We start from the raw sequence: 113413 nt of genomic DNA on the forward strand, positions 1-113413 counted from the left end.
GTCCCGGAGCCGGAGTTTCCTGGGGTTTCCGAGGTCGTGGTCCCGGAGCCGGAGTTTCCTGGGGTTTCCGAGGTCGTGGTCCCGGAGCCGGAGTTTCCTGGGGTTTCCGAGGTCGTGGTCCCGGAGCCGGAGTTTTCTGAGGTTTCCGAGGTCGTGGTCCCGGAGCCCGAGCCTGTTCCGGAACCCGAGCCGGCTCCTGAGGCCTCCGCCGACGAACCCGCTCCCGCCGCCGAGCCCCCCGCCCCGCAGGACGGGGCCGAGTCCGGTGACGGCGGTGGCGACGACGGCGTCTTCAAGGTCCGTCTCGCCAACTTCGAGGGCCCCTTCGACCTGCTCCTCCAGCTCATCTCCAAGCACAAGCTGGACGTCACCGAGGTCGCGCTGTCCAAGGTGACCGACGAGTTCATGGCGCACATCCGGGCCATGGGACCGGACTGGGACCTCGACGAGACGACCGAGTTCCTCGTGGTCGCCGCGACCCTGCTCGACCTCAAGGCGGCCCGGCTGCTGCCCTCCGCCGAGGTCGAGGACGAGGCCGACCTCGCGCTGCTGGAGGCCCGCGACCTGCTGTTCGCGCGGCTGCTCCAGTACCGGGCGTACAAGCAGATCGCCGACATCTTCAGCCGGCGGCTCGACGACGAGGCGCGGCGCTATCCGCGGACCGTCGGGCTCGAACCGCACCATGCCGAGCTGCTGCCCGAGGTCGTCATCAGCATCGGGGCGGAAGGATTCGCCAAGCTCGCCATCAAGGCGATGCAGCCCAAGCCCAAGCCGCAGGTCTACGTCGATCACATCCACGCGCCGCTGGTGAGCGTGCAGGAACAGGCCGGGATCGTCGTCGCCCGGCTGAAGGAGCTCGGCGAGGCCAGCTTCCAGGCCCTGATCGCGGACACCGACGACACACTCACCGTCGTCGCGCGCTTCCTGGCCCTGCTGGAGCTGTACCGCGAGAAGGCCGTCGCCCTCGACCAGGAGACCGCGCTCGGCGAGCTCGTCGTGCGCTGGACCGGCGGGGAAGGCGACGAGACACCGACGGTGACCGACGAGTTCGACCGGCCGCCCGAGCAGCCCAAGGAGGAGAAGAAGGCGTGAGTGAGGAGACCACCGAGCTTCCGGCCGGGCTGCGTACCGTCGCGGGCCTCGACCTCAAGCCCGCCCTGGAGGCGATGCTCATGGTCGTGGACGAGCCCGCGACCGAGGAGCACCTCGCGAAGCTCCTGGAGCGGCCCAGGCGCCAGGTCGCCGACGCCCTGCGGGAGCTCGCCGACGAGTACGCCGTGCAGGGCCGCGGCTTCGAGCTGCGGTTCGTCGCGGGCGGCTGGCGCTACTACACGCGTGCCGAGTACGCCGCGGCCGTGGAGCGCCTGGTCCTGGACGGGCAGACGGCCCGGCTCACCCAGGCCGCCCTGGAGACCCTCGCGGTCGTCGCCTACCGTCAGCCGGTCAGCCGCAGCAGGGTCTCGGCCGTACGCGGAGTCAACTGCGACGGTGTGATGCGCACCCTCCTGCAGCGCGGGCTGGTGGAGGAGGCGGGCGCGGAACCCGAAACAGGTGCGATCCTGTACAGGACGACGAACTACTTCCTGGAGCGGATGGGCCTGCGCGGCCTGGACGAGCTCCCGGAGCTCGCGCCCTTCCTCCCGGAGGCGGAGGCGATCGAGGCCGAGACGCTGGAAGCAGTCCCGTCGTTCGATCCGGACGCTCCGGATTCCGAGGACGCAGACGACAAGACGGAACTTTGATGCGAAGCAGCAGCGGCAGGAACAGCAGCGGAAACAACGGCGGGAGCCGTGGTGGCAACAGCGGCGGCCGCGGCGGGAGCAGCGGTGGCCGCGGTAATTTCCGCGGCGCCGGTAACAACCGCGACGACAAGCAGGGCGGCCGGCCGAAGAAGCCGCGCCCGGAGGAGCGGCGCTACGACGTAGGCCCCGGCGCCACCCAGGAGGGCCCGAAGTCGGGGCGCGGCGCTTCGGCGCGCGGCGGCGCCAAGGGCGGGCCCAGGCAGGGCCAGGGCACCGGGCGCGGCCGTTCGGCTCCGGCGACCTCCCGTGAGTACGACGCGCGGGCCGAGGAGCGCAACCGCGAGCGCTACGCCGGCAAGAAGGACGTCAAGCTGCCCAAGACCTTCCCGGGCGCCGAGCAGGAGGGCGAGCGGCTGCAGAAGGTGCTCGCGCGCGCGGGCTACGGCTCCCGGCGGGCCTGCGAGGAGCTGATCGAGCAGGCGCGCGTCGAGGTCAACGGCGAGATCGTGCTCGAGCAGGGCAAGCGGGTCGACCCGGAGAAGGACGAGGTCAAGGTCGACGGCCTGACGGTCGCGACGCAGTCGTACCAGTTCTTCTCGCTGAACAAGCCCGCCGGTGTCGTCTCGACCATGGAGGACAACGAGGGCCGTCAGTGTCTCGGTGACTACGTCACCAACCGGGAGACGCGGCTCTTCCACGTCGGGCGGCTCGACACCGAGACCGAGGGCGTCATCCTGCTCACCAACCACGGCGAGCTGGCGCACCGGCTGACCCACCCCAAGTACGGCGTGAAGAAGGTCTACCTCGCGCACATCGTGGGCCCGATCCCGCGCGACCTGGGCAAGCAGCTCAAGGACGGCATCCAGCTCGAGGACGGCTACGCGCGCGCGGACCACTTCCGGGTCGTCGAGCAGACCGGCAAGAACTACCTGGTCGAGGTGACCCTCCACGAGGGCCGCAAGCACATCGTGCGACGCATGCTGGCCGAGGCCGGCTTCCCGGTCGACAAGCTGGTGCGGGTCGCCTTCGGGCCGATCACCCTGGGCGACCAGAAGTCGGGCTGGCTGCGACGCCTTTCGAACACCGAGGTCGGGATGCTGATGCAGGAAGTCGACCTCTAGGAACCCCGATGTGTCGGCCGGTCCCGGAACAGCTCCGGGGCCGGCCGATGCGTTTTCGCCTCCGCGCCGGTCTGTACTCATGACGGAGGGAGCGGGGATGAGTGCGACCACTGAGGACCGTGACGAGTTCGTCCGGCTGACCGACCCGTACCGGCGGGAGCTGCTCGCGCACTGCTACCGGATGCTGGGGTCGGTCGACGAGGCCGAGGATCTCGTGCAGGAGACGTATCTGCGGGCCTGGCGGTCCTACGACGGCTACGAGGGCCGGGCCACTTTGCGGACCTGGCTGCACCGGATCGCCACCAACACGTGTCTGACGGCCCTGGAGAGCCGCGCGCGACGTCCGCTGCCCTCGGGGCTCGGCGGGCCCGCAGAGGCGCCTGAGGAGCCGCTGAAGGCCCTTGCGGCGGACGTCCCGTGGCTCCAGCCGCTGCCCGACGCCCTCGTCGACCCGGCGAACGTCGTGGCCGCGCGGGGGAGCCTGCGCCTCGCGCTGGTCGCGGCGCTCCAGAATCTGCCGGCGCGGCAGCGGGCCGTGCTGATCCTGCGGGACGTGCTGGCGTGGCGGGCGCCCGAGGTGGCCTCGCTGCTCGGCACGTCCACGGCGGCGGTGAAGAGCAGCCTCCAACGCGCGCGTGCCCGCCTCGATGAGATCGCGCCGGACGAGGACCTCGTCGAGGAGCCGGAGGGCGCCGCCGACCGCGAGGTGCTCGACCGGTACGTGGCCGCCTTCGAGAACGCCGACCTGGAGTCGCTGATCGGCCTCCTCCAGGACGGCGTCGAGCTGGAGATGCCGCCCTACCCGCAGTGGTACAGCGGCAAGGAGGACGTGCTGCGGTTCCTGCGGGCACGTGTGCACGACAAGGGCACCCTGCGGATGCTGCGCACCCGGGCGAACGGGCAGCCGGCCGTGGCGATGTACGTACGCGGCGCGGACGGCGTGTTCCGGGGACACTCCGTGCAGGTCCTGACCGTGCGGAAGGGCGAGCTGGCCCGCATCACCGCCTTCCTCGATCCGCGCGAGCTGGAGCGGTTCGGGCTGCCCAGGGAGCTGTCGTGAACTCCGGGGAGCTGCTGGAGCGTTCGCTCGCCTACATGCTGGGCAGCGTCGCCGGGATCGGGTCCGTGAACCTCGGGGCGGGGACGCCCTGCGCCGAGTGGGACCTCGGGGAACTGCTCGCGCACATCGAGGACTCGCTGGAGGCGCTGTACGAGGGTCTGACGGGCGGGCGGATCGGGCTGTTCCCGCGTGCCGACCGGGTCTGCGGTCTGCGTACGCGCGCGTGCGCGGTGCTGGGCGCCTGGGCCGCCGGGCCCGCCGACGAGCGCGTCCTGGTCGGTGAACGGCCGCTGGACGTGCGGGTGATGGGCGCCGTGGGCGCCGTCGAGATCGCCGTGCACGGATGGGACGTCGCCCAGGCCTGCGGCAGGCCCCGGCCCATCCCGGCGTCCCTCGCGGCCGAACTGCTGAGCGTCGCCCGCTGTGTGGTCGTGGAGGAGGACCGGGGCGTGCGCTTCGGCGCGCCGGTCGAGGTGGCGCCACGCGCGCGTGCCGATGTGCGACTGCTGGCCTTCCTGGGACGCCGCGATTCCTTTCCGGGATGAGCCGGGTCTGCCTTCCGTGAGTGACCGAAGCGACTCACGGAAGGCACGGCCATGACCGACATCCTCAAAGCCCCGCCACTGCGCACACCACCCGCCGACCGGGCGCCGACGCGGCGCGTGTGGACCGTCGCCCTCGCCGGCCTCGGCGCGCTGCTGTGCTCCCTCGACGTCGTGGTCGTCGCCACCGCGCTGCCCGCGCTGCGGGCGGACTTCGGGGCGAGCCTGTCCGAGCTGGAGTGGACGATCAACGCCTACAACCTCGTTTTCGCCTGCCTCACGCTGACCGGCGCCGCGCTCGGCGACCGGTTCGGGCGGCGGCGGATGTACGTCGTGGGCCTCGCCGTCTTCACGCTCGCCTCGGCCGCGGCGGCCCTCGCCCAGGGCCCGGGTCAGCTCATCGGCGCGCGCGTGGTGCAGGGCGCCGGGGCCGCCGTCCTGCTGCCGCTCACCCTGACCCTGATCAGCGAGGCGTTCCCGGCCGAGAAGCGGGGCGTCGCCATCGGGATGTGGGGCGGGGTGACCGGACTCGGCGTGGCCGCCGGGCCGGTGCTGGGCGGGGCTGTCACCGAGGGCCTGTCGTGGCAGTGGATCTTCTGGCTGAACGTGCCCATCGGGCTCGCCATGCTGCCGCTGGCGGCCACCAAGTTGCGCGAGAGCTACGGCACCCGCCCCCAACTCGACCTGGTCGGGCTGGCGTTGGCGGCCGTGGGCCTGACGGGCCTCGCCTGGGCGCCGGTGCGCGCCCCCGAGGCCGGCTGGGGGAGTGCCGAGGTGCTGGGCGCGCTGGCGGCCGGGGCGGTGTTCGTGGCTGCCTTCCTGGTCTGGGAGCGCCGTGGGGCCCGCCATCCGATGCTGCCCCTGTCGTACTTCCGGCGGCGCGGCTTCTCGACCGCCAACGCCTCCGCTTTCCTGCTCTTCGCCTCGTTGCTCGGCGCCCTGTTCATGATCACGCAGCTCTTCCAGCTCGGCCTCGGCTACTCCCCGCTGGAGGCGGGCGTGCGGATCCTGGTCTGGAACGCCACGCCCCTGCTGGTCGCGCCGATCGCCGGAGCGCTCGCCGACCGGTACGGGACCCGGCCGTTCATGCTGGGCGGCCTGGTGCTCCAGGCGACGGGCCTCGCCCTGCTGGCCGGGCAGCTCGAACCAGGCGTCGGATACGGCAGCCTCGTCCTTCCGCTGATCATCGCGGGCGTCGGCATCTCGATGGTGTTCCCGAGCGTGGCCAACGCCGTGACCTCGTCCGTCCCGCTGGGCGACGCGGGCGTCGCGGCCGGCGTCAACAACGCGCTGCGCGAACTGGGCGGCGTCTTCGGGGTCGCCGTCGCCGCGGCCGTGTTCACGACGTACGGCGGCTACGGCTCGCCGGCGGCGTTCATCGACGGCGCCGGGGCCGCGCTCTGGGTGAGCGCGGGCGCGGCGGCCGTCGGGGCGGCGGTGGCGGCGTTCGCGCCCTCCCGAGGCCGCGCCTAGAGAGGGGTTGCCTTGGCTCTCCCACCCTCTTTATAGTCGTACTGACTATTAAGGGGGTGGGTTCGCATGGACCACACGGACCATGACGAGATGGCCCACGACCAAGTGGCCTACGACAAGTACGCCCATGAACCCTTCGCCGTCACCGCCGACCTCGCCGTCCTCACGATCCTGGACGGCGCCCTGCACGTCCTGCTCATCGAGCGCGGGCAGCAGCCGTACCAGGGGCACTGGGCGCTGCCCGGCGGTTTCGTGCAGCCCGACGAGTCGGCGGAGACGGCCGCCCGGCGTGAACTCGCCGAGGAAACCGGCCTGTCGGACGTCTCCGGGCTGCACCTGGAGCAGTTGCGGACCTACAGCGAACCCGACCGCGACCCCCGGATGCGGGTCGTGACCGTCGCCTTCACCGCGCTGCTGCCCCACCCGCCCGAACCGCACGGCGGCAGCGACGCCGCGCAGGCCCGCTGGGTGCCGTACGACAAGGCGGGACCGCTCGCCTTCGACCACGACCGGATCCTGGCCGACGCCCATGACCGCGTCGGTGCGAAGCTGGAGTACTCCAGTCTGGCCACCGCCTTCTGCCCGCCCGAGTTCACGCTCGGCGAGTTGCAGCACGTCTACGAGGTGGTGTGGGGCACGGGGCTCGACCGGCCCAACTTCCGGAGAAAGGTGCTCGCCACACCGGGATTCGTCGCACCCGTCCCCGGCGCCGCCCGGCTCACCGGCGGCCGCGGCAAACCGGCCGCGCTGTACCGCGCGGGCACCGCCACGACCCTTCATCCGCCCCTGCTGCGGCCCACCTCGGAAGGACGCCCCGCATGACCTCGACCACCGTCCGCAAGCGCGCCGCCACCGGCTCCCTGCTCGGCCTCGCCCTCGGGGACGCGCTCGGCTTCCCGACCGAGTTCATCGACGTGCCGTCGATCCTCGCCAAGTGCGGCCCGTGGCGGGAGATGGAACTGCCGACGCCGGCCATCGTCACCGACGACACGCAGATGACGCTGGCGCTGGGGAAGGGGCTGCGGACGGCGATGGACCGGGGTGTGCTCGGGCCGAAGCGGCTGGAGCGGCCGGTGCGCGAGGAGTTCGTGGAGTGGTACCGGTCACCGGAGAACAACCGCGCACCGGGCCGGACCTGTCTGGTCGCCTGCAACCTGCTGAAGGACGAGGCCAGGCCCTGGCAGGACGCCAGTCAGATCGGCTCCAAGGGCTGCGGCGCCAACATGCGCGTCGCGCCGATCGGACTCGTCCCCGGGCTGAGCGACGAACAGCGGGCGGGCGCAGCCCAGTTGCAGTCGGCGCTCACCCACGGGCATCCGACGGCGCTCGCCGCGTCCGACCTGACCGCGCACGCCGTACGGCTCCTCGCGCAGGGCGCCGAGCCGACCGGGCTGGTCGGGATGCTGCGGTCGTACGCCTACGAGAACCGCACCCAGTACCACGAGCGCTGGCTCGGCGATCTGTGGACGCGCAGCCAGGACCCCACTGCCGAGCACTTCATCGCGCGCGGCTGGGACGAGTGCCTGGGCGTCCTGGACCGCCTCCAAGAGGCCTTGCGCACCGTCTCGCCCGAGACCGACCCGTGCCTGGCGACCGGCGAGGGCTGGATCGCCGAGGAGGCCATGGCCACCGGGCTGCTGTGCTTCCTGTGGTTCGTCGACGAGCCGCTGACCGCGCTGCGGCGGGCCGCCTGCACCGCCGGGGACTCGGACTCGATCGCCTGCCTCGCCGGGGCGTTCGCGGGCGCCTGGCTCGGCGCGGACGTCTGGCCGACACAGTGGGCGGACCGGATCGAGTACCGGGGGGACCTGATGACCCTCGGGGCGCTCTGGGACGCTTGACGGACGAGCGCCGCCCTGGATCAGGGAGCTCAAGCCGCTGCGCACCGGCGTGCGGCCGATGTGCAGGAGGCTTCAGCTCTGCCAGGTGCCCCCGGTGCCCCCGGTGCCTGCGACGCCCTGCACGCCTTCGTCGTACGGCCCCGGCTGGAGGGCTGAGGCGCGGCGGACCCGGATGAGGAAGTCCTCCACGCGGCGCCGGTCCGGCTCGGCCGGGAGCGGGCTCGCGTGGACGGCCTCCTCGGCCTCGCCCGCCAGGCGGGTCATCCGGGACTCCACCTCCGGCCAGGGCACCTCGCCGCGCTTGACCTCCAGCAGCTCCTCGCGCCGGTCGCCGACGTCGATCGTGAGATGCCCGGTGCGCAGCAGGTCGCGGGCGCTCGTCAGCAGGCGCAGCAGGTGCATCGCGTGCTTCCAGCGCGGGGCGCCGTGCAGACGGATGTCGGCCTCCAGCTTCTTGCGCTGGCCGAGCGCGTAGCGCGTGAACGTCTCGTACGCCTGGCGCGACAGGAACGCCTCGCGCAGGGCGAGCAGCTCGCGGCCCGTGTCGTCGAGGTACTCCACGAGCGGGGAGTGCAGACACTCCAGGATGTTCGGATTGGCGCGCAGTGCCAGCTCGCAGAAGCGCTCCAGCTCCCAGTTGAACTGCTCCTGAAGCGGGCCGTCGACATGCGTCGGCGGCTTGTCGAAGTGCCAGAAGAGCGGCGTGGGGGCGAGGAACACGCCCCGGCGGTCGGTGTCGCTGGCGTCCGTGGCAAGACCGAAGGCGCGCGAACCCATCACGCAGGCGTAGATCGTGTGGTCGCGTACCAGGGTCTCGGGGTGCATGTCCCGGAGCGTACGCGGCCGGTCACACGAGGCGGATCGAATTTCCCTCCACGACGATGTTCTTCGCCGGCAGCGGCCGTGTGGCCGGAGGATGGGCCACCGCACCGTCGGTGATCTTGTACTTGCTGCCGTGGCACGGGCAGTTGATCGTCCCGTCCGAGACGCTGCCGACCAGGCACTGCTGGTGGGTGCAGATGGCGGAGAAGGCCTTGAACTGCCCCTGCTCGGGCTGGGTCACCACGACCTTCTCGTCCTTGAAGATCGTGCCGCCGCCCACCGGGATGTCGGACGTGCTGGCCAGTTCGTCGCCGTCCTGGCCGTCCCCGCCGGGGGAGACGGTGGTGGAGGTCGGCGTCGAGTCGCCGCTGCCGCTGCCGTCGGAATCGCCGCAGGCCGCGACGAGCGCCGTCGCGCCTGTCGCGCCCGTGGCGATGAGGATCGTGCGCCGCGTCGGACCGTTGGTCATGTCGTGACTCCGAAAGTGCGGAAGAAACCAGATGGGCAGCAGCCGGCCCGGAAGCCACTCCGAGCGGATCAAAAGCATCCTTGCACTCAAAGCGGCGAAGAAGAAGCAAGCTGGGACAGAGTGCAGAAAATGCGTGAATCGCACATCTGGTGCGCGTCTCAGGGGGCGGGCGAGAGCCGTGAGCCCAACGCGGGCTGACTAGGCTGGACTCCCGAAGAGCCGATCCGTAACTCAGCAAGGAGCAGCGCCGTGGCGGTACGAGCGGTCCGGGGGGCCGTCCAACTGGAGCGGGACGACGCCGGCCACATGGACGAGCAGGTCGGGGCCCTGCTCACCGCGATCCTGGAGCGGAACGACCTCACCGCGGACGACCTGATCAGCATCTGGTTCACGGCCACGCCCGATCTGCACAGCGACTTCCCGGCGGCCGCCGCCCGCAAGCTCGGCACCGGCTTCGCCGACGTACCGCTGATCTGCGCCCAGGAACTGGACATCGAGGGCGCCATGCCCCGGGTCGTACGCGTCCTCGCGCACATCGAGTCCGACCGGCCCCGCGCCGACATCGCGCACGTCTACCTCGGTGCCGCGGCCGCCCTGCGCAAGGACATCGCCCAGTGAGAACCGCACTCGTCATCGGTACCGGCCTCATCGGTACGTCCGCCGCGCTGGCGCTCGCCGGGCGCGGTGTCGTCGTCCACCTCGCCGACCACGACCACGAGCAGGCCCGCACCGCCGCCGCGCTCGGCGCCGGCACCGACGAGGCCCCCGACGGTCCCGTCGACCTCGCGATCGTCGCCGCCCCGCCCGCGCACGTGGCCGGGGTGCTCGCCGACGCCATGCGCCGGGGCGTGGCGCGCGGCTACCTGGACGTGGCCAGCGTCAAGGGCGGCCCGCGCCGTGAGCTGGAGGCGCTCGGGCTCGACCTGTCGTCGTACATCGGCACGCACCCCATGTCGGGCCGCGAGAAGTCCGGCCCGCTGGCCGCGACCGGCGACCTCTTCGAGGGCCGGCCCTGGGTGCTGACGCCGACCCGCGACACCGACACAGAGGTGCTGAACCTCGCCCTGGAGCTGGTCTCGCACTGCCGTGCGGTGCCCGTGGTGATGGACGCCGACGCCCACGACCGCGCGGTCGCCCTGGTGTCCCACATGCCCCATCTGATGTCCAGCATGGTCGCCGCGCGTCTGGAGAGCGCCGAGGAGGCGGCCGTACGGCTGTGCGGCCAGGGCATCCGGGACGTGACCCGGGTCGCGGCCTCCGACCCCCGGATGTGGATCGACATCCTCTCCGCGAACCCGGGGCCGGTCGCCGATCTGCTCACCGACGTCGCCGCGGACCTGGAGGAGACGGTGCGGGCGCTGCGCGCGCTCCAGTCGTCCGACGAGGACAAGCGGACCGAGGGCACGGCCGGGATCGAGGACGTGCTGCGCCGCGGGAACGCGGGCCAGGTGCGGGTGCCCGGCAAGCACGGCGCCGCGCCGCGGGTCTACGAGGTCGTCGCCGTGCTCATCGACGACCAGCCGGGACAGCTCGCGCGGATCTTCGCGGACGCCGGCCGGGCCGGGGTCAACATCGAGGACGTGCGGATCGAGCACGCGACCGGACAGCAGGCCGGCCTGGTCCAGCTCATGGTGGAGCCCAAGGCGGCTCCGGTGCTGAGCGCCGCGCTGCGGGAGCGGGGCTGGGCGATCCGGCAGTAGGGCGCCGAACAGCGCGCGGCCGGACGAGTGACGGGAACCCAGTAACCTTGTGCGGGGCGCCCTCGCGTCCCCACACTCCCGCCACACCGCACCAGGAAGGTGTCCCCCCGTGGAAAACGGTGCCGCCAAGCCCGTGATTGTCGCCATCGACGGCCCCTCCGGCACGGGCAAGTCGAGCACGTCGAAGGCCGTCGCCGCGCAGCTCGGGCTGAGCTACCTCGACACCGGCGCCCAGTACCGGGCGATCACCTGGTGGATGGTGAGCAACGGCATCGACATCGAGGACCCGACCGCGATCGCGGCCGTCGCCGGTAAGCCCGAGATCATCTCCGGCACCGACCCGGCCGACCCCACGATCAGCGTCGACGGCACCGACGTGGCCGGTCCGATCCGCACGCAGGAGGTCACCTCCAAGGTCAGCGCGGTCAGCGCGGTGCCCGAGGTCCGGGCCCGGATCACCGAGCTCCAGCGCTCCCTCGCGACCTCCGCCGAGTACGGCATCGTCGTCGAGGGCCGCGACATCGGTACGACCGTGCTGCCCGACGCCGACCTGAAGATCTTCCTCACCGCCTCCGCGGAGGCCCGTGCCGCCCGCCGCAGCGGTGAGCTCAAGGGCGCCGACGTCAACGCCACCCGTGAGGCCCTGATCAAGCGTGACGCGGCCGACTCCAGCCGCAAGACCTCGCCGCTCGCCAAGGCGGACGACGCGGTCGAGGTGGACACCACCGCGCTCACGCTGCCGCAGGTCATCGAGTGCGTCGTCACGCTCGTCGAGGAGAAGCGAGCCGAGAAGTGAGCCTTCCGTCCGAACGGGGCGCCGAGATCGGCCGGCGTATCGGCGTCCCCCTGATGTACGGGCTGTGGCGGCCGCGGGTCCTGGGTGCCTGGAAGGTCCCCGCGACCGGGCCGCTGATCTACGCGATCAACCACAGCCACAACGTCGACGGGCCGATGGTGATGGGCGTGTCGCCCCGGCCCGTGCACTTCCTGATCAAGAAGGAAGCGTTCGTCGGCCCGCTCGACCCCTTCCTGACCGGCATCGGCCAGGTCAAGGTGGACCGGCACGCCGCCGACCGGGAGGCGATCACGCAGGCGCTCGACGTCCTGTCGAACGGCGGCGTCCTCGGCATATTTCCCGAGGGCACCCGGGGTGAGGGCGACTTCGCCTCGCTGCGCGCCGGGCTCGCCTACTTCGCCGTCCGCGGCGGCGCTCCGATCGTCCCGGTCGCGGTACTGGGAAGTTCCGACAAGCGTGGACGGTTGGTCAAGGGGCTGCCCCCGCTGCGGCACCGGGTCGACGTCGTCTTCGGCGAGGCCTTCGACGCGGGGGACGGGAGCGGGCGGCGGACCCGCAGGGCGCTGGACGAGGCGACCGAACGCATCCAGAAGCAGCTCACCGAGCACCTGGAAAACGCCAGGCGGCTGACCGGCCGCTAGGCGACACTGAGTAGTGGATCAGCCCGGGAGAAACCGGGCGTTCCACCGATCACCACGATGAACGACGAGGTACGGACTTCATGAACGACCACATCCACTCCGAGGGCTCGGGCGAGGAGCACGACCACGGAGAGCTTGGCGACGCCGAGTACGCGGAGTTCATGGAGCTCGCCGCGGAAGAGGGCTTCGACCTCGAGGACGTCGAGGGCGCCATCGAGGCGGCCGGCCACGGCCCGCTGCCCGTCCTCGCCGTCGTCGGACGGCCGAACGTCGGCAAGTCGACTCTGGTCAACCGCATCATCGGGCGCCGCGAGGCCGTCGTCGAGGACAAGCCGGGCGTCACCCGCGACCGCGTGACCTACGAGGCCGAGTGGGCGGGCCGTCGCTTCAAGGTCGTCGACACCGGCGGCTGGGAGCAGGACGTCTTCGGCATCGACGCCTCCGTGGCCGCGCAGGCCGAGTTCGCGATCGAGGCCGCCGACGCCGTCGTGTTCGTCGTCGACGCCAAGGTGGGCGCCACCGACACCGACGAGGCGGTCGTACGACTGCTGCGCAAGGCCGGCAAGCCCGTGGTGCTGTGCGCCAACAAGGTGGACGGCCCCAGCGGCGAGGCGGACGCCTCGTATCTGTGGTCCCTCGGCCTCGGCGAGCCGCACCCGGTCTCGGCGCTGCACGGCCGTGGCACCGGCGACATGCTGGACGCCGTCCTGGAGGCGCTGCCGGATGCGCCCCAGCAGACCTTCGGTGGCGCCGGGATCGGCGGCCCCCGCCGAATCGCGCTCATCGGCCGCCCGAACGTCGGCAAGTCCTCCCTGCTGAACAAGGTGGCGGGCGAGGAGCGCGTAGTCGTCAACGAGCTGGCCGGCACCACCCGTGACCCGGTCGACGAGCTCATCGAACTGGGCGGGGTGACCTGGAAGTTCGTCGACACGGCGGGCATCCGCAAGCGCGTCCACCTCCAGCAGGGCGCCGACTACTACGCCTCGCTGCGCACCGCCGCCGCCGTCGAGAAGGCCGAGGTCGCGGTCATCCTGATCGACGGCTCCGAGTCCATCTCGGTGCAGGACCAGCGCATCGTCACCATGGCCGTCGAGGCGGGCCGGGCGATCGTCATCGCGTACAACAAGTGGGACACCCTCGACGAGGAGCGCCGCTACTACCTGGAGCGGGAGATCGAGACCGAGCTCGGCCAGGTCGTCTGGGCACCCCGGGTGAACGTCTCGGCGCGCACCGGGCGGCACATGGAGAAGCTGGTCCCGGCGATCGAGACGGCCCTCGCGGGCTGGGAGACCCGGGTCCCGACCGGCCGGCTGAACGCCTTCCTCGGCGAGCTGGTCGCAGCCCACCCCCACCCGATCCGCGGCGGCAAGCAGCCCCGCATCCTGTTCGGCACCCAGGCGGGCACCAAGCCCCCGCGCTTCGTGCTCTTCGCGTCCGGCTTCATCGAGGCGGGCTACCGCCGCTTCATCGAGCGCCGGCTGCGCGAGGAGTTCGGCTTCGACGGGACGCCGATCCACATCTCGGTGCGGGTACGCGAGAAGCGCGGCAAGAAGAAGTAACGGAAACGGCTGAAGGGCGGCCCGCGATGGGGCCGCCCTTCACATGTGTTCAGCCTCGGCGCGCCGGCGGCAGCGCGGCCGGCACGTGGTGCATCCCCGTGCCCTGCGGCCCGATGTGCCCGACCCGCTGCCACTGCGGCTGCTGACCGCTGCCGTGGCGGGCGCTGTGCGCACCCGCGCTGTAGGCGCTGTACGAGCTGCTGAACGACCCCGGGCGGTGGCCGCCGTACGGGGCCGTACCGCGCTGGATGTTCCCGAAGGCGACGAAGCCCAGGTCCTCCTCGCCACTGCGATCACCCGGCAGCGAACGGAAGGACTTGACGTACTCGGCGTAGAGCGCGTCGTAGATAGGCGTGGGCGATGGGCCGCCCTGATGGCGGGGAACGTCGTATGCATGCACGTATGTCCAAACGACCCGGCACCGGAAGAGATGCGGCTGGGCAGCGCCCTAAAGGGGCGCGGGGAACTGCGCGAACGGCCACCCGTGACCCGCAGCCGCCGAACTCCGTGCAGCCCCCGCTGAACAGGCGCTTCTCACGTCCCGGCAAGCGGCAGCGCCGCCGCGACCAACTTCCCGTTCGCCGCGGCCTTGTCCAGCGCGTCCCGCAGCAGGTCCTCGCGGGGCTGACGCCCGATGGACCCCACCGGCGCGGCGAACATCAGTACCTGCTGGTGCTTGTTCGCGGCGGCCCGCCAGCCGTCCGTCACCAGCAGCGGCTGATGTGCCTGCCACCACGCGACCGGCTGCCCGCCGTTCGTGCCCGGCTGGAGCACCGCGTGGAGCTGTCCCATGGCCAGCAGCACCGACCACCCGTGCAGCACCGGCGGCACTTCGGCCAGCTCGGTCGCCGGCATGAACCCCTGTTCGATGAGCAGGGGGAGGAAGTCGTCCCCGGCGCCGACCGCCCCGGGGCGCACGATGGGCCCGGTCGGCTCGACGACGAGCGCGGGGTGCAACTCCCCGGCGATCAGCACCAGTCCGCTGGTCACGCCGAGCACGGCCTGCTCCGGCACGATCGACTCGGGCTCCAGGTCGACCCGGTCGCCGGTGATGGACTTCACGGCGCCCTGCAACTGCTCCTCGGTGACCTGGACGACCTGTGACGGCAGGCAGGTGGCGTGGGCGAAGGCGAGGACGGCGGTCTCGTCCCCGATGAACAGGACGGTGCTGGTGCGCTCCTGCTCGGAGTCGCCCGGGGTGCGGCAGGACGTGCAGTCGTAACTGCCGGGGGCGTTCTCCCCGGCGAGCAGCCGGTCGGCTTCCTCGTCGCCGATCTCGGCACGTACCTCGTCGCTGACATCGAGCATGCGCGGCACGGGTGGCTCCTCGGGATGTGGTGCGTGGCGGGGCCGGGTGGCTCCCGGCCCGTGAACCGGGCGGGTCCCGGGCTCATGAAGAAGACAACGGGCGATCTGTGGCGGGAGTCACGCACGACAGCGAACGGAATCGAACCATCCGACGCGCAGAGTCACCTTGCGTACGGAATTGCCCACTCAGCGTCAAGTCCTGGGAAATGCAAGGAAGTTGGTTGCGTGGGGTGTGTCACAGATCGTCGGGGTTGCTGGTCGACAAATCCGGAAATCAGCGAATGAAGTGGGTGGCCGAAAATCGCCGATACCGGAGGTAACGGCGAACTGGCCTGGAGTGACGAGGAGTTGGTTGATCCCGGCCGGTCGATGTCCCTACATTCCTCCGCCGTGTGCAGCGAGCACCGCTCGGGTACGTCCGCCGACCGCACCAGCAGGCTTCACAGAACGACCTTCCGGCGGACGGGGCGAGCGCGACCCACACGCCCCATGGCGTGGTGAGTGGCGTTCCGCCTGGGGGAGCCCGGGTCCTTCGAGAGGGACCTACATGTCCGAATGTGCCGATAACACTCACGACAACGCTCGGAAGGCGCCGAAGGCTTCGAACGGAAGCCGGGCGCGTACGACGGCGGTCCTCGCCGGGGCGGCACTGCTCGCCCCGCTCGGACTGCTGGCCGCGACAGGCAACGCCGCAGCGGCGGACAGTGGAGTGTGGGACCGCATCGCACAGTGCGAGAGCGGCGGCAACTGGCACATCAGCACCGGCAACGGCTACTACGGCGGACTTCAGTTCTCCGCCTCCACCTGGCGCGCGTACGGCGGTACGGCCTACGCGCCGACGGCGGACCAGGCCACCAGGGCGCAGCAGATCGCTGTGGCCACCAAGGTCCAGCGTGCCCAGGGGTGGGGCGCGTGGCCGACCTGTTCGGCCCGGGCCGGAGCGTACGGAGGCGCACCCGCGGCTTCCGCGGGCGGCTCGGCGTCCTCCGCCGGCAAGGCGGCACCGTCGACCGCCAAGTCCGCCCCTGCCGCTCCGGCACGGACGCCGGAGCGCTCCTCGGGTCACCCGACCCGCGACTCCTCCCGTGGTGACTACACCGTTCGCGAGGGCGACACGCTGAGCGGCATCGCCGCCCGGCACGGGACCACCTGGCGGCAGCTCTACGCCGCCAACAAGTCCGTCATCGGCGGTGATCCCCACCTGATCATGCCCGGGCAGCGTCTCGAACTCTGAGCACCGCCCTCGGAGCCCCGCCCGGTCCGCCGACCGGGTGGGGCCCCTGCGGCCGTCGGACGCGCCGCACCGGTCGTCGGCAATAAGCTGCCTAGCGTGCTCATATGAAATACGCACCGCTCACGATCGCCCTGGCCACCGTCCTGTTGACCGCCGTCACCCCGGGCGCGTCGCACGCCACGTACGCGCCCCAGGTGGCGTCTCCACTACCGGCCTCCGGCCCCCCTCCCAAACCCGCGTCCCTGTCCTGTGCCAAGAGTCATTGGCCATGGGGCTGTGTCGCCAAGTGCGAGAGCGGCGGCGATTGGCACATCAACACCGGCAACGGCCACTACGGCGGGCTCCAGTTCTCGCAGCGGACCTGGGCGGGATTCGGCGGGCTGAAGTACGCCCCGCGCGCGGACCTCGCCAGCCGCAAGGAGCAGATCGACATCGCCCGCAAGGTGGTGGCGGTGCAGGGCTGGGGGGCCTGGCCGCACTGCTCCAGGCGGTACGGGCTCAAGGGCCGTATGAAGCTGGAGAAGCCCCGCGCCGACATCGCCAAGCAGCGGCTCGCCCCCGGTCTGCTCCTCATGCCGAGGGGGGCGAGGTTCGGCGCCACGCTGCCCGGCGCTCGTACTCGCCCGCCTCTCCGCTGAACACGACAGCGCCCCGCCGCAGTTCGTGAACGATTGCCGCCCGGCCCCGCAGGACGGGCGGCAGTCGTTGCCCGGCGACGACCACGCACGCGTCGAGGCCGCTCAGCAACTCGTACGTACGGGCGGCGACCGCGGGCGACATGCCCTGCGCCGGCTCGTCGACGAGGACGACACGCGCGCGTGCCAACAGGGCGCGGGAGAGCGCCAGCATGCGCTGCTCGCCGCCGGACAGCGTGCCGGCGCGGCGCGCGAGGAGAGGCTCCAGCGCCGGGTAGGCGTCCAGGGCGATGTCGTACGAAGAGGCCGCCAGTTCGAGGTTCTCGCGCACGGTGAGGGAGCCGAAGACCGCCTGCCGCTCGGGGACCAGGCACAGTCCGCGGCGGGCCCGCTCATGGGCGGGCATCCGGGTCACGTCGACGCCGTCCCACACCACCGCGCCGCCGGACAGCCGCACCGTTCCGGCCAGCGCGCGCAGGACCGTCGTACGGCCGGAACCGTTGCGTCCCAGCAGGACGGTGAGGCCGGGGCCCGCGGCGGCGACCGTGACGCCGTGGAGGGCCTCCAGGGGGCCGTAGCGCACGCGCGCGTGTCGCAGCGAGACGGTCGTCATGCGGGCGCCTCCCGGGTGCCCGCCGTGCCGAGTACGTCGAGTACGCGGCCGGGCGGGCCGGAGGCGACGATGCGGCCCGCTGCCATGACGTGCACGGTGTCGGCGAGGTCGGCGACCAGGTCGAGGTCGTGTTCGACGACCAGCAGGGCCATGCCGTCCGCGGCGAGGGCCTTCAGGATCCGGGTGAGCGCGGTGACCTCCGCCGTGTCCAGGCCGGCGGCCGGTTCGTCGAGCAGCAGGACGCGCGGGCCGCCCGCGAGGGCCCGGGCCAGCTCGACTCGCCGGAGGGTGCCGGTGGGGAGGCCGGCGGCGGGCAGGGAGCGTACGGGGCCGTCCAGGCCGAGGAGCCTGAGGGATCTCTCGACGGCTGACGGGTCCTTCAGCCGGCCCTGTTCGGCGCCCACACGGACGTTCTCGGCGACGGTCAGTGAGGGGAAGACGGCCAGTTGCTGGAAGGTGCGGGCGATGCCGAGGCGGGTACGGGCGTGGGCGGGCAGGTGGGTGATGTTCCGGCTGCCGAGCCGCACTTGGCCCTGTGCCGGGCGGTGGGTGCCGGCCAGGCAGTGGAACAGGGTGGTCTTTCCCGCGCCGTTGGGTCCGACGACGGCGGTGACGTGGGCGGGTGGGACGGTGAGGGTGATGTCCTGGAGGGCGGTGAATCCGTCGTAGCGGGCCTGGAGGTTGTGGGTGGTGAGGGCGGGTGCGAGTGCGGGTGCTGGGCGGTGGGTGGGCACGCGGCCTTCGGCCGCGTTCGGGTGCTCACCCGCACCGCCCGTGCTGCTTTCGTCGTCGGGTGCGGGTGGCCCCTGTGGGGGCTGAGCGCCGTCGGCGGCTGCGGCAGATCGGGTATGTGCAGAGCGGCCGCGAACCCATGGTCGTCGTGTTTCCCCGGCTGCCGACTGCTCCTCCGGACCCGTCGCTGCCCGTACGCCCGACGCCGTCAGGCCCGTCAGCGTCGGGCTCGGAGCGGGTTGCGGCCCGGTCGGGTGCAGTAGGTGCCGTACCTGTGCCCCCTGCGCCGTGAGCCGTGCTCCCCGGCGTGGGCGCAGGTGGGTCGTTGCGGACCGGAGGGCCTCGTAGGGGCCGCCGGGGAAGCGGCCCACCAGTACCGCCAGTACGCCGATCAGCGCCGCCGCCACCCCGCCCCGGGCGCCCGCGTCCAGGCCGACCAGGAGGGCCGCGGCGGCCAGGGCGCCCAGGGTGCTGTCGGCGCCGAGGACCACCACCGCGGCGAACCAGAGGAGGCCGCGGACGGGGTCGTAGGCGGCGGGGTCGAAGGCGCGCAGGCCCATGCCGAGCATGCCGCCGCCGAGCGCGGCCAGGGCGGCGCCCGAGACGAAGGCCAGGAGCTTGAGGGAGGGCACCCGCACGCCGGCCGCCGACGCCCCGGACTCGTGGTCCCGCATCGCCGCCAGGGCCCGGCCCGTACGGCCCCGGCGCAGCAGCCAGGTCGCCAGCAGGGCCGCCGCGAGGAGGGCGAGTTCCAGGACGTAGTACGCGCGGTCGCCCTCGAAGCCCGCGGGGCGGCCGAGTGACAGGCCCGCGATCGCGTACGGCTGGGCGAAGACGAAGCGGCTCACGCCGACGCCGACCGCGAAGGTGGCCAGGGCCAGAGCGAGGCCGCGGCGGCTGATCGCCGGCCAGCCCGTCAACAGGCCCAGCGGGGCCACCAGGACGACCGCCAGGGCCAGTGCGGCGAGCTCCGGCAGGCGGGGCAGGCCCGGGAAGCGGCCGGCCGCCAGCAGGGCCGTGAACAGGGCGCCCAGGCCCGCGTAGGCCGCCTGCCCGAGGGAGATCTGGCCGCCGCGGCCCGTGACGACCACCAGGGACAGCAGCACCACGCCCAGCGCCGGCACCTGCACCGACGTGTGCAGGTCCGAGCCCGCGAAGCCGAGAGGGAGCAGGAAGAGGACGATCGCCACGATCCAGGCGCCCGGAGGCGTCGGCACGCGCGCGGTGGCCGAGCGCGGGAGCGCGTCGCGCGTGCCCACGCTCGGCAGGGCCAGGGCCGCGATCAGCAGCGCCACCACGAAGAGGTTCGTGCTGACCGCCTGGAGCAGCGGCGCGACCCAGCCCGACGGATGCAGACGGGTCAGCTCGCTCTGCGTCACGCCGATCGCCAGCGCCGTCAGCACCGCGACCGGCAGGCTGCGCATCCGCGCGGCCACTGCGACCGCGACGACCTCCATCACCAGCAGCGGCATGCCGTACGGGTCCAGGCGCACGTACGGGGCTAGCAGGACGCCCGTCAGGCCCGCCGTGAACGAGCCGAACGCCCAGCCCGCCGCCGCGACCCGGTCGGCGTCGATGCCGCCGAGGACGGCCAGCCGCCGGTCGTCGACCACGGCCCGCAGCTCCCGCCCGAAACGGGTCCAGCGGATCACCGCGCCGACCCCGGCCGCCAGCAGCAGCACCACCGCGAGCTGGCCCCAGGGGTCCGCCGGCACCAGCTCCGGCGCGTCGTCCCGCGCGCCCTGCCCCCACAGCAGCGCCGCCCCGCCCACGAGCAGCACGAACACCCCGATGGACGCGACCAGGGTCTGCGCCGGGTCGCCGCCCAGGACGGACAGCGGCCGGAAGACGAACCGTTCCAGCAGCATCCCGATGCCGGGCGCCAGGACCAGCAGCGTCACCGTCGCGCCCGCCCACAGCGGCCAGCCCCACTCCACCACGCACTGGCGCAGCGCATACGCGCACACCATCGCGATCGCCCCGTGCGCGAAGTTCAGCACGCCGGTCGAGCGATACGTCACGACCAGGCCGATCCCGGTGAGCGCGGCGGCGCTGCCGACCGACAGACCGGCCAGTGTGAGGTCGTACGTCAGCGAGGACATCACTCGTCCGCTTCGGCGGGCTCACAGATCGGGCACGGGCCCAGCTCGCCGCCGCGCACCAGTTGCGTATCGACCGGGACGGCCTCCGCCTTCCCGGCGACCAGCGGGCAGTCCGCGCGGTGCCAGAGCGTGCCGCCGGGCACCATCAGCAGGTCCGCGCTGACCGCCAGCGGCGCCGCGGCGCCTGGCCCGGACCCCTCGGCATCGGCGGGCTGCGCGGCCACCAGAAGGCCGTACAGCTCCTCCACGCGCGCGGCGGCGAGGGCGCCCCGGCCATGGGTCAGCAGCACAGCCCCGGCGATGATCAGCGCGGCGCCGGGGACCGTGCAGGACGCCAGATACGGGAGCTGCCGCTCGGCGAACCGCTCGCCGGAGATGCCGTACCAGCCGATGACGCACAGCACCGCGCCGGCCGCGAGCGCGGCCCAGCCGGCCCACAGGACGGGGTGCACGGTCCGCAGTCGCGCTGTCCGCATCGCCGGCTCCCACACGTCGGGTTCGTGTGCACGCACACCGCGTTTGTGTGCATGCGCCTGTCCATGTCAGCCAATGGCTTGCACTATGCCTCCTGCAAGCTGACCCTGAAAGCACCGGGCGCACACGGCCCGGATCGACACCCGGCGGTGAGCCAGATGGTTCTCGGGAGCGACCTCAGGCGACACGAAGCGCACAGGCGGCGGGGGACGGTGCTGGCGGCCGCGCTGCTGCTCTTCCTCGCCCCGGCCCTCGCGGCGTGCAGCGACGACGAGGGCGGCGGCAGCGAGACACCGCCGACACCGACCGTCGAGCAGACCCGGCAGTCACCGGCCACGACGGCGCCGGCCGACGCGGGCGCGGCCGAGACCGAGATCAAGCAGAACTGGCAGAAGTTCTTCGACCCCAAGACCACGACGGAGGAGAAGCAGACCGTCCTGGAGAACGGCGAGCGGATGGCGCCGGTCCTCCAGGCGTTCAGCGGTGACGAGCGCGGCGGGCAGGTCCAGGCTCAGGTCTCCAAGATCGAGTTCACCTCGCCGACCGAGGCGGACGTGACCTACGACCTGACCCTCAAGGGTGCCACCGCCCTGCCGGACGCCTCCGGAACCGCGGTCGAACAGGACGGCACCTGGAAGGTGTCCGCCAAGACCCTGTGCGCGCTGGTCCAGTTGAGCGGCAATGGGTCGCCGATCCCGGGGTGCTGAGGCGGCGATCGCCGTGTTGCTGCTGACTCTGAGTACGGCGTGCGGCAGCCGGCTGCCGGAGAGCGACTTCGAGCAGCGGGACCGGGGCACGCCCTCGGGGCCGGCGCCGGACCGCACCCCGATCCGCGTCGGCGTCATCACCAGCGCCACCAGCCCGGTCGGCGGCAACGCCTTCACCGGCTCGCGCGACGGCGCCAAGGCCTACTTCGACCGCCTCAACGCGCGCGGCGGCATCGACGGCCGCCGCGTCGAGGTGCGCCTGTGCGACGACGGCGGCAGCGGGGTCGGCAACAACGAGTGCGTGCACGAACTGATCGACGAGGACAAGGTCGTCGCCCTGGTCGCCACCACCGCCCTGGACTACGCGGGCGCCTCGCGCGTCTCACACGCACGCGTGCCCGACATCGGCGGCCAGCCCATCGGGGCCGCCTACGACACCTGGCCGCACCTGTACGGCATCTACGGCAGCCTCGCGCCCCGCGACGGCACGACCGGCTGGGACGGCGAGCAGTACGGCGGAACGGAGGTCTACCGCTACTTCAAACGCGAGCACGGCGCCCGTACGGCCGCCGTCGTCTCCTACAACCAGCCCGCGTCCGCCGCCTACGCCCGGCTCGTCGAACGGGGCCTGAAGGCCGAGGGCTACAAGGTCGTCACCGAACAGGTCGACTTCGCGCTGCCCAACTTCCGCGCGGCGGCGGCCGACCTGAAGGAGCAGGGCGCCGACCTCGTCTTCGACGCCATCGACACCCACGGCAACGCCCGGCTGTGCCAGGCGATGGACGACGTCGGCGCCGAGGTGACCGCCAAGGTGACGAACGTGCAGAACTGGACGTCCACCGTCGCCGAGGACTACAAGGACTCCCCGCGCTGCCGCAACGCCCTGTGGGCGACCGGGTCGTCCCGCAACTTCGAGGACACGGACCAGGACGCCGTACGCGAGTTCCGGGACGCCACCAAGGACCTGGACAGCCACTCCCAGTGGCAGCTCGAGGGCTGGGCGGCGGCGAAGTGGTTCACGGACGCGGCGAAGGCGTGCGCCCCGCAGGGCGTCACGCGCGCGTGCGTCGACGACCACATGAACCGCAGCCAGGGATACACCGCCGGCGGCCTGCTGCTCCCCGTCACCTTCGAGCGGCTGCCCGAGCCGCCGAAGAGCCGCCGGACCTGTCTGTCGGTGGCCCGCTGGGCGGACGGCGAGGGATGGGTGTCCCAGGGCGACATGAACGACACGTGCTTCGAGGTCCCGCAACTGCCGTACCGGCCGTGACGGGCAACCAAAAGGCCGCATCGACGGTCCAACCGACAGAGCCCGGAGCCGAGGGAGGAACCGCAGCGCATGACGCCCCTGCCGCAGGCCGCACCACTGCGCGCCGACTGCATCGCGGACTCGGCCGGCGGACTGACCTTCGACGTCACCGCCGTCGGGCCCGCCATGGAGGCCCATCTCGTGCTGCGCCACCGCGAGGGCGACGAGGAGGTCACCCTGCCCCTGACGCCGGCCACGACCGGCCGCCTGCGCGCCGCCCTCCCTAGCAGCGTCCCCCTGCCGGAGGGCCACTGGGACGCCTACGCCAGCGTCCGGGACGAGAACCCCGACCGCCTCGTGCCGGGCGCCATGGACGTCCATCCCTCGGCCTCCCGGGTCCCGTACGAGACCCGCGGCGGCAACCTAAGCGTCGAATGCCGCTACGAGGAATCGCCCTTCAGTGCGACGCCCTTAGGGGCGCGGGGAACCGCGCGTTCGGCCCCGGCGGACCCGCACCCGCCCGCAATGCCCGCACACCCGAGCCGTTAGGCGGCTGGCAGACTCGGATCATGTTGGACACCTCCGCTCGGCTGCTGCGCCTGCTCTCCCTCCTCCAGGCCCACCGGGACTGGTCCGGCGCAGAACTCGCCGACCGCCTCGGCGTCACCCCGCGCACCGTCCGCCGCGACGTCGACCGCCTGCGCGAGCTGGGCTACCCCGTCAACGCCAGCCCCGGCACGGGAGGTGGCTACCAGCTCGGCGCCGGCGCCGAGCTGCCGCCCCTGCTGCTGGACGACGACGAGGCGGTCGCCGTCGCCGTCGGCCTGCGCACCGCCGCGGGCCAGGGCATCGAGGGCATCGGCGAGACCTCGGTGCGGGCCCTCGCCAAGCTGGAGCAGGTCCTGCCGAACCGGCTGCGCCGCCGCGTCGGCGCCCTGAACGCCTTCACCGTGCCGATGCTGCGCGGCCCCCAGCCCTCGGCCGTCGACCCGGCCGTGCTCACCGAGCTCGCCAACCTCTGCCGGGACGCCGAGCGCCTGCGCTTCGAGTACCGCGACCACGGGGGCGCCCCCACCCGCCGTACCGTCGAGCCGCACCGCCTGGTGTGCAGCGAGCGCCGCTGGTACCTCGTCGCCTGGGACCTCGACCGCGAGGACTGGCGTACGTTCCGCGTCGACCGCGTCACCCCGAAGCCGCCGCACGGCCCGCGCTTCGCTCCGCGCACGCCGCCCGCCGAGGACCTCGCCGCGTATGTCTCCCGAGGCGTCTCCACGCGCGCGTACGCCTCGCATGCCGTCATCCGGCTGCTGGTGCCCCTTCAGGAGGCGGCCGAGAGCATCTCGCCCACCGTCGGGCAGCTCGAGGCGGAGGGTCCCGACCGCTGCCTGCTGCGCACCGGCGCCGGGAGCCTGGAGGTGATGGTGATCCATGTGATGCTGCTGGGTTTCGAGTTCGAGGTCGTTCAGCCCACGGAGCTCGTCGAGGCGATCAGGACGGCTCACGGCCGGCTTGCTCGCTCTTTGGCTCGGGCTGCGGAGCCTCCAGAGCGTGCTCCGGGTGGTGCAGGTCGAACGCCGGGGACTCCGAGCGGACCTTCGGCAGCGTCGTGAAGTTGTGGCGCGGGGGCGGGCAGGAGGTCGCCCACTCCAGGGAGCGGCCGTAGCCCCAGGGGTCGTCGACCTCGACCTTCTTGCCGTACTTGGCGGTCCTCCACACGTTGTAGAGGAACGGCAGCGTGGACAGGCCGAGCAGGAACGCGCCGATCGTGGAGACGGTGTTCAGCGTGGTGAAGCCGTCGGCCGCCAGATAGTCGGCGTACCGGCGCGGCATGCCCTCCGCGCCCAGCCAGTGCTGCACCAGGAACGTGGTGTGGAAGCCGACGAACAGCGTCCAGAAGTGCATCTTGCCGAGCCGTTCGTCGAGCATCTTCCCGGTGAACTTGGGCCACCAGAAGTGGAACCCGGCGAAGATCGCGAAGACGACCGTGCCGAAGACGACGTAGTGGAAGTGCGCGACCACGAAGTACGAGTCGGAGACGTGGAAGTCCATCGGCGGCGACGCCAGGATCACCCCGGTCAGACCGCCGAAGAGGAACGTCACCAGGAAGCCCGTCGCCCACAGCATCGGTGTCTCGAAGGACAGCGAGCCCTTGATCATGGTCCCGGACCAGTTGAAGAACTTCACGCCGGTCGGGACCGCGATCAGGAAGCTCATGAAGGAGAAGTACGGCAGCAGCACCGCGCCGGTGACGAACATGTGGTGCGCCCACACCACGATCGACAGCCCGGTGATCGCCATCGTCGCCCCGATGAGCGTCAGATAGCCGAAGATCGGCTTGCGGCTGAAGACCGGGATGATCTCCGTGATGATGCCGAAGAACGGCAGCGCGATGATGTACACCTCGGGATGCCCGAAGAACCAGAACAGGTGCTGCCACAGCAGCGCCCCGCCGTTGGCCGCCTCGAACACCACCGAGCCGAACCGGCGGTCCGCCTCCAGCACCAGCAGAGAGGCCGCCAGCACCGGGAACGCCATCAGGATCAGGATCGACGTGAACAGCGTGTTCCACACGAAGATCGGCATCCGGAACATCGTCATGCCGGGGGCGCGCATCCCGATGATGGTGGTGATGAAGTTGACCGCGCCGAGGATCGTGCCGAAGCCGGCCAGCGCCAGGCCCATGATCCACAGGTCGGGGCCGATGCCGGGGGAGCGCTCCAGGCTGTTGAGCGGCGCGTAGGCGAACCAGCCGTAGGCGGCCGGGCCGTCCGGCACGATCAGCGAGCCCATCACGATCAGGCCGCCGAACAGGAACAGCCAGTACGAGAGCATGTTCAGCCGTGGGAAGGCGACGTCCGGGGAGCCGATCTGGAGCGGCATCAGCTCGTTGGCGAAGCCCGCGAAGGTCGGGGTCGCGAAGAGCAGCAGCATGATCGTGCCGTGCATGGTGAAGAGCTGGTTGAACTGCTCGTTGCTGACGATCTGCATCCCGGGCCGGGCCAGTTCGGCCCGCATCACCAGGGCCATGGCGCCGCCGGCCAGAAAGAACAGGAACGACGTGATCAGGTAGAGATGGCCGATCTTCTTGTGGTCGGTGGTGGTCAGCCAGTCGACGACCACGCGGCCGCCCGGCGGCCTGCTTCGCATGGGTCGTGCCGTCGCCTGTACGGTCTGCGTCCCCATCGCTCGCTCGCCCCTTCGCTCGTCGCGTCCCGGGCCCGCTGAAGCCCGCGTCGCACGCGCCGACGCGAGCTCACGCCATGATGCTCGCGTCGACGGTGCTCCGACAGAGGGCGTACGGAGGTCCTGTGGTGGAACCATGTACTTTCTGTGCGGTGCCGGCTCCTGCGGCCCGCGCGGAATCGAGGGGATAAGAGGTCCGCGGGCAGTTCTTCGGGAACTTTTCCGCCGCGCTATCGAACCTGTCGACGCGACACGCGGGAATTACGATCGAATGCCTGCGGAAGGCCCAGAGAATCCCTCGTCCGTGTGACGGTCCGTCGATGTCGAAGTGATCGAAACGCGTGTCGTGATTCTGTGACAAAAGCGTGACCCCAGAGGGACGTGTGACCTCGGATGGCCGCTACAAAGGTTCACCGTCCGCTCTGGCCCGATCCCTTGGCGAGGCCCTAGCGTTGACCGCATGGCACCCATTCCGAAACCCCCCGCAGATCCCCAGGACAACCCCGACGCGTATGTCGGACTCGACGCCGCCGGTGCCGAGCGGCGTGCCCGCGAACGCGGGTGGACGACGGTGCGTTCGCTGCCGCCGGGGGCGATCATCACGATGGAGTACCGCGTGGGACGGCTGAACTTCGAGGTGAAGGACGGCCAGGTGACGCGGGCCTGGAAGGGCTGACACACGGCGACGGCCCCGGTTCCTGAACAGGAACCGGGGCCGTCGCCATGCGGGCTGGTCGTGCGTACCGAACCCGCGCTTGACGGGGCGCTTCAGCCGCCCGCGAGGGGGCGGGCCGTCGAGGGCCCGCCGCGGGCGATGCGGTCCGTGTGCGGCGGGCGGCGGCTGCCGGCCGGGGTGACCGGCGTGCGCTCTCCACGGGCCGTGTGCGGGCCCGGAGTCAGGTACACGGGCGCCCGCGGGGACCGGGCCGGCGACGACGCCTCGCGCGCCGCGGCCTCGTCGTCGACGGCCGTGGGACGCGGCTTGAGCAGCACCGGAGCCTCGACCGGGACGGACGAGGGAAGGGCCCGGCGGGCGCGCCAGCGGTCGCGCAGGTCGAAGAGCCAGGTCTCGCCACGGGCGATCAGCGGCTCGAACCACGGCAGGGCGAGCAGGATCAGCAGACCGGCGGCCCAGCCGAGCAGCACATCGCTCAACCAGTGCGTACCGAGGTAGACGGTGGACAGACCCACGCCCAGCGAGGTCACCGCCGACAGGGCCGACAGCCAGCGGCGCGCTCTCGGGGTCGAGGCCAGATAGGCCAGGATTCCCCAGGTCACCACGGCGTTGGCGGTGTGGCCGCTGGGAAATATATCGCCGCCCAGGCCCATCTCGTTCGCGCCGATGGTGGTCGCGTAGTGCGGTCCGAGCCGGCCCATGCCGAGCTTGGCGGCACCGACGGTGATGTTCAGCAGCAGCAGCGAGACGCCGAGCGCGAGCAGCGGACGCAGCGTGTGCTGCCGCCAGGAACGCCAGCCCAGCCAGGCCGCGACCATCACGGCGGTCGGGCCGCGCTGGCCGAGCACCACGTAGTAGTCGACGAACGCGTGGATCTCCGCCCACTGCTGGTAGGGGCGGAAGAACATGACCTGCCAGTCGAGCCGGACGAGCCACGAGGTGATGACTACGGCCCACACGATGGCCCCGTAGAAGGCCAGGGTCGCGGAGAAGAGCACGATCCTGTGCCGGGTCATCCGCGGCACATCGATGTGGGCCGGACGTTCCGGTTCCCGGTCCAGCCTGGCGAAGACCCGGTCCAGACGGGTCAGCTTTCGTTCGGTACGCACCCAATCGACGTTACAGCGAGTGAGCGCAAGACAAGAGCGAATCCACGGCTTTGTGATGACGATGTGATGTGGGATTCCTCTCAGGAGGGGGTTTATTTCCAAGGAATCCGTAATCATCGCGAGCCGCGTCCTTCAATTCCTTTGATCATTCTGTTGGTTCGTTTTTCACCGCTTATGAATTCGTTCACCGAATCCTTGGGTGGAATTTTCCTGGAGCTCACCGGTTCGGGCGGCCTGGTGTGGCGTACGCCACACGCGCTCCGTGGGGAGTCTGAGAGGTCCGCCACTCGGCCCGGACCAGGACTCGCGTACCCTGACGAGTCACTCGCCCTAGTTGCGCGGGCCGGAGACCACCGCTCCTCTCCGGCCGAGTCGCGGGGAGTCCCCACCCCGCGTGCCCGCCGAGGGCGAGGGAACATCTGGGAGGTACGTACATGTCCGGGACGACCACGGCTGCCGCTGCGCTGCGCCGTCGGGCGGCCGGGGCCGGTGCCAACCGCTGGGTCGTCCTCATCGTCCTCTGCGTCAGCCTGCTGCTCGTCGCGGTCGACGCGACCGTGCTGCACGTGGCCGTGCCGGCCGTCACCGAGGACCTTCGCCCCGGCGCGATAGAACTGCTCTGGATCGTCGACATCTATCCGCTCGTCTGCGCCTCGCTGCTGATCCTCTTCGGCACGCTCGGTGACCGGGTGGGCCGCAGACGCGTGCTGCTGCTCGGATACGGCCTCTTCGGCGTCGCCTCCGGCCTCGCAGCCCTCGCGCACGACCCACAGGTGCTGATCCTGGCCCGCGCCCTGCTCGGGGTGGGCGGCGCGATGATCATGCCCGCGACCCTGTCGATCCTGCGCCAGGTCTTCCCCGACCGGCGCGAGCGGGCCCTCGCCATCGGCATCTGGAGTGCGGTGGCGGCGGTCGGCGCGGCCGTCGGGCCGCTGCTCGGCGGCTTCCTCCTCGAACACTTCTGGTGGGGCTCGGTCTTTCTCGTCAACATCCCGCTGATGCTGGTCAGCCTTCCGGTGGGCCGGCTGCTGCTGCCCGAGTCGAAGGGCGACGGCAAGGGCCCCTGGGACGTGGTCGGCGCGCTGCTCGCGGCGGCCGGTCTGTTCGGCGTCGTCCTCGGCGTGAAGCGGCTCGGCGGCGGGGAACCGGTGGCCAGCCTGTTCACCCTGGTGCCGCTGGTGGCCGGCGCGGTGATGCTGGTCCTCTTCGTACGACGGCAGAAGCGGCGGACGTATCCGCTGGTGGACCTCAAGATGTTCACGCGCCCCGCGTTCAGTACGTCCGTCGGGTGCATCGTGCTGGCGATGCTCGCGCTGGTCGGCCTGGAGCTGATCGCGGCGCAGTATCTGCAGCTCGTACTCGGGCTGTCACCGCTGGAGACGGGCCTGAGGCTGCTGCCGCTGACCTTCGCGGCGATGGCGTCCGGGCTCGCGGGCGCGCGGATGCTGCGGCGGTTCGGGCCGCGGCGGATGGTGTGCGCCGGGTTCTGTCTGACGGCACTCGCGGTGGTCGTGCTGACCGCCATGGGCGGCGAGGACAACCCCGGGCTGCTGCTGGCCGGGTTCGTGCTGCTGGGCTTCGGCCTTGAGACGACGCTCTTCGGGGCGTACGAGTCGATGCTGAGCGAGGCTCCGCAGGAGCAGGCCGGCGGGGCGGCGGCGATCGGGGAGACCTCGTACCAGCTCGGTGCCGGCATCGGCATCGCGCTGCTGGGCAGCGTGATGAACGCGGCGTACGCACCCGGGCTGTCGAACGTGTCGGGTGTGCCGGCGTCGGCCTCCACGGCTGCTTCGCACTCGTTGGGGGAGGCGTACGAGGTCGCCGGGCAGCTCGGTGGGTCGGCGGGGGCGGCCCTCCAGCATGCGGCGCGCAACGCGTTCGTGCACGGGCTGCATGTGACGTTGCTCGTGAGTGCGGGGTTGTTGCTGCTGGGGGCGGTGATGGCGTTGCGGTTGCCGCGGACGATGCAGTGCGAGGCGGAGAGCGTGGAGCTGCCCAAGCCGAGGGAAGTCGCGGAGTCCCGCGTCTCCGCTTGACAAGCCTTCTCCCACCCACGCACCACCCGTTTCCAGTTCGTTGACAGGTGGACCTCTCCCGTGGGGGTTCCCCTCCGTCGGCGGCCCGCCGTGCGTGGTCATCCGGTCGACGTGCGTGGTCGTCGGGCCGACGTGCGTGGTCGTCGGGCCGACGTGCGTGGTCATCCGGTCGACGTGCGTGGTCGTCGGGCCGTCGCGTGTGGAGTGGCACTGGACGTGCGGGACACTGCGTCGTAGCGTCTGGCTCTGTGCCGTAACTAGCGGCGCTAGTTTAAATTCGTTGCCGGAGGGTCTTCCATGTCCGCGTCCTCGAAGTTGCCCCCGTTCGACCCCGCCGACCCCCTCGGTATCGACGACCTCCTGGAGCCCGAGGATCTGGCCATTCGGGGCACCGTGCGGGAGTGGGCGGCGGATCGGGTCGTGCCGTATGTCGCCGAGTGGTACGAGAAGGGCGAGCTGCCGGGGATCCGTGAGCTCGCGCGGGAGCTCGGGGAGATCGGTGCCCTCGGGATGTCCCTGGAGGGGTACGGCTGCGCCGGGGCCTCCGCCGTGCAGTACGGGCTCGCCTGCCTGGAGCTGGAGGCCGCCGACTCCGGCATCCGCTCCCTCGTCTCCGTGCAGGGCTCCCTCGCCATGTACGCCATTCATCGCTTCGGCAGCGAGGAACAGAAGCAGGCGTGGCTGCCCCGTATGGCCTCCGGCGAGGTCATCGGGTGCTTCGGGCTGACCGAGCCCGACCACGGGTCCGACCCCGGCTCCATGCGGACCTACGCCAAGCGGGACGGCTCCGACTGGGTGCTGAACGGGCGGAAGATGTGGATCACCAACGGGTCCGTCTCCGGCGTCGCCGTCGTCTGGGCGCAGACCGACGAGGGGATCCGCGGGTTCGTCGTGCCGGCCGACAGCGCCGGGTTCTCCGCGCCGGAGATCAAGCACAAGCTGTCGCTGCGCGCCTCCGTCACCAGTGAGCTCGTGATGGACGACGTACGGCTGCCCGCCGATGCGGTACTGCCGGAGGTCGTCGGGCTCAAGGGGCCGCTGAGCTGTCTCTCGCACGCCCGGTACGGGATCGTGTGGGGCGCCATGGGCGCGGCGCGTTCCTGTTTCGAGGCCGCTGTGGACTACTCGAAGACGCGGGAGCAGTTCGGCCGGCCGATCGGGGGCTTTCAGCTCACCCAGGCCAAACTCGCCGACATGGCGCTCGAACTGCACAAGGGGATTCTGCTCGCCCACCATCTGGGGCGGCGGATGGACGCCGGTCGTCTGCGTCCGGAACAGGTCAGCTTCGGAAAGCTGAACAACGTCCGCGAGGCCATCGACATCTGCCGTACGGCGCGGACGATTCTCGGTGCCAACGGGATCTCGCTCGAATACCCCGTGATGCGGCACGCGACCAACCTCGAATCGGTGCTCACCTACGAAGGCACCGTCGAGATGCACCAGCTCGTGCTGGGCAAGGCGCTCACCGGGCTCGACGCCTTCCGCTGACCCACCAGGGGGCAGGGCCGGTGAGCGGCCCTGCCTCAGCTCTGGTTGTAGAAGCCGTCCTCGCGGTGAGCCGCACGCTCGCCGCTGATGATCTCCGTGTCGGCCGGGGTCAGCAGGAACACCCGGTTGGACACCCGGTCGATCGAGCCGCGCAGACCGAAGATGAGCCCTGCCGCGAAGTCGACGACGCGCTTGGCGTCGGCCGGCTCCATGGCCGTGAGGTTCATGATGACCGGGACCCCGTCCCGGAACAGCTCACCGATGGCGCGGGCGTCCCGGAAGCTGTCCGGAGTGACCGTGCCGATGCGGCGGCCCTTCTCCTCGGCGACGTCCGTGGCCACCTTGACGCGCGGGTCGGTGACCCAGGCCTCCCCGGGCTCGGTCCCCTCGGAGTAGTCGTCGTCGTAGTAACGCTCGTCATCGTTGTCGTCAACGAGGCCCAGCCAGGCACTCGCCTTGCGCACCGATCCCATGGACGCCTCCTCTCACAGCGGTCTCTATTGCTTTCCGCATCCCTATGGTCATCCATGATGCGGACGTCACGCCAAGTGGATAGACGCCGCGCGGGGGGTTTGTGACGGTACTGGTGCACAGCGAATACGTCGAGAGCCCGTGTCCCCCAAGGGGCATGCCACGTACGGCTGCTGACTGTGAGTGAAATATGATTCTTCACGGCGTATGGGTGATGCCGGGTGCGTACGGGTGAACGAGGCTGCCGTGGCGATCGAGACGGCGGCCGGTACGATGCGGCAGCTCAGCGTCGTAGAAGCGTCGTAAGAACCTCGGGGGAGAGTCGTGTTCGGAATCGTCAAGCCCTGTCGTCATCGGCTCGGAGAGAACCTCGCGGGACAATGGATGGCGCATTTGTGCGGGCTGTGCCTCTCGTTGCGCGGCGACCATGGTCAGTTCGCGCGGATCGTCACCAACTACGACGGGCTCCTCATCTCCGTTCTGACGGAAGCTCAGGCGGAGAAGGACAGCGGGCTGCGGCGTACGGCGGGACCGTGTCCGTTGCGCGGGATGCGCACCGCGTCCGTCGCGCAGGGTGAGGGCGCCCGGCTCGCCGCCGCCGTCTCACTCGTGCTCGCCTCTGCCAAGGTGCGTGACCATGTCGCCGACGGGGACGGGCTGCTGGCCCGCAGGCCGGTGGCGCTCGCCGCGCGCCGGGTGGCCGCGGGGTGGAGTGCGGCGGGTGCCCGCGGCGGCTCGGCCGTCGGGTTCGACACCGCCATACTCGTCGACGCCGTCGACCGGCAGGCCGGCATCGAGACGCTGGCCGGGATCGGCACCTCTGTGCTCGTCGTGACCGAACCGACCGAGACGGCGACCGCCGCCGCCTTCGCGCACACCGCGATCCTCGCCGGACGGCCGCACAACGCCGAACCGCTCGCCGAGGCCGGGCGCCTGTTCGGGCGGCTGGCCCACCTCCTGGACGCCGTGGAGGACCGGGTGGCCGACGCCGAGGCGGGTGCGTGGAACCCCCTCACCGCGACCGGGACCTCGCTCGCCGAGGCGCGCCGGCTCGCCGACGACGCCGTCCACGGAGTGCGGCTGGCGCTGCGCGAGGTGGAGTTCACGGATCCGGGGCTCGCCCACCTGCTGCTGGTGCACGAGTTGCGGCGCTCGGTGGACCGGGCGTTCGGCACGGTGCCGACCTGTGCGTCCCATGCCTCGCACGCTTCGCATCAGCCGGGGGAGCACGGCCGGCCCGGGCCTTATGGGCAGCCGCAGCAGCCTGGGCAGCCGGGGCCTTATGGGCAGCCGCCGCAGCAGCCGGGGCAGTCCGGCCCGTACGGGGCGCCGCAGAATCCGTATGCCGGTGGCGGGAACCCCTACGCTGGTGGCAACCCGTATGCCGGCGGTGGGGGAGTGCCCGGTGGTGGCGGCGGTGGGGGCGGTGGGGGCGACTTCGGTGGGTTCGGCGGTGGGCCGGCCCCGCAGCCGCCGAAGGGACGGCGTGGGTTCTGGGCCGGCTGCGGGATGTTCTGGCTGCTGTGCTGCACCTGCAAGCTGTGCTGCGCCAAGGAGTACGAGGGTCCGTGGTCCCGCAAGAAGCGCGAGGGCTGCTGCCGTGACTGTGACTGCGACGGGTGCGACTGCTGCTGCCCCTGCGACGGTTGCTGAGCGCTCCCGGAGGCAATAGCCGCGGAGTTCGTGAGTGCCGGTTACTTCCGGACATCCCGGAGCGAGGACCGCACCGCACGTGCTCAACCGCACCATGTTGCCGCTCCGCGCCCTGGCCGACCACTTCGGGTGTTTCTTTGCGCCACTTGGCAACACGCCTGACCTCGTTGTCGCCGCGGGGGGAGCGCAAGCTGCTCCGACCGGCTCTGACCCGCTCTGACCGGGGCAGGAGCGGCCAACTCATACAGGCGGTTCAAAAGTTGACGGCCGAAAGGCGCCCTTGTGTCGACCGGTCGTTCTACCGAATACTCCCCTCAGCGCTTGTCAGGGGCACGGCGTGTTCGGAATCCGGACACGGGCCCGACTGACTGCGCCTCACACCGGGCCCCGACCCCACGCGGGCCCCCGACTTCCCTTGGAGGGAACGAAAAGTGAGGATCAAGCGCACCACCCCCCGCAGCGGCATTACGAGACGGACCCGGCTGATCGCCGTTTCCTCCGGCCTCGTAGCCGCGGCCGCGATCGCGATCCCCAACGCGACCGCCGCGGAGACTCCCGCCACCTTCAGTGCCGCTCAGCTCAAGAGCGTCAGCGGCTCCGTGCTGAAGGCCGACGTCCCCGGCACCGCTTGGGCCGTCGACAGCAAGACCAACCGTGTCACCGTGACCGTCGACTCCACGGTCTCCCAGGCGGAGATAGCGAAGATCAAGGAGCAGGCGGGCGGCAATGCCGGCGCGCTCACGATCAAGCGGACCGCCGGCAAGTTCAGCAAGTTCATCCAGGGCGGCGACGCCATCTATGCGAGTAGCTGGCGCTGCTCGCTCGGCTTCAACGTCCAGGACAGCAGCGGCAACCAGTACTTCCTGACCGCCGGCCACTGCACCGACGGCGCGGGCACCTGGTACTCCAACTCCGGCCGCACCACGGTCATCGGCTCGACCGCCGGCTCCAGCTTCCCGGGCAACGACTACGGCATCGTGCGCTACTCCGGCTCCGTCAGCCGGCCCGGCACCGCGAACGGCGTGGACATCACCCGCGCGGCCACGCCCAGCGTGGGCACCACCGTCATCCGTGACGGCTCCACCACCGGCACGCACAGCGGCCGGGTCACCGCCCTGAACGCGACCGTCAACTACGGCGGCGGCGACGTCGTCGGCGGTCTGATCCAGACCACCGTCTGCGCCGAGCCAGGCGACTCCGGCGGTTCGCTCTACGGCAGCAACGGCACCGCGTACGGTCTGACCTCCGGCGGCAGTGGCAACTGCACCTCCGGTGGCACGACCTTCTTCCAGCCGGTCACCGAGGCCCTCAGCGCGTACGGCGTCAGCGTCTACTGACGTTCGGTCGGACGGCCGTATCGGTCCGGATAGGTATCGGTTCGGGTAGTGGTATCGGTTCGGGCGGTGGTATCGGTCCGGACGGCCGTATCGGTACGGCCTGAACAGCAGCCAGCAGCATGTGAGCCCCCGTACGCAACTGGCGTGCGGGGGCTCGCCCTTGCTCCGGTCACGGGGTTACCGTCGACGTACAGGCAGTACTCCGCTGTAATGCGCCCACGTCGGACCCTGGGGGTCGGTGATGGTCGAGGAGCTGGTGGCGGCGGGAGTGACGTTCGCGTCCGCCGGACTGGTCTATGTGGCGGCGGCCGCGCGGGTCGTCAAGCAGTACGAACGGGGAGTGGTCTTCCGTCTCGGGAAGCTGCGGCCCCAAGTGCGCGGGCCCGGGTTCACGATGATCGTGCCCGGCGTGGACAAAATGCGCAAAGTGAACATGCAGATCGTGACGATGCCCATTCCCGCGCAAGAGGGCATCACTCGGGACAATGTGACCGTGCGGGTCGACGCGGTCGTCTACTTCAAGGTGACTGCGCCGGCCGAGGCGGTCGTACGGGTTGAGGACTACCGGTTCGCGGTCTCGCAGATGGCGCAGACTTCGCTCAGGTCCATCATCGGCAAGAGCGAGCTGGACGATCTGCTCTCCAGTCGCGAAAAGCTCAACCAGGGGCTGGAGTTGATGATCGACAGCCCGGCCGTCGAATGGGGCGTGACGATCGACCGGGTGGAGATCAAGGACGTCTCCCTGCCCGAGACCATGAAGCGGTCGATGGCGCGGCAGGCGGAGGCCGACCGGGAGCGGCGGGCGCGGGTGATCAACGCCGATGCCGAACTCCAGGCCTCGAAGAAGCTCGCGGAGGCGGCGCATCAGATGTCGGACGCGCCCGCGGCCCTTCAGTTGCGGTTGCTGCAGACGGTGATGGCGGTGGCGGCCGAGAAGAACTCCACGCTGGTGCTGCCGATTCCGGTGGAGTTGCTGCGATTTCTGGAGAAAGGGGCGCAAGTTGCGCCCTCCGGGCAGGAGTCGGGCTCCGGCTCGCAGCGGCCGGTACCTGTTGAAGCGCGGACCGGGCAGGACGAACTTCCCGCTGGTGAACCTCGCTTGGAGTCGGACCCCGAAGGGGCGATTTCGAGACAGGAGTAGACCTCACGCGCTGCGTATGGTTCGCTCGCTTGCGGTATTTGCTGAGCGAAGAGAGCGTGTGTGACAGTGCACGGTCAAGACAGGAGGGGCGTGTAAACGTGTTCTACGCGCGTCCGGAAGTCGACCTTGTGTGCTCCCTTCGAACCTAGGAATAGTGAACCTTGTTCAACCGGCGCGGACGCGGCTTTTGTTGTGAGCCGTTCCCGTGGCCGTACGCCTTCCGGTCCGGCGAGGTCCCCACAACCTCTCGGGCCGACCCCCCACAGGAGGACGTGAGTTGAAGCACCGACGCATACCCAAGCGGCGTGCAGCCCTGGCAGGTGCGGGCATCGCCGCACTGGTCGCCGCGGGCGTGACCTTGCAGACTGCGAACGCCAGCGAGACGCCTGAGGCGTCCGCGCCGAAGACCCTGTCGGTCTCCGCGGCCGGAAAGCTCGCCTCGGCGCTGGCCAAGGACCTCGGCGGCGATGCCGCGGGCACGTACTACGACGCGCAGGCCAAGAGCCTTGTCGTGAACGTCCTCGACGAGGCCGCCGCGGACGCCGTCGAGGCTGCCGGCGCCAAGGCGCGAGTCGTTGAGAACTCGCTCGCCGAGCTGAAGAGCGCGCGTACGACGCTGAAGCAGGACGCGACCATTCCCGGCACCGCCTGGGTGACGGACCCGGCGACGAACAAGGTCGTCGTCACCGCCGACCGTACGGTGTCCGACGCCGAGTGGGCCAAGCTCGGCAAGGTCGTCGACGGGCTTGGCGCCAAGGCGGAACTGAAGCGGTCGAAGGGGGAGTTCAAGCCCTTCGTCGCGGGTGGTGACGCGATCACCGGTGGCAGCGGGCGCTGCTCGCTCGGCTTCAACGTGGTCAAGGGCGGCGAGCCGTACTTCCTGACCGCCGGGCACTGCACCGAGAGCATCAAGGACTGGTCCGACTCCAGCGGGACCCAGATCGGCACCAACGAGTCGTCCAGCTTCCCGGACAACGACTACGGGCTGGTCAAGTACACGGCCGAGGTCGACCACCCGAGTGAGGTGAACCTCTACAACGGCTCTGCGCAGGCAATCAGCGGGGCCGCGGAGGCCACCGTCGGTATGGAGGTCACCCGCAGCGGGTCGACCACGCAGGTGCACGACGGCAAGGTCACCGGGCTCGACGCCACCGTGAACTACGGCAACGGTGACATCGTCAACGGGCTGATCCAGACCGACGTGTGCGCCGAGCCCGGGGACAGTGGTGGTTCGCTGTTCTCCGGTGACAAGGCGATCGGTCTCACCTCCGGGGGCAGTGGTGACTGCACCTCCGGTGGGGAGACGTTCTTCCAGCCGGTGACTGAGGCGCTGTCTGCCACGGGTACTGAGATCGGCTGACGTACGTAGCTTTGCGGAGTCCCGTCCCGGGTTGGTTGTTGGGGCGGGACTTTCGCGTTGGGTGCGCGTTGATGCCTGCGGCGCCTGTGCGGGTTGGGTGGGGGTTCGCGTAGCGCCTGCGGTGGTGTGGTGGGTCGGGGCCGTGCCGGGGGGTGTCCGTCCTCGGTCGGGCGGTTGCTGTCGGGCAGGGAGGGGCTGTTCGTTGACGCCCGCCGCTGCGGGCGGACACCCCCCGGCACGTCCCCTTACGCCGTACGCGGGTGCTGCGCCAGCCCCGGCACGTCCCCTTACGCCGTACGCGGGTGCTGCGCCAGCCCCGGCACGTCCCCTTGCCGCCGTACGCGGGTGCTGCCCCATCGCCGGCACGGTTCCTTACGCCGTACGCGGGTGCTGCGCCTTCGCCGGCACGGTTCCTTACGCCGTGGGCGGCCGCGGGTGCGTTTCGGTGCAGGCCGCCTGCAACCCCGCTAGGGGCGCGGGGAACTGCGCGACCAGCCACTACGGACCCGCAGTCGCCGTCGGGCCCGGTGTGGCAGGTGCGTCCGGCGTTCGGTCCTTGCCACGCATCATCGCTGCCAGGAGGGTGATGGCTGCTCCTGCGACCGCCCAGGCCGAGAGGATCAGTAGGGAGCCGGTCGTGTCGTTGCCCTTGAAGTAGGCGACCGAGCGGGTTGCCCAGGTGCCCGCGCCGGGTGGCAGCGCCGGGCCGATGTCCCGCCAGAACGGGGGGAGCAGCGGGGGTGGCAGGGCGCCGCCCGCGCTGGGGTTGCCCAGGATCACCACGATGAGGATCGCCAAGCCGATTCCGGCCAGGCCGAAGACGGCCTGAAAGGCGAGGGTGGCTGCGCCCACCGCGAAGACGATCAGGGCGCCCACGCCCCAGAGGGCGGCGATGCTGCCGGGCAGTGCGCCCAGGATCGGGCCGACGATCAGGGCGCCCCCCAGGCCGGCGACCAGGGCGACCAGGGCCATGACGATGAGGCGGATCACCGAGCGTCTGAGGGTGGGGCGGCGGGCTCCCGAGCTGATCGTGATGATCGATGCGCAGAGGTAGCCGCCCACGCACCAGCCCACGGTCACGTAGAAGGAGGTGAGCCCGTTGGCGTCGTGGGGGTCGGCCGGAGCCACGTCGATGGTGCGGAGTGCGCGTGCCTCCGATCTTTCCAGGGTGGCGACGAGGGCCTCCAGGGTGGCGGCCAGCGCTCTTCCGCCTCCGGTGGCGACCAGGAGGGTGTCGGTGGTGCCGGCCGGGTCGATCACCAGTGCGCCGTCGATCTCGCGGTTCAGGATCTGGTCGCGGGCCGTCGCCGCGTCGGGCAGGGCGCGTGGGTCCAGCGGGTCGTCGGGCAGGTTCTCCAGTCGGGCCACCGTCTGCTGGGCGGCCACCTCGGGTGCCACCACTCCCAAGGGCACGTTCTTGGGCTTCGGGTCGTGGAGGGCGCCCACATAGGAGGCGATGAAGAGCAGAGCGAGGACGACCGTGCCGGTCACGAGAATCGTGGCCCGCGGGGTGACGGCGTCCTTCACTTCGTCGAGGAAGGAGCCATGGGGAGTGCCGGCCTCGGTGGTCTGCGTCATGCCTCCACCGTCTGGCGCCGCGGGCGTTTGCGCAGGTGGGGGGCGGCCGAACGGATGTCGTGCGAGTGTTCGATGGGTGCGGTCGCTGTTCGGCGTGGAGCCGGTCGTGGAGGAGATTGGGCTGGGAGGCCCTGAGGCGCCCGGCCGGGCGCCCCCTTGTTGGCTGGGGGCGCTCGGGCAAGAGGGCGTGGTGGCTGCCGAAGTGGCTGGACCGGGTGCTGCCGAACGTGGATGTCGAGGGGGAAGGGCTGCGGACACAGGGCGACCCGGCCCACTCGGCGGGCTCGTCCGGCTCGGGCGATCAGAAGGACGCGGATCCGGATGAGGAGCAGGGACTGGTGAAGGTCTGAGAGCTCAGACCTCGGCGGCCCCTGGTCTGATGGCGTGCGGTGAGCACCTCATCAGACCAGGGGCCGCTTTCGGTTGGCGGTCGGTTTGTTGGCTGGATCTTCGACCTCGCGCTGTCCAACGGGTCTCGCGCGCAGGAGTGTGCGTTTCGGTCCGTGGAACCACGCCGGGGTTGCCCAGCCAGCCCAACACTGCGGTGTCATCTGTTCCGAGAGGTCGCAGCGATCGCGCTCATCCAGAGCCTGAAGGGCAGAGGGGAACCGGGGCCGCTGGGCGTGATGTGGACGTCGGTCCATGGCGAGGCTGACGGTTCGCGCGGCGGAACGGTCAGGCGGCGCGGCCCAGCACCACTGGGCCGGCGGGTGCCGCGGCGCGGGCCGCGGTCGTGTGCACGGGACGGGCGGTGCGGACGGTGGCCGCGACCTGCGAGCGGCTCCGCGCGAAGACAACGAGGCGCAGCACCGCGAACCGCGCGACACCGGCGAGCGCGGAGGCGGACAGGTAGACGACCTGCTCGAGCACCACACCGGGCGCCGCCACCAGTTGCCGCAGGACGAGCATCGCCACGGAGGTCACCGCATACGCGGCCGCCGCGGACCCGGCCGACTGAGCATGCTGGCGCAAGGTCGCGCGCCCGCCTGCACCGAAGGTGAAGCGGGCATGCAGTTCGGTGGCGAGGAGCGTGGAAGCCGCGGTGATCAGAGCGTTGGCCAGGCCCCAGTAGATCCAGGAGGCGAGGGCCGCCACGGCGAAGCTGGAGGCGAGCCCCACTCCGCCGCCGAAGAGTACGAAGCGGGCGAAGGCGGTGAAGGTGCCGGGTGCCGCCTGCTGCTGACTCTGCGCCGTCTGCGCTGTCTCCATGATTCCGACCCCCTTGCTCGCTCGCTCTTGTGTGCCGTGACTGTTTGATGGGTATTCACCAGGGCATTCCGACAGGCGGTCCCTGATGCGGGAGTAGACGGTGCGTCAAATCGTCACGGGGTGAGCCGCACGCGGATGCCCAGCGTCCGGTTCGCTCCCCGCAGCCAGCTATCCAAGATCATGAGGCGGCCGACGATGCCGTACTTGCGGGCGATGAGTGAGCGGTAGCGGGCGCCGGTCGCCGCGTCGGTGACCTCGGCGGTGGCCGGGACCGGGTCGCCCGTCGGGTTGCCGCGCAGGTCGCAGGGGCCGACGAGGATGTCGCCGCGGGCACGGATCCGCTTGACCTTCCAGGAGTCGGCGGGGGTCCGCACGCCCAGCGTGTCTCCGTCGCGCACCACCCACACCGGGGTGGCGACCGGGGTGCCGTTCTTGCGGTAGCTCGTGAGCAGCATGTACTTGCCGGCGGCGAGCTGCTCCAGCAGCGTGTCGTCCATGATGCGTGCGTGTTCCTTCTTCTTGCGATCGAGGTCGTTGGCCGCGGGGGCGGCGTACTGCGATGCCGATGTGCGCATGGGGATGCCTTCTTCCGAGGAGGGGGCGGGCGGCGGCGCGTGTGAGGTCGCGGGGTGGGACTGCGTACCGCCGCCCGAAGCCGGGATGGTTCAGCTCAGCGGGACGTCGAGGACGGCCTTGCGGTGGCTGAACGTCTCGATGGAGTAGCGGCCGTGGTAGTTGCCCATGCCGCTCTCGCCGACACCGCCGAAGGGAAGCGTCGGCACGGCGAGGTGGTGCATCGGCAGGCCGAAGTTGAGGCCGCCCGAGGAGGTCTCGGCGGCGAGGCGGCGCTTGGTGGTGTTGCTCTCGGTGAAGGCGTACAGGGCGAGGGGCTTGTCGCGGTCGTTGATGAACGCGATGGCCTCGTCCAGGTCCGCCACGGGAAGGATCGGGAGGATGGGGCCGAAGATCTCCTCCCGCATCACCGGCTCGTCGGGCCGGACGTCGGCCAGCACGGTCGGGGCGATGTAGGTGTCCGCGCGGTCGGTCTGCCCGCCGGTGACGGTGCGGCCGGAGTCCAGCAGCGCGCTCAGCCGGTCGAAGTGCCGCTCGTTGATGATCCGCCCGTAGGCGTCGGAGGTCTGCGGGTCCTCACCGAACAGCCCCTTGATCGCGACGACCAGGGCGGCCTGCAGTTCGGTCGCGGTGTCCGGGTCGGTCAGGACGTAGTCGGGGGCGACGCAGGTCTGTCCGGCGTTGGCGAACTTCGTCTGCGCCAGGCGCTGCGCGACCGTGGCGATGTCGGCGTCTCGGTCCACGAACACCGGTGACTTGCCACCGAGTTCGAGGGCGACGGGGGTGAGGTTCTTCGCGGCGGCGGTCATCACGATGCGGCCGACGGTGCCGTTGCCGGTGTAGAAGATGTGGTCGAAGTGCTGCTCCAGCAGCACCGTGGTCTCCGCCGCGCCGCCCTCGACGACCGCGGTCGCGTCGGTGTCGAGATACGCGGGCAGCAGCTCGGCCAGCAGTGCCGAGGTGCGGGCGGCGTAGTCGGCGGGCTTGATGACGACCGCGTTCCCGGCGGCGAGCGCGCCCGCGACGGGCACCAGCAGCAGATTGATCGGGTAGTTCCACGCCGAGATGACCAGGGCGACACCCAGGGGGTCGAACTGGGTACGGGCGGTGCTGCCGGGGACGCCGGGCACCGTCACGGGGGCGGGCTGCGGGGTGGTCCACTCCTCCAGGTGCTCCAGGTAGTCGTCGATCTCGCCGATCGTGAGGTCGATCTCCATGGCGTCGGCTTCGGCGCGGTTCTTGCGCAGGTCGGCGTAGAGGGCGTCGGCTATCGCCGCGCGGTTGTCGGTGAGCATGTCGCGCAGGCGGGTGAGTTGTTGCCGGCGCCAGGCCAGGGGCTTGGTGTGGCCGGTACGGAAGGTGGCGCGCAGCCGGTCCACGAGCACGGTGGCTTCGGCGGCGGTGAAGGTGTCGCCGAGGGTGAAGGCTGCCTTGGTGTCGGTCACAGTCGTGTCCCGTTCGGTTGGGAGGGAAAGCCGGTCGGTATCCGGGAGAGGGAAAGCCGGTCGGTATCCGGGAGAGGGGAAGCCGGTCGGTATCCGGGGGAGGGAAAGCCGGTCGGTATCCGGGGGAGGGGAAGCCGGTCGGTATCCGGGGGAGGGAAGGAAAGTCGCGGCCGTGCAGGTGTGGTGCGGTCAGACCGTTGCGGCCGTGCGTGTGGTCGTGGCTTCGCCGTCACCCGACGGAGCGGGTGTGGCTTCGCTGTCGTCAGACAGGGCCGGTGTCGCTTCGCTGTCGCCCGACACGGCGGGCGTGGTCTCGCCGTCGCTCGACGCGGCGGGCGTGCCGGTGGCGGGGGAGCTGCGGCGGATCGCCAGGCCGACCATGGCCACGCCGATGACCAGCAGGAACGCCATGCCGGCGAGGGCGAAGCTCAGGGTGTACTGGCTCTCGGCGGGCAGCGCGGGGACCCCGGCGGGCAGGTTGTCGAGCGTGTTGGAGGCGAGCAGCGAGGTGATGACCGCGCTGCCGATCGCGCTGCCGGTGGAGCGGGAGATGGAGTTGATGCCGTTGGCGATGCCGGTCTGGTGGTGGGGAACGCCGGCCACGATCAGGGCGGGCATCGCGGCGTAGCCGAAGCTGATGGCGACGCCGACGACCATGCCGGCCAGGATCACCGACGCGGTGGTGTCGTGGGCGAGGGTCAGCCAGGCGAACCCGACGACGCCGAAGACGGCACCGACGGCGAGGGTGAAACGCGCACCGATGCGGCGTACCAGCACGCCTCCGAGCTGGGCCGCTGCGAGCGAGATGAGGGCGGAGGGCAGCAGGTAGACGACGGAGGCGCGCAGAACCGAGGCGCCGAAGCCGTAGCCGGCGATCTCAGAGGGCGTCTGGACGAGGTAGGAGACGCCGATGAACTGAGCGAACATGGCGAATCCGACGAGCAGTCCGGCGATGTTGGTGAACAGCACCGGCCGGTGGACGAACATCTTCATGTCGACCAGCGGGTCACGGACCCTGCGCTCGACGAAGACCCAGAGGACCGTCGTGACGACGGCACCGGCGAACAGGACGAGCGTCCGGGCCGAGGTCCAGCCCCAGGTGTGCCCCTGCGAGATGGGCAGCAGGAACAGCACGAGCAGCAGGGCGAGACCGGCGGCGCCGAGCCAGTCGGTACGCCCGCCCGTCCGGGTACGGGGCGCGGGGACGGCGACCGCAACCGCGATCAGGGCGGCGGTGGCGAGCGCGGCGGCCAGCCAGAAGACCTGGTGATAGTCGGGGTTGGCACCCTGGCTCAGGAGTCCGGCGCTCACCAGGGCGAGACCGCTGCCGAAGCCGAGCGTGCCGCTGACCAGGGCCATGGCGCCGGGCAGCCGCGCGGGTGCGACCTCCTGGCGCAGCACGGACAGCGCGAGCGGGAAGATCGCGGTGGCGGCGCCCTGCATCACCCGGGCCACGATGAGCCACAGCATCGAACTCGTGGTCGCGGCGAGCACGGATCCGGCGACCATCACCACGAGCACGCCGAGCAGGGTCGGCTTCGTGCCGTGCTGGTCGCCGAGGCGGCCCAGAAGCGGCGTGAAGACCGCGGCCGACAGCAGCGTGGCGGTGGTGACCCAGCTCACCTGGGCCGTGGTGGCGCCGAGGTCGTTCTGGATTATGCCGAGGATCGGGATGACCAAGGTCTGCATCATCGACACGACCATGGCGGCGAGGCCCAGTACCAGGACGAGGGTGAGGCTGCCGGTGCGGCGCTCCGGCGCGGCGGCAAGGGAGGACTTCACGGTCTTCTCTCCGGTGGAAGGTTGTGGGCGCCCGAAGGGCGGAAGCATCGACGGTCGAGGAGTCAAACCATTGAGGTACTCGATGCTTGAGGACATCAAACAATATGACGCCGGTAGATGTCAAAGGTTGAGGTACTCAAACTTTGAGCGGTACCCTCGAGGTATGCCACCCATCCCGTCCAAGGCGCAGCTCATGGAGCTGCTCGCCCATTCGGTCAGTACGCACTTCGCCGACTTCACGGCCGCCGCCGCCGACATGAGCCTCACGTCGAGTCAGGCGAAGACCCTCACGGTGCTGCGCCGCGCACCCGCCTCGATGCGCTCGCTCGCGCACACCCTCGCCTGTGACGCGTCGAACATGACCGGGATCATCGACCGACTCGAAAAGCGAGACCTGGTCCACCGCGAAGTCAGCGCCACCGACCGCCGCGTGAAGAACGTCGCCCTCACCGAGGCGGGCCAGCAGGCGATCGACACGATCCGCGAGCGGATGGAGCAGACGCAGACCGGCCTGGACAAGCTGTCCGACGAAGAGCGCGCCGAGCTCTTCCGCCTGCTGACGGTCGTGTTCCCGCGCTGATGTGAGCAGACGCCGTCCCGTCGAGCAGTCGGGCGGTGGCTGAACAGTGAGACCTGTGCGCCGGATGGCTCGCGTTGGTGGGGTGGCGGTGGTGGGGTGGCGCCGGCCGCGTCGGTGGACCGATGACGGTCACTCGCGGTTCCGGGCGTCTTTCGCCGGCAGACACGGTGAGCCGAAGCCGAAGAGAAGCCTGCTGCGGGTGCGCGATGGGGAAGACTGCACTACTTCCTAGCGCTCGCCTGACTACGCGGTGACGCCGGCCCGGCGCCGGTGATCATCTGTCGTCTTCGATGCTGCTGCCGGCTATCACTCGGAACAACTCGCGGGCCCACTCGCAGAACTGCTCGACATCCCTGATGTCCGGCTCGTCACCGTTCGCCGGCATCCGGGCCTGGAGTTGCTCGGAGCGCAGCCCGCCGTAGCGGGCCCGCACCTCCGCGGTCACCGGCTGGACCGCGATGTGCAGGTGCTTGCGCGCGTCGCGGCCGTGCGAGCCACATGCAGACGTAGGTCCGCTCAGGCCGGCACAACGTCTCCACGACACGAGCGGTGTCGCGCAGCAAGGGGCCGAGTTCCGCCGCTGCCGTGTCGTCGAGCTCCGCGACAGCCACGACGTGCTCCCGCGGACCGACGATCAAGGTGCCGAGATTCATCGGACCGACGACGTGGTTCACCACCCAGGCGGCGGTTTCGTGCACGACGCCTCCGGGCGACTCCCGGCGCCCGGCCAAGACACCCCGTCACATCCACGCGCGCCAGCCTATACAGAGCCCGCAGCGATGAAGTCGACTGCCAACCTGGTTGATGGGCCTGCCAGTTGGCCTGTGCACGCCACGAACCTTGCCGATCTTCGGGTTCTTGCGGCGCCAGGAGGGTCTTCCATGCCGGTGGTGCACGAGTGAGGGATGCCTCAATCGGGCCTTGTGCTGGCGCGAAGCCGCCCGGGCGAGCTATCGTCGAGCTAGGTAGAGTTACCGGTCGTTCCACCTGCTCTCCGGGTGGGTGCCCGGCCGCCAGCGGTACGGCCCCTCACGGGAGTAGGCGTCCTTCGTCACCGGATGGCCACGACCAAGTCCTCCTTGGATGCGAAGTGCCGGTAGAAGGTGCCGCGTCCTCCACTGCCGACGTCGCCCTTCCGGCCCTTCAGTCCTCAACGCAACCGGCCACTGCGCCACCGACGGGACCTCACCGCGCATTACCCCTTCACGCCGACACGATCGACCATTCGCACTCCCGGACAAGGGCATCGACATGACCACCAGCACCGCGCGCCGCACAGCCCGACCGTGCCGTCTCTGCACGCCCTCGCAGGAGCCGAACGACTACACCCTGTTCCTGCGGCAGTGGGTGCGCTCACCGGCGCGCATGGGGGCCATCGCGCCCAGCTCGCGGCACCTGGCCGAGGCGGTCTGCGCCCCGGTGCCCGAACGCGGTGATCCCGTCGTGGTGGAACTGGGTGCCGGCACCGGCCCGTTCACCGCCGAGATCCAGCGTCGGCTCGGCGGACGCGGCCGCCACCTGGCCGTCGAGATCGATCCACTCCTCGCCCAGCGCCTGCGCCACCGTCACCCGGGTGCGGAGGTGATCCAGCGCGACGCCGTGCATCTGCGCCATCTGCTGGATGAGCGTGGCATCGAGAGCGCCGACGTGGTGGTCAGCGGCCTGCCCTGGGCCCTCTTTCCCGCCCCCACCCGGCACCAGCTCATGGACGCGACAGCCGCGGTGCTCGCCCCGGCGGGTGCCTTCACCGCGTTCACCTACCTCCACGCCGTTCCCCTCACCCCCGCCCGCCGGTTCCGCGACCTGCTGGCCGACCGCTTCGAGGAAGTCGTCCCCAGCCGGACCATATGGCGCAACACACCCCCGGCCTTCGTCCTTCACGCACGTAGGCCCCGCCCGTGACCCCCTCGAACAAGGGCGGACGCGACGCCACTTGGGGTCGCTACGGTGATCTTCCAGTCAGCCTCGGTGAAGGTCCCGTGGGGCATCGCCGGCCCGCCGGCACCCAGTAGTCGGCGGGCCGGGTGGTGCTGTCGCCCGGCGTCCAGCGCGCTGATGCTGAGACCACAGATCGTGGAGCGGGTGTGTCACGGAGGACGGGGCCGCGTCGTCGCCCGGTTGAAGCGCATGCCAAGGCGGGCGGAGGCCGGCGTGGCCACGGACCACGCTGCTCCGGTCCGGATTCGTGCGTCAGGCCAGCTTCTTGAGCATTTCGGCCGCGGCGGGTCCGGCGGAGGCGGGGTTCTGACCGGTGACCAGGTTGCGGTCCACGACCACGTTCGGGGCCCAAGGCTCGCCCTCCTGGTAGTCGGCGCCGATCTCGACCAGGCGGTCCTGGAGCAGCCACTTGGCGCCCGCCGCGAGGCCGCCCTGGGTCTCCTCGACGTTGCTGAAGGCGGTGAGCCGGTAACCGGCGAAGGCGTTGGCGCCGTCGGCCTGGGTGGCGGCCAGCAGCGCGGCCGGAGCGTGGCAGACCACGCCGAGCGGTTTGCCGGAGGAGAGCGCGTCGATGAGGAGCTTGCCGGAGGTGGCATCGACGGCCAGGTCCTCCATCGGGCCGTGGCCGCCGGGGTAGAAGACGGCGGCGTAGTCGGCGAGGTCGACGTCCTCCAGCCTGATGGGGTGCTGGATCTCGCTGATCGAGGCGAGGGCGTCCGCCATCGTCTTCGCGCCCTCCTCGCCGCCGTTGAACTGCGGCGCCAGGCTGACCTGGTCCAGGGGCGGCACGACGGCGCCCGGCGTGGCGATGACGACCTCGTGGCCGGCGGCCGTGAATGCCTGGTACGGGGCGACGGCCTCCTCGGCCCAGAAGCCGGTCGGGTGCTTGGTGCCGTCCGCCAGCGTCCAGTGGGCGGCGCCGGTCATCACGAAAAGGATCTTCGACATGGTGCGGTTTCCTAGAGTTCGGTTTATCGGGCGACGTCCCGCAGAAGCGGGCGCCCCGGGTTTCTGAATCGGTTATCCGGCCTCGGCCAAGGCGGCGAGAATCAAGTCGCTCACGGCCTTGGTGGACACCGGGTTCTGGCCCGTGATCAGGCGGTTGTCACGCACGGCATGCGGCGTCATCGGGATGGTGGAGCGCACATATTTGGCTCCCTTCGCGCGCAGTTCGTCCTCCAGGAGGAACGGCACCCTGCCCTGCACGCCGGCCAGTCTTTCCTCGACGTCCGGTCTGCCGCCCCGGATCGCCGCCTCAGGCGGCGGCCGGCACCCGTCTGGACCTGAGTGCGGTGGAGTGCGCCCAGACGATGACGACCGGGAGGGTGAACTCCAGGAGGGCGGAGGCGACGAAGACTCCCGCCTGGCTCGGCATGCCGTCCCGGGCGAAGGAGACCAGCCGCCCGACGCCGCCGAGGAAGATCGGGACGGCCAGGAAGTAGACGAGTACTCCCTGCCAGCGGATCGTTGCCGCCACCCAGGCGAACAGGGGAGCCCAGCCTACGTAGACACCCGCCAGGAAGCGGTGCGTGTTGTCCGCCTCCGCGGTGCCCGCCGGGCCTCCCTGCGCCAGTTGCTGCAGGCCGTCTCCGAGCGCGATGGCCGCGGCCAGCAGCAGGCAGACACGGACGATGGTGTTGGCTGCCGTGACAGGGTTGCCGGCCGCCATCATGGCTCCTTGCTCATCTCGGAGTTGGCCCCGGTGTCGGTGTTCAGGCCTGCTCGGTGGGGCGTACGAGCAGTTCGGCGATGGCCACGTGCCGGGGGCGGGTGACGATGTAGCGGACGGTGTCGGCGATGTCCTCGCTCTGCAGCCGCTCGATGTCGCCGAGGCCGGCGTTGAGCATTTGCTGGACAACTTCCGAGTTGTGGCTGCGCAGTTCGGTGTCGACGCTGCCCGGCTCGACGGCGGACACGCGGACGTGCTGCTTGGTCAGTTCCTGGCGCAGCGCCTCGCTGAAGCCGGTGACGCCGAACTTGGTGGCGGTGTACACGGCCATCATGGCGTAGGCGTTGCGGCCGTTCAGCGAGCTGATGTTGACGATGTCGGCGACCTGGCGCGGCCCGTCGGCGGCGGCCTTGACCAGGTGGGGGACGGCCGCGTGGGTGGTGTGCAGCAGGCCCATGAGGTTGATGTCGACCATGCGCTGCCAGTCGTTCAGGTCGGCGCCGGGGGTGGGTCCGAGCAGCATGAGGCCGGCGTTGTTGACCAGGGTGTCCAGGCGGCCCAGGCCCTCGACGGTCCGCTCGACCGCTTCCGCGGCGGCCCGGGCGGTGGTGATGTCAGCGGGTATGACCAGGGCCTTGCCGCCGGCGTTGGAGATCTCCGTGGCGAGGCCGGTGAGCCGGTCCTCGCGGCGGCCGACCAGGGCGACGGAGGCCCCCTCGCGGGCAAGCTCCAGGGCGGTGGCGTGGCCGATGCCGCTGGATGCTCCGGTGACCAGGGCGACGGTTCCTTCAAGACGACGAGTCATGGTTCAAGCCTTTCGATACGCGGCACGGCCGCCTTCCTGCGAGCCGTGCGGGATAAGGGGGATACGGCCTCGCTGGTGGGGCCGTAGGGGGGTGCAGGCCGCTCAGGGCCGGGCCGAGGGCACAATGGGGAAGTGAGCATCACTGGGAAGAAGACCACCGACGCCGGCCATCAGGGGACCAAGACCGTGGCAGACCTCCCGCCTCGCGAACGCCTCGTGCGGGCCGCGTCGCGGCTGTTCTATTACGAGGGCGTACGCGCCGTCGGCGTGGAGCGGCTGATCTCCGAGGCCGGGGTGACGAAGGTGACCTTCTACCGGCACTTCGCCTCCAAGGACGACCTGGTCGTGGCCTATCTGCTGACCAAGGACGCCTACTACAAGCAGGTGGCCGAACCGCTGGCCGCCGGGCACCCGCCCGCGGAGGCGATCGACCTGATCTTCGAGGCGATCGCCGAGCACGCCCGCGAGCGCGGCTTCCGCGGATCGCCGTTCCTGAACGCGGCCGCCGAGTACCCGGCCGCCGACCATCCGGTCCGCGCCCTGGTGACGACCCACCGGAACTGGATCCGCAGCCTCTTCCAGGACCTGCTCACCCGGCTCGGCCACACCGACCCGGAGTCGGCCGCCGGCGCACTGCTGATGCTGTACGACGGCGCGATGGCCGCCGGCTACCTGGACGACTCCACGGCCGCCCACAAGACCCTGCTGGACGCGGTCCGGCTGATCCGGTCGGGAGGCTGACCCCACCGAGGCCGCGCGAAACACCGGCCCTCTGACGGACCCCGGGCAAGCCGGGGCGCGGATTGGCTTCATGGAGCTTTTCATCTCTGTTCGACGTGCACCGGGACCCACTGGCAGTTGCCTGCCTGGTTGACAGTCCCGCCCGGAAGGACGAGGCGCCACCCGAAGTAGGGTTACCGGTCATTCTACCTCTCGACGATAACCCCCCCTGGCGTCCGCACGCCAGCGGGGTGGCCCGTCTGTGGGATCCGCCACGGACCGCTGCCGCTCCGGAGGGCCCTCCTGGCTCGCGCGTCCGAACTCGCCTGCTCCCTCATCCTCCGGCGTCACCTGCGGGCCTGCCACGGCAACGAAGTGAAGACCCGGCCGCGCAATGGCGGAGTCCGGTCCGTTGGGGTTCATGTGGATTTTCTACACGCACTCCCAGCCGTGTGAGCGGGCAGAACGTCATGCGTTCCGGACCGAATCTGCCCGTATCGACCTACGCATTTCCGCAGGTAGAGGCGATTTACGCCCTAAATAGGGACAACGGCCATGCCCGGATCCGCTTCGGAGCATGCCCGTTCCCTTGCCCGCGTCCCGGCCGGGGAAGGCTGTCGCCCTCGGTCGTCGGCCGGGGAGCCGTCGAGAAGCCGGGGACGCTTCGGCGTTGCTGCTCGCCGATACCCGGCCGACTCGACCACTTGGACCTCACACAGCCGGCGCGCTGATCTCCCTCTTGAGGATCTTGCCGCTGGGGCCGGTCGGCAGTGTGTCCACGAGCCACACCTGACGCGGGTACTTGTACGCCGCAACCCGCTCCTTGACGAACAGTTGGAGCTCGTCGGGCGTGGCCGCGGCACCCGGGCGCAGCACCACCGCGGCCGCGATCTCCTCGCCCAGATGCGCGTCGGCCACGCCCAGCACGGCGGCCAGGGCGACGGCCGGGTGCTCGTGGAGCACCTCCTCGATCTCACGAGGGTAGACGTTGTAGCCGCCGCGGATGATCATGTCCTTCTTGCGGTCGACGATGTACAGGTAGCCGTCCTCGTCCTGGCGCGCGAGGTCGCCGCTGCGCAGCCAGCCGTCCGGGATGGTGGCCGCCGTCTCCTCCGGGCGCTTCCAGTAACCCTTCATCACGTTCGGCCCGCGCACGGCCAGTTCGCCGATCTCGCCGGGAGCCACGTCCTGGCCCTTGTCGTCGAGGAGCCGCACCTCCACGTCCTTGATCGGCGTGCCGATGGACCCGGCCTTGCGCGGCCGGTCGGGGTGGTTGAAGGTGACCACCGGACTCGTCTCGGACATGCCGAAGCCCTCCAGCACCACACAGCCGAAGCGACGCTCGAAGCCGTGCAGGATCTCCACCGGCAGCGAGGCTCCGCCGGAGACGCACATCCGCAGCGTGGACACGTCGGCCTGAGACGGGTGCTGGAGCAGCGCCGCGTACATGGTCGGCACGCCCTCGAAGATCGTCGCCCGGTCGCGGGCGATGGCGTCCAGCACGGTCTGCGGGTCGAAGCGGGGGATCAGGGTGAGCGAGGCACCGGCGCGGACCGTCACACTCATCGTGCAGATCTGGCCGAAGATGTGGAACAGCGGCAGACAGCCCACGACCACGTCGTCCGCCGTCATCCGCTGCACATGCACCGCGTTGACCTCGGTGTTGTGCCGCAGCCCGGTGTGGGTGAGGGTGGCGCCCTTGGGGCGGCCGGTGGTGCCCGAGGTGTACAGCAGCACGGCCACGTCCTCGACGTCCGGCTCGCTCACCTCCGGCAGCGGCTCGTGACCGGCGAGCAGGCCCGCGAAGGCGGCGGGTTCGACGGCCATGTGCCGCACTCCGGCGGCGGCCGCGCCCTTCATGCCCTCGCCCGGAGCCTGGTGCCACTCGAAGAGCATCTCGGCGCCCGAGTCGCGCAGGTGGTACTCGGTCTCCCGGGTCTTCAGCAGCGGGTTCATCGGTACGACGACCGCTCCGGCGCGCAGCACGCCGTAGTACAGGACGACGAACTCGGGAACGTTGGGCAGCATCAGAGCGACCCGGTCTCCCGGTCGTACGCCCTCGGCCCGCAGCAGCGCGGCGGCGCGGGCGCTGCGCTCGTCGAGCTCCGCGTAGCTGGTGACCTGACCCCCCAGCCGCAGCGCGGGGTGTTCCGGCTGCCGCCGAGCCGTCTCCACCAGGAACTGAGCCAGATTGGCCATGACCGCCTCCACGAATGTCACCGTCGAAATCCGCTGTTCACACTGACGACATCGTGCAGATGTCCGTGGCGACGGCCTATATGGGCCATGACAGCGTCTGCCCTCCCGGATTGTCCCCGGGGACAAAACAGGGGCGTTACGCTGCGGGAATGAACCTCTCAGGGGTGGTCTCGGCACTTCAGGCGAGGCTGCCGGAACTGGGCGAGCGGATGGCGCAGCGCATCCGCTCGGACGTCGATGCCTACAAGGACGAGTCGCTGATCCCCTTCGACTCGCTGCGCCGCTCGTGCACCGCCAACGCGGACCTGCTCCTGGACCAGCTCGGCCGCGCGGGCGCGCAGGACCCGAGCCCGGCTCGGGAGACCGGTCGCCTGCGCGCCGAGCAGGGCGTGCCGCTGGCGGACACCCTGCACGCGTACCGGATCGGCTTCGAGCTCCTGTGGACGGACATCCTCGCCGAGGCACGCAACCGTCCCGAGGTCACCGACGCCCAACTGGTGTCCCAGTCCGCGGAGATCTGGGCCCTGTTCGGCCGCTACGCGGAGGCGGTCGCGGCGGCCTACCGGGAGACCACCGCCGAGCTGACCTCGCGGCGTCAGGCACGCCGCTCCGCACTGGTGGAGGCGCTGTTCACCGGCGTCATCGCCGACCGCACGCTGTGGGAGGCCGCCCGCGAGCTGGGTCTGCCCGACCGCGGCCCCTACGTGGTCGCCGCCGCGGCGGCCGACGCCCCCGGCGAGGAACCGCTGGTGGGGACGGAAACGGCACTGCGTCAGGCCCAGGTCCACTTCGCCTGGCGGCTGCTGCCCGACCAGCAGATCGGTCTGGCCGCCCTGCCCACGGCGACGGCGGAGAGCACCTGTCTGCGCATCCTGCGCGACGCGGGCGCCCGGGTAGGCGTCAGCCCGTGCTTTCACTCCCTGCGGGACACCCCCCGGGCTCTGCGCTTCGCCCGGCTGGCTCTGGCCGGCCTGCAGGGCACCGGCCCCGGCGTCGCGCGCTTCGACGACAACCCGCTGGCCATGGTCGTCGCCGCCGCCCCGGCCGAGGCGGCGCACCTCGTGGAGGTGGTCCTCCAGCCCCTGCTCGATCTCCCGGCCCCGGAGCGTTCCCGTCTTCTGGAGACCCTGGAGCACTGGTACGCCGCCGCCGGCTCCGCCACGGACGCGGCGCAAAGTCTCTTCGTCCACCCCAACACCGTCCGCTACCGGCTGCGCCGCGTCGAGGAGCTGACGGGCCGCTCCCTGTCGGATCCCCGCGCGGCGGCGGACATCGGCGCGGCGCTCCTGGCGGTCCGCCGGGTGAGCTCGTCGGTCGGTGACGTCATTCAGTGACGGACGTACGGCTTGCGGCCCGAAGCGTCGGCGGACGCGGTCCGCGGCGACTTCGGCCGCGCGGGCCCGGGCGGCGCCGGGATCCAGGGAGAGCCGGCGGTAGGCGCTGTCGGCCGGCAGCAGGTCGTCGGCACGGATCACGAAGGCGCAGACTCACGCTCGCTGCAGCCCCAGGGAAGTCAGCATCCGCACGCCGATTCTCGCCGCAGTCCCTTCGGGCACAGCCGTGGCGAGCATCGACGCCGCCGCCTCGCGGCCGGCCCGGTCTACGAATGTCGCCCAGGCACGTGCGACGTCGAGCGGGCCGAGACCCTGTTCAGTGCAGTCCGCGCTGCTCCCCGGACACCGGCCGGCCGCAGCAGCCCGGTGTGCGCCACCGACACCGAGCGGGAAGGGCACCAGCAGGGGCGCCAACACAGGCGCGACAACCGCCGCGAGCCGTGCCCCCGATGCGGCAATGCCCTCCGGGCCTGCGAGTGTCGCGCGGCCGCATGTGCTCTCGGGGGACCGGCTCGTGGGTACCGCGGGCGATGGCCGCCGCCCTGGTTTCACCAGTGCCCGCTGCGGGGCCGCGCGGCTCGTCGCGCCGCCGAGCAGGCGGAGCGCCAGTCGAGGAGGGCGGTCACGTCCGCAACTGGCGCACACCGAGCGGGCCACGCCCGACGCACCGTAATCGGGCCCCGGGGTGCCATGGCGCCTGGGTAATTTGCTTGCTGAGAAGGGCGGGCGGGTACGGCGAGGCAGCTCAGCCGCCCCGCGGCACGGCCGCGTCCTGCTCGGTGGCGGGTGCGGTGGTCGGCGGCGGGGTCAGCCTGAGCGTGAGGACGTAGGAGGCCACGACCGCCACGATCACCAGCGGCATGACGGTCAGGCCCTCTTGGCCCAGAAGCAGGGTGGCCAGCAGCAAGGAGGTCATGGGCAACTTGAGCATCGCCGCCGACATGGCACCCACGCCCATCGCGAGCCCAGCGGTCACGCCGAGCCCGGGCAGGTGGGAGAGTGCGATGCCTCCGGCTGCGCCCACGAACATGGCGGGGAACACCGGGCCACCACGGAACGCTGCCATGGACACGCAGTACGCCACCGCCTTGCAGGCGACGAGCACCACAAGGGCGCCCGCCGAATACTGCGCGTTCGCAGTGAGAAGGGGACCGAGGCCGCTCTGTCCCGAGTACAGGACTCCCGATGCCGAGTGGCCGGTCCACTCCGCGTAGAGCAGGGCGATCACACCGACGACGACGCCCGCGAGTACGGTGGCCGTCAGCCGTCGCCGTTTGACCTGTTTCAGTAAGAAGAGGGCGAGCCACCGAATCCCGACGCCCAGCAGAGCCGCCGCTACGCCGATCAGGAGCGCCCAGCCGAACCCGGCGGCATCCGGTGTGGCGGCATGGGGGACGTTCGGCAGGGTCAGCGAGTAGGTGCCCAGGCCGGTCCACGAGCCCAGGCCGGTGAAGATGAGCGCGCCGATGCCGGAGGCGAGCAATCCGGGTACCAGGACGATGCCGAGCATCGGTCCACCGAAGCGGGCCATTTCCATGAGCAGAAATGCTCCGAGCAGCGGTGAGCCGAGCAGGGTGCTGATCGCGGCGAAGCTCCCGGAGGCTCCCACGACACCGGTTGCCTGCTCCGGGAACGACTTCCGCGTCAGTCGCAGCGCAGCCACGGCGAGGCCGCTGCCCAGGGCGATGAGCGGGGCCTCCGGCCCGATGACGGCCCCGAGGCCGAGTGAGGCCAGCGCGGCGAGCGCCACGCCAGGCAGATTGGCTGTCGGGGTCGGGCCCGAGGGTACGAATCCGTAGGCCGGCTCGTGTCCACCGTTACCGGGGAAGTATCGGACGATCGGGCCGACTAGGAGCCCGGCCACGGCCAGCAGCGGTACCGGCCACCAGTTGGGCGTGCCATGGAAGCCCAGGGCCTTGGGCAGGTCGGTGTAGGTGAGCGACTGGAGCTCGTTGACGAGTGCGAGAAAGCCGAAAGCCGCCGCCGAGATCGGGACACCGAGAACCGCCGCGATCAGGAGGAGAACCGCGTAACCGCGGCTGCGGGCGAGTGAGAGTGGGTCCGTGGTGGCTGCGGGGGGCTGTTCGTCAGGCTTGCTCGGACGGCTCGGAGAGGTCACGCCGAGACCTCCGGCATGCGCGTGTCACAGCAGGACTTGGCCATGATTCCGGAGCCGGGGCAGCCGGCCATGATCGCCGCGGCGCCTCGGTGGAACCGAAATGATGGAGACTCACTGGGCCGAAAGGGATCGGTACGAGGTCCGGGATCCGGTGGGCCGGCCGCTCCTCCGGAATCCGCAAGGGATCGCGGCACTTCTCCTACGGTTCGTACTCTGCGTGGCTGGGTCGAGAAAAACAGCGACGAGCGCCCCTGCCACCAGTGCGCCCGCTCCTCGACAGCGGTGCGCCCCTCTGGGCGTGGAGCAGTGGCTGTCCTCTGCGACATCACTACCCTCCGGGTCGATGGACGCCGATCCGTGATCGCCCTGGGGTGGTGACCACGACAGGGGACGATCCGGGCACACGACGCGGACTCCGCTCCCGCCCACGCGCTCACCCTCAAGACCGATCATGGTGGCCGTTGCCCGGTTCGGCATCACGGCATATCCGTGCGAGGACCGCGTGCTGAAGGCCAGGATCCCCCCACCCCGCACCGAAGTGCCGAATGTGACGACGAACCAGGCACACATCGGCGTGGGCGTGAGGCCCTGACCCGGCCGGCCACGCAGCCGGTCGGCAAAAGCACCCGCTCGTACTGTCGGGCGCCGTGACGGCGTCGTCACTCCCCCCAGGGGGTGATCCCCCAGCGGACGGTGTGCTGCTCGCCGGGGCCAAGACTGACGAGCCCGGTGCCGCTGCGGAAGGCGTCGGGCGGGCAGGTCATCGGCTCGATGGCGACCGCACGACGGCGCTCCCCGGGCGGGAGGGTGTCGCCGGTGTAGAGCTGCACGTAGTCGGCGCCTTCACCGAGCCACACGTCCGCGCCGAACGCACCCGACGGGTGGGCCAGGCGCACCACGGCCCGACCGTCCGCGTCCCGGTCGAGGTCGCCGAAAGGGGTGTCCAGCCGGAGCGCACCGACAGCACGGGGCGTTCGCAAGTCGTACTCGGTCCCGGCGACCGGCTCGGCGGCGACCGGCAGGCCGCGCTCATCGGTGCGCAGCCACGTGCGTGCGGGGACGGTCAGCACCGCCTGGTCGACGACGGCGGTGCCCGCGGTGACGTAGGGATGCTGGCCGAAGCCGTACGGTGCGGCGCTCGCGTCAAGGTTGCGCGCGGCGACGGCGACTTCGAGTCCTCTCTCACCCAGGGTGTACTCGGCGCGGACGTGGAGGTGGAACGGGTAGCCCGGCTGCGGCCACAGATGAACCTCCAGGACGGCGCGGCTGCCGCTCGCCTCCACCACCTGCCACGCGACCCACCGGAGCAGCCCGTGGATGGCGTTGCCGCCGGTCGGCTCAGTGAGCGGAAGCTGCAGATCCTGCCCTTCCCAGGGGTAGCGGCCGTCGCGGATCCGGTTGGGCCACGGCACCAGGATCTGGCCGCGTCCGCCGGTGATCCGGTCCTGTTCGGCGAACCCGTCGATCACGATGCGCTCACCGACCGAGTACGACCGAAGGGCCGCGCCCAGCTCGACGACAACGGCACGGTGCGTGCCGTGACGAAGGGTCAGTTGTCGTCCGGTGCGGCTCTCCTGCACGCGTGGCCTCCTGGGTCCGCCGGGTCGTCCTCGGACCCTGCGTAGTGATGGCCTGCACTACCGGCCTCCCGTCGGGAGCGTGCGGACCCTCATGGGCCCGGTCAAGCACGACACGTTCCTGTCGGCGCGATCGCCGGGCAGGTTCGCCCGCTGAGGCCACAAAAGGACTCAGTGCCTGATCGACTCTGCCGGGTCGCCGCCAGTCGACCCACCCGATATTTTGGCATTGGCGCTGAATATCCCGATGCGCGAATGTCCGTGCGGAGCCCCCGGACGGGCGCTTCGGTCGGGACTGCCGACGACTCCTAGAACGGGACCCTCTCATGGCCGACGATCAGCACTACGACGTCATCATCATCGGTACGGGAGCGGGCGGCGGCACACTCGCCCATCGGCTGGCTCCGACCGGCAAGCGGGTCCTGATCCTGGAACGCGGCGACTACCTGCCCCGGGAGCGGGACAACTGGGAGTCCACCGCCGTCTTCGTCAAGGGCAAGTACCGTGCCCCGGAGTTCTGGTACGACAAGCACGGCAAGGAGTTCCCGCCGGAGGTCAACTACTACGTCGGGGGCAACACCAAGTTCTACGGCGCCGCGCTCTTCCGGCTGCGGCCCGAGGACTTCGGGGAACTGCGCCACCACGACGGCATCTCACCGGCCTGGCCGATCCGCTACGAGGACCTGGAGCCGTACTACACCCAGGCCGAGCACCTCTACCTGGTGCACGGCCGGCACGGCGAGGACCCCACCGCAGGGCCGACCAGCGCGCAGTACGCCTACCCGCCGATCGAGCACGAGGCGCGCATCCAGCAGCTCAGCGACGACCTGGGCAAGGCCGGCCTGCACCCCTTCCACCTGCCCATCGGGGTGAACCTCACCCAGGACGACAACGGCCGGGCCACCCATGACAGCGTCTGCATCCGCTGCGACCGCGTCGACGGCTTCCCCTGCCTGGTGGGAGCGAAGTCCGACGCCCAGGTGATCTGCGTCGACCCGGCGCTGAAGTACGACAACGTCACGATGGTGACCAACGCCAACGTGCGGCGCCTGGAGACCGACCCGACCGGACGCACCGTCACCAAAGTCGTCGCCGAGCTCAGGAACGGAACGACGGAAGGGTTCAGCGCGGACATCGTGGTGGTCGCGGCCGGCGCGGTCAACTCCGCCGTTCTGCTGCTGCGTTCGGCCAACGACAAGCACCCAGGCGGCCTGGCCAACAGCTCCGACGTGGTGGGACGCCACTACATGAGGCACAACAACCTGGCCCTGATGGCGGTCTCGAAGGAACCCAACCCCACCAAGTTCCAGAAGACCTTGGCGCTGAACGACTGGTATCTGGGCGCCGACGACTGGGAGTATCCGCTCGGCGGCATCCAGATGCTCGGCAAGTCCGACGCCGACCAGATCCACGGCGAGGCGCCACGCTGGGCCGGTGCCGTGGCACCCGACATGCCCTTCGAGGTACTGGCGCACCACGCCGTCGACTTCTGGCTGTGCGGGGAGGACCTTCCGCTGCCCGAGAGCCGGGTCACCCTCGACAAGGACGACGCCATCCACCTGGTGCTCGACGAGAAGAACAACATCGCCGGGCTCAAGCGCCTCCAGCACAAGCTGCGGGGAATGCTCGGACACCTGGGCATGCACGAGCACCACCTGCTGGATCACAGCATCTACCTGCACAAGGGCATGCCGATCGGCGCCACCGCGCACCAGGCCGGCACCGTGCGGTTCGGTGACGACCCGCGGAGTTCGGCCCTCGACGTCAACTGCAAGGCCCACGACCTCGACAACCTCTACGTCGTGGACACCAGCTTCTTCCCCAGCATCGGCGCGGTGAACCCGTCCCTGACCGCCATCGCCAACGCCTTGCGGGTGGGCGACCACATCGCCGCCCGGCTGAGCTGACGGGGCCCGTCACTCTGTGAACCGGCCGAACTCAGCTACAGGTTGTCGCCGGGTGCTCTGCCGGCCCCGGTGTCGGCGTCGGTGAGCTCCTCCAACTCACCCATGGTGTCGAGCCGGTAGAGCACGACCAGCGCCGGGCCGACCAGCACGATCGCGATGCCCGTGACGATCACCAGCCAGCGCAGGGTGTGCGGAGCCCCGGCCGCCTCGGACACCGTCAGCGAGGTGGGCAGCAAGTAGGGCCGCTGCGCAAGGCCCCAGGCGCCGACGACCAGGGCGACGCTCGCCACCGAGGTGTAGCGGGACCAGCCGTGGGACCGGCGTAGCAGAAGCAGCACCGTGGCCAGACCGCAGACCGCGGCCAGAATGACCAGCACCAGTCCCCAGCCTCCGGTGAGGCCGTCCCAGACGTACCGGGCCTCGTCGTGGGTGACGGGCAGGGCGATGAGCGCGAGAACCACGACGGCGCCGAAGGCGATCAGCGCCCGCAGGCGGAAGTAGTCGACGAGATCGGGCGCGTCGAACCGCAGGGCATCGGAGCAGAGAAACACCGCCCCCAGAAATGCGGTGGCCGCGATGGCCAGCAGACCCGTGAGGACAGAGGTTCCGTTGGCCCAGGCGTCCGCGGAGGCGGTGGTGCCGACCTCGACCCGACCGGAGGCGATGCCGCCGAGCACCGTCCCGAGGAAGAACGGCGTCACCAGTGACGAGACGGCGAACATCGCGCCGTAGATCCGTTGTTGGGCCAGGCGGCGGGTCGGCTTGCGCAGGGCGAACCCCGCGCCGCGGAGCACCAGGCCGGCGGCGGCGAGCGCGAGCGGCAGCCACATCGCGTCGAACACGGCCTGGAACATCGTCGGGAAACCGGTCCACATGATGACCAGAACGAAGATCAACCAGACGTTGTTGGCCTCCCAGACCGGCGCCATCGCGTGGTCGATGAGCCAGCGGGGCCGCTTGCCGCGCTCCGCGCCGCCGGCCAGCAGGTCCCACAATCCCGCGCCGTAGTCGGTTCCTCCGGCGCAGGCGTAGGCGGCGATCGCGATCACCAGCACCCATGCGATGAATTCGGCCATTACGACGCACCGCCGGGGGTGTGATCGGACCCGCCGGGCGTGGCGCCGGCGGCTGCGCGCTCGGGCTCGCTTCTGGGCCCGTAGGGGGTGTCTGTCTCCGGGGGCTGTTCGGCACGCGCGGCGGCCGAGCCCTCGTCGGCGATGCGCCAGCGGGTGCGCATCTTCAGGACGACCGCGAGGAAGGCACCGAAAACGGCCACGTACACGACCACGACAATGCCGAGCACCGCCCACAGCGATCCGGCGCTCCTGCTGGTCACCGCCTCCGAGACCCTCATGTGGTGGTAGACGATCCAGGGCTGACGGCCGACCTCCGTGGTGATCCAGCCGCACTCCACGGTGACCAGACACGCGACCCCGGCGAGCGCGGCGCAGCGGTAGAACCAGCGACTGTGCGGGTTGTCCCGATGCCTCCACCAGGACCAGGCATACCAGAGCGCCAGCAGGATCAGCACACTGCCGATGGTGGCCATGATGTCGAAGGCCCAGTGCGCGATGGTGGCCTGGACAACGGTGGGGCGGTCGGCGGCCGATACCGACGTCAGCCCGGTCACCTGCGTGCTGGGCTTGAAGCCGGCGAGGATCGAGTCCAACTGGGGGATCTTGATTCCGCCGGAGACCGTGCCGTCGCTGTTCAGCCGTCCGAACACGTACTCCGGTACGTGGGTGTCGGTCTTCCAGACGAACTCCATGGCGGCGAACTTGATCGGCTGCTTGTGGAAGACGGAGCGAGCGGCGGAATCGCCGAGCATGAACTGGACCGGTGTGAGGATCGCGGCGACCGTGAAAGGCACGGTGAAGCCGAGCCGGTGGTAGCGGTCGCGGCGCCCGCGCAGCCAGCCGACCGCGTACACGCCGGCGACCACATACCCGGCGGTCAGCAGCATCGCGACCACGAAGTGCCAGTACTCCGGGCCGAACATCGGTGTGAAGATCGCCTGTTGCACGTCGACGTGGATCGGCTTGCCCTGGGCGTCGAGGCTGAATCCCTGGGGCGTGTTCATCCAGGAGTTGGCCGCGATGATGCCGAACGCCCCCATCAGGGCGGCCAGCGGCAGCGGTACGGCGAGCCAGAAGTGGGTCCAGGGCTTGAGCCGGCGCCAGCCGTACAGGTAGATCGCGATCAGCACGGCCTCGAGAAAGAACGCCCAGGCCTCGACGCCGAACCCGAGGCCGAAGACGTCGCCCCAGCGGCCCATCATTCCGGGCCACAGCAGGCCGAACTCGAAGGACAGCACTGTGCCGGTGATGATGCCGATGGCGAACTGGACGGCCATCACCGCCGACCAGCGCCGGGCGAGCAGGAGGGCGACGGGATCGTTGCGCCGCAGCCCCCGGTGGTGCATCAGCAGTGTGATGAACGGCAGTGCCACTCCGAACGGGACCAGCAGGATGTGCGAGCCCAGGGTGAAAGCCATCAGCTCTCGGGCCGGCAGGAGTTGGGCCGGGGTGCCGTTCGCCAGAAGGACGGCGGTGCTGAGCATGTGCGCCTCGATGGTCTGCCCCGCGCGGGGGCGGCGGGGCTGAGGAGGGACAGGATGTGGAGGGATTGCGGCCGTAGAGGGTCGGCCGGGGCCCTCCTCACGGAGACGGAGACGGAGGCGCCTCGGCCGCCGACGCGTCTGTGTAGGGCATGGTGAAGGCGCGCTCGCGGCGCGAACCGGTGGCGAAGGCCACTGACCAGCTCAGCACCGCTCCCAGCCTGCTGCGGAAGCCGGTGAGGAAGGCCAGGTGGATGAAGAGCCAGGCCAGCCAGCCGGTGAAGCCCGACAGATGCAGGGGGCCGGCCTTGACCACGGCCCGGCCGCGGGCGATATAGGCGGCGCTGCCGAGATCCACGTATTTGAAGGGCCTCGGCTCCTTCGTCCTGCCTTCGACGGCGTGGCGCACCCTCCGGCCCGCGTACGCACCCGACTGCATGGCGACCTCGGCCAGGCCCGGCAGCTTGTTCAGGCTCATCACGTCGCCCGTGACGCGGATCTCCGGGTGACCGGGGACCGTGAGGTCGGGTTCGACCAGGATGCGTCCGGCCCGGTCCTGCTTGGCGCCGGTCGCCCGGGCCAGCGCGGCCGCGATCGGCGGCGCCTCGACACCCGCGGTCCACAGCACGGTGCGTGCGTCGTACCGGGTCGTCCCACCGCCACGGTCTCGTACGGTCAGGCCGTGCGCGTCGATGTCGGTGACCATCGTGCCCAGGTGCAGCTCCACGCCGAGGCTCTGCAGGGTTCGGGCCGCACGGTGGGCGAGCGGCGGGCCGAACGCGCCCAGTACTGCGTCGGATCCCTCGAAGAGCAGCACCCGGGCCTTGGCGGAATCGATCCTCTGGAACTCACGGTCGAGCGTGTGGCCGGCGATCTGCCGGATCTGGCCCGCGAGTTCGACGCCGGTTGGCCCGCCACCGACGAGGGCGAAGGTGAGCCACTGCTGCCGTTCCCGGTCGTCTGCGGCCGTTTCGGCCATCTCGAACGCCCGGTAGATCCGTCGGCGGATATCGAGCGCGTCGTCCAGAGTCTTCATTCCGGGGGCGTGCGCGGCGAACTCGTCGTGCCCGAAGTAGGACTGCCGCATGCCCACCGCGACGATCAGATCGTCATATGGCAGCACGAGGGCTCCGCCCTCGGGTCGCCGGGCGTGGACCATCCGGGCGCCGGCATCCACGTCGGTGGCCTCGGCGAGCACGCAACTCACGTTGTGGTGGCGGCGTAGGACCCCGCGCAGCGGTTGGGCGATCTGCCCCTCGGACAAGATCCCGGAGGCGCACTGGTACAGCAGCGGTTGGAAGAGGTGGTGGGCGCGGCGGTCGACCACGGTCACCGCGACCGGCGACTTCCGCAGGGCGCGGGCGGCGAACAGCCCGGCGAAGCCCCCGCCGAGGATCACCACCCGGCGGGGCGTGATGTGATCCTGCATCGGAGATCAGCCTCCGGTTGCGAAGCCGGGGAAAAGCGTCATTCCGCCGTCGACGTAGAGGGTGGTGCCGACGACGTAGTCGAGCAGGTCGGACGCCATGGCCACGACGGCGTTGGCGATGTCCTCCGGGTCACCCACGCGGCGGTACGGGATCAGACGCAGCAGCTCGGTCTCGGCCTCGGGGGTGGACCAGGCATCGCGGTTGATCGGCGTGCGGATGGCGCCGGGCGCCACCGCGTTGACCCTGATCCGCTTCGGGGCCAGCTCCTGCGCGAGGGTCTGCATCATCATGCCCACACCGCCCTTGGAGGAGGCGTAGTTCACGTGCCCCGACCACGGAACGATCTGGTGGACCGAACTCATACAGATGATCTTTCCCGCCGCCCGGGAGACCTCCTCCACCACGCCGCGCCGGATGAACTCCTTGGCGGCTTCCCGCGCGCACAGAAACTGACCGGTCAGGTTGACGTCGATGACCTTCTGCCACTGGGCGAGCGTCATCTCCGTCAGGGCCGCATCCCGCTGGAGGCCCGCGTTGGCCACCAGGATGTCGATGGTGCCGAACTCCTCGACCATCCGCGCGATCATGGCGGTCACCTGGTCCTCGTCGGACACGTCGGCCTCGTGGGCGTAGGCCCGGACCCCGAAGCCCTCGATCTCCTTCACCACGTTGTCTGCCTCGTGCGCACCGACGACGTAGTTCACCACGACGTCCGCTCCGGCCCGGCCCAGGGCAACGGCGGTCGCCAGGCCGATGCCCGAGTTGGCACCGGTCACCAACGCCTTCTGGCCCTTGAGGAGTTGCGCGGACGTCGTCCCGCGGTTCTCGACCTTTGCTGCCACCACGATCTCTCCTTCGGCGTTTCAGACGGCACGCCCTCGGGGAGCTGGCGACGCGCGTGCGGAAGGCCGGGACTCGGCGGGCCCGCCAGGACGGACACGGGAGCCGCCGCACACCCGCCCCCCAGACGAAAGCACCCCTCTGCGCGGGTGAACCCGACCGGCACGCGGTGCCGCCGTTTTCGGCGGGACATGTCACACGATCAGGCTACGAGCCGCCCCGGACCCTTCCCCGGCCGCCGTCATGCGGGCCGCCGAAGGACATGGGATGAAACCATGAACGATGTCGACCCAATCACTTTCATGACGGCGTGAGTGCTCGTCGGGCGGTGCAACCCTTTCCCGCTCCATTTCATTATCGGCATCATCGGGAGCGGCAATTCTTCAAATGAATGACCGAGTGGCGGTCGATTTCAATAGTGCTACTCTCCAGCTCCGATATTCGTTGCGGTGACAGTGGTGGATGTGAAGGAGGCCGGGGATCGCTGTGCTTCGTCGGCGTGTGCTTCCCAGGGTAAAGCTCTGGAACTGATTGAATCGTAGGCATGCCCAAGAGAGACGTCGCGGACCTGTTCGGTAACCGTTTCCTGACCGCGCCTGCCCCGTCGGAGAAATTCCCTGAGGAGGGGATGACCGCGACGGATGCCATGAGGCTGCTGGATGAGGACCTCGTCATGGAAGGTGACCCGCAGCGCAATCTCGCCACGTTTGTCACCACCTGGATGGAGCCGGAGGCGCAACGCATCATCGCCGAGAACCTCCACCGCAACTTCATCGACCACGCGGAGTACCCCATCTCCGCCGAGATCGAGCAGCGCTGCGTGCGCATGCTCGCCGACCTCTTCCACGCACCGGGCAAGACCACCGGATGTCGGACCCAGGGCTCGTCCGAGGCGATCATGCTCGGTGCGCTGTCGCTGAAGTGGAAGTGGCGGGAACGCCGCCAGGCGGCCGGCCTGTCGGTCGACCGGCCCAATCTGGTTTTCGGCGGTGACGTCCACGTCGTGTGGGAGAAGTTCTGCCGCTACTTCGACGTCGAGCCGCGGATCGTGCCGCTTTCCGAGGACAAGTACACGATCGGCCCGGAGGACGTGCAACCCCACCTCGACGAGAACACGATCGGTGTGGTCGCCGTGGTCGGCACCACATTCACCGGTCACATGGATGATGTTGTCGGGATCGACAAACTCCTGCGGGAGATCCGTAAGGAGCGGGACCTCGACATCCCGATTCACGTCGACGGTGCCAGCGGCGGTTTCGTGTGGCCCTTCCTCTACCCGGATTCGAAATGGGACTTCCGGCTCGAGCAGGTTCGCTCCATCAATGTCTCGGGCCATAAGTACGGCCTGGTCTACCCCGGTGTCGGCTGGCTGGTCTTCCGTGAGGAGTCCGACCTGGCTGAGGACCTCGTGTTCTACGAGAACTATCTGGGAAAAACCGACGCGACGTTCACGCTGAACTTCTCGACCGGCTCGGCGATGGTGCTCGCGCAGTACTACAACTTCGTGAGGCTGGGTCGCCAGGGCTACACCTACGTCATGGAGACGATGCAGAAGAACGCCCGCGCGTTGGCGGACAACCTCCGTAACAGCGGTCGCTTCGAAGTGATTGGCAGCGACCTCGAGCAGTTGCCGCTGGTCGCCTTCCGCCTAGCCGGCAAGCACGCCTATGACGAGTCCGACATCGCCTGGCAGCTCTCGGCCGAGCGCGGCTGGATGGTGCCGGCATACACGCTCCCGCCCAATGCCGAGCGGGTGAAGATCCTGCGCGCCCTGGCCAAGGAGACCCTGAGTCGTGAACAGATCGAGCGTCTGACTCAGGACATCGCCGACGCGTGCAGCACCTTGGACCACAAGGGTGCGACCACCGAGGTCGAGCGGGCTCAGGTCCACCGCAGCACCGGCTTCTGACGCAGCAACCGGCACGTTCGCCGAGGAGCAGCCCGGCTGTCCGAGTCCCGTTCCTTGCCAGGAAAGGGACTCAGTGGCGTGGGGCGCTGCTGCTCCTGATGAGAGCTGATCCTCGGACTCGTCGTCGCCCGGGCGGTCAACGTGCTTGCCTGGCAACGGCGCGGGCGGCCCGGGTCACCCGGACGGCTTTGCGGCGGTGCGTGCCGTACGCAGGTGCAGTGGAGTGGACCTCGACGTAACCGCCCCATGCCCACTGTCGGTCTGGGTACGGGCGTGCTCGGCGGATGTCCTGAAGGCACCCTCATCGGCGTCGAGTCGGGCACAACTGGATTCCAAGATCCCCCTATAGGCGGGGCGCCGGGCTTGTAGACGCGCTTGAAATCCCACGTCACCGAGCGGTGGAAGGAGGACGACCGTCATGACCGACGAGGACATCCTCCTGGGCATCGCCCTGACCGTCGCCCTCGCCACGGGCTCGCAGATCCTGGCGAACAAGCTGCGCGTCCCCGCGCTGATCATCCTGTTGCCGGTCGGCTTCACGGCGGGTGCCCTGACCGACATCATTCACCCCGAGCGACTCATCGGCCCGGACTTCTCCGCGCTGGTCTCGCTGTCCGTCTCCGTGATCCTCTACGACGCGGGCCTCGGTCTGAACCTGCGCAACCTGACCGGCCGTACCCGCGGAACCGTCATGCGACTGCTCGTCATCGGCATCCTGGTCACCTTTTTCGCCGTGGGGGGTATCGGGCCGGCGCTGTTCGACATCCCGCTGCGGGGGGCCGCGATGATCGGCATGATCCTCGTCGTGTCCGGTCCCACAGTGGTCGGCCCTCTGCTCGAATATGTCCGGCCGACGGACAAACTGCGGCGCATCCTGATCTGGGAAGGAACGCTGACCGACCCGATCGGCGGCATCCTCGGAGCCGTCACCTTCCACGCCGTCGCGACCTCTCACCGGATCGACATCGGCCGGGGCTACCAGATCGGACAGTTCCTCATCAGCATGGGCGTCGGCCTCGCGGGCGGCGCGGTGGGCACCGCCGTCCTCTGGCTGATGCTGCACAAGTTGCGACTCGGCGAGACACTCGGCACCCTCGCCCAGTTGGCGACAGTGATCCTCGTTTCCGCGATCTGCGACATCGTCCGCGACGACACCGGTCTCATCGCCGCCATCGTCACCGGACTGGCCATCGCCAACCTCCCGGGGATGGACATTCCGGCTCGCCGGCCCTTCCTCGAAACACTCGTGCAGATGATCATCGGCCTGCTGTTCATCTCCATCTCCTCCGCGGTCACCCCTGCGTCCGTTGTTCCCGTCCTCGTTCCCTCGCTCATCCTGATCGCCGTGCTCGTCCTCCTGGTCCGGCCGCTGATCGCATTCGCCGCGTCCTGGGGTTCCGACCTGACGGTGGGCGAATGGGCCTTCATCGGGTGGATGGCGCCGCGCGGCATCGTCGCGGCCTCAACCGCGTCCGCCTTCTCCGCCACCCTCGTGGCGAAGGGACTGCCCGGCGCGTCCAAGATCCTTCCGATCACCTTTCTCGTGATCGTGGGGACGGTCCTGCTCTACGCGCTGACCGCCGCGCCCGTGGCCCGGAAGCTGGGCGTCGTCCGATCGGCACGGACGCGGCCTCTCCTGGTGGGCGGGGCCCCGTGGGTGATCGACCTGGGGAAGGCTCTGGAGGCTGCCGGGCTCGATGTCCTCATGTGGGCTGGGCTCGACGAGGAACGCGAGCGAATCACCACGGCCGGAATCGCACTCGCTCACGGAGAGATGCTGGCGACCGCGACCAACCCCCGAGCCCGTCTGGAGGGTGTGTCGGCGGTGTTCCTGCTCACCGACGACGACGATTTCAACGCACTCGCCTCCGTCGTCATCAAGGACAATGTGCAAGGGCCCGTCTACCGGGTGGGGCCACCGCGGGACAGCCACGGCGTGGTCGCCCCCTACACCGGCGGCGACATCCTCTTCGGCCGCGCGCTCGTCCGGCACCGCCTGGCGGCCCGCTACGAGCAGGGCGCCCGCTTCCACGTGCAGCCCGGGTCCAGGCCGATCCCTTCGGACTACGACATCTTGTTCGTGGTCCGGGCCGACGGCCAGTTGGTCCCGATCACCGGGTCGCAGACGATCACACCTCAGCCGGGCGACACCGCCGTACTGATGGGCTCCGTATGACCTCCTGGGCCGCACGCTTCCGACTACGGCAGTACGCCAAGGCGAGTCTGTGGATCGTCCCCCTGTTCGGGCTCGTGCTCGGCGTCGCCCTCGCCGAAGCGGCGTCCGCCGTGGACGGAGCCTCCTGGCTGCCGAAGACCTGGGACTACTCCTCGTCGACCGCGAGCAACGTCCTCAGCTCCGTGGTCGGCGCGATGATCGCGCTGCTCGGCTTCGTCGTCACCATCGGGGTCCTCGTCATCCAGCAGGCCACCGGCACCCTCTCACCGCGCTACATGCGGCTCTGGTACCGCGACCGGTTGCAGAAGGCCGTGCTGGCCACCTTCACCGGCACCTTCTCGTTCGCCTACACACTGCTGCGGAGCATCGAGACCAACTCAGTGCCCAACCTCGGTGTGACCCTGGCCGGTATCGCCGTGTCCGTGAGCCTCCTGCTCCTGCTGATCTACCTCAACCGCTTCACCCACAACCTGCGGCCCGTGGCCATCGCCGACATCGTGGGACGCCTGGGCGAACAGGTCCTCGACCACATGGCGGCACATGTACGGAGCACCACGGCGCCCGCCTGGGTGCCACCGGCGGCGGGCTCGGTGACCCGCATCCGGTCGGAACGCGGCGGTGTCATCCAGGCATTCGACGCACCCGGCATGGTCTCGCTCGCGGCGCGGCACGAATGCGTGCTCGTGCTGGCCGTCTCTGTCGGAGACTTCGTGCCGCCCAGCGGCACCGTCGTCGAGATCCACGGCGGTACGTCCACCCCTGCCCCGCGCCACGTGACCGAACTCCTCGCCCTCGGTCCGGAGCGGACGATCGAGCAGGACCCGGCCTTCGCCCTGCGCATCCTGGTCGACATCGCCATCCGCGCCCTCTCGCCCGCGGTCAACGACCCCACCACTGCCGTCCAGGTGCTGAACCACATCGAGGCGTTCCTGCACGCCATCGGACGTGCCGGAACCCGCAGTCAGTACGTGCTCGCCGACGACCGTGGCAGGCCACGCGTCGTGGTGCCCGGCCGGCCCTGGGAGAACTACCTGGAACTCGCCGTCACCGAGATCCGCGACTACGGTGCAACCTCCGTCCAGGTCTGCCGACGGCTCCGGGCCCTCCTCGAAGATCTCCTCTCAACCATGCCGGATGAGTGCGGGCCCGCGCTCCGTGCCGAACTCGGCCTCCTCGACGACGCGGTCGAAAGAGAGTTCGGCGACGCCCCTCGCCACGCCGACGCACGCACGGCCGACCCCCAGGGCATCGGGGGACGGCGCGGTCAGGATGCGCACCCCGACGCCTCACCGCCCGGCCCGTAGGACATCTACAGGGCATTCCCCACCGGCCGCCCACCGAGGGCCCGGAGACCCCGCCCTTACGTCCGTGCCCCTGCCGGTTCGGGTTCACCGCGCCAATGCTCGGGACGAAGATGGTGTCGGCGACGTAGAGCCCTGAGGGCGCCTCGGATCATGGGGCAAGAGCGCGGGCGGGCCGGGACCAGCCGGCTGTGCGGGTCAGAGGATGGCGATGGGGTTGACCGGGGAACCCGTAGCCGCGGGAAGCCGCAGGGGCGCGACGACACAGAGGAACGACCAGCGGCCCGCCTCTTCGCAGAGCGGCACCAGCTCCTCGAACTGCAGGTAGTCCATGAAGTGCAGCCCAAGGGCGTGAATGCCCAGGACGTGCACGGGGAAGTCCACGCCCTCGGTGAGGCTGGGAGCCGTGTCGTTGTTGCCGTCGCTGCCCAAGACGGCGACCCTCCGCTCGGCCAGGAACTCCATCGCAGCCGGGTGCAGGCCGGCGCGGCTGCGCGAGGCGTCCCACGGTCCCGCCTCCTCGCGCCTGCGGCGGTGCCCGACCCGCACAAGGAGGATGTCTCCGGTCTCGACCCGCACGCCCTGGGCAGCCTCGGCGGCTCTGAGGTCATCGGCGGTGACGTGGTCGCCGGGCTCGAGCCACGGCACGCCCCGCAGCCGCGGGATGTCGAGCAGGACGCCACGGCCGACAATTCCGTCGCGAACGAGCTCGACGGACAGAGCGGTGGCGCCCTCCGCCGTCACGGTGCTCGCCGGGACACCGCCGTGCAGCGTGCCGTTGAAGACGACGTGACACAGAGCGTCAAGGTGGCTGTCCGCGTCGCCGTGAACGTTCATGGTGAATCGGTCGGTGGCGAAGTGCAGCCCCCTGTCTGCGGTTTCGGCCTCGGGGCGGCTGGTGAGCCGGTGGCCGGCCGGGTGCGGATTGTCGGGAGCCATGCTGGTTTCGATCGGGGACGACAAGGAGACCGTCAGGCCCGACAGGACCTCGACCGCCGCGGCAACGACCCTCGCCGGTGTGATGGTGGCCAGCGCACCGCGGCCGCCGGCGGAGGGCGGGGATCCGGCGGTGTCCGCCTGCTGCCGCAGACGCGCGTACAGGGCATCGAAAGCGGCCCGGCTCTGTGCGTGGCCGGCAGGGTTCGGCGCGCCCGGACCCGGCTGCCCGTGCTCCGGCTCAGCCACGTTGCCACTGTCGGTCAATGGCCTCGTCCAGGGTCGATGCCGCCATGATGAGCGACAGGTGGGTGAACGCCTGCGGGAAGTTGCCGAGTTGCTCGCCGCTCGGGCCGATCTCCTCGGCGAACAGGCCGACATGGTTGGCGTAGGTGTGCATCTTCTCGAAGGTGTAGCGGGCCGGACGGAGCCGCCCGGCCCGGGCCAGGGCGTCGACGTAGAGGTACGTGCAGAGGCTGAAGGTGCCCTCCGAGCCGCGCAGTCCGTCCGGGGAGGCGGCCGGGTCGTACCGGTACACGAGGCTGTCCGAGACGAGCTTGCGCTCCATGGCATCCAGGGTGGACAGCCAGCCGGGGCTCTTCGCGGCGAGGAAGCCCACCCGGGGGATCAGCATGAGGGAGGCGTCCAGGACGTCTCCTCCGTAGTGCTGCACCAGGGCCTGCTCGGCCTGGCTCCAGCCCTTGTCCATCACCTGTTCGAGGATGCTGTCACGGGCGTTGCGCCAGCGCGGAATGTCGGCGGGTCGGCTCAGGTCGGTCGCCAGGCGGAGTCCCCGGTCGAAGGCGACCCAGCACATCACCCGGCTGAACGTGAAGTCGTTGCGGCCTCCGCGCGTCTCCCAGACCCCCTCGTCCGGACGATCCCAGTTGTCGGAAAGCCAGTCCAGCGTCCGGGCAAGCCCCTTCCAGCCGTTGTATCCCAGCTCCTCGCTGACATCCATGCCCTCGGCCATCGCGTAGAGGGCCTCCCCGTAGATGTCGAGCTGTAGCTGGTCGGCAGCGGCGTTCCCGGCACGAACCGGGTACGAGCCGCGGTAGCCCTCCCAGTGGTCGAGGATCTCCTCGCTCAGGTGCGGGTCCCCGTCGACCCGGTACATGATCTGTAGGCGCTCACCGGGCAGATCCGCCCGGTCGCGCATCCGCTCGCCCAGCCACTTGGTAAACGCCGATGCCTCCTCGGCGAACCCGAGGTCGAGCAGGGCCCTCACCGAGAGCGCCCCGTCCCTCACCCACGAATACCGGTAGTCCCAGTTGCGCTCACCGCCGACCTGCTCCGGCAGACCCATGGTGGCGGCGGCGACCGGCGCACCGGTCGGGTGGTAGGTCAGGAGTTTGAGCGTGATGGCAGAGCGGTTCACCATTTCGGCCCAGCGTCCCCGGTAGTGGGAGGTGTGCAGCCACTTCTGCCAGAAGTCCACCTCACGCCACAGACTCGAAGTCACGCCCTCGACCGTGAGCGGAGGCGGCGCCTCACCGTCCACGTCGCATGTGGTGAACACGGTGAAGGCCGACTCGCCGACTCCGAGAGTGACCGCCCCCTTTACGTCCTGGCCATCGCGTTCCACCGGAAAGCTGGCCTGCAGATGACCCGCGATAGCGGGACCCCGGAACGCTGCTCCCTGCGGCCGCAGGTCGAGCTCGTGCTCGGCCCGGCCGTAGTCGAACCGCGGCCTGCACTCCAGAACGAATCGCACGGTGCCGCGCACCACGCGAATCACCCGCATCAGGCTGTGGCGGTCGCTGGGGACGCGCCTGGTGTTCGCCGGCATCCAGTCGATGACCTCGCCGACGCCCTCCGGCGACATGAACCTCGTGACCAGCACGCCGGTGTCCGGGTAGTAGAGCTGTTTGCACGATACGTTCGAGTGCTCCGGCGCAAGCCGGAAATACCCGCCGCGGTCGTGATCGAGCAGCGAGGCGAAGACACTCGGCGAGTCGAACCGCGGCGAGCAGAACCAGTTCACCACGCCCTCGGAGGACACCAGGGCGGCGGTCTGCAGGTCGCCCACCAGACCGTGGTTGGCGATGGGTGGATAGCGGTCCATGAGTGTCCAATCCGGGAGGTGGCGGCGCGATCCACTATCTGACAGGTCATATGCGGCCGCCTCTCGGAACCTCGGACGGCCCAATCGGATCGAAAACCAGTGGTTCTTGGTACAGGCGGTCAGTCCGCCAGAGCAGCCGGGCGGACGGCCTGCGGCCCGAAGCGTCGGCGGGCGCGGTCCGCGGCGGCTTCGGCCGCGCGGGCGCGGGCGTCGCCGGGGTCCAGGGAGAGCTGGCGGTAGGCGCTGTCGGCCGGCAGCAGGTCGTCGGCACGGATCACGAAGGCGCGTACTCTCGCTCGCTGCAGCCCCAGGGATGTCAGCAGGCCGAGGGCGGCCGCGGCGAGGGCGGGTGAGTGGCTGGTGGATTCCGGCAGGGTGCGGGTACGTGTGGTGGAGCTGCGGTCGGCGTACCGCACCGTGAGGGTGAGCCGGCCGGCGACCTGGCTCTCCCCGCGCAGGCGCCCACCGATCTGGTCGGCGAGTCCCAGGACTGCCCGGTGATGCTGCGCGGGGTCGAGGCAGTCCCGCTCCAGCACGCGGTCGGCGATCAGGTGCGCTGCCGGTTCCGAGGGGATGACCGGGCGGGGATCATTGCCTCGGGCGCGCTCGGCCAGCAGTTGGGCCGAGCCGGCTCCGAGGAGCCGCTGCAGGGTCGCTGCGGGTATGTCGACGACCTGGCCGATGGTGTGCAGTCCATATCTGTTGAGGGTTTCCGCCGTGGCGCGGCCGATCCCCGGCAGCGCGGTGACCGGGCGGGGGTACAGCCAGTCGGCGGCCTGCCCGGCGCGGACCCAGGTGGTGTCTCCGGGCGCGGACGCGTCGGCCGCCATGGCCGCCAGCATGCGGTTGCCCGCGAGCCCGGCGCTGCAGTCGATGTCGTAGAGGAGCTTCAGCCGCATCATCGTCGTCTGGACCATGTCGTAGGGAGAGAGGTCGAAGTACCGGAGCGCCGAAGTCAGGTCGAGCTGGACGGCGCCCGGCGGGACGGCCTGGACGTGAGGCGTGATACCGGACATCAGTTCGATCACATCGTCGAACTGATCCTCGCTCAGCGCCGCGTGCAGATGGAGATGGGCGATGTGCCGCTGACGTGTGCTCATCCCACTCATCCCGCTCATCCCGCGCTCCCTGGACTTCGGTGGCCGAACTTCTTCAGGTCGGCGGAACGGGTGCCGGCGGGCTGGAGGTCGGCGTACGGATGCAGCTTTGCGCCCGCGGTGCCGTCGACCAGGGTGCGCTGCGGCTGGGCGGGAGTCGGATGCGGACGGCTCTCGCCGAGGAGGGCGAGCGCGGCCTCGGGGCCGTTGTCCCGGCGGGCGGCGGCGATCTCGTCCAGGTCCCAGGCCATGGAGCCCACGACGGTACGGCGGGTGCCGCGCACCTGGACCGTGCCGCGCACCAGCAGCAGCCCGCTGTGGAACACGGTGTGCGCGCAGGCCGGGTGGGAGTCCTCGAAGAAGGCAAGGTCGACCAGACCGGACCCGTCCTCCAGGGTGACGAAGATGATCCGCTTGCCGCTCGCGATCGGTGGGGTCTGAGTCGAGGCGCGCACCCCGGCCACCAGTACCTGCTGGCCGGCACGCATCCCGGCCAGATGCGCCGCGTCGGTCGCACCGATCTCCCGCAGCAGCCGGTGATGGTGCTCCATCAGATGCTTGGAGACATCGATGCCAAGGGTGCTCAACTCAGCACTGAGCGCCTCCCGTCCGGTCATCTCCGGCAGCCCGCTCGGCTCCGCCCCGCCGACCGCGCCCGCGACGATGGGCAGTTGGCCCTCGTGCGCGAACCGGTTCCGGGACTGGCGATGGAGTTCAGCGATCTGCAGCAGCAGGTCGCGTCGCGTGAGCCGGCCGTCGTGGAGGCAGTTCAGCGCGCCGATTTCCGCCAGACGTTCAGCGACCGGCCGGCTGGGACGGGCCCGCTGCCAGAAGTCCGACAGTGATCCGTACGGCTGGCTCTCCTCGATCCGCGCGCACTCGTCCTCGCTGATGCCGTGCACCGCGGAGAGGGCGAGCCGCACACCCCACTGCTCTCCCTCAGCCTTCTCCACGGTGTGTTTCACCTTGGATCGGTTGATGTCGACGGGCAGGACCTGTACGCCGCCTCGGCGGGCGTCGGCGACGAGCACACGCTTGGGCCACATCCCGGGGTCGTGTTCGAGCAGCCCCGCCAGCAGGAACGCCGGGTAGTGCGCCTTGAGCCAGGCGCTCTGGAGAGCCGGTACGGCGAAGGCGACCGCGTGGGCGCGGCAGAAGCCGTACGCCCCGAAGGCCTCGATGGTCTTCCACACCTCGTCCCGCACGGCCGCGCTGTAGCCACGCGCGCGTGCCCGCTCGTGGAACCAGTCCTTGACCCTGGGCAGTTGCTCCTTGTCGCCGAGGGCTCGCCGGGTGATCTCCGCGAAGGCCCGGTCGCAGCCGGTCAGCACATGCAGCGTCTCGATGATCTGCTCGTGCCAGATGGTCACGCCGTAGGTGTCGGCGAGCACCGGCTCCAGGTCGGGATGGGCGTACGACGGCCTGCCGCCGTGGCGGGCGGCGATGTACCGCTCGGGCATGCCGCCGGCGACTGGCCCGGGTCGGAAGAGACTGATGTCGGCGATGACGTCCTGCGGGTCGCGCGGCTGCAACCGGGAGAGCAGATCCTGCTGGCCGGGCGACTCCAACTGGAACAGCCCCAGGGTCCGGCTCTCCTGGATGAGCTTGAACGCGAAGACGTCGTCGAGCGGCACCTGCTCGGGGTTGTCGAGGTCGATGTGGTTGCCGGTGGTGCGTTCGATCTCGGTGACGGCGTGGGCCATCGCGGACTGCATCCGCACGCCCAGTACGTCGAGTTTGATGTTGCCGAGCGCCTCGATCTCCTCCTTCGCGGCCATGGCCATGGGGTAGTCGCCCTGCGGGGTGGGCTGCACCGGCAGACGGTCCAGGAGGGTGGCGTCGCTGATGACCACGCCGCAGGGGTGCATGGCCATGCCGTGGACCAGGGAGTCGAGGCCCTCGGCAAGCTCCCACAAGGGCCCGTACCGGCCGGCCTCGCCCGCCAGTTGCCGCAGTTCGGGCAGTTCGGCGAGCGCACCGGTGATGTCGGCGGCCCTCAGGTGCGGGAAGCTCTTGGCGATCCGGTCGACCTCCGCGGGCGCGATCCCCAGCGCGAGACCGGTGTCCCGCAGCGCCCGGCGCGCCCGGTAGGTCTCGGGCATGGCGGTGACCGCCACCCGCTCCTTGCCGAACCGTTCGAAGATCGTGTCGTAGCACTCCAGCCGCCGAGCGGACTCCACGTCGATGTCGATGTCGGGCAGCGAGGCCCGGCGCACGCTGAGGAAGCGTTCGAACAGCAGGCGATGGTCGAGCGGGTTGGCGGTGGCGATACCCAGCGCATGGCAGACCATCGAACCGGCACCCGAGCCCCGGGCCGCGACCCGGATGCCCTTGGCCCGGATGTCGGCGACGACCTGGCCGACGGCGAGGAAGTACGAGTCGTAGTTCAGCTCGGAGATCACCTTGAGCTCTTCGTCCAGCCGGTCGAGCGCCGCCCGGTCACGGTCCAGGCCGCGCCGGGCCAGCCCCTCCTCGCACTGCCGGCGCAGCAGTTGTGCGGCCCCGCGCGCTCCGGGGTCGGCGCCGAAGAGTGCCGGTTCCGGGAAGTGGCGGGCGCCGAGCCCGAGGTCCGCCGCGGGATCGACGGTGCACGCGGCCGCCGTGGCGACGGTGTCCGCCATCAGGCGCCGGGCCCGCCGGACGTCCGCTCCGGCGCACTCGGCGACCATCCGCGCGACGACCGCCATCCCCCGCTCGCCCTTGAGCCAGCGCTGCCCGCTGTCCAGGCGGCGCCGGTCGATGGGGCGCAGCAGCCGTGCGGCGTCCAGCACGTCGGCGAGCCGGTGCTGGTTCGGGTCGGCGTAACGGACGGCGTTGGAGAGCACGGCGGGGATGCGGGTGCGGTCGGCCAGCGCGAGGGTGCGGGCGGCCAGGCGCAGGGATCCCGGATCGGTGCCAAAACGTTTCTGCGCAACGATCTCCAGCCGGACTCCCCTCCCGAAGACCTCCCGCCACGGCGCCAGCAGCTTCACCGCGACGTCCTCCCGCCCCACCGACAGCGCCCGCACCGGCTCCGAGAGCGGCCCGAGCAGCACCGTCAGCCCAGGGCCGCCGTACTCGCGCAGCGCCTCCCACGGCACCACCGGCGGCGTGCCGGACAGGGCGCCGACATGGGCGGCCGAGGTAATGCGGCACAGCCGCGCCCATCCCGCCCTGTCCTGCGCTAGCAGCACGAACCGCAGTGGCGGTTCGACGACATGTGCGCCACCGCGCACCGGAGTGCGGCGTCGCTGGGTGGGCGGCGGGGGCGCAAGGGCTTCCACCGCCAGGTCGACGCCGAAGAGCGGCCGGACCCCTTCCTTCGCGCAGGCCTGCGCGAACCGGACGGCACCGGTGACCGTGTCCCGGTCGGTGAGCGCGAGCGCGGACATGCCCCGCTCGGCCGCCCGCCGGGCGAGCTGCTCGGGATGGGAGGCGCCGTAGCGGGCGGAGTAACCGGACGCGACGTGCACGTGGGCGAAACCCTCCATGCCGCACCTCCATCACTCCACCCCTTTTCGGCCATACGCCCGATATGTTCATCGTACGCTCGTTCGATTACTCTAACCCCATCAGCCCCGGTCAGCGACCTGCATTCGAACTACATTCGAACGCGTAATCGATTCACCGGTGGGTTGAGTGATGGCCGGAACGGATGCCGCCTCGTCATCTCCTCGGCCGGGGAGGGCAGTTGGGGGCAGCCGACGCCGCGGTACGCCTCGCACCGCAGTCATTCAGCGACTCAAGGCGGACGGGTAGGTGACGGTATGTCGTTCGAACACGACTTTCCGTAACGGGGGCGAGTCTCGGACCGGTCGTGTCGGTCGGGGCCTACGGCGGTGTCGGATCGGCCGGCTGCCTGCTGACGCGGATCGCCTTCGGCGGGAAAACTGTGCAGGACCCCTGCCGGGCAACCGGATCTGCCCCTTCGAATCCATGCGCAGTGCGCACGGCGAATCCATGCGCAGGGCCGCACGGAGCCTCCGCCAACTTGAAGGCGCAGGTCATGGTGATGTCAGGGCGTAACGGGGAGGCTAGCGAGGTGCCGCGAGTACGTCCTGGAGTACGTTCGCGAGCGTGATGCGGGCCAGCTCGTGTCTCACGGTCTCCTCGATGCCCTCGTAGATGCTCTGCATTGCCGGCTGGATGCCGTGACCCACCACGCATTCCTGGTCCGGGGTGGTGCGGTGCATTGCGAACAGCGGGCCGGGTTCCACTGCCTCGTACACGTCGAGCAGGGTCATCGACTCCAGCTCGCGTGCCAGCGACCAGCCCGCGCCCACGCCCCGCCGGGACTCCACGAGCCCGGCCCTGCGCAGCTCGCCGAGCAGCCGTCTGATCACCACGGGGTTGGTGTTCGCGCTGGTCGCGATCTGCTCGGAGGTGGCGACCTCATGGCCCTGGCGCTGGTAGAGGCCGATCCAGGCCAGCGCGTGGGCGGCGATGGTCAGCCTGCTGTTGGCGCTCATGGACTCCTCCTCTCGGTCGCAACGCTTCATGTTACGACAGTGCAGTCGTAACAGTTAAGGTTGCAACAGGCTGTCGTAACAATTAGCGTTACGACAGTCATGAAGGGTCAATCAACGAGGTGAGAAGAATGAGCAAGCCACTCATGGGCAAGGTCGCCCTGGTCACCGGGGGGTCGCGCGGACTGGGAGCCGCGACCGTACGGCTGCTGGCCGAGCAGGGCGCCGACGTCGCCTTTACCTACGTCAGCTCCGAGAAGCAGGCGCAGGCCGTCGTCGACGAGGTGCACGGCAAGGGAGCCAAGGCCGTCGCCTTCCAGTTCGACCAGGCGGACGCGAGCCGGGCGCCGGCGCTGATCGACGACGTGGTCGCGCACTTCGGCGGCCTGGACATCCTCGTCAACAACGCGGCGATCTCGGTGGAGCAGGGCCGCACGGTGGACGACCCCGACGCCGACACCGCCGCACTGGACCGGATGCACGCCACCAACTACCTCGGCGTGATCGCCGTCATCCGGGCCGCCTCCCGAGTGCTGCGCACGGGCGGCCGCATCATCACGGTGAGTTCCGGACTGGGCTCCCGGGTCGGCGCCCCCGGCCTTGCCGACTACTCGGCGACCAAGTCCGGGATCGAGAGGTACACCATGGGCGTCGCACGCGACCTCGGGCCCCGGAACATCACGGCCAACGTCGTGGAGGCCGGACTGATGGAGGGCGGCATGCAACCGCCGGACCCCGAGACCCTCAAGGCCCTGGTCAGCTCGCTGTCCCTGCAGCGCGTGGGTCACCCCGACGAAATCGCCGCGGCGATCGCCTTCCTGGCGAGCCCCGCCGCGTCGTACGTCACGGGCGCGGTGCTGGACGCCCACGGCGGCTACAACGCCTGAACCCGAACCCCTGCCGCGCGGCCCGAAGGACATCGCGCCTTCGGGGCGCGCACCGCCGACGACCCGCGACAAGGCGTACGACTCGAAGGCTGTGCGCGGTGAGCTGCGACGCCGCTGCATCCAGGCGCTGATCTCCCGCAAGGGCTCCCCGAACGAAGTTCGGGCCGCGCGCGGTGATGTCGGGGTCGCTCGCCGAGTGGTCCTTGTCCCCGTAGTCCCTCCCATCCACGGGTCAGTTGGCCCACGGCGGCGTGATGATCGTGCCGTCGGCCAGTTCCGCGGTCAGGCCGATGGACGTGGTGACCCAGGTGACGGCGGTCCGCTCGGTCGGGTTCTCGACGGTCAGGGTCGCCCCGGGGTTGATGATCAGGGTGTCGCCCGCGGTGATCCGGTCGGTACGGTCGTCGAGCGTGACCAGCAGTTCGCCGTCGAGGAGGTGCAGGATCTCCTCGCGGTTCACGGTGTGCGCGGGCGCCCTGGTCCCCGCCGGGATCTCACCGCGCCAGGCGCACAGTTCCTTGCTGCCGGTCAGGGGGGTGGCGTACGAGACGAAACGGGCGCCGTGGATCTCGTGGGTGACGGCTTCGGACGCTCGGATCACTGGCATGGGTGTCTCCTGTGGAAGATGGTCAAGCTGCTTGACTGTATGGGTCTATGGTCAAGCTGCTTGACCGATCCGTCAAGGGTGTTTCAATGCCTGCGTGCAGAACTCCGAAGCCATGGCCCTGTCCGCCGCCCTGCTCGCCGTCGCCGGTGAGCTCACGCAGCGCATCAATGACGGTGTGGTCGCCCGGGGTTTCGAGGGGGTCAGGCCCGCGCACGGTTTCGCCTTCGCCCGGCTCGCCCCGGCCGGGGCCACCGCCACCGACCTCGCCGTCCATCTCGGCGTGACCAAGCAGGCCGCGAGTCAGCTCGTCGACGAGATCGTGCGCAAGGGGTACGCCGAACGCCGGCCGCACCCCGACGACGCGCGGGCCCGCCTGGTCGTGCTGACCGAGCGGGGGTGGGCCTGCACCCGTGCCGCCGAGGAGGCGGCCGCCGATGCCGTCCGGGCCTGGGTCGACGTGCTGGGGGAGGCGCAAGTGCGGGCGCTGCTGGGGCAATTGGCGCACATCGCGCCCAATGGCCCTATCAGGCCTGCCTGGTGACGGTTCATCAGTAGATGTAGTGCACCTCTGACTATCACTGGAAGTTTTTACTGACGCGTAACTTCACACGTCTGCTACTCGCCCGTAACTTGACGAGTGAACAGCATCCTCGTGATCCGGATCACAGGGCGTAAGGCCGTCGCACCTCCCTTGAGCCGCAAGGAGATCACACGATGCTGCCCTGGAAACGAGTGCTCAGACCGCTGGCCGCACTGCTCCTGACCGCCACGGTCGCCGTCGTCCCCGCCGCCACCACCGCCCAGGCCGCCGAAACAGCGGCGGCATCGAGCAGCGGCTGGAACGACTACAACTGCAAGCCGTCCGCCGCGCACCCCCGCCCCGTCGTCCTCGTGCACGGCACCTTCGCGAACTCCGTCGACAACTGGCTTGGACTCGCGCCCTACTTGAAGGACCGTGGCTACTGCGTCTTCTCCCTCGACTACGGCCAGTTGCCGGGCGTGCCGTTCTTCTACGCCCTCGGCCCCATCGACAAGTCGGCAGAGCAACTGTCCGCCTATGTCGACAAGGTGCTCGCCGCGACCGGCGCCGCCGAGGCCGACCTCGTCGGCCACTCGCAGGGCGGCATGATGCCCCGCTACTACCTCAAGTTCCTCGGTGGTGCCGGCAAGGTGAACGCCCTCGTCGGCATCGCGCCCAACAACCACGGCACCACCCTGTCGGGGCTCACCAACCTGCTGCCGTACTTCCCCGGCGCGGAGGACCTGCTCACCAGCGCCACCCCCGCGCTCGCCCAGCAGGTCGTCGGATCCGACTTCATGACCAGGCTCAACGCGGGCGGCGACACCGTCCCCGGGGTGCGCTACACGGTCATAGCCACCAAGTACGACGAGGTGGTCACGCCGTGGCGGACCCAGTTCCTGACCGGGCCCGACGTGAAGAACGTCCTGATCCAGGACCTGTGCGCGGTCGACATCTCCGAGCACGCGCTCATCGGCCTCACCGACCGGATCGCCTTCCACGAGGTGGCCAACGCGCTCGACCCCGCCCACGCCCGCCCCACCACCTGCGCGTCCGTGTTCAGTTGAGCGGGTGAGCGCGGGACACACCGCCGGGGCCTGACCGGCCTGAGCCGCCGTTCAGGCCCCGGAGTCCTTGCCGTCAGCGGCCGTGCCGACCGCCTCCTGCCGCCCGCCTGCGCACCGAGGCGAACAGCACCGCCGAACCCAACGCCAGCGTCGCCGCACCGCCCATCGCGAGATACGCCGTACTGCTGTCCCCGCCGGTCTCGGCGAGGTTCTCGGTGGCGCCCGCCGCCTTCGGCTCGTTGGCCGCCGCGCCGGAGGGGCCGTCCCCGGCCGCCGCGGCCGGCTCCGCCGACGTACTGGCGTCCTGGTCACCGTGGCCGTGGTGCTCGACCGTCGACTGGTCGGCACCGGCCTCGATCTGCTCCTCGGAGGGCGCGGAGGCGCTGGGCGCCGGGGAAGCCTCGTCACCGGAGTCGCCACTGCCGGTGCTGCCGTTGCCGGAGTTGTCGGAGCCGTCGGTGCCGCCGCCGTTCGCGCCGCCGAAGGTGACGTCCGAGCAGGAGTAGAACGCCTCCGGGCTGTCCGAGCGCTGCCAGACCGCGTACAGAAGCTGCTTGCCGGAGCGCTGCGGCAGGGTGCCGGAGAACGTGTAGAAGCCGCCCGACGCCGCCGGGTCGGTCACCGTCGCCACCGGGTTCGCCAGATCCAGGTCGTTCCAGGCCAGCGGCTTCGCGGGGTCGTAGCCCGCCTTGGTGATGTACACCTTGAAGGTGCCCTTGTGCGGGGCGGTCACGCGGTACTTGAAGGTGTACGACCCGCTGCTCACGCTCGTGGCCGGCCAGTCGGCGCGGGCCAGGTCCAGGCCCTTGAACTCCTCGCTGTTCGCGCTGCACAGCTTGCCGTCCGGGATCAGCTCCTGGTGGCGGCCGGCCGCGTCGCCGATGCGGATGCCGTTCCAGTCGTAGAGGGCCTGCGTGCCGCCCGCCGCGACCGCCGCCTTGCACGCGTCGGACCTCGGGCTCTCCGGGCCCTCCGCGTAGCACTGCGAGACCCGGCTGACCGGGTCGCCCATGGAGCCGTGCGCCGCGGCGGGCGCGGCGGCGAGGGCGGTCAGCGCGAGCGGGGTCAGGCCGGCGGCGGCGACGGCGGCGGCCTTGCGGCGTGCGGACATGGAAGATCTCCTCAAGGGGCCTGATGCATGGGGTGAATCCCGTGGGGGCGATCAGAAACTAGCCCGAGGAAGCCGCGAAATCGCCTGCTGGAGGCGGGTGATGGCGATCTTTAGGGTCGCCTTAAGGTGCGGCTAACCAGGGGCTCAGGATGGATGGCCGAAGTCGCGGCGGAGCCACTACGTGGGCGGCGTGTCCTGGCGGAGGGCCTTGTTGACGCCGGTGATGACCACGGTGATCAGGCAGAGGGCGATGACGGACTCGGCCCACAGGAAGGCGAACCAGTCCAGCACGCAGCCGATCGGGGGTGTGCCGGGCGCGGTGTTGCGGAACGCGGCGAGGGCGAACAGGGTGGCGGCCATCCAGGCGAGGCCGGGCCAGACCAGGCCCTCGCTGCCGGTCGTCAGGTACCAGGCCCCGATGAGCACGGATGCCGCCAGCGCCCACATCGCCACCATCATGAAGACCGCGAAGACGAGGAGGCTGGCCGATCGCGCCAGCCCCAGCGCCATCACGGCCTCCTGCCGGGAGGGCACAGGTTCCGCGGAGACCGAGAAGAGCGTGTCGTTGTTGGAGAACAGCATCCGTACCGGCACCTGCTCGCCGCCCACCTGCGCCCGGAACGCGATGTCGGTCTCGTAGGTGTCGAACGGGTAGTCACTGATCGATCCGCCCGTGAGCGCGACCTGCACGTCTCTCGTCGCGAGCCGCTCGTGCGCCGCGAACTCCAGGTCGGTGAGGGTCGCCCCCGAGGTCTGGAGGCTGAGATCGGCCACCGGGGCCGCCCCGCCCCCCTCACCGAGGGCCCCGCGCGGGGTCACCCAGACCCGTAATACAAGCTCTCTGCCCGCGGCGTCGACGCTCTGGACCAAGGCCTCCACATCCACCCGGTCGGCGGCCGAGGAACCGACGGTGTGCACTGTGTCGACCGTCTGCCGCTCGGTGAACTGCAGCCACGAGCCAACGGCCACCGCCACCACGATCAGGATCGCGATGAGGACGAGCACGCGCAGGACGGACCGCCTGGAGCGTCTTGGGCGAGGCGAATCGGAAGGTGCTGCCGGACGGCCCAGACGCATCACTCGGTCCAGGTGCCCGGCAGTCGGTTCGCCGCACGGAAGTCGTCAGGCCCTTCTTCCATGCTGCGTCGGCCGACGCCGGGCCGACCAGGGGGCCTCCCGGGCACCCCCGACGCGGTGTTGGCGGAACGCACGTGATCCACGCTACGGGGTGGTCCGAGGGCGTGCATGCGGACGAGGCGGTGGAGGGCCTTGGGCTGAGCTGCGGACAGGCACTGCGAAAGGGCCTGGGTAGCGTTCAGCCATGACGACCGAGGAGATCCGGCCCGCCACGGCCGCCGACGTACCGGCCGTGAAGGCGGTGACCGACGCCGCGTACACGCCGTACATCGAGCGCATCGGGGTGGTCCCCGTGCCCATGGAGGCGGACCACGCGGCGAACGTGGCCGCGGGGAAGGTGTTCGTGACGGGTGATCCCGTGACGGGGCTCGTGGTGATCGAGTCGCACGAGGACCATCTGTTCCTCGACAGCATCGCCGTCCACCCCGACGCCCATGGCAGGGGCGTGGGAAGACGGCTGCTGCACTTCGTGGACGCACGCGCGCGTGCGCTGGGTCTGCCCGAGGTCAGGCTCTACACGAACGCCCTGATGTGGGAGAACCAGAAGATCTACCCGAAGTACGGCTATGAGATCGTCGAGCGCCGGGTGGACGGCCGGTACGACCGGGTCCACTACCGCAAGCGGCTCACCTGACGCGTCTCATGCGACCGGCTGGGTTTCTCAGGTGTCCGGCCACCAGGTTCGTGCGATGTCCTTGCGGACCTCGGGTCGTCCCGCGGGGCGCTCTTCGGCCTCCTCCCGGACCCGGGCGGCGCTGGACTGCCTCTTCAGGGGCTTCTGCACGGTCACACGGCGCATGGCTGCCTCCTTCAGGGTCTACCGAGTTCCGTGTTCTCACCGGGGTAGACCCGTTGGGGGAGAGTTGCTCATCGGTGCCGGCCCTGTCAGTGGCGGCGGTCACCATTGGACTGTCAGTGGCGGGTGTCACTCTTGGCCGCATGACGAACGGTGAACAAGCCATCACAGGGGCGGACACGGACTGGGACTCCGCCGCCGCCACCTTCGACGACGAGCCCGACCACGGCCTGCGCGACCCCGAGGTCCGCCAGGCATGGGCCTCCCGGCTGCGGTCCTGGCTGCCCGAGCACGCCTGCGACGTCCTCGACCTGGGCTGCGGCACCGGCAGCCTGTCGCTTCTCGCGGCCGAACAGGGACACCGGGTCACCGGGGTGGACCGGTCCCCGGCGATGGTCGGTCTCGCCCGCGCCAAGCTCGCCGGGCGCGACGCGGTGTTCCTCGTCGGTGACGCGGCGGTGCCGCCGGTGGGGGAGGAGCGGTTCGACGTGGTGCTCGTACGGCATGTCCTGTGGGCGCTGCCCGACCCGGGCCGGGTGCTGCGGCACTGGCGCGGGCTGCTGCGCCCGGGAGGACGGTTCGTGCTGGTCGAGGGCGTGTGGGACACCGAAGCCGGGGCCGCCCCGGCCGGCATACCGGCCGACCGGCTCACCGCCCTCCTCGCCCCGCTCGCCGGTCAGGTGCGCGTGGAGCACCTGTCGGACGACGAGCCGCTGTGGGGCAAGGCCGTGGCCGACGAGCGGTACGCCGTGCTGGCGACGGCGTGACCGAGCAGCTCTGACCGGCGGCTCCCGGTTACGCCCTGCCGGCGACGGACCGGCGCCTCCCCGACGGGCCCTAGGCCAGCAGTGACTCCAGGCCGCCCTCGACCGTGGCGAGCACCTCCAGCTCGTCGAGGGCCGCCACGGCCGCGGCGGCCGCCTGCGGGTCCGACCGCGCCAGGCCGCTCTCGGCGAACTCGTCCTCGTCCAGACGCAGCACGTCCGTGCCGTCGGCGGAGCGCCACAGGTCCAGGTCGAGGTCCTCGACGACCAGCTCGGTGCCCGACAGGGCGGCCGGGCGGGTGATGTCGCAGTACCAGCCCTTGAGGGCGCCCGCGGCGTCGCGGACCTCCTTCACGGCGTACCAGCGGTCGCGCCAGTAGTACTCGGTGAAGACATCGCCCGGCTCGAACCGCACGAAGCCGAAGTCGCGGACGCCGTCGCCGGACCACGGGGCGCGCACGGCGATCCGAGTGCCGTCGTCGGCGACCAGCTCGGCCGCGTAACGGATCTTCGTACGGCCGCCCTTGACGAGGACCACGTCCAGGGAGCGCGGCCGCTCAGCCGAGTTCGCGGACATGGCGTACCTCCGTCGCACAGATCTGGTATCCGAACCAGAAGTTGATCGCCAGCATGGGCTCATTGTCGGTGTCGTTGCCGGTGAACGCCTCCCGGTAGCCGGCGGCGCGGGCGCGGTGCAGCGAGGCGTTCTTGGCGAGCTTGGCCAGGCCCCGGCCCCGGAAGGCGCGGGCGGTACCGGTCATCGCCGTGGAGTAGCGGGTGGCGCGGTCGGTGAAGGCCGAGCTGAAGGCGGCGGGACGGCCGTCGACGACGGCGACCGACGTCAGGTCCAGGTCGAGGAGCGGATGCTTCCAGGTCTCCGCGAGCCATGCCTCGTAGTCGGTGAACTCGGCGCCCACGTCGCTCGGTTCGTCCGACGTCGTCTCCGCGTCGAGCCGGAACAGCGGGCGCGGGTCGTCCGCGAAGTCGGCGGCCGTGCGCAGCTCGACACCGGGCGGAAGGTCCTGGAGCGGCGGCAGGGAGCCGTGGGCCAGGTCCAGGCGCAGGAAGTGGGCGGAGCGGCTCGCGCGATAGCCGTGCCGCTCGGCGAACGCGCGGTTGCCCGGCTCGTCGAGGACCCACGAGAACAGCTTGGTCGCCCCCAGCGAGCCCAGGTGCTCCTCGGCGGCGCGGACCAGCAGCTCGCCGGCGCCGCGGCGCGTGCGGTCCGGCCGCACATACACGTTGAGGTAGCCCTGGCCGGGCTCCGGGCTGTCGTACGCCATGCCGACCTGGGCCGTGCCGATCGTCTCGCCGTCCTCCTCCGCGACGAGGGAGCGGTAATGGGCGTCGGGACGGGTGTGGGCCTGGCGGTGGGTGATGGCCTCCGGAGTCCACAGGATGTACGGCAGGGCGAGGTGGCGGCTGTGGGCGAAACGCTCGACGTCGGCGGGCACTTCGGGGCGCAGGTCGCGCACGGTCACGGTCATGGAGGCGCACGCTACGTGGGGGATGTGCGCGGATGCCTCTCATTTTCCGGCGGGTACGGGACAATCGGCCCTGTGACCTTGAAGATCCACATCGACGACAGTGCAGCACCGTACGAGCAGGTGCGGGCGCAGATCTCGGAGCAGGCGCGGTCGGGGGTGCTGCCGGTGGGCTACCGGCTGCCGACCGTGCGGGGGCTGGCGGAGTCGCTGGGCCTGGCGGCCAACACGGTCGCCAAGGCGTACCGGGCGCTGGAGAGCGACGGGGTGATCGAGACGCGGGGGCGCAACGGCACGTTCGTGGCCGCGGCGGGCTCCGCGGCCGAGCGGGAACTCGCGTCGGCCGCCCAGACGTACGTCGAGCGTGCCCGTCGACTGGGGCTCACGGAGGCGGATGCGCTGACGGCCGTCCGGGACGCCCTGCGGGCAGGCTACGGGACGGGCTGAGCGGGGTCCGGCACCGTCGTGCCTGATCGCCGCCGTGGCGGAGGCAGATTGCTAGGCCGTGTCCGGCGGATCTTGTGACTGCCCCAGCCTCGGTTCGTTGACATGCTCATGGGGCGGGGGATATCACAAATGAAGAATGGGCCCGGCTGAAGCCGCATCTACCGAAGTCCGGTCAGCGCGGGGGCCGTTGGGAGAGTCATCGCAGGGTGATCAACGGGATTCTGTTCCGGCAGCGCACCGGGGTACCGTGGCGGGATCTGCCTGCGCGTTTCGATCGGTGGAAGACCGTGTACGAGCGGCATCGGCGCTGGTCAGCGGATGGCACATGGGACAAGCTCTTCGCGGCTGTCCTCGCCGATGCTGACGCGGAAGGCCGCATCGACTGGTCCATGGTGAGCGTGGACTCCACCTCCTGCCGGGCCCACCAGCACGCCGCGGGAGCACGTAGGAAACCCCCGCGGCTTCCGGGAAAAGACACATGCCCCTGCAGCACCGCCCCGATGAGGGCCTGGGACGCTCACGGGGCGGCCTGACCTGCAAGATCCACCTTGCCGGTGAGGGCGGACGCCGCCCACTCGCCTTGCTGATCACCCCGGGGCAGTGGGGCGACGCTCCGCAGCTCATCCCGGTCATGGAGCGTGTCCGTGTCGCCCGCCGGGATGGCGGGTCTCCGCGGACTCGGCCTGGCCACCTCGGCGGAGACAAGGCTTACTCATCCCGTCGCAACCGCCGCTGCCTGCGGCGACGGCAGATCAAGCACACGATCCCCGAACCAAAGAACCAGCGAGCCGACCGACGGCACAAAGGCAGCAGGGGCGGTCGGCCCGCTGGCTTCGACAGGACGATCTGCAAACGCAGGAACGAGGCAGAGCGGACGATCAATGCCCTCAAGAGCTTCCGGGCTGTGGCGACGAGGTTCGACAAACGCGCCTACGTCTTCTACGGCACCGTCACCGTTGCCTCGATCCGACTTTGGCTCGGTCGCGACCCACCGGAGATACCTAGGTCCTTTCGTTTAGATCATCGGATCGTTGGTCCGGGTGGGCCGTTGACTGACGCGCAGTGGGCGCGGACCGAGCCGTTGCTCCCGGACCGGACGCCGATGCGGGGTGGCAGTCGAGGCGGCAGACCACCGGCCTTCGACCGTGAGGCCTACAAGCAGCGCAACACCGTCGAGCGGTGCATCAACCGCCTCAAGCAGTGGCGGGGTATCGCCACCCGCTACGAGAAGACAGCCACGATCTTCCTAGCCGGACTCCACATCGCAGGCATCTTCCTCTGGTCCGCCCGATGATCCGAAAGCCCCTGGACCGTACGCCGAGCACCACTTGAAGGACGCACCGACGTTCGTGTGCGAGCCGTCTACATGCTGGTGGGGAAGTTCATTGAGGCCGGCGGCGGTGTCGGGATGTAGTGGTGGGCGAGGTTGGCGTCGCGGTTGTGGGGCCCCTGGCGATGGGCCTTCGGGTCGCCGTACTTGATGACATCCTGGCGTCCGGAAACGACGTCCCGAACGCGCATCACGACTCGGCCGAGCAGGGTCTTTATCGGTGTTCCCCCTGGTGTACGTGGTCTTGTCGGGAAGGATGCACCGGCGGCCGAGGCGGATTCCAGCGAGTTGAGCCGATCTTGAGCCTCGGCCGGTCCTGCAGTCGATGGTGCGCCTCTCGCCTTCATCGAGCGCTGGCCTCGTCCACGCATCGCAATAGGGCCGTTCCCGGTCAGCGTCCCGTTCGGTCACCGCGTCTGTGATCTGATCCAAACGACAGGCCCTAGTAGTGCCCCTTCGCCCCGTCAAGCAGCTCCCTCACGATGTCCGCATGCCCCGCGTGCCGTCTGGTCTCCTCGAGGAGATGGATGAGCATCCAGCGGAGGTTGGCGTTGCCGGAGCGGCAGTCGGGGTGGCGGCCGACGTCATCCGTAGAGGCCGCGGCCACGATCTCGTTGCTCCCGGCGCACTGGGCCTTGTACTACGCACACGCGCGGCCGGGAGTGCGCCCCATCGCTTCCAGGGAACCGGGTGCGCACCACCGGCCGTGGTTCAGGCCCGGGTGTAGCCGCCGTCGGCGAAGAGTTCGGCGCCGGTGACGAACGACGAGGCGTCCGAAGCCAGGAAGAGGGCGGCCTCGGCGATTTCCTCGGCGTCGGCCAGCCGCCCCAGTGGCACGACGGCCTCGGCGAACCGGTCGACGTCCGGCCCCGCGGCGCCCAGCAGGCCAGGGGTCCGCGTGGGTCCCGGGCTGAGCACGTTGACCCGGAATCGGCGCTCCCGCGACTGCCGGGCCCAGTTGTGTACGAGGTTGCTCACCGCCGCCTTCGATGCGCTGTAGACCTCGAGTTGCTCATTGGGCCGCACGCTGTTGCTCGAGCCGACGACCAGGATGGAGGCGTTCTCCGCCAACAGCGGAAGCGCCTTCTGAACGGTGAAGAGTGGGCCCTTGACGTTGACGGCGAGCGTCAGGTCGACGTTCGCCTCGGTGTGGGCGCCGAGCGCGGCGTCCGCGACGATTCCTGCGTTGGCCACCAGCACGTCGATGCGTCCGGCCTCCTCGCGGACTCGCGCGTAGAGCGCGTCCAGGTCGGCCAGGACCGAGACGTCGGATCGTACGCCGGTGGCCGCAGGGCCCATCTCCTTGACTGCCGCTTCGAGGCGGTCGATGTCCCGGCCGGTCACGAAGACCCGTGCGCCCTCCCGGACGAAGCGGTGGGCGATGGCCAGCCCGATCCCGCTGGTCCCTCCGGTGATCACGGCCACCTTCTCCTGCAGCACGCCTGGCATGTGGAGCCCCTTCAGTTGTGGAATGGATCGTCCATAACGTAGGCAGTAATGGACGATCGAGTCAAGAATGGATAGGCTGAGACCATGCCGAGACCACGCGCATTCGACGAACGCCAAGTCCTGGAGCGGGCCCGGGAACAGTTCTGGGCGACGGGCTATGCAGGAACCCGGATGGACGACATCGCCCAGGCGACTGGCCTGGGCAAGGGCAGCCTGTACGGCGCATTCGGCGACAAGGGCAAGCTGTTCCACCGTGTGTTCGGCGACTGGTGCACCGCAGTCGTTGAGGTGGCCGAAGCGCGGCTGGCAGGTGGCCCGGATGCAGAGGCCTTGGCCCGGCTGTCGGGATACGTGCACCTAATGGCGGAGAACGCCGCCTCCGACACCAAGCGCCGCGGGTGCCTGTTGGCCAAGGGCGCGGCGGAACTGGCCCAGCACGATCCGACGGTCGCCGGACGGTCGGCCGAGACCATGACGGCGCTGCTGACCCTGCTGCGGACGGAGATCAGCGCCGCCCAGCGTCACGGCGACATCGATGGCGCTGCGGATCCGGAGCGGTTGGCGGCACTGCTGCTGACGGTGGTCCGAGGTATCGAGGCGGTAGGCAAGGCCGGCCTGGACCCGGAGACGCTGCGGAACATTGCACACACCGCCCTGGCGGTCCTGCCCGTGCCCGAGGGGCAGAAACGCCTCGCAACCGGGCGCAGTCCGGCCCGCGACAACTAACTTGGTGCCATCACGGCCACATGATCCGCCGGGCAGAGCCTTAGGCAGGTGAAAGCAGGCGCTGCGGGGTGCGCGTCGGCTCCCGGCCCGCCGTCGTCGCCGCCCGCGCGAACGTCATCGCGTCCTGCACCGCCGCCCCCGACGGGTCGTTGTTGAAGTACGCGTAGACGTCCTCGTCCTCCGCCCAGGTGTCCGTGATGCGTCCGACCCACGTGCGCAGCGCCTGCCGGCCGTAGTGCGGCCACGCCTGCGCGCGGCCCTCGTGGAAGCGGACGTAGCCCCAGTCGGTGGTGCGCCACAGCGGGGTCGTCGGGCGGGCCTGGACGTCGGCCCAGCACAGGGCCGCTCCCCGGGACTCCAGGACCTGTCGGACCTCTCGCGTCCACCACGAGTCGTGCCGTGGCTCCACCGCCACGCGCGTGCCCGACGGGAAGCAGGCCAGACACGCGTCCAGCAGCTCCGTGTCGGCCTTCAGCGTCGGCGGCAGTTGCAGCAGCACCGGGCCCAGCCGATCGCCGAGGCCCGCGGCGTGGGTCATCAGACGCTCGACCGGTTCCGCCGGCTCCTTCAGCCGCTTGATGTGGGTCAGATAGCGGCTCGCCTTCACAGCCACCACGAAGTCCGGCGGCACCCGATCACGCCAGTGCTCGAAGTTCTCCCGCGTCGGCAGCCGGTAGAACGCGTTGTTGATCTCCACCGTGGCGAAGTGCTCCGTGTACTCCTCCAGCCACAGGCGCATTGGACACCGGGCCGGGTACAGCACGTCCCGCCAGTCCTTGTACTGCCACCCCGACGTCCCCACGAACAGGGTCATACGTCCATCAAAGCACTACAGATACAGCCCCGCGTCCGCCCCGTCCCGCGGATCCGGCAGCGACGTCGGGGACGTCCCCCGCTTCAGGGCGTACAGCTCCGCCAGCGTGGCGCCCTCCCGGCCGACGCCCTCCTCCGTGCCCAGCCAGCCCACCGCCTCGCGGCGCGTCAGCGGCCCCACCTCGATACGGGCCAGGCAGCGGCCGGGGCGCACGACGGCGGGGTGCAGGCGCTCCAGGTCCTCGTTGGTCGTCACGCCGACCAGGACGTTGCGGCCCTGGCCCAGCAGGCCGTCCGTCAGGTTCAGCAGCCGCGACAGGGCCTGGCCCGCGGTGTGCTTCGCCTCGCCGCGGATCAACTCGTCGCAGTCCTCCAGCAGGAGCAGCCGCCAGCGGCCCTTGCCCGTCGAGTCGTCCTCGCCGATCGCGATGTCCATCAGATAGCCGACATCGCTGAACAGCCGCTCCGGGTCCAGTACGCAGTCCACCTGGCACCAGTCCCGCCACGAGCGGGCCAGCGTCCGCAGCGCCGACGTCTTGCCGGTGCCCGGCGGGCCGTGCAGCAGGAGCAGCCGGCCCGCGATGTCCTCCGGGGTCGTCTTCATCAGGCGGTCCATCGCGTCCGCGACCGGCGCGGTGTAGTTGGCCCGCACCTCGTCCCAGGTGCCCGCCGAGATCTGCCGGGTCGTGCGGTGCGGGCCGCGCCTGGGGGAGACGTACCAGAAGCCCATGGTCACGTTCTCCGGCTGCGGTTCGGGCTCGTCGGCGGCGCCGTCCGTCGCTTGGCCGAGCACCTGCGCCGCCAGTTCCTCGCTGGTGGCGGTCACGGTGACGTCGGCGCCGCGGTTCCAGCGGGAGATCAGCAGGGTCCAGCCGTCGCCCTCCGCCAGCGTCGCGCTGCGGTCGTCGTCGCGGGCGGTGCGCAGCACGCGGGCGCCCGGCGGCAGGAGGGTCGCACCGGACCGTACGCGGTCGATGTTCGCCGCGTGCGAGTACGGCTGCTCGCCCGTCGCGAAGCGGCCGAGGAACAGCGCGTCGACGACGTCGGACGGCGAGTCGCTGTCGTCGACGTTGAGCCGGATCGGCAGAGCGTCGTGTGGGTTCGCAGACATGCGGCCATGATCCGGCACGCGGCGGCCCCGTGCACCCGGTTTCCGTGCCACGTCCCGCCAACGGTGCACGTCCGGTGCGTGCGTCGCATTCCCTTCGCGCCAGCGCGCTCTGTTACAGGACCGTGTGGAGCCGAAACCTGCCCGGGCGGCTGTCACCCCCGTTACCGTTGTCCTTGATGGGACGTCATGGGTGGAATTCGGGGGCACGGCGGTGGCGGCTCACCGCGCTGCTCGGCGTGGGCGCGGCGGCTCTGGCCCTGGTCGTGACCCTCCTCAACACGCTTCCGGGCAACGGCGTGAACACCGACGGCACCTCACGGGACGGCGACAAGCCGCACGGCAACCCGACCGCGACACCGAACGCGACGAATCCGGAGGTGGGCTGGGGCTTCACGCACACCCAGCACAGCGCCGACGAGGGTGCCTCGGCCGCCGTCAAGCGCGTCGAGGGGCGGCTCGCGGACGCCGGCGGGCTGCCGCAGATCCAGCACATCATGGGCTGGGGCGCCGACAATCCCGAGCCGGTCGAGGGGCGTTACGACTTCGAGGCGATGGACCGCCGCATCGACTTCGTCCGCGCGTCCGCCGGCACCCCGGTCGTCACCCTGTGCTGCGCCCCCGACTGGATGAAGGGCGGCGAGGCCGGCGTCGGCAACACCGACTGGAGCCAGGCCGCCCTGGAGACGGCCCCCGACCCCGCGCACTTCGACGACTTCGCCGCGCTCGCCGTGACCGTCGCCAAGCGTTACCCGGACGTACGCCACTTCATCGTCTGGAACGAGTTCAAGGGCTTCTGGAACGACTCCGAGGCCCGCTGGGACTACGAGGGCTACACCAAGCTGTACAACCTCGTCTACCGGGCGCTCAAGAAGGTCAACCCGGAGATCATGGTGGGCGGGCCGTACCTCGTGATGGACAGCGTCGACCCGCGCGCCGAAGAGGCGTCGAAGTCCCTCACAGGCCCTTGGGGTGCCCTCGACCAGCGCACCGTCGACGCCTTCGGGTACTGGAACGAACACAAGGCCGGCGCCGACTTCGTCGTCGTGGACGGCTCCAGCTACACCCGGGACGACGAGCTCCTGCCCGACGAGTTCACGGCCACCGACAAGTTCACGGACGTGAGCCGGTGGGTGCGCAAGCAGACCGGCGATCTGCCGCTGTGGTGGGCCGAGTACTACGTCGAGCCCGCGGACGGCAACGACGACCGCAAGGGCTGGTCCGAGGCCCGCCGCGGCGCCGTCCAGGCCGCCGGGATGATCGCGCTGGCCAAGGGCGGCGCCACCTCCGCCTTCTACTGGAACCCGGAGGAGGAGAAGGGCACCGAGTGCGCCGGCTGTCTGTGGACGCCGACCGACAAGGCGGGCGGCGGTGCGAAGCTGCCGATGTACGACCTGGTGTCCAGGTTCGGCAAGGAGTTCCGGCCGGGGACCGAGTACGGGCCGGTGTCCGTGGACAAGCCCGACGTCCGGGTGCTGGCCACCGACGAGGTGGTCCTGGTGGTGAACACCCGCGACCGGCAGATCACCGCGAAGGTCGACGGCGAACGGGTCGAGCTCCAGGCGTACGAGGTCGAGTGGCTCAAGCGCTGAGCCACTCGACCTCGTACGGCCCTCACTCGATCGTCAGGAACCGCTGCACCAACGAGGCCAGCAGCACCGCGAGCAGCGGCAGCGAGAACCAGAAGCTGCTCTGGAGCCAGCGCAACTGCCGCACGCTCGGCGCCATCGCCACCCGGACGATCTCGCGGGCCATCAGCAGCACGATCAGCGCCACCGCCGCGAGCCCGCCGACCACCGACCACGGCGTCCAGGTCACCTGTGGCCCGATCGGCCCGGGATCGGCCTTCGGCACCGCACCCGCCGGCTGCTTGCGCAGCGCGTACATCGTCACGTCGGCGTTGACGAAGACCTTCCGCAGCTCCTGGCGCTTGTCCAGGTTCTGCAGCAGCCGGGTCTCCCAGCTCGCCGAATAGCCCACGTCCAGTTGGAGATAGGTGACCTGACCCCGGTTGATCATCAGATACGAGTTCGGGCCCGCGTCCTTCAGCGCCTTCACCAGGCCCGACACCAGCACCGGGTCGACCGGCGCCTGCGTCGGCAGGTAGGAGACCTTCTCCATGTCACGCGAGCCCCACGGCATCGCCGGTGTCACGTCGTTGACCGGGTCGCTGCTCAGCCACAGCAGCCTCAGGCTCGGATCGTCATGGGCATACACGTACTCCATGGCGGCGACCTCGCCGGGCCGGACCCGCTCGAACGGCTCGTTGCCCCAGCGGGCCACCAGGAAGCCGCCCATCAGCACCAGGCCCGCCATCAGCGCGGCCAGCGGGGCGAGGCTCACCCGGTCCTTGTCGCGCTCCTTGGCGGTGACGCCGGTGCGCGGGAAGAACGCGAGACCCGTCAGCAGCGCCGCGCCGGGCAGGGCGAACATGAAGACCCGCAGGGCCATCTCACCGCCGTACGACTGCATCCCGAAGCCCAGGAACGGCACGAAGGTGAGGACCAGCAGCGAGCGCTCCCGGTAGTGGTGGAAGCGCCGGCGCCACCAGCCCCAGCAGGCGAACGCCATCACACCGCCGGCCAGCAGCACGCGGACGTACAGCACCAGCTTGTGGGTCGAACTGCCGCCTTCGATACGACCGGACACCGACGACGACACATTGGAGCCGACGCCGCCGACCCCGCCGAAGAGCTCGTCGAAGTGCCCGGACCAGTACGGCTCGGCCATGAAGCCGATCCACACCGTCACGATGACGCCGAACAGGATGGGCAGGCCGCGCAGTTCGGACCTGCCGATCAGGACGAGCGCGGTCAGCACGCCCAGCATCACGAACGGCGTGAGCTGGTGGGCCGGAACGCTCGCCGCGAACAGCCCGGTCACGACCATCAGCAGCACGGCCCGCTGCCGCCGGTCCGTCGGCTCGACCTCCAGCTCGCCGGGCCGCCGCTTGGTCCAGATCACGCGTGGCGCGCGGAACCAGACCAGCAGGATCGCCGCGAACACCAGGTACAGCAGATAGGTGAAGCCCTGCGGCGAGAAGTAGTCCTGGCCCACCCAGCCGCTGAGCACGAACACCCAGATGCCGGTCCACTTGGCCCGCCAGCTCGCCCGCATGTGGCGCACCAGCAGGAACATCGGCACCAGATACAGCAGTTGCACGGCCAGCGGCCACCAGCGGATGACCTCGGTCAGGTCGCTGACCCCGCAGGCCTTCGCGGTGAACGCGGCCACCGCGAAGAAGCCCGGCCAGCTCCAGCGCGCGTCCAGGTCGGGCACGGCCGACCCGGTGCGGTCGATGTAGTCGAGGAAGCCCAGGTGCTGCCAGGCCGTCGCGAACCGCGGCTCGGTCTCGATCAGGGCGGGCAGGGCGTGCAGCGACACGACCGTCGCGAGCAGGGTGACCAGCAGCAGCGCCCGGTGCTCGCGGCCCAGCCACAGCAGCGACGCGAACGTCACCGCGAGCAGCGCCGCCCCGAGCAGCGTCGGCGGCGGCAGCACCGAGATGAGCCCGAGCCCGCCCATGCCGTCCAGGTCGCTCTCGCCCAGCCGCAGCGCGGGCACCCAGTACAGCAGCAGCGCGGCGATCAGCAGACAGCCGAGGATCACCCCGAGACGGGTCGGCAGCAGCCGTTCGCGCCAGGTGAGCACGGGCGCGTCGGGCTGCCGTACGGGCTCTTCGTGCATGGGCGGCTCTTCCCGTACGGCAGCCTCCTGCCGTACGACGGCCTCCTCGGGTACGGCGGCCTCCTCGCGCTCCTCCGGTTCGGCCGCCTCGCCCTTGCCCGCGTCGAACTCGTCCTCGAACGGGGCGTCCACCTCGGCGGACTCCGTCGGCGCCGGGCGCTCCTCCACGGGCAGACCGAACTCCGGTGTGCGGGCCCAGGTCGGCCGGTGCTCCGGCCGGATCCGCTGCGTGCCCGTGGGCGGCGTCCCGGGTCCCGGGCGGACGTCGGGCCGGCGTTCCAGGTGGTCGAAGTCGACATGGATGCCGAGCGCGAGGGTGTCGTTGTCCAGTGCCCAGGCGGGGCCCCGCTTGCGCGCCCCCTCGGGAACCTCGCGAGCCCCCAGGTCGGCGAGGTCGCCGTCGGGAGCCGCGTCCTCGGGAACCTCGGCCGAGGACGCCCGCACGGTCCGGTACAGCTTGGGTGCGGCGATCGCGACGATCACCGACAGGGAGGCGATCTCGGCGACGCCGGCGCCGGTCAGGCCCATGCGCGGGAGCAGCAGCAGCGTCAGGCCGAGCACCAGGGTGCACAACAGGCCCTGGAGCCACGCCAGTCCGGCGGTGCGGCTCTGGGCACGCAGAACCGCGAAGTACGTCTCCATGACGACCCGCAGCAGCCCGCCGACCGCGAACCAGCGCAGCAGCGGGGTCGCCGCGTCCGCGTAGCCCGGGCCGAAGACGCCCAGGATCCAAGGCGCCCCGAAGAACAGGATCGCGCCGACCGGAAGCATGATCCGCGCCATGCGCTTGAGCGCCGCACGGGTGTTGGCGGCCAGCCTGCTGGGATCGTGCGCGCCCTCGACCGTGAGGGACGCGCCCATGTTGATGGCGAGCAGGTTGACGGTGCCGCCGATCGTGGCCGTGATGTAGAAGTAGGCGTTGTCCTCGGAGGAGACCTGCGCGGCCACGATCACGGGGATGAGGTAGACCACGGCCAGCGAGAACAGCGAGCCGGTGTAGTCGCCCGCCAGGAACCTCCCGATCTCCCTCAGGGACGGCGGATCGGTGTGGTCCTCGGTGGCCTTCACATGGCGCGGCACCAGCCGCCGGAACACCAGCCAGCCCAGCGGCAGCACCGACACCGCGATGGCCGCGACCCACGACACGAAGACACCGGCGGTCGGGATCGCCACCGCGAACGCCACCAGCAGACCCAGCTTCACCGCGGAGAACACGGTGTTGCCGACCGGCACCCACACCGCGTGGCGCAGCCCGGTCAGCACCCCGTCCTGGAGTGTGAGCAGGTTCCAGGCAACGACGGCCAGGACGAAGAACAGCCCGGTCAGCGGCCCGTTCAGGAACCGGTACGACGGCCCCCACAGATCCAGCGTCAGCAGGAAGACGCCCGCGGCCAGCGCCACGATCACACAACTGCCCGCGTACGTCTGGAAGATGAGCCTGCCGCTCCTGCGTCCCGCCACCGGGATGAAGCGCGCCAGCGCGCCCGTCAGCGCCACCGCGGTCAGACCCGCGAGGAACTTCATCGCGGCGATGGCGGCGGACCCCTGGCCGACCGCGGACTCGGAGTAGTAGCGGGCGGCGGCCAGCCAGTAACCGAGCCCCAGCACCGCGGAGACACCGGTGTTGATCATCAGGGCGTAGGCGTTGCGGAAGAGCTGGCTGCCCCCGGAGGACCTGCCCATGCCGGGCAGGCGAAGGCGGCGCCCCGACTGCTCGGGCGCCGTCGCGTCGGTCGATGCGGGCTCGGTCGTGGTCGTCGTGTCAGACACGGGAACGGATGGCCTTCCGGCGGACCTGTCGGGCTCTGCGGACCACTGCGTACCCCTTGGTGAGGGCGCGGTCCCTGGCGAAGGTGCGGGCGATCGTGCGGCCCTCGACCATCCGCCGGAACTCCTCGATGCCGGTGGTGCGGCGCACGGTGAGGCGGGTGAGCGCGTACGGCCCCTGCCGGCGCCGCGCGAGCCCGTTGTTGACGGCGAGTGCCTGGGCGTACCCGGTCTCGCGCACCGCCTCGCGCACCCGGCGGCTGGAGTAGCCGTACGGATAGGCGAACGAGGCCGGGACGGTGCCGAGCAGGTCCGAGATGATCTCCTTGCACAGGATCAGCTCGGAGCGCAGCCTGCCGTCCGGGAGCTGGTCGAGCTGCGGATGCGTGTGGCTGTGGCCGCCGATCTCGACGTCCGCCCCGGCGAGTTCGCGGACCTGGTCCCAGTCGAGCATGGTGTCCAGGCCGCCGCCCATGTCGTGCGGGCCCTTCAGCCAGCCCGTGGAGACGAACACCGTGGCCGCGAAGCCGTGCTTGGCGAGCACGGGCAGCGCGTGCCGGTGCACGCCCTCGTAGCCGTCGTCGAAGGTGATCAGCACGGGCCGCTCGGGCAGCGGTTTGCCGGAGCGCCAGCGTTCCGCGAGGTCGGCCGTCCGCACGGGTGTGAGACCGAGATCGCCGATCGCCGCCATCTGCTCCGCGAATGCCTCCGGCGCCACCGACAGTTCGCGGGTGGCGTCGTTCGGCGAGGTGGAGACGGCGTGGTACATCAGGATCGGCACACGCGCGTCGGTCATCTGCTGCCCCCCTCTGCTCCCGGTTCGACGACCGCTTCCCCCTCGATCCCCGCCACCGAGTACGTGACGCCGCCCCGGCGCACGCGGACACTCCCGACCACGTACCCACCTGCCGCCGTCAGCACCCCCGCGACAATGGCGCCCGCCCGGCCCGCACCGCCCCGCCGGGCCAGCACGGCATCGCGCAGCCCGCGCGCCACTCCGGCCGGCAGGACCCGGGTGGTGTACCGGCGCTCGGACTCAAGTCCCTTGTCGGCTCCGACACTTCGGGCCACGAGTGCCTTGGACAGGCCCTCCGCGTAGGTACGGGTGCGGAAGTACCGGAAGTGCTCGCGCGGTTCGGGCACCCGGTGGTGGATCACCGCCCGGTCGTCGATCAGCAGCACCGCATCTGGCCTGGCCCGGGTGAGCCGGATGCACAGCTCCGTCTCCTCGCAGCCCAGCGGCAGCCGGTCGCCGTCGCGTCCGATGCCGGTGGCGAAACCGCCCGCGAAGTCGAACGCCGTGCGCCGGAAGGAGGCGTTGCCGCCGAGGACGTTGCGCACCTTGACCCGCCCGTGCGGCAGACCCCGGTAGGTGCAGCCGACGACCCAGTCGAACTCCTCCGGGAACCAGTCAGGGCGGCGCCCCGACGCCCAGATCGGCTCGGTGCGTCCGCCGACCGCCATCACGCGCGGGTCGGCGTACCCCGCCGCGAAGTGCCGCAGCCAGTCGCGCTCGGCCACCGCGTCGTCGTCGAGGAACGCCACGACCTCGCCGTACGAGGCGGCGATGCCGGTGTTGCGGCCGGCGGACAGACCGCGGGGGCCCGCGTTGGCGAGCACCCGCACATCGGTCGCTTCCTTGTACTCCTTGGTCAGCCGGTCCAGGAGCGCCGCGTTGTGGTCGACGACCAGCAGCGTCTCCAGGGCCGGATACGCCTGCGCCCGCACCGAGGCGACCGCCGCGAGGATGTCCTCCCAGCGGTCCTCGGTGTACACGCAGATCACGACGGAGATGTCGGGACCGCTCAAGACGCCTCTCCCCGAACCGAGTGAACCGGGCGAGCCGGCTGGACCGACGGCACCGAGTCGAGCGTCGGGGAGTGCGCCGCGGCGGTGCGGCGGCGCAGGGCACGCCGGTTGGAGCGCTCCCGCAGGATCACCTTGAGCACCCTCAGCCCGTCCCGCACGGCCCGCAGATTGCTCGTGCCGTGGATGCGGAGGTACTCGTGGCTGGGTATCTCCTGCACCTTCAGGCCCGCCTTGACGACCCGGATGTTCATCAGGGTCTCCACCTCGAAGCCGGTGCAGTCGAGTTCGATCTTGTCCAGGCAGTGCCGCCAGAACGCGTTGTAGCCGTAGCACAGGTCGGTGTAGCGGGCGCCGAACTTGCGGTTGACGGCCGTGCACAGCGCCCAGTTGCCGAGCTTGCGGATCGGCGTCATGTCGTCGGTGCCGCCGCCGTTGGCGAAGCGGGACCCCTTGGCGAAGTCCGCGCCCGAGACCAGGGCGGAGACGTAGCTGACGATCTCCTGGCCGTCGGCCGAGCCGTCGGCGTCCACCATCACGATGATGTCGCCGGTGGCCGCCTCGAACCCGGTGATCAGGGCATCCCCCTTGCCCCTGCCGCGCTGGCGCACGACCTTCACGTCGGGCCACAGCTCACGGGCCACTTCGACGGTGTTGTCGGTGGAGTTGCCGTCCACCAGGACCACTTCGTGAATCCAGTCCGGAAGTGTCTTGAAGACGTACGGCAGATTCTCCGCCTCGTTCATGGCCGGGATCACCACGCTCACCGGTGGCGCGATGGCCAGGTGTGAGGAGATGGGCCGGTATTTGCCGACCGGTGACGGATCTTGGTCCGCGACCGCCGGGCGCAGCACAGAACTCATGAGTCAGGTCCCTCTCGTCCGGTGGACCGCCCGCCCCTGGGCGGCCCGGCTATGTGTCCGGTTCGAAAGGGGGGTTCTTCTCACTCACGGCACGGAGGAACGGATCCCCGTACGCGTGTGGTGAGCTGGCATTTCTGGCCGACCACCGGAAGAGCGGCAGCCGGTCGCGCGGCACGACTCGGTCGCAAGTGCGGACACCTTCACCGAGCACCCCCCTACCACGCCCCGCGCCGGGACCGTCGCGGTCCTTGAGCCCTCCCCTAGAGCCGCTGCCGACCGTCCGATGCGGGTGAGATGTACGACGGTATTGACGATTGAGCCTGTATGGCAAGAGCTGGAACGAGCCCTCACGTTTTTGTTGGTTTTGACCGGAGTTAGCTGCGTCCGGAGCGGATCTTCCCCATGCGTTTGAGGAGCCGGTCCGCCGGTTCGAAGAGCTCCGGCCGGGTCTGCACGGTGTTGCGCAGCGCCCGGACCGGGGCACGGCGTGCCCGGTGTCCGAACGCGACCGGGTGACGCCTGGTCACCCACCCCTCGGACACCGTCAGCTCGCGTGTCTTCAGGGAGTCCTTGTACTCCTTCTGGCCCCGGCCGAGATCGAGATACGCGATCCCGTCGGCGGCGGCCGCCTCGGCCATGCGCAGGTGCAGGACCAGGCCCGGCGAGTACTTCGAGTACGCCGGGTCGTACGCCGGGAACCAGCAGGCCAGCACCCGTTCGGTACGCAGCCCGAAGTGCGCGGCGATCGGCTTGCCGCCGGCGTACAGCACCGAAAGGATCCCCGCGAATGGCTCCGAGCGGGTGTGGAACAACTGCTCCACCAGCAGCGTGATCCACGCGTGCGCGAAGCGGTCGCTGCGCCCGGTCCTGCGGTACTGCGCCGACTTCCAGGCCATCAGTGTGCGCAGCGCCGCCGGATCGCGCTCGTCGTGCACGTACCGCACGCCGTCGTGGTCCCGGCCGAGCTTGCGCTCCTTGGCGAGCGTGGTCCGGGTGAACTTCGGTGACCGCTCCCGGAGTTGGGTCAGATACGCCTCGTACCCCTGGTCGACGTCCATGACCGGGGACGGGAACGTGCCGGTGGCCTCCGTCTCGAACGCCGCCTGGCCCTCCACCAGGTGGTCGAACTCCCATACGGCGAGCCCGCACGCCTTCAGCAGATCCCGGGCCTCCCAGGTGAACCCGGGCCGGTGCACCACGCCCTGGGCGTCCGAGACGCCGAGGCCGATGGCCCTGCCCACGCCGGACGCCGTGCGCTGGAACGGCAGGAACGCGGCCGGCTCGCCGCCCTCCCGTACGACCGCGATCCGCACTCCGCGCCGGCAGCGGCCGACCGCGAGCGCGAACTCGGGCGACAGGAAGGGGTTGGCGAGCTCGGGCGAGCCCTGGAGATGGGCCTTGGACTGCATCGATGTCCATGCCGCCCGGTCGGCGGAGCTGAGCTCCCCGGGGCGGTACACGCTGATGTCCACGTCAGTCAGTCCGCCTTCGCGTCGTACGGCCGCGCAGCCGCCGCAGCAGAACCAGCAGGAGAATCAGGGCGCTGATCGCGGTCACGGCCATGATTCCGCCGCGTACCGACCACCGGTGCACGGCGAGCATGCCCTGGGTCACCAGCATGTTGACGACGACCGCGCCTGCAACCGAGGCCACGGTCCGGCCGAACGGTTCCAGCCCGCGCAGCGCGGCGGCGATGGCCGTGGCCGGCGCCGCGAGCAGGAAGAACACAGTGAAGGGTCCGCGCAGCGGCGAGCCCGAGTCGACCAGCGCGAGAACCGCGCCGATCACCCCCACGGTCGTCGCGGCGCCCGCGAGCAGCGGCGTCAGGTCCCTCCCCGGACCTGGTCGCGCACGCTCGGCGTCCTGAGACGAGTCTGTCTCGATACGTGCCTTGATACGTAAGGTCTGCATTGGCGACTTTGCCCCCTGAAGCGCCGGATGCCGGGCTTCAATGTGGCTCAGTGCCGTGTCGGTCGTCAAGATGCGAACGGCCTCTTGACGCCTGTTCGTTTCCGGCTCGCGTGCACGCGGCCCCCGCAGGCGTGGGGCCTGCGGGGACCGGTGGTTCAGGTGGTGCTCAGGTGTGTCACGGCACGAGCTTCAGCAGGCGGTTCGGGGAGCCGCTGCCGGGGCTGGTGACCACGTTCGCGGTGGCCCCGCTGGTGAGCGCGGAGGCCACCGCGGCCGGGGTGGCCGAGGTGTGGCTCGCCAGGTAGACCGCGGCCGCGCCCGCGACGTGCGGGGTGGCCATCGACGTACCGGAGATGGTGTTCGTCGCGGTGTCGCTGGTGTACCAGCCCGCCGTGATCGAGGAGCCGGGCGCGAAGATGTCGAGCACCGAGCCGTAGTTCGAGTAGCTGGCCCGCGCGTCCGTGCTGGTGGTGGCGCCGACGGTGATCGCCTCGGTGACCCGGGCGGGGGAGTACGAGGAGGCGTTGGCGCTGCTGTTGCCGGCCGCGACGGCGTAGGTCACGCCGCTGGCGATGGAGTTGCGCACGGCCGTGTCCAGCGTGGTGGAGGCGCCGCCGCCGAGCGACAGGTTGGCGACCGAGGGACCGGAGTGGTTGTTGGTCACCCAGTCGATGCCCGCGATCACACCCGCGGTGGTGCCGGAGCCCGAGTTGTCGAGCACGCGCACCGCCACGATCTTCGCCTTCTTGGCGACGCCGTAGGTGCTGCCCGCGATCGTGGTGGCCACATGGGTGCCGTGGCCGTTGCCGTCGGAGGCGGTGGTGTCGCCGTCGACGGCGTCGTAGCCGTAGCTGGCACGGCCGCTGATCTGCTGGTGGGTGATGCGCACGCCGGTGTCGATGACGTACGCCGTCACGCCGCTGCCCGCGCTGTCCGGGTAGGTGTAGGTGCCCGAGAGCGGGAGCGAGCTCTGGTCGATGCGGTCCAGGCCCCAGGGGGCGTTGGACTGCGTGGTGTCGGCCAGCCGGACGCGCTGGTTCTGCTCGACGGAGGCCACGGCCGGGTCGGCGGCGAGTTGTCTGGCCTCGGCCGCGGAGAGGGTGGCGGTGTAGCCGTTCAGCGCCTTGGTGAAGGTCTTCTTCACCGTGCCGCCGTACTCCTCGACCAGGTCCTTGCCGGCGGCCGAGGAGGCCTTGAGGCCCGCGCTCTTGTCGAGCGTGACGATGTAGCTGTCCTTGATCGCTGTGGGGGAGCCGGCGGCCAGGACCTTGCCCTCGGCCGGGGCGGCCTGGGCGGGCAGGGCGGTGAGTCCGCCGACGAGGGCGGCGGTCGCCAGGCTGGTTATCGCGGCGAGCCGGACCTTGTTGCTACGCAGTTGTGCCATTACGAGGGAGTCCTCCTCTAGGCGGCGCGCGCCCGGGTGGGGCGCACGTCTGTGGGGGGTGCGCGCGTGATCGCGGGCACGGCCTCGGAACGTCGCGTTCCCGTTCCCAAGCCGAGGTAAAGGATCTGTGGTCCGGCGGTGACGGACAAGGGAGTTGACGGTCTGTCAACAAGCCTGTCATGAACACGAAATCAAAGTCATGGGCGACTCACAGGTCGAGAGTCGCGATGCCCGGAAAAGTCTTGGCATGGACACTTCCCGTCAACACGCGTAGTTGGTACGACGGTTATGGCAGAGATCCTGCTATAGGGAGGTTCCATGAGACGTTCCCGACTTTCCGTATACGTCGCCTCACTCCTCCTCGCCGTCGGCACCGCCCTCACCGGGGCAGCCACCGCGCAGGCCACCGACACCGCCGCGATCGGCGGGTACGTGGCGCTCGGCGACTCCTACTCCTCGGGCCTCGGCTCGGGCAGCTACATCAGCTCCAGCGGCGACTGCAAGCGCAGCACGAAGGCGTACCCCTACCTGTGGGCCGCCGCGAATTCACCCTCGTCGTTCGACTTCACGGCCTGCTCGGGCGCTCAAACGGGTGATGTGACCGCCAGTCAACTCGGCCCGCTCAGCTCCGCCACCGCACTGGTGTCCATCTCGATCGGCGGCAACGACGCCGGTTTCGCGGACATCATGACGACCTGTGTGCTCCAGTCCGACAGCGCCTGCGTCTCACGCATCAACACCGCCAAGGCGTTCGTCGACTCGACACTGCCCGGCCGGCTCGACACCGTGTACTCGGCCATCCGGGCCAAGGCCCCGTCCGCCCATGTGGTCGTGCTCGGCTACCCGCGCTTCTACAAGCTGGGCGCGTCCGGGTGCCTAGGCCTGTCCGAGACCAAGCGCAAGGCGCTCAACGAGGCCGCCGACCACATCGACGCGGCCACCGAGAAGCGCGCCCTGGACCACGGGTTCGCCTTCGGCGACGTACGGACCACCTTCACCGGGCACGAGCTCTGCTCCGGCAGCTCGTGGATGCACTCCGTCAACTGGCTCAACATCCCCGAGTCGTACCACCCGACGGCCGCGGGCCAGTCGGGTGGCTATCTCCCGGTCCTGAACAGCGCGGCCTGAGAACCCCGCCGAGCCGGCATCCTACGATTCCGGCGACTCGGTAGGCGTTGGCGAGACCCCGCCCGTCGGGGTCTCCGTCTCACATGTCACCGAGAACGGCACCGAGTTGGACTTCGTCTTCACCGGGTCGCGGACCTCGACACTGATCTGGTTCTCGATGGTCCCGCTGTCGTCGTACGTCGTCACGAACGCCCGGTCCTGCTTCGTGCGCCCGCCGCCCTCCGGGAAGGACAGGGTCTTCCAGCCCTGGTCCATCACCTTGCCGTCCTCGGACACCCAGCGATAGGTGACCTCGGCCGGCAGCCGCCCCACCGTGAACGAAGCCGTGAAGCCGGGCGCCTCACCGCTCGGCGGCGGACACGCCCCGGAGTACTCCAGGTTCGAGCCCGTCAGCGCCACCTGCACCGTCTGTGGCGCCGGCGCGCTGGTACGGCTCTCGCTCGGACTCGGCGACGGACTGTCCTCCTCGCTCGAGCCGCCCTCGTCCTCCGTCTCCTTCTGCGAGGTCCCGCCGTCGACCTGGCTGGTGGTGTCGCCGTCACCGGCGTTCCCGTCGCCGCCCCCACGGTTGAGGAGGGCGTACGTCAGCCCCGCCACGGCCAGCGCGAGGACGGCGATGCCCGCGATCAGGGTGAGGGCGGCACGGCGGTTGCGGTCGGGCCGTACGGGGGCCGTCGCCGGGCCGGGAGTCACGGGCCGGGTCGGCCCGGGCGCGGGGACCGGGGCCGTCGGGGCGGTCTGCGACGGTGCCGGGAACGCCGCGACGGTCGGGGTGTACGGGGACGCCCGCACGGTGCCCGCGCTCGGCGTGCCTCCCGCGCCGACGATCCGCAGATCCTGCTCCGCCTGCCCGGCCGGCAACCGCTCGGCCGGGTCCTTGCGCAGCAGCCCCTCGATGACGGGGGTCAGCGGACCGGCCCGGTGCGGCGGGGGCAGCTCGTCGTCGACGATCGCGCGCAGGGTGCTCAGCGGGGTGTTCTGCCGGAACGGGGAGTTGCCCTCCACCGCCGCGTACAGCAGCACACCGAGGGACCACAGGTCGGACTCAGGGCCCGGTGTGCGGCCCAGTGCCCGCTCCGGGGCGAGGAACTCGGGGGAGCCGATCACCTCGCCGGTCATCGTCAGCGCCGAGCTGCCCTCGACCATCGCGATACCGAAGTCGGTCAGCACCACCCGGCCGTCGTTCGACAGCAGCACGTTGGCCGGTTTCACATCCCGGTGCAGCACTCCGGCGTCGTGCGCGGCCCGCAGCGCGGACAGCACCTCGGCGCCGATGTGCGCGGCACGCTGCGGACTCAACGGGCCCTCGGTATCGAGCAGCTCGGCCAGCGAGATGCCGCGGACCAGCTCCATCACGATCCAGGGCCGGCCGTCCTGCGTCGCCACGTCGTACACCGTGACGACATTGCGGTTGGCGACCCGCGCCGCCGCCCACGCCTCGCGTTCCAGCCGGGCGTACATCCGTTCGACCTCCGACGTCGCCAGCCCGGCCGGCGCGCGCACCTCCTTGACGGCCACCTCGCGGTGCAGCACCTCGTCGCGGGCCCGCCACACGGTGCCCATGCCGCCCTCGCCGAGCGGGGACAGGAGGCGGTAGCGGCCCGCGATCACACGTTCACTGCCGTGTTCTTCGGACACGGGCGTCCCCCATTCGCATCCGTGCGAAATCTCCACTCCGTGCGGTTTCTTCCCAAAAGTAGCTCAGCCGAGTACGGATGTTGCCCCCTTGAACACCAATCCGGCCCCGAGCAGCACGACGAGGAGCGCGGACGCCAGTGGGGCCGTCCTGCGCAGGAAGGTCGTGGCCGGGTGCGCGGTCCAGCGGGGGCGTTTGTCCAGTACCCGGGTGACACCGGTACCCAGCTTGACGACGGCGAACCCGGCCGCGGTGAGGGTCAGGGCGAGCCCGACGCCGTACGCCACAACGAGCAGCAGCCCGAACCACGCCTTGCCGAGCGCCGCCGCGCCGACGAGCACGACGACCGCGGAGGGACTGGGCACCAGGCCACCGGCGAAGCCGAGGAGGATCGTGCCGCGGAGGGTGGGGGCGGTGGAGTGGGTGTGGGTGAAGCCGCCGTGGGAGTGCGTGAGCAGGCCGTGTTCGTGGGTGTGCTCGGGTGCGGGGTGGGCGTGGGGGTGCTCGTGGTCGTGCGGGTGGCTGTGGGCTTGGTGGTGTGCGGGCGCGTGTGAGTGGGCGTGGGTCTGGGGGGATCCGGGGTTCTCCGCCGGGGCGCGGGTGTGTGCGGCGACCAGGACCGGCTGGCGCTCGGGGATGTGGTCGTGGTCGTGGTGATCGTGAGCGTGGCCGTGGTCGTCACCGTGCGGATGGTCGTGATCATGCGAGTGCCCGTGCCCGTGCCCGTGCCCGTGCCCGTGCCCGTGCCCGTGCCCGTGCCCGTGCCCGTAGCCGTGTTGGCGGATGTGCCAGGCGCGGCGTACGAGGTTCGCGCCCGCCGCGAGCACCAGGGCGCCGCTCGCCATGCCCAGCCAGGTGATCACCGAGGGCGCGGCGGCCGAGCCGGCCGTGATCAGCAGGCCCAGGGCGACCACGCCCAGGGTGTGGGTGACCGTCACCGAGGCGGCCAGGGGCATGACGTCCTTCAGGCGTGCCCGGCCGCCGCGCGCCGTCGCGACCGCGGCCATGATGGTCTTGCCGTGGCCGGGCGCGAGGGCGTGCATCGCGCCCAGGAAGACCGCGATGACCAGGGCGAGCGCGGCGAAGCCGAGGGTGAGTTCGTGCCGGGAGACCAGGTCGTCCAGGGCACGCGTCCAGCGGTCGGCACCGCGCGGCAGGACCGAGGCGGCGGGGGCGTCCTGTTCGGACTCGGCGAGGGCGGGGCCGCCGGGACGCACGCGCAGCGAGGCGGTCGCGGTGTCGGCCGGGGAGGACAGCAACTCCTCCGGGTACTTGGTCAGTTCGCCGGACACCGACTCCTTCGGCACATCCGACGAGGTGAGCGTCATACGGTCACCGCGCGCCGTGATCTCCCGCCAGCCCGGGCCGGATTCCGCGCCCGCGCTGCGGAAACCGAGGGCGACGGTCGCGCCCTCGGAGACCGGCGCCGAGAGCCGGCACTCCACCCGGAGCGTGTCGAGGCCCGCCTGACCGGGCCGCACGCGTGCGTGGCTGCTCTTCAGCGTCAGACCGACCGCACGGCCGTCCACGGTGACCTCGCTGCCCCGTGCGGCGCTCTCGCAGCGCTGCCGGGCCCACGCCGCCATGCCCGCCTTCTCGATGTCGGGCTTCGCCTGGGTCGCCGGGATCTCGGCGAGGTCCTCGACGTGGTGGACGCGCAGTTCGCCGGGGGCGACGACAAGGCCGTCGTAGCGGTTGACGGTGAAGTTGCCGAGGGGGTGCGCGCTCGCGGGAGGGGAGGCGAACAGCGCGAGCGCGCAGGCCGCCGTGAGGACGGCGGCGCCGGAGGCGAACAGACGACGGGGAGTCACTTGGCCGCCTCCAGGTCCTTGAGTGCCGTACGGGCCTCCCGCGCACCCAGCGGCGAGAAGCCGGGGTTCAGCTTCAGCGCGGCCTCCAGGTGCTCGCGGGCGTCCTCGGCGTTGCCCGTGGCGTGCTCGATGACGCCTCGGTGGTAGAGGAACGCGGCGTTGCGGTAGCCGGTGGCCGTGGCCTTGCGGGCGTACGGGAGGGCCTCGTCGTCCTTGGCGTTGACGTGCAGCGCCCAGGCGAGGGCGTCCGCGGTGTGCACGGTCTGCCGGCGGTCCCACTCGGCTCGGGCGGCGCGCAGGGCGGACGCCTTGTCGCCGTGGTCGGCCGCCGCGAGGGCCGTGTCGAGGTCGGCGTTGACGCCGTTGGCGCGGGCGAGGGCCGTCCAGGCGTCGACGAGGGCGTACTGGTCGTCGGCCTTGACCTTGTCGCCGGCCGACTCGTACAGCTCGCCGAGTTCCACCAGCGGGCCCGGCAGGGGGTAGCGGGAGACGACGTCCTTCAGGCCCTTGAGTGCGTCGGCCCCCTCGCCGCTCGCGGCCTGTGCGCGGGCACGGCCCTCCAGCGCGGGGACGTAGTTCTCGTCGGCGGCGAGGGCTCGGGCGTAGTGCGTGAGCGCCTTGTCGTAGTCGCCCTGGTTCCAGGCGAGCTGGCCGAGCTGGGTGGCCACGTACGCGAGGTCGCCGGGGGAGACGGCGGAGGAGAGCGCCTGTTGCAGCACGCGCTCGGCCGTGCGGACGTCGCCGCGCAGTTCGCGTACGTACGCGTACCGCGTGAAGACCGGGATGCCCGGGCGGCGGTCGTCGGCGGTGTCGGCGGCCTTGGCTGCGTCGGCGTAGCGGCCGAGCTCGACGAGGGCGTCGACACGCGTGCACAGGGCACGTTCGCTGTAGGGGTTCACCTTCAGGGCCTGGTCGGCGTATTTCAGGGCGTCCTCGAAGTCGTGCCGGGCGGCGGCGAGGGCGGCTCGGCCGGCGAGGGCCTGGTCGTTGTCCCCGGACAGGGCGAGCGAGTGCTTGAACGCCTGCTCTGCCTGGGGGTAGCGGGAGGGGTCGCCCTTGGTGCGGGCCTGTTCGACGTAGGCGAGGCCGAGGGTCGACCAGCCGCCGAAGTCCTTGGGCTGGTCGCGCAGGTGGGCCTGGAGGGAGGCGATGCCGGTGTCCAGGTCGCCGGTCGCGAGCAGGCCGGGGGAGACGGCGGCGGAGGCGGGGGCGACGCTTTGGCCGGTGTCGTCGCGGGCGGCGCCGAGGGCGATGGAGCCGGCGGTGAGGGCCACGGCCAACAGCGCCGCGCATCCGGCGAGATGCAGTGCCCGATGACGCCGTCCGGCGGCGGCGAAGCGCCGCAGCGCGGCGACACGGTTCTCGCCCGCGCCGCCCTTACCCGTCCCGCCCTCCAGGGGCGCTGCCCCTTCGACCCCGCCAGGGGGTTCCGCCCCCTGGACCCCCATCGGCCTGAACGGCCCCGTCCTCGAACGCCGGACGGGCTGGGTTGCCTGGACCGGCGTCGAGAGGTCGCGCCCGCTCTCCTCGTTCTCCGGAGCGTTGTCGTTCGTACGCGGGGCCATGCCTCTCCTCAATCGGCTTTCCAACAAAGGTCGTTGCCACGTGCGACGGCGCGGCCCGCGCCGTGGGGGATGAGTACTTCGCGGGCCGCGCCAGTCAGTGGGGCGTTCGGCGACGCCCTCAGGGGTGCGGGGAACTGCGCTGCCGTTCCCCGCACCCCGCGGAGCGCCTAGTACGCCCGGTCCCGCATCCGGCGCCACCACATCAGGGCCCCGCCGATGAGGAGGATGCCCAGGGCGCCGGCACCGGCCGAGCCGGCGATCAGGGCCATGTTGTCGGTGCCGCCGGAGGCGCCGGCCGGCTGGAGGGCGTCGCCGAGCTGGCTGCGGACGTCCGTGCCGCCGTCGGTGCCCTTGGCGAGCGGACCGCGCGAACCCTCGGTCGGCAGGGCGACGTACGGGAAGGCCTTCTCGAAGTCCTTGTCGTTCTTGTCGACCGCGTCACCGAGGTCGTTCTTGGCGCCCAGCAGCTCACCCTCGACGACCTGGAGGGAGGCGTCGATCACGTCGTCGCTGAGACGGCGGCCGTTGGGGAAGCCCGCGTTGTCACCGTCGAGGACACCGAGACGCTTGGGTTCCGCCGTCGGCTTGATCGACGTGTTCAGGCGCAGTTCCTCCGCCGGGCGCACGTGCGGCGGCTGGTTGAGGCCCTTGACGCCCTTGAGGAAGACGTCGACCAGGTCGTTGCGCGGCTCGGCGGGCGCCGGGATCTTGTAGATCGCCTCGATGAGCTTGGGCAGCTCGGGGTTGGTGACGTTCTTCAGGAACTGGGCGTCCTCCCAGGGCGCGGACGCGTTGAACTTGTCCTTGTCCTTGATCGGGTTGACGACCTCGTTGACCAGCGGGCTGCCCAGGCGCGAGACCTGCTCGTAGTAGCCCTTGGCGTTCTGCCGCTGCGTCGTCGACCAGATGCCGACGATCGGCTGGTCCGCCGACTCGGCGATCATGTGCGTCGGGACCTGGAGGGCTATGGAGTTGACGTTGTAGCCCTTGAGCGTGTCGTTGCCGACCTCGGAGAGGTTCCCGCCGTACAGCAGGTCGAAGACGCGCAGGTCCAGGAAGAACGGGTCGTCGGCCTGGCCGGCGAACGTCGTCGTGCCACCGTGCAGCTCGTGCACGGCCTGCTCGCGCAGCTTGGCGTAGTCCGGCATCGACGCCTTGCCGACGTTGGAGGGCGCCACCGGAACATCGTTGGCGATCTTCGTCTTCGACACGAGCTTCTGGTTCTTGAGCTTGATCAGCTCGACGTCGTACGTCTGCGTGATGTTGAGGTCCGGGTCGTCCAGACTCTCGACCGGACCCGTGTTGTACAGGAAGGTCTTCTTGTTCTTGACGTGCGTGTCGAAGGTGAACCGGTACAGCAGCTCGCCCTGCGCGTCACCGTTGTTGTCGATGTGGAGGTCGTACTGCGCGTCCTCCGCGAAGGGGAAGAAGTTCGGTCCGCCGGCCGGTTCCTCGAACGGGATCCAGTTCGCGACGATCGTCGTCGTGTCCGGCTTGTCCGGGCTGACGAACGCGTACACGTCCGTGTTGTCGTACTGCGGGGTCCCCGAGATGAGCGGGGCCTCCCGGTGACTGGAGGCGGAGGCCGCCCCCGGTTCCAGCGCGGCGACGCCGGCGGCTGCGAGCCCCCCGGCGGCCAGCGCACCACATACGAGGGTCGCGAGGCCCTTGCGTCCCGCACCGCTCCTGGAATTAGGTGTCATGCCGTCCGTCCTCAGTGCCAACTTGCCTGACGCACCGGGATTCGGAGCGGGGGGCGGGGCGGATTGGTCGATCTCGAAAACAAATTTTTCGGCTGCTCGACCCGCTTTTTCGGTCCGTTGATCCGTAACCCCATCCGGAGGTGTGTTCGTTGCGAATACCTCGTGGGACAAGGCGGCCGAGATGCGGTCTGGCTGGAGGGGGAGACGAGTTGGAGGCGGACGAGCTGCTGGTGCTCGTGGCGGGCGGTGACCAGAAGGCCTTCGAGGAGCTGTACGGCCTGGTCTCCGGCCCGGTGTTCGGGCTCGTGCGGCGTGTGGTGCGCGATCCCGCCCAGTCCGAGGAGGTGGCGCAGGAGGTGCTGCTCGAACTGTGGCGGTCCGCGGCGAAGTTCGACCCGGGCCGGGGCAGCGCCCTGTCCTGGGTCCTCACCCTCGCCCACCGCCGCGCCGTCGACCGGGTGCGCAGCGCCCGCGCGGCAGGCGAGCGCGAGCAGCGCGAGGCCCTGCGCGCGAACCACCCCGCCTTCGACCACGTGGCCGAGGAGGTCGAGGCCGGACTCGAACGCGAGTGGGTGCGCCGCTGCCTGGAGCGCCTGACCGCCCTGCAGCGCCAGTCGGTCACCCTCGCCTATTACGACGGCTACACATACCGTGAAGTGGCCGAGCGGCTCTCCCTGCCGCTCGGCACGGTCAAGACCCGGATGCGCGACGGACTCACCCAACTGCGCAAGTGCCTGGGAGGTGTCGCGTGAGCTTCGTCGACCGCCTGATGCGCCGCGAGGACCTCCACTCCCTCGCCGCGCCCTACGCCCTCGACGCCCTGGAGCCCGGCGAGCGGCTCCGTTTCGAGAAGCACCTGAGGACCTGCGACGGCTGCGCCGCCGAGGTGCGCGCCCTGTCCGAGGACGCGGTGCGCCTCGCCTGGTCGACGGCCGCCGCGCCGCCGGCCGCGATGCGCGACCGGGTCCTGGCCGCCGTACGCGCCACTCCGCAGGAGTCCGCCGGGCGGGAGTCGGTGCACGCGCGTGCGACACAGTTGCCGCCGCATGTGTGGGGCGCCCAGCCGCCGCCGCGAACCCGTGCGCCCAGGACGCGCCCCTTGTTCGTGCCGTTCGCCACGGCCACCGCCGCCGCGGCCCTCGTCGTCGCCTCCCTCTTCGCCGTCCAGGCGAACGAGACGCAGGATCGGCTGGACGCCCAGCAGGCGCGGGCGAGTGAGATCGCTAACGTTCTGGGGGCGCCCGACGCCCGGGCGACCGCCGGCGAGGACGCCGAGGGCCGGACGATCGGAGTGGTGGCCTCCGCATCAAAGGGGCGCGCCGTCGTCACTCTGAGCGGATACGGTGATCTGCCGAGCGGCCGAGTGCACCAGCTCTGGCTCATGCGCCCCGATGTGCAACCGCGCTCCCTCGGGCTTTTCGACGACGACACGCCCTTGGTCGCGTCCGGTCTCGACAAGTCGGCGACGTCACTGGCTGTGACCGTCGAACCCGACGGAGGATCACCGCAGCCCACCAGCCAGCCGGTTGTCCAACTCGCCCTGAAATCGGTTGGATTCGGAGAGTAACCGGGGGCGAGTCGTCAACACCCTTACGGGGAAGGTGAATCCTGTGACCGCGATACACGAGTGCCCCGCCGGGGCGATAGGGTTAACCTGCCCGGGCCGGGTGGACTCGTACGGGTGGGGAGTGACATGGATCAGATAACAGTGCGCAGCAGGGCCAGGGTCCCTGCGATCACCTGCGGGAGCAGCGCGACCAGTTCGCGTCTCGACCGCCATCTCTCGGTGCTGGCGGGTCCCGCCGTGCCGCAGCGGGAGGCGGCCGAGGCGACTTCGCTGATGCTTGAGCTGACCACGCGTGACACCACGCACGAGCGCAGCGACCGTGGTGCGCGGGTCCGTCGGGTCTCGCTCTTCGCCCCGCTGCGCCGGCTCCGGCGTTCGCTGTTCGGCGGGCGCTGAGCCGAACCGGCGTTCCTCGCGCGACCTACGAGGCCCGCGCCCGGTGGCACATCCGTCCCGGCACCGCGCTGTCGCCGCCGTCATCCCCACGGCAAGCAGCGGTGTCCCGGAGTGCCATCCGAGCGCGGGCACATCCCCCCGGTCCACCCGCCTCGTTCACCGGCCCGCGTCCTGTGCGCAACGCTTCTGCCGAGCACGGACGTTGACGAAGCGGTCCCCCCGGTCCCCCGAACCCCGGTCCCCCCGAACCCCCGGTCTTCCCCACCCGGGGTCTCATCCGGGGGTGTCAGCCCTCGCCGCGCCCGTAGCGCCGCACGGCGAGCGGTAGGAACACCGCGATCAGTACCGCGCACCACACCAGCGACCCGGCGACGGGATGCGTGACCGGCCAGGCGCCGTCGTCCGGCACCGGCGCGTTGCCGAACAGGTCCCGCAGGGCCGTGGTGACCGCGCTGATCGGATTCCACTCGGCGAGGGT

The 113413-nt window shown here is 70.5% G+C and carries 100 protein-coding genes and 4 pseudogenes (1 of these 104 cut by a window edge); 49 read left to right on the top strand and 55 right to left on the bottom strand.

Translation table 11 applies throughout. The features are described 5' to 3' along the window. The first annotated feature begins 114 nt into the window (after positions 1–114). The 8 genes from ACZ69Q_RS38460 (at position 115) to ACZ69Q_RS38495 (ending at position 7779) form a co-directional block, all read left to right on the top strand. The gene (locus ACZ69Q_RS38460; RefSeq protein WP_471052067.1) at positions 115–1092 is read left to right on the top strand and encodes a segregation and condensation protein A; all 978 of its coding nucleotides are present in this window, start codon (positions 115–117) and stop codon (positions 1090–1092) included. Then, the gene (gene scpB / locus ACZ69Q_RS38465) at positions 1089–1742 is read left to right on the top strand and encodes an SMC-Scp complex subunit ScpB (RefSeq protein ID WP_471051556.1); all 654 of its coding nucleotides are present in this window, start codon (positions 1089–1091) and stop codon (positions 1740–1742) included. The genes ACZ69Q_RS38460 and scpB overlap by 4 nt, the downstream gene beginning before the upstream one ends. Beyond that, complete coding sequence (locus tag ACZ69Q_RS38470) at positions 1742–2863, top strand: pseudouridine synthase (protein ID WP_471051559.1); 1122 nt, start codon at positions 1742–1744, stop codon at positions 2861–2863. Before scpB ends, ACZ69Q_RS38470 begins: the two co-directional genes overlap by 1 nt. Before the next feature lie 97 nt (positions 2864–2960). Continuing rightward, complete coding sequence (locus ACZ69Q_RS38475; protein WP_471051562.1) at positions 2961–3923, top strand: sigma-70 family RNA polymerase sigma factor; 963 nt, start codon at positions 2961–2963, stop codon at positions 3921–3923. Further along, positions 3920–4468, top strand: a complete 549-nt coding sequence (locus ACZ69Q_RS38480) for a TIGR03086 family metal-binding protein (RefSeq protein WP_471051565.1) — start codon at positions 3920–3922, stop codon at positions 4466–4468. The genes ACZ69Q_RS38475 and ACZ69Q_RS38480 overlap by 4 nt, the downstream gene beginning before the upstream one ends. 51 nt (positions 4469–4519) lie before the next feature. Then, entirely contained in the window at positions 4520–5938 is a 1419-nt protein-coding gene (locus ACZ69Q_RS38485; protein ID WP_471051570.1) for an MFS transporter, read from the top strand. A gap of 66 nt (positions 5939–6004) precedes the next feature. Continuing rightward, complete coding sequence (locus ACZ69Q_RS38490) at positions 6005–6760, top strand: NUDIX hydrolase (protein WP_471051571.1); 756 nt, start codon at positions 6005–6007, stop codon at positions 6758–6760. Next, positions 6757–7779 (top strand): ADP-ribosylglycohydrolase family protein, encoded by a 1023-nt coding sequence (locus ACZ69Q_RS38495; RefSeq protein ID WP_471051573.1) that lies wholly within the window; start codon positions 6757–6759, stop codon positions 7777–7779. Before ACZ69Q_RS38490 ends, ACZ69Q_RS38495 begins: the two co-directional genes overlap by 4 nt. Before the next feature lie 72 nt (positions 7780–7851). Here ACZ69Q_RS38495 and ACZ69Q_RS38500 read toward each other — a convergent pair whose 3' ends face one another. Both ACZ69Q_RS38500 and ACZ69Q_RS38505 read right to left on the bottom strand, forming a co-directional pair. Then, positions 7852–8604, bottom strand: a complete 753-nt coding sequence (locus ACZ69Q_RS38500; protein ID WP_471051576.1) for a nucleotidyltransferase domain-containing protein — start codon at positions 8602–8604, stop codon at positions 7852–7854. A gap of 22 nt (positions 8605–8626) precedes the next feature. Next, positions 8627–9070: a Rieske (2Fe-2S) protein gene (locus ACZ69Q_RS38505; RefSeq protein ID WP_471051579.1), complete on the bottom strand. Its 444-nt coding sequence runs from the start codon at positions 9068–9070 to the stop codon at positions 8627–8629. Between the two features lie 249 nt (positions 9071–9319). Here ACZ69Q_RS38505 and aroH point away from each other — a divergent pair, with 249 nt between their 5' ends. From aroH to der, 5 genes are all read left to right on the top strand, one after another. After that, positions 9320–9688: a chorismate mutase gene (aroH, locus tag ACZ69Q_RS38510; protein WP_471051581.1), complete on the top strand. Its 369-nt coding sequence runs from the start codon at positions 9320–9322 to the stop codon at positions 9686–9688. Next, complete coding sequence (locus ACZ69Q_RS38515) at positions 9685–10770, top strand: prephenate dehydrogenase (protein WP_471051583.1); 1086 nt, start codon at positions 9685–9687, stop codon at positions 10768–10770. Before aroH ends, ACZ69Q_RS38515 begins: the two co-directional genes overlap by 4 nt. Positions 10771–10879: 109 nt before the next feature. Beyond that, positions 10880–11566 (top strand): (d)CMP kinase, encoded by a 687-nt coding sequence (gene cmk, locus ACZ69Q_RS38520; RefSeq protein WP_471051585.1) that lies wholly within the window; start codon positions 10880–10882, stop codon positions 11564–11566. A 53-nt stretch (positions 11567–11619) separates the two neighbouring features. Then, entirely contained in the window at positions 11620–12207 is a 588-nt protein-coding gene (locus tag ACZ69Q_RS38525) for a lysophospholipid acyltransferase family protein (protein ID WP_471052070.1), read from the top strand. A gap of 80 nt (positions 12208–12287) precedes the next feature. Continuing rightward, positions 12288–13766 (top strand): ribosome biogenesis GTPase Der, encoded by a 1479-nt coding sequence (der, locus tag ACZ69Q_RS38530; protein WP_471051588.1) that lies wholly within the window; start codon positions 12288–12290, stop codon positions 13764–13766. Between the two features lie 49 nt (positions 13767–13815). Here der and ACZ69Q_RS38535 read toward each other — a convergent pair whose 3' ends face one another. Continuing rightward, entirely contained in the window at positions 13816–14166 is a 351-nt protein-coding gene (locus ACZ69Q_RS38535; RefSeq protein ID WP_471051591.1) for a hypothetical protein, read from the bottom strand. A gap of 134 nt (positions 14167–14300) precedes the next feature. Beyond that, the gene (locus ACZ69Q_RS38540; RefSeq protein WP_471051594.1) at positions 14301–15083 is read right to left on the bottom strand and encodes a hypothetical protein; all 783 of its coding nucleotides are present in this window, start codon (positions 15081–15083) and stop codon (positions 14301–14303) included. A gap of 538 nt (positions 15084–15621) precedes the next feature. Between ACZ69Q_RS38540 and ACZ69Q_RS38545 the strand changes: the two genes are divergently transcribed. Continuing rightward, complete coding sequence (locus ACZ69Q_RS38545; RefSeq protein ID WP_471051597.1) at positions 15622–16308, top strand: LysM peptidoglycan-binding domain-containing protein; 687 nt, start codon at positions 15622–15624, stop codon at positions 16306–16308. A 104-nt stretch (positions 16309–16412) separates the two neighbouring features. After that, positions 16413–16946 (top strand): transglycosylase family protein, encoded by a 534-nt coding sequence (locus ACZ69Q_RS38550; protein ID WP_471051600.1) that lies wholly within the window; start codon positions 16413–16415, stop codon positions 16944–16946. Here the strand turns inward: ACZ69Q_RS38550 and ACZ69Q_RS38555 are convergent. Genes ACZ69Q_RS38555 through ACZ69Q_RS38565 form a run of 3 tightly spaced genes read right to left on the bottom strand, consistent with a single transcriptional unit; the run spans position 16879 to position 20866 of the window. Next, the gene (locus tag ACZ69Q_RS38555; RefSeq protein ID WP_471051603.1) at positions 16879–17556 is read right to left on the bottom strand and encodes an ATP-binding cassette domain-containing protein; all 678 of its coding nucleotides are present in this window, start codon (positions 17554–17556) and stop codon (positions 16879–16881) included. The genes ACZ69Q_RS38550 and ACZ69Q_RS38555 overlap by 68 nt on opposite strands. Beyond that, complete coding sequence (locus tag ACZ69Q_RS38560) at positions 17553–20390, bottom strand: ABC transporter permease subunit (RefSeq protein WP_471051606.1); 2838 nt, start codon at positions 20388–20390, stop codon at positions 17553–17555. The genes ACZ69Q_RS38555 and ACZ69Q_RS38560 overlap by 4 nt, the downstream gene beginning before the upstream one ends. After that, entirely contained in the window at positions 20390–20866 is a 477-nt protein-coding gene (locus tag ACZ69Q_RS38565) for a hypothetical protein (RefSeq protein WP_471051608.1), read from the bottom strand. Before ACZ69Q_RS38565 ends, ACZ69Q_RS38560 begins: the two co-directional genes overlap by 1 nt. 156 nt (positions 20867–21022) lie before the next feature. On the opposite strand from ACZ69Q_RS38565, the gene ACZ69Q_RS38570 reads away from it, so the two are divergent. The 4 genes from ACZ69Q_RS38570 (at position 21023) to ACZ69Q_RS38585 (ending at position 24430) form a co-directional block, all read left to right on the top strand. Beyond that, positions 21023–21571, top strand: coding sequence for an MTB12 C-terminal domain-containing protein (locus tag ACZ69Q_RS38570; protein ID WP_471051611.1), 549 nt, complete (start codon positions 21023–21025; stop codon positions 21569–21571). Beyond that, positions 21546–22841 (top strand): ABC transporter substrate-binding protein, encoded by a 1296-nt coding sequence (locus ACZ69Q_RS38575; protein ID WP_471051614.1) that lies wholly within the window; start codon positions 21546–21548, stop codon positions 22839–22841. The genes ACZ69Q_RS38570 and ACZ69Q_RS38575 overlap by 26 nt, the downstream gene beginning before the upstream one ends. A 69-nt stretch (positions 22842–22910) precedes the next feature. Next, positions 22911–23369, top strand: a complete 459-nt coding sequence (locus ACZ69Q_RS38580) for a hypothetical protein (protein ID WP_471051617.1) — start codon at positions 22911–22913, stop codon at positions 23367–23369. Between the two features lie 20 nt (positions 23370–23389). Further along, positions 23390–24430: a helix-turn-helix transcriptional regulator gene (locus ACZ69Q_RS38585; protein ID WP_471051620.1), complete on the top strand. Its 1041-nt coding sequence runs from the start codon at positions 23390–23392 to the stop codon at positions 24428–24430. Here ACZ69Q_RS38585 and ctaD read toward each other — a convergent pair. Next, positions 24429–26141 (bottom strand): annotated as a pseudogene (gene ctaD, locus ACZ69Q_RS38590) (aa3-type cytochrome oxidase subunit I); the annotation flags it as partial. The gene ACZ69Q_RS38585 and the pseudogene ctaD overlap by 2 nt on opposite strands. A gap of 322 nt (positions 26142–26463) precedes the next feature. Here ctaD and ACZ69Q_RS38595 point away from each other — a divergent pair. After that, positions 26464–26679, top strand: coding sequence for an I78 family peptidase inhibitor (locus ACZ69Q_RS38595; RefSeq protein WP_471051623.1), 216 nt, complete (start codon positions 26464–26466; stop codon positions 26677–26679). Between the two features lie 92 nt (positions 26680–26771). On the opposite strand, the gene ACZ69Q_RS38600 is transcribed toward ACZ69Q_RS38595, so the two are convergent. Then, on the bottom strand, positions 26772–27788 hold the full coding sequence (locus ACZ69Q_RS38600) for a phosphatase PAP2 family protein (RefSeq protein WP_471051626.1): 1017 nt from the start codon (positions 27786–27788) through the stop codon (positions 26772–26774). Between the two features lie 434 nt (positions 27789–28222). Between ACZ69Q_RS38600 and ACZ69Q_RS38605 the strand changes: the two genes are divergently transcribed. Beyond that, a complete protein-coding gene (locus tag ACZ69Q_RS38605; RefSeq protein ID WP_471051629.1) occupies positions 28223–29824 on the top strand; it encodes an MFS transporter in 1602 nt (533 codons plus the stop codon). Positions 29825–30121: 297 nt separating this feature from the next. Then, positions 30122–31312 carry an acyl-CoA dehydrogenase family protein gene (locus ACZ69Q_RS38610; RefSeq protein WP_471051632.1) on the top strand — a complete coding sequence of 397 codons (1191 nt, stop codon included), beginning with the start codon at positions 30122–30124 and terminating at the stop codon, positions 31310–31312. A 35-nt stretch (positions 31313–31347) separates the two neighbouring features. Here the strand turns inward: ACZ69Q_RS38610 and ACZ69Q_RS38615 are convergent, their stop codons facing one another. Continuing rightward, a complete protein-coding gene (locus tag ACZ69Q_RS38615; protein ID WP_030954768.1) occupies positions 31348–31785 on the bottom strand; it encodes a cell division protein SepF in 438 nt (145 codons plus the stop codon). A 322-nt stretch (positions 31786–32107) separates the two neighbouring features. Here ACZ69Q_RS38615 and ACZ69Q_RS38620 point away from each other — a divergent pair, with 322 nt between their 5' ends. The 4 genes from ACZ69Q_RS38620 (at position 32108) to ACZ69Q_RS38635 (ending at position 37274) form a co-directional block, all read left to right on the top strand. Next, the gene (locus tag ACZ69Q_RS38620) at positions 32108–33436 is read left to right on the top strand and encodes a DUF5685 family protein (RefSeq protein WP_471051635.1); all 1329 of its coding nucleotides are present in this window, start codon (positions 32108–32110) and stop codon (positions 33434–33436) included. A gap of 431 nt (positions 33437–33867) precedes the next feature. Continuing rightward, complete coding sequence (locus ACZ69Q_RS38625; protein ID WP_471051638.1) at positions 33868–34773, top strand: S1 family peptidase; 906 nt, start codon at positions 33868–33870, stop codon at positions 34771–34773. A 241-nt stretch (positions 34774–35014) separates the two neighbouring features. Then, on the top strand, positions 35015–35914 hold the full coding sequence (locus ACZ69Q_RS38630) for a slipin family protein (protein ID WP_471052073.1): 900 nt from the start codon (positions 35015–35017) through the stop codon (positions 35912–35914). A 277-nt stretch (positions 35915–36191) separates the two neighbouring features. Continuing rightward, positions 36192–37274: a S1 family peptidase gene (locus tag ACZ69Q_RS38635; protein WP_471051641.1), complete on the top strand. Its 1083-nt coding sequence runs from the start codon at positions 36192–36194 to the stop codon at positions 37272–37274. A 498-nt stretch (positions 37275–37772) separates the two neighbouring features. Here ACZ69Q_RS38635 and ACZ69Q_RS38640 read toward each other — a convergent pair whose 3' ends face one another. After that, complete coding sequence (locus ACZ69Q_RS38640) at positions 37773–38852, bottom strand: ABC transporter permease (RefSeq protein WP_471051644.1); 1080 nt, start codon at positions 38850–38852, stop codon at positions 37773–37775. A 116-nt stretch (positions 38853–38968) separates the two neighbouring features. Here ACZ69Q_RS38640 and ACZ69Q_RS38645 point away from each other — a divergent pair, with 116 nt between their 5' ends. Then, positions 38969–39202 carry a hypothetical protein gene (locus tag ACZ69Q_RS38645; protein ID WP_471052098.1) on the top strand — a complete coding sequence of 78 codons (234 nt, stop codon included), beginning with the start codon at positions 38969–38971 and terminating at the stop codon, positions 39200–39202. Positions 39203–39527: 325 nt separating this feature from the next. Here the strand turns inward: ACZ69Q_RS38645 and ACZ69Q_RS38650 are convergent, their stop codons facing one another. The 4 genes from ACZ69Q_RS38650 to ACZ69Q_RS38665 form a co-directional block, all read right to left on the bottom strand. Then, positions 39528–40061 carry a GtrA domain-containing protein gene (locus ACZ69Q_RS38650; protein ID WP_471051647.1) on the bottom strand — a complete coding sequence of 178 codons (534 nt, stop codon included), beginning with the start codon at positions 40059–40061 and terminating at the stop codon, positions 39528–39530. 113 nt (positions 40062–40174) lie between these two features. After that, a complete protein-coding gene (locus ACZ69Q_RS38655; protein ID WP_471052076.1) occupies positions 40175–40558 on the bottom strand; it encodes a PPOX class F420-dependent oxidoreductase in 384 nt (127 codons plus the stop codon). 168 nt (positions 40559–40726) lie between these two features. Beyond that, the gene (locus tag ACZ69Q_RS38660; protein ID WP_471052079.1) at positions 40727–42019 is read right to left on the bottom strand and encodes an aldehyde dehydrogenase family protein; all 1293 of its coding nucleotides are present in this window, start codon (positions 42017–42019) and stop codon (positions 40727–40729) included. 249 nt (positions 42020–42268) lie between these two features. Next, positions 42269–43909 carry an MFS transporter gene (locus tag ACZ69Q_RS38665; protein WP_471052082.1) on the bottom strand — a complete coding sequence of 547 codons (1641 nt, stop codon included), beginning with the start codon at positions 43907–43909 and terminating at the stop codon, positions 42269–42271. Positions 43910–44024: 115 nt separating this feature from the next. Between ACZ69Q_RS38665 and ACZ69Q_RS38670 the strand changes: the two genes are divergently transcribed. Next, a complete protein-coding gene (locus tag ACZ69Q_RS38670) occupies positions 44025–44441 on the top strand; it encodes a MarR family winged helix-turn-helix transcriptional regulator (RefSeq protein ID WP_471051650.1) in 417 nt (138 codons plus the stop codon). Between the two features lie 274 nt (positions 44442–44715). Here ACZ69Q_RS38670 and ACZ69Q_RS38675 read toward each other — a convergent pair whose 3' ends face one another. Beyond that, positions 44716–44886 carry a hypothetical protein gene (locus ACZ69Q_RS38675; protein WP_471051653.1) on the bottom strand — a complete coding sequence of 57 codons (171 nt, stop codon included), beginning with the start codon at positions 44884–44886 and terminating at the stop codon, positions 44716–44718. Between the two features lie 606 nt (positions 44887–45492). Continuing rightward, positions 45493–45588: a TetR family transcriptional regulator gene (locus tag ACZ69Q_RS38680; protein WP_471052084.1), complete on the bottom strand. Its 96-nt coding sequence runs from the start codon at positions 45586–45588 to the stop codon at positions 45493–45495. 104 nt (positions 45589–45692) lie between these two features. On the opposite strand from ACZ69Q_RS38680, the gene ACZ69Q_RS38685 reads away from it, so the two are divergent. Further along, complete coding sequence (locus ACZ69Q_RS38685; protein ID WP_471051656.1) at positions 45693–46343, top strand: class I SAM-dependent methyltransferase; 651 nt, start codon at positions 45693–45695, stop codon at positions 46341–46343. Between the two features lie 288 nt (positions 46344–46631). Here the strand turns inward: ACZ69Q_RS38685 and ACZ69Q_RS38690 are convergent, their stop codons facing one another. The 4 genes from ACZ69Q_RS38690 to ACZ69Q_RS38705 form a co-directional block, all read right to left on the bottom strand. Next, the gene (locus tag ACZ69Q_RS38690; RefSeq protein ID WP_471051659.1) at positions 46632–47327 is read right to left on the bottom strand and encodes a type 1 glutamine amidotransferase domain-containing protein; all 696 of its coding nucleotides are present in this window, start codon (positions 47325–47327) and stop codon (positions 46632–46634) included. Between the two features lie 72 nt (positions 47328–47399). Next, positions 47400–47585, bottom strand: coding sequence for a hypothetical protein (locus ACZ69Q_RS38695; RefSeq protein WP_471051661.1), 186 nt, complete (start codon positions 47583–47585; stop codon positions 47400–47402). Positions 47586–47634: 49 nt separating this feature from the next. After that, entirely contained in the window at positions 47635–48048 is a 414-nt protein-coding gene (locus ACZ69Q_RS38700) for a DUF4345 domain-containing protein (protein ID WP_471051664.1), read from the bottom strand. A 43-nt stretch (positions 48049–48091) separates the two neighbouring features. Continuing rightward, entirely contained in the window at positions 48092–48853 is a 762-nt protein-coding gene (locus ACZ69Q_RS38705; RefSeq protein ID WP_471051666.1) for an SDR family NAD(P)-dependent oxidoreductase, read from the bottom strand. Positions 48854–48985: 132 nt separating this feature from the next. Here ACZ69Q_RS38705 and ACZ69Q_RS38710 point away from each other — a divergent pair, with 132 nt between their 5' ends. Further along, positions 48986–49594, top strand: coding sequence for a TetR/AcrR family transcriptional regulator (locus ACZ69Q_RS38710; protein ID WP_471051669.1), 609 nt, complete (start codon positions 48986–48988; stop codon positions 49592–49594). A 690-nt stretch (positions 49595–50284) separates the two neighbouring features. Here ACZ69Q_RS38710 and ACZ69Q_RS38715 read toward each other — a convergent pair. Next, the gene (locus ACZ69Q_RS38715) at positions 50285–51772 is read right to left on the bottom strand and encodes a long-chain-fatty-acid--CoA ligase (RefSeq protein WP_471051672.1); all 1488 of its coding nucleotides are present in this window, start codon (positions 51770–51772) and stop codon (positions 50285–50287) included. Positions 51773–51921: 149 nt separating this feature from the next. On the opposite strand from ACZ69Q_RS38715, the gene ACZ69Q_RS38720 reads away from it, so the two are divergent. Beyond that, positions 51922–53106 carry a PucR family transcriptional regulator gene (locus ACZ69Q_RS38720; protein WP_471051674.1) on the top strand — a complete coding sequence of 395 codons (1185 nt, stop codon included), beginning with the start codon at positions 51922–51924 and terminating at the stop codon, positions 53104–53106. Between the two features lie 745 nt (positions 53107–53851). Here ACZ69Q_RS38720 and ACZ69Q_RS38725 read toward each other — a convergent pair. Together ACZ69Q_RS38725 and ACZ69Q_RS38730 are read right to left on the bottom strand one after the other, a co-directional pair. After that, positions 53852–55225, bottom strand: a complete 1374-nt coding sequence (locus ACZ69Q_RS38725) for a chloride channel protein (protein ID WP_471051677.1) — start codon at positions 55223–55225, stop codon at positions 53852–53854. A 659-nt stretch (positions 55226–55884) separates the two neighbouring features. Beyond that, complete coding sequence (locus ACZ69Q_RS38730) at positions 55885–56805, bottom strand: aldose 1-epimerase family protein (protein WP_471051679.1); 921 nt, start codon at positions 56803–56805, stop codon at positions 55885–55887. Positions 56806–57128: 323 nt separating this feature from the next. On the opposite strand from ACZ69Q_RS38730, the gene ACZ69Q_RS38735 reads away from it, so the two are divergent. Beyond that, positions 57129–58709, top strand: a complete 1581-nt coding sequence (locus tag ACZ69Q_RS38735; protein WP_471051682.1) for a GMC oxidoreductase — start codon at positions 57129–57131, stop codon at positions 58707–58709. Between the two features lie 35 nt (positions 58710–58744). Here ACZ69Q_RS38735 and ACZ69Q_RS38740 read toward each other — a convergent pair whose 3' ends face one another. From ACZ69Q_RS38740 to ACZ69Q_RS38755, 4 genes are all read right to left on the bottom strand, one after another. After that, entirely contained in the window at positions 58745–59785 is a 1041-nt protein-coding gene (locus ACZ69Q_RS38740; protein WP_471051684.1) for a cytochrome d ubiquinol oxidase subunit II, read from the bottom strand. Continuing rightward, the gene (locus tag ACZ69Q_RS38745; protein WP_471051687.1) at positions 59785–61269 is read right to left on the bottom strand and encodes a cytochrome ubiquinol oxidase subunit I; all 1485 of its coding nucleotides are present in this window, start codon (positions 61267–61269) and stop codon (positions 59785–59787) included. Before ACZ69Q_RS38745 ends, ACZ69Q_RS38740 begins: the two co-directional genes overlap by 1 nt. A gap of 97 nt (positions 61270–61366) precedes the next feature. Then, positions 61367–62695: an NAD(P)/FAD-dependent oxidoreductase gene (locus ACZ69Q_RS38750; RefSeq protein ID WP_471051690.1), complete on the bottom strand. Its 1329-nt coding sequence runs from the start codon at positions 62693–62695 to the stop codon at positions 61367–61369. A gap of 6 nt (positions 62696–62701) precedes the next feature. Then, positions 62702–63538 (bottom strand): SDR family oxidoreductase, encoded by an 837-nt coding sequence (locus ACZ69Q_RS38755; RefSeq protein ID WP_471052086.1) that lies wholly within the window; start codon positions 63536–63538, stop codon positions 62702–62704. A 542-nt stretch (positions 63539–64080) separates the two neighbouring features. On the opposite strand from ACZ69Q_RS38755, the gene ACZ69Q_RS38760 reads away from it, so the two are divergent. The 3 genes from ACZ69Q_RS38760 (at position 64081) to ACZ69Q_RS38770 (ending at position 68925) form a co-directional block, all read left to right on the top strand. Beyond that, positions 64081–65445: a glutamate decarboxylase gene (locus tag ACZ69Q_RS38760; RefSeq protein WP_471051693.1), complete on the top strand. Its 1365-nt coding sequence runs from the start codon at positions 64081–64083 to the stop codon at positions 65443–65445. 418 nt (positions 65446–65863) lie between these two features. Next, complete coding sequence (locus ACZ69Q_RS38765; RefSeq protein WP_471051696.1) at positions 65864–67621, top strand: cation:proton antiporter; 1758 nt, start codon at positions 65864–65866, stop codon at positions 67619–67621. Continuing rightward, positions 67618–68925 carry a DUF2254 domain-containing protein gene (locus tag ACZ69Q_RS38770; RefSeq protein WP_471051699.1) on the top strand — a complete coding sequence of 436 codons (1308 nt, stop codon included), beginning with the start codon at positions 67618–67620 and terminating at the stop codon, positions 68923–68925. The genes ACZ69Q_RS38765 and ACZ69Q_RS38770 overlap by 4 nt, the downstream gene beginning before the upstream one ends. 195 nt (positions 68926–69120) lie before the next feature. Here the strand turns inward: ACZ69Q_RS38770 and ACZ69Q_RS38775 are convergent, their stop codons facing one another. From ACZ69Q_RS38775 to ACZ69Q_RS38795, 5 genes are all read right to left on the bottom strand, one after another. Continuing rightward, a complete protein-coding gene (locus ACZ69Q_RS38775; protein WP_471051702.1) occupies positions 69121–70107 on the bottom strand; it encodes a cyclase family protein in 987 nt (328 codons plus the stop codon). Beyond that, positions 70100–71923 (bottom strand): glycoside hydrolase family 15 protein, encoded by a 1824-nt coding sequence (locus ACZ69Q_RS38780; RefSeq protein ID WP_471051704.1) that lies wholly within the window; start codon positions 71921–71923, stop codon positions 70100–70102. Before ACZ69Q_RS38780 ends, ACZ69Q_RS38775 begins: the two co-directional genes overlap by 8 nt. Before the next feature lie 119 nt (positions 71924–72042). After that, on the bottom strand, positions 72043–73023 hold the full coding sequence (locus ACZ69Q_RS38785) for a DNA polymerase Y family protein (RefSeq protein ID WP_471051707.1): 981 nt from the start codon (positions 73021–73023) through the stop codon (positions 72043–72045). A gap of 14 nt (positions 73024–73037) precedes the next feature. Beyond that, a complete protein-coding gene (locus ACZ69Q_RS38790) occupies positions 73038–76490 on the bottom strand; it encodes a DNA polymerase III subunit alpha (protein ID WP_471051710.1) in 3453 nt (1150 codons plus the stop codon). 543 nt (positions 76491–77033) lie between these two features. After that, the gene (locus ACZ69Q_RS38795; protein WP_471051713.1) at positions 77034–77468 is read right to left on the bottom strand and encodes an Rrf2 family transcriptional regulator; all 435 of its coding nucleotides are present in this window, start codon (positions 77466–77468) and stop codon (positions 77034–77036) included. 128 nt (positions 77469–77596) lie between these two features. On the opposite strand from ACZ69Q_RS38795, the gene ACZ69Q_RS38800 reads away from it, so the two are divergent. Continuing rightward, entirely contained in the window at positions 77597–78352 is a 756-nt protein-coding gene (locus ACZ69Q_RS38800) for an SDR family NAD(P)-dependent oxidoreductase (RefSeq protein WP_471051716.1), read from the top strand. Between the two features lie 232 nt (positions 78353–78584). Here ACZ69Q_RS38800 and ACZ69Q_RS38805 read toward each other — a convergent pair whose 3' ends face one another. Next, positions 78585–78959 carry a cupin domain-containing protein gene (locus tag ACZ69Q_RS38805; protein ID WP_471051719.1) on the bottom strand — a complete coding sequence of 125 codons (375 nt, stop codon included), beginning with the start codon at positions 78957–78959 and terminating at the stop codon, positions 78585–78587. Positions 78960–79053: 94 nt separating this feature from the next. Here ACZ69Q_RS38805 and ACZ69Q_RS38810 point away from each other — a divergent pair, with 94 nt between their 5' ends. Both ACZ69Q_RS38810 and ACZ69Q_RS38815 read left to right on the top strand, forming a co-directional pair. Then, positions 79054–79500 carry a MarR family winged helix-turn-helix transcriptional regulator gene (locus ACZ69Q_RS38810; RefSeq protein ID WP_471051722.1) on the top strand — a complete coding sequence of 149 codons (447 nt, stop codon included), beginning with the start codon at positions 79054–79056 and terminating at the stop codon, positions 79498–79500. Between the two features lie 173 nt (positions 79501–79673). Beyond that, a complete protein-coding gene (locus tag ACZ69Q_RS38815; protein ID WP_471051725.1) occupies positions 79674–80546 on the top strand; it encodes an esterase/lipase family protein in 873 nt (290 codons plus the stop codon). 73 nt (positions 80547–80619) lie between these two features. Here ACZ69Q_RS38815 and ACZ69Q_RS38820 read toward each other — a convergent pair whose 3' ends face one another. After that, entirely contained in the window at positions 80620–81657 is a 1038-nt protein-coding gene (locus ACZ69Q_RS38820; protein ID WP_471051728.1) for a lytic polysaccharide monooxygenase auxiliary activity family 9 protein, read from the bottom strand. Between the two features lie 177 nt (positions 81658–81834). Continuing rightward, positions 81835–82668 carry a DUF4436 family protein gene (locus tag ACZ69Q_RS38825; RefSeq protein ID WP_471052089.1) on the bottom strand — a complete coding sequence of 278 codons (834 nt, stop codon included), beginning with the start codon at positions 82666–82668 and terminating at the stop codon, positions 81835–81837. 310 nt (positions 82669–82978) lie between these two features. On the opposite strand from ACZ69Q_RS38825, the gene ACZ69Q_RS38830 reads away from it, so the two are divergent. Further along, a complete protein-coding gene (locus ACZ69Q_RS38830; RefSeq protein ID WP_471051732.1) occupies positions 82979–83428 on the top strand; it encodes a GNAT family N-acetyltransferase in 450 nt (149 codons plus the stop codon). Positions 83429–83455: 27 nt separating this feature from the next. Here the strand turns inward: ACZ69Q_RS38830 and ACZ69Q_RS38835 are convergent, their stop codons facing one another. Beyond that, entirely contained in the window at positions 83456–83593 is a 138-nt protein-coding gene (locus tag ACZ69Q_RS38835) for a hypothetical protein (RefSeq protein WP_471051735.1), read from the bottom strand. A gap of 140 nt (positions 83594–83733) precedes the next feature. Here ACZ69Q_RS38835 and ACZ69Q_RS38840 point away from each other — a divergent pair, with 140 nt between their 5' ends. Next, on the top strand, positions 83734–84357 hold the full coding sequence (locus tag ACZ69Q_RS38840; RefSeq protein WP_471051738.1) for a class I SAM-dependent methyltransferase: 624 nt from the start codon (positions 83734–83736) through the stop codon (positions 84355–84357). A gap of 70 nt (positions 84358–84427) precedes the next feature. Here ACZ69Q_RS38840 and ACZ69Q_RS38845 read toward each other — a convergent pair whose 3' ends face one another. Together ACZ69Q_RS38845 and ACZ69Q_RS38850 are read right to left on the bottom strand one after the other, a co-directional pair. Next, positions 84428–84931 (bottom strand): ribonuclease FAU-1 family protein, encoded by a 504-nt coding sequence (locus tag ACZ69Q_RS38845; protein ID WP_471051741.1) that lies wholly within the window; start codon positions 84929–84931, stop codon positions 84428–84430. Continuing rightward, the gene (locus ACZ69Q_RS38850) at positions 84912–85841 is read right to left on the bottom strand and encodes a GNAT family N-acetyltransferase (RefSeq protein WP_471051744.1); all 930 of its coding nucleotides are present in this window, start codon (positions 85839–85841) and stop codon (positions 84912–84914) included. Before ACZ69Q_RS38850 ends, ACZ69Q_RS38845 begins: the two co-directional genes overlap by 20 nt. Positions 85842–85913: 72 nt before the next feature. Here ACZ69Q_RS38850 and ACZ69Q_RS38855 point away from each other — a divergent pair, with 72 nt between their 5' ends. The 3 genes and pseudogenes from ACZ69Q_RS38855 to ACZ69Q_RS38865 all read left to right on the top strand — a co-directional run. Further along, on the top strand, positions 85914–86285 hold the full coding sequence (locus tag ACZ69Q_RS38855) for a GntR family transcriptional regulator (protein ID WP_471051747.1): 372 nt from the start codon (positions 85914–85916) through the stop codon (positions 86283–86285). Positions 86286–86407: 122 nt separating this feature from the next. Beyond that, positions 86408–87264, top strand: a pseudogene (locus ACZ69Q_RS38860) (IS5 family transposase); the annotation flags it as partial. Between the two features lie 132 nt (positions 87265–87396). After that, positions 87397–87579, top strand: a pseudogene (locus ACZ69Q_RS38865) (IS5/IS1182 family transposase); the annotation flags it as partial. Between the two features lie 478 nt (positions 87580–88057). Here ACZ69Q_RS38865 and ACZ69Q_RS38870 read toward each other — a convergent pair. Both ACZ69Q_RS38870 and ACZ69Q_RS38875 read right to left on the bottom strand, forming a co-directional pair. Continuing rightward, positions 88058–88255 (bottom strand): annotated as a pseudogene (locus tag ACZ69Q_RS38870) (mycothiol transferase); the annotation flags it as partial. Positions 88256–88326: 71 nt separating this feature from the next. Then, entirely contained in the window at positions 88327–89064 is a 738-nt protein-coding gene (locus ACZ69Q_RS38875; RefSeq protein ID WP_351201705.1) for an SDR family NAD(P)-dependent oxidoreductase, read from the bottom strand. 84 nt (positions 89065–89148) lie between these two features. Between ACZ69Q_RS38875 and ACZ69Q_RS38880 the strand changes: the two genes are divergently transcribed. Then, on the top strand, positions 89149–89790 hold the full coding sequence (locus tag ACZ69Q_RS38880; RefSeq protein ID WP_471051751.1) for a TetR/AcrR family transcriptional regulator: 642 nt from the start codon (positions 89149–89151) through the stop codon (positions 89788–89790). 40 nt (positions 89791–89830) lie between these two features. On the opposite strand, the gene ACZ69Q_RS38885 is transcribed toward ACZ69Q_RS38880, so the two are convergent. After that, positions 89831–90604: a DUF72 domain-containing protein gene (locus tag ACZ69Q_RS38885; protein ID WP_471051753.1), complete on the bottom strand. Its 774-nt coding sequence runs from the start codon at positions 90602–90604 to the stop codon at positions 89831–89833. A gap of 15 nt (positions 90605–90619) precedes the next feature. After that, positions 90620–91714, bottom strand: coding sequence for a DUF5925 domain-containing protein (locus ACZ69Q_RS38890; protein WP_471051756.1), 1095 nt, complete (start codon positions 91712–91714; stop codon positions 90620–90622). A 176-nt stretch (positions 91715–91890) separates the two neighbouring features. Between ACZ69Q_RS38890 and ACZ69Q_RS38895 the strand changes: the two genes are divergently transcribed. After that, positions 91891–93303 carry a GH39 family glycosyl hydrolase gene (locus tag ACZ69Q_RS38895; RefSeq protein ID WP_471051758.1) on the top strand — a complete coding sequence of 471 codons (1413 nt, stop codon included), beginning with the start codon at positions 91891–91893 and terminating at the stop codon, positions 93301–93303. A 22-nt stretch (positions 93304–93325) separates the two neighbouring features. Here the strand turns inward: ACZ69Q_RS38895 and ACZ69Q_RS38900 are convergent, their stop codons facing one another. The 7 genes from ACZ69Q_RS38900 to ACZ69Q_RS38930 form a co-directional block, all read right to left on the bottom strand. Further along, positions 93326–97168, bottom strand: coding sequence for a lipopolysaccharide biosynthesis protein (locus ACZ69Q_RS38900; protein ID WP_471051761.1), 3843 nt, complete (start codon positions 97166–97168; stop codon positions 93326–93328). Continuing rightward, positions 97161–97961 carry a polysaccharide deacetylase family protein gene (locus ACZ69Q_RS38905; protein ID WP_471051763.1) on the bottom strand — a complete coding sequence of 267 codons (801 nt, stop codon included), beginning with the start codon at positions 97959–97961 and terminating at the stop codon, positions 97161–97163. The genes ACZ69Q_RS38900 and ACZ69Q_RS38905 overlap by 8 nt, the downstream gene beginning before the upstream one ends. Then, on the bottom strand, positions 97958–98974 hold the full coding sequence (locus tag ACZ69Q_RS38910; RefSeq protein WP_471051766.1) for a glycosyltransferase family 2 protein: 1017 nt from the start codon (positions 98972–98974) through the stop codon (positions 97958–97960). Before ACZ69Q_RS38910 ends, ACZ69Q_RS38905 begins: the two co-directional genes overlap by 4 nt. Continuing rightward, positions 98971–99834, bottom strand: a complete 864-nt coding sequence (locus tag ACZ69Q_RS38915; RefSeq protein WP_471051769.1) for a glycosyltransferase family 2 protein — start codon at positions 99832–99834, stop codon at positions 98971–98973. Before ACZ69Q_RS38915 ends, ACZ69Q_RS38910 begins: the two co-directional genes overlap by 4 nt. Positions 99835–100208: 374 nt before the next feature. Further along, entirely contained in the window at positions 100209–101306 is a 1098-nt protein-coding gene (locus tag ACZ69Q_RS38920) for a GNAT family N-acetyltransferase (protein WP_471051772.1), read from the bottom strand. Position 101307: 1 nt separating this feature from the next. Continuing rightward, positions 101308–101814, bottom strand: a complete 507-nt coding sequence (locus tag ACZ69Q_RS38925) for a hypothetical protein (RefSeq protein WP_471051775.1) — start codon at positions 101812–101814, stop codon at positions 101308–101310. Between the two features lie 106 nt (positions 101815–101920). Further along, entirely contained in the window at positions 101921–103129 is a 1209-nt protein-coding gene (locus ACZ69Q_RS38930) for a S8 family peptidase (RefSeq protein ID WP_471051778.1), read from the bottom strand. A gap of 318 nt (positions 103130–103447) precedes the next feature. Here ACZ69Q_RS38930 and ACZ69Q_RS38935 point away from each other — a divergent pair, with 318 nt between their 5' ends. After that, the gene (locus ACZ69Q_RS38935; protein ID WP_471051781.1) at positions 103448–104257 is read left to right on the top strand and encodes an SGNH/GDSL hydrolase family protein; all 810 of its coding nucleotides are present in this window, start codon (positions 103448–103450) and stop codon (positions 104255–104257) included. Positions 104258–104278: 21 nt separating this feature from the next. On the opposite strand, the gene ACZ69Q_RS38940 is transcribed toward ACZ69Q_RS38935, so the two are convergent. The 4 genes from ACZ69Q_RS38940 to ACZ69Q_RS38955 all read right to left on the bottom strand — a co-directional run bounded on the left by ACZ69Q_RS38940 (position 104279) and on the right by ACZ69Q_RS38955 (position 110972). Beyond that, on the bottom strand, positions 104279–105895 hold the full coding sequence (locus ACZ69Q_RS38940) for a serine/threonine-protein kinase (RefSeq protein WP_471051784.1): 1617 nt from the start codon (positions 105893–105895) through the stop codon (positions 104279–104281). A gap of 63 nt (positions 105896–105958) precedes the next feature. After that, on the bottom strand, positions 105959–107704 hold the full coding sequence (locus ACZ69Q_RS38945) for a nickel transporter (protein ID WP_471051786.1): 1746 nt from the start codon (positions 107702–107704) through the stop codon (positions 105959–105961). Then, positions 107701–109269, bottom strand: coding sequence for a tetratricopeptide repeat protein (locus tag ACZ69Q_RS38950; RefSeq protein ID WP_471051787.1), 1569 nt, complete (start codon positions 109267–109269; stop codon positions 107701–107703). The genes ACZ69Q_RS38945 and ACZ69Q_RS38950 overlap by 4 nt, the downstream gene beginning before the upstream one ends. A 167-nt stretch (positions 109270–109436) precedes the next feature. Then, a complete protein-coding gene (locus ACZ69Q_RS38955; RefSeq protein ID WP_471051789.1) occupies positions 109437–110972 on the bottom strand; it encodes a DUF4331 domain-containing protein in 1536 nt (511 codons plus the stop codon). Between the two features lie 209 nt (positions 110973–111181). Between ACZ69Q_RS38955 and ACZ69Q_RS38960 the strand changes: the two genes are divergently transcribed. From ACZ69Q_RS38960 to ACZ69Q_RS38970, 3 genes are all read left to right on the top strand, one after another. Then, positions 111182–111724, top strand: a complete 543-nt coding sequence (locus ACZ69Q_RS38960; RefSeq protein WP_093745449.1) for a sigma-70 family RNA polymerase sigma factor — start codon at positions 111182–111184, stop codon at positions 111722–111724. 17 nt (positions 111725–111741) lie between these two features. Next, positions 111742–112539: an anti-sigma factor gene (locus ACZ69Q_RS38965; protein WP_471052090.1), complete on the top strand. Its 798-nt coding sequence runs from the start codon at positions 111742–111744 to the stop codon at positions 112537–112539. Between the two features lie 126 nt (positions 112540–112665). After that, positions 112666–112935 (top strand): hypothetical protein, encoded by a 270-nt coding sequence (locus tag ACZ69Q_RS38970; RefSeq protein WP_471051792.1) that lies wholly within the window; start codon positions 112666–112668, stop codon positions 112933–112935. A 286-nt stretch (positions 112936–113221) separates the two neighbouring features. Here ACZ69Q_RS38970 and ACZ69Q_RS38975 read toward each other — a convergent pair whose 3' ends face one another. Further along, positions 113222–113413, bottom strand: partial view of an ABC transporter permease gene (locus tag ACZ69Q_RS38975; protein WP_471051795.1) — the 3' end only. 591 nt of this gene lie beyond the right edge of the window; 192 of the gene's 783 nt are visible here — the last part of the coding sequence; the start codon falls outside the window, past its right edge; its stop codon occupies positions 113222–113224.

The organism is Streptomyces sp. NPDC036764, from assembly GCF_055609385.1.

Coding starts and splice junctions, on each gene's coding strand:
- ACZ69Q_RS38640 (WP_471051644.1), bottom strand. CDS start 38,852: ATGACGCAGACCACCGAGGCCGGCACTCCCCATGGCTCCTTCCTCGAC.
- ACZ69Q_RS38915 (WP_471051769.1), bottom strand. CDS start 99,834: ATGAGTTCTGTGCTGCGCCCGGCGGTCGCGGACCAAGATCCGTCACCG.
- ACZ69Q_RS38750 (WP_471051690.1), bottom strand. CDS start 62,695: ATGCAGGATCACATCACGCCCCGCCGGGTGGTGATCCTCGGCGGGGGC.
- ACZ69Q_RS38630 (WP_471052073.1), top strand. CDS start 35,015: ATGGTCGAGGAGCTGGTGGCGGCGGGAGTGACGTTCGCGTCCGCCGGA.
- ACZ69Q_RS38930 (WP_471051778.1), bottom strand. CDS start 103,129: ATGGCACAACTGCGTAGCAACAAGGTCCGGCTCGCCGCGATAACCAGC.
- ACZ69Q_RS38525 (WP_471052070.1), top strand. CDS start 11,620: ATGTACGGGCTGTGGCGGCCGCGGGTCCTGGGTGCCTGGAAGGTCCCC.
- ACZ69Q_RS38890 (WP_471051756.1), bottom strand. CDS start 91,714: ATGTCTGCGAACCCACACGACGCTCTGCCGATCCGGCTCAACGTCGAC.
- ACZ69Q_RS38665 (WP_471052082.1), bottom strand. CDS start 43,909: ATGCTTCCGCCCTTCGGGCGCCCACAACCTTCCACCGGAGAGAAGACC.
- ACZ69Q_RS38770 (WP_471051699.1), top strand. CDS start 67,618: ATGACCTCCTGGGCCGCACGCTTCCGACTACGGCAGTACGCCAAGGCG.
- ACZ69Q_RS38690 (WP_471051659.1), bottom strand. CDS start 47,327: ATGTCGAAGATCCTTTTCGTGATGACCGGCGCCGCCCACTGGACGCTG.
- ACZ69Q_RS38575 (WP_471051614.1), top strand. CDS start 21,546: ATGGGTCGCCGATCCCGGGGTGCTGAGGCGGCGATCGCCGTGTTGCTG.
- ACZ69Q_RS38685 (WP_471051656.1), top strand. CDS start 45,693: ATGACCACCAGCACCGCGCGCCGCACAGCCCGACCGTGCCGTCTCTGC.
- ACZ69Q_RS38580 (WP_471051617.1), top strand. CDS start 22,911: ATGACGCCCCTGCCGCAGGCCGCACCACTGCGCGCCGACTGCATCGCG.
- ACZ69Q_RS38765 (WP_471051696.1), top strand. CDS start 65,864: ATGACCGACGAGGACATCCTCCTGGGCATCGCCCTGACCGTCGCCCTC.
- ACZ69Q_RS38595 (WP_471051623.1), top strand. CDS start 26,464: ATGGCACCCATTCCGAAACCCCCCGCAGATCCCCAGGACAACCCCGAC.
- ACZ69Q_RS38780 (WP_471051704.1), bottom strand. CDS start 71,923: ATGGACCGCTATCCACCCATCGCCAACCACGGTCTGGTGGGCGACCTG.
- ACZ69Q_RS38830 (WP_471051732.1), top strand. CDS start 82,979: ATGACGACCGAGGAGATCCGGCCCGCCACGGCCGCCGACGTACCGGCC.
- ACZ69Q_RS38815 (WP_471051725.1), top strand. CDS start 79,674: ATGCTGCCCTGGAAACGAGTGCTCAGACCGCTGGCCGCACTGCTCCTG.
- ACZ69Q_RS38650 (WP_471051647.1), bottom strand. CDS start 40,061: ATGGAGACAGCGCAGACGGCGCAGAGTCAGCAGCAGGCGGCACCCGGC.
- ACZ69Q_RS38895 (WP_471051758.1), top strand. CDS start 91,891: ATGGGACGTCATGGGTGGAATTCGGGGGCACGGCGGTGGCGGCTCACC.
- ACZ69Q_RS38470 (WP_471051559.1), top strand. CDS start 1,742: ATGCGAAGCAGCAGCGGCAGGAACAGCAGCGGAAACAACGGCGGGAGC.
- der (WP_471051588.1), top strand. CDS start 12,288: ATGAACGACCACATCCACTCCGAGGGCTCGGGCGAGGAGCACGACCAC.
- ACZ69Q_RS38545 (WP_471051597.1), top strand. CDS start 15,622: ATGTCCGAATGTGCCGATAACACTCACGACAACGCTCGGAAGGCGCCG.
- ACZ69Q_RS38740 (WP_471051684.1), bottom strand. CDS start 59,785: ATGGCCGAATTCATCGCATGGGTGCTGGTGATCGCGATCGCCGCCTAC.
- ACZ69Q_RS38485 (WP_471051570.1), top strand. CDS start 4,520: ATGACCGACATCCTCAAAGCCCCGCCACTGCGCACACCACCCGCCGAC.
- ACZ69Q_RS38615 (WP_030954768.1), bottom strand. CDS start 31,785: ATGGGATCGGTGCGCAAGGCGAGTGCCTGGCTGGGCCTCGTTGACGAC.
- ACZ69Q_RS38745 (WP_471051687.1), bottom strand. CDS start 61,269: ATGCTCAGCACCGCCGTCCTTCTGGCGAACGGCACCCCGGCCCAACTC.
- ACZ69Q_RS38570 (WP_471051611.1), top strand. CDS start 21,023: ATGGTTCTCGGGAGCGACCTCAGGCGACACGAAGCGCACAGGCGGCGG.
- ACZ69Q_RS38885 (WP_471051753.1), bottom strand. CDS start 90,604: ATGACCCTGTTCGTGGGGACGTCGGGGTGGCAGTACAAGGACTGGCGG.
- ACZ69Q_RS38935 (WP_471051781.1), top strand. CDS start 103,448: ATGAGACGTTCCCGACTTTCCGTATACGTCGCCTCACTCCTCCTCGCC.
- ACZ69Q_RS38965 (WP_471052090.1), top strand. CDS start 111,742: ATGCGCCGCGAGGACCTCCACTCCCTCGCCGCGCCCTACGCCCTCGAC.
- ACZ69Q_RS38835 (WP_471051735.1), bottom strand. CDS start 83,593: ATGCGCCGTGTGACCGTGCAGAAGCCCCTGAAGAGGCAGTCCAGCGCC.
- ACZ69Q_RS38585 (WP_471051620.1), top strand. CDS start 23,390: ATGTTGGACACCTCCGCTCGGCTGCTGCGCCTGCTCTCCCTCCTCCAG.
- ACZ69Q_RS38955 (WP_471051789.1), bottom strand. CDS start 110,972: ATGACACCTAATTCCAGGAGCGGTGCGGGACGCAAGGGCCTCGCGACC.
- ACZ69Q_RS38490 (WP_471051571.1), top strand. CDS start 6,005: ATGGACCACACGGACCATGACGAGATGGCCCACGACCAAGTGGCCTAC.
- ACZ69Q_RS38950 (WP_471051787.1), bottom strand. CDS start 109,269: ATGGCCCCGCGTACGAACGACAACGCTCCGGAGAACGAGGAGAGCGGG.
- ACZ69Q_RS38840 (WP_471051738.1), top strand. CDS start 83,734: ATGACGAACGGTGAACAAGCCATCACAGGGGCGGACACGGACTGGGAC.
- ACZ69Q_RS38505 (WP_471051579.1), bottom strand. CDS start 9,070: ATGACCAACGGTCCGACGCGGCGCACGATCCTCATCGCCACGGGCGCG.
- ACZ69Q_RS38555 (WP_471051603.1), bottom strand. CDS start 17,556: ATGACGACCGTCTCGCTGCGACACGCGCGCGTGCGCTACGGCCCCCTG.
- ACZ69Q_RS38500 (WP_471051576.1), bottom strand. CDS start 8,604: ATGCACCCCGAGACCCTGGTACGCGACCACACGATCTACGCCTGCGTG.
- ACZ69Q_RS38670 (WP_471051650.1), top strand. CDS start 44,025: ATGCCACCCATCCCGTCCAAGGCGCAGCTCATGGAGCTGCTCGCCCAT.
- ACZ69Q_RS38735 (WP_471051682.1), top strand. CDS start 57,129: ATGGCCGACGATCAGCACTACGACGTCATCATCATCGGTACGGGAGCG.
- ACZ69Q_RS38845 (WP_471051741.1), bottom strand. CDS start 84,931: ATGTCCGCGAACTCGGCTGAGCGGCCGCGCTCCCTGGACGTGGTCCTC.
- ACZ69Q_RS38805 (WP_471051719.1), bottom strand. CDS start 78,959: ATGCCAGTGATCCGAGCGTCCGAAGCCGTCACCCACGAGATCCACGGC.
- ACZ69Q_RS38655 (WP_471052076.1), bottom strand. CDS start 40,558: ATGGACGACACGCTGCTGGAGCAGCTCGCCGCCGGCAAGTACATGCTG.
- ACZ69Q_RS38795 (WP_471051713.1), bottom strand. CDS start 77,468: ATGAGCGCCAACAGCAGGCTGACCATCGCCGCCCACGCGCTGGCCTGG.
- ACZ69Q_RS38475 (WP_471051562.1), top strand. CDS start 2,961: ATGAGTGCGACCACTGAGGACCGTGACGAGTTCGTCCGGCTGACCGAC.
- ACZ69Q_RS38880 (WP_471051751.1), top strand. CDS start 89,149: ATGCCGAGACCACGCGCATTCGACGAACGCCAAGTCCTGGAGCGGGCC.
- ACZ69Q_RS38720 (WP_471051674.1), top strand. CDS start 51,922: ATGAACCTCTCAGGGGTGGTCTCGGCACTTCAGGCGAGGCTGCCGGAA.
- ACZ69Q_RS38850 (WP_471051744.1), bottom strand. CDS start 85,841: ATGACCGTGACCGTGCGCGACCTGCGCCCCGAAGTGCCCGCCGACGTC.
- ACZ69Q_RS38785 (WP_471051707.1), bottom strand. CDS start 73,023: ATGAGCACACGTCAGCGGCACATCGCCCATCTCCATCTGCACGCGGCG.
- ACZ69Q_RS38790 (WP_471051710.1), bottom strand. CDS start 76,490: ATGGAGGGTTTCGCCCACGTGCACGTCGCGTCCGGTTACTCCGCCCGC.
- ACZ69Q_RS38715 (WP_471051672.1), bottom strand. CDS start 51,772: ATGGCCAATCTGGCTCAGTTCCTGGTGGAGACGGCTCGGCGGCAGCCG.
- ACZ69Q_RS38550 (WP_471051600.1), top strand. CDS start 16,413: ATGAAATACGCACCGCTCACGATCGCCCTGGCCACCGTCCTGTTGACC.
- ACZ69Q_RS38565 (WP_471051608.1), bottom strand. CDS start 20,866: ATGCGGACAGCGCGACTGCGGACCGTGCACCCCGTCCTGTGGGCCGGC.
- ACZ69Q_RS38605 (WP_471051629.1), top strand. CDS start 28,223: ATGTCCGGGACGACCACGGCTGCCGCTGCGCTGCGCCGTCGGGCGGCC.
- ACZ69Q_RS38495 (WP_471051573.1), top strand. CDS start 6,757: ATGACCTCGACCACCGTCCGCAAGCGCGCCGCCACCGGCTCCCTGCTC.
- ACZ69Q_RS38800 (WP_471051716.1), top strand. CDS start 77,597: ATGAGCAAGCCACTCATGGGCAAGGTCGCCCTGGTCACCGGGGGGTCG.
- ACZ69Q_RS38760 (WP_471051693.1), top strand. CDS start 64,081: ATGCCCAAGAGAGACGTCGCGGACCTGTTCGGTAACCGTTTCCTGACC.
- ACZ69Q_RS38820 (WP_471051728.1), bottom strand. CDS start 81,657: ATGTCCGCACGCCGCAAGGCCGCCGCCGTCGCCGCCGCCGGCCTGACC.
- ACZ69Q_RS38700 (WP_471051664.1), bottom strand. CDS start 48,048: ATGGCGGCCGGCAACCCTGTCACGGCAGCCAACACCATCGTCCGTGTC.
- ACZ69Q_RS38610 (WP_471051632.1), top strand. CDS start 30,122: ATGTCCGCGTCCTCGAAGTTGCCCCCGTTCGACCCCGCCGACCCCCTC.
- ACZ69Q_RS38705 (WP_471051666.1), bottom strand. CDS start 48,853: ATGACTCGTCGTCTTGAAGGAACCGTCGCCCTGGTCACCGGAGCATCC.
- ACZ69Q_RS38970 (WP_471051792.1), top strand. CDS start 112,666: ATGGATCAGATAACAGTGCGCAGCAGGGCCAGGGTCCCTGCGATCACC.
- ACZ69Q_RS38875 (WP_351201705.1), bottom strand. CDS start 89,064: ATGCCAGGCGTGCTGCAGGAGAAGGTGGCCGTGATCACCGGAGGGACC.
- ACZ69Q_RS38905 (WP_471051763.1), bottom strand. CDS start 97,961: ATGACCGACGCGCGTGTGCCGATCCTGATGTACCACGCCGTCTCCACC.
- ACZ69Q_RS38560 (WP_471051606.1), bottom strand. CDS start 20,390: ATGTCCTCGCTGACGTACGACCTCACACTGGCCGGTCTGTCGGTCGGC.